We start from the raw sequence: 115,343 nt of genomic DNA on the forward strand, positions 1-115,343 counted from the left end.
CAACACAGCCCACTCGGCATCCGAAAGCTCATGACGACGCACCATGACCAAGATGATCCCTCATCACCTGATCACCTTTGAAGACGATCTCTAGGCCCTGCGGGAGCGCGGCGGCCGCGATCAGCCCTCGCCCTCTCCGCACGCCCTGGCCTCGGCGATCCGGCGCCTGACCGGGGCGTAGTGCTCGCCGAGGGCCTTCAGGAACGCGGTGACGTCGCCCGCGCGGGCCGCGTCCACGATGTCCTGGTGGGCGGCGACGGTCTCGGCCTCGTCGGCGTGCGTGAAGCCCTTCAGATGCGGCGCGACAATCGTGTAGACGTCCCAGAAGGCCATCGACAGCTGACCGATCAGGTCGTTGCCGAGCGGCGCCACGAGCAGCGCGTGGAAGGCGCGGTCCGCCGCGACGAAGCCGTGCCCGTCACCCACACCGGTCTCGCGCATGGTCGCCACCAGGCCGTCCAGCCGGTCCAGCTCCCCTGCGTCCAGCGAGGAGATGATCCGGTCGGCCATGCCCCGCTCGAAGAGCTCGCGCACGTCGACGAGGTCGGCCATCACCTGGAAGTCGTCGTCGGGCGAGAGCAGCCCCCGGAAGGTGAGGCTCTCCACCAGCGCCGACAGGCTCAGCCGGCCGACGTACGTCCCGTGGCCGTGACGGACCTCGACGATGTCGAGGGCGGCGAGGATCTTGACGGCCTCCCGGACGCTGGAGCGGCTGGCGCCGAGCGCCTCGCACAGGGCCGGTTCCGTCGGCAACGGGTCCCCCGGGCGCAGCCGTTCGTCGAGGATGTACCGCTTGATGCCCTCGACGACCTCCTGCCGCAACAGGGTGCGACCGGGTCTCGCGCCGGACATAGGTGAACTCCCCACCTCTTGACCCCTCTCGATTGTCAAGCTACGTTCCCACGCTATCAAGGCATCAGACATCTGACGTCTGATGCTCACGCCGCTCAGGCGTCCCGATAGCCTTCGAAAATCCGTTCTCCACCCATTCCTCACCAACGTCCCTTGGAGGACCCGTGCCCGAGCTGAGGCCAGCCGGCGTCGAGCGCCGCACCTTCCTGCGTTACACCAGTGCCCTCGGCGCGGCAGCCGCCATCACGGCAGGCCTTTCGGCCTGCGGCGGGCCCTCCTCGACCGCCGGCGGAGCGGCCGGAAAGGGCGACGGCAACGGCACCATCGAGGCGGGGCTGTCGTACCCCCTCTCGACCGGATTCGACCCGATGATCACGTCGGGCGCCACCCCGTACGCCGCCAACATGCACATCTTCGAGGGTCTCGTGGATCTCGATCCCACAACACTCGTGGCGCGCCCCGCGCTCGCCACCGAGATGCCGAAGAAGATCAACGCCACGACCTACCGCGCCACCCTGCGCGACGGCGCGACCTTCCACGACGACTCACCGGTCACCGCCGAGGACGTCGTCTTCAGCTTCGAACGCATCCTGGACGAGAAGAACGCGTCGCTGATGGCGCAGTTCGTGCCGTTCATCGACACGGTCACGGCGGTCGACGCGAAGACGGTCGAGTTCAAGCTCCGTCACGCCTTCGCGCTCTTCCCCTCCCGGATAGCCGTGGCACGGATCGTGCCGAAGAAGGTCGTCGAGGCGGACGTCAAGGGCTTCGACGCCAAGCCCGTCGGCTCGGGGCCGTACCGGTTCGTCGAGGCGACCCGCGAGGACAAGATCGTCTTCGAGAAGTACGCGAAGTACAACGGCCCGCACCCGGCCAAGGCCCAGAAGATGGTCTGGCGCCTGATGTCGGACCAGTCGGCCCGCGTCAGCGCCATGGAGTCCGGTCGCGTCCAGGCGATCGAGGACGTCCCGTACATCGACGTCCAGCGGCTCTCCGCCACCACGAAGACCGAGTCCGTGCAGTCCTTCGGCCTCCTCTTCCTGATGTTCAACACGGCCGACAAGCGCTTCGCCGACAAGCGGGTGCGCCAGGCCCTGCACTACGCCCTGGACACCGAGAAGATCATCAAGACCGCGATGGTCGGCAACGCGACGGCCGCCACCGGCTACGTCCCCACCACGCACCCCGACTACCACAAGGCCGCCACCGCCTACCCCCACGACGTGGCGGAGGCGAAGAAGCTGCTGGCCGACGCGGGCGTGGGCAAGCTGAAGTTCACCGTGCTGACCACGGACACCGGCTGGGTCAAGGACATCGCCCCGCTGCTCAAGGAGAGCTGGGCGGCGGCCGGTGTCGAGGCCACCTTGAGCATCGCCCAGTCCGCCGCCCAGTACGCCAAAATCGACGGCGGGAACTTCGAGGTCATGGTGGCCCCGGGCGACCCCTCGGTCTTCGGCAACGACGTCGACCTCCTGATGCGCTGGTTCTACTACGGCTTCTGGCCGGAGAAGCGCTACGGCTGGTCCGGCTCCCCCGCGTACAAGAAGGTCAAGCAGCTCCTCGACAAGGCCGCCCAGGCCGCGGACGAGGCGACGCGCAAGCAGCTGTGGGGCGAGATCACCGACCTGGTCGCCGACGAGGCCGCGCTCTACCCGATCCTTCACCGCAAGCTGCCCACGGCCTGGAACGAGAAGGCCCTGCCCGGCTTCAAGCCGCTGCCCACCACGGGCCTGTCCTTCGTGGGCGTCGGCCGCGCCTGACGTCCGCCCGGTCCGGGCCGCCACCTTCTGGGCCCTGTAGCCACACTGCCGCCTGCCCCCGCAGAGCCGCCCTCCGGGCGACGGCGGCAGTGTGACGACAGGACCCGGGCGGCCCGGACCCGCCCTCCGCCCGATCGCAAGGAACCCGACGATGGTTGCTTTTCTCCGGCTCGCGCTGCGCCGCGTCGCGATGATGCCGGTGATGATTCTCGGCATCGCACTGCTGGTCTTCGTGGTGCTGCAGTTCTCGCCGGCCGACCCGGCCTACAACGCGCTCGGGGAGAGCGCCAGTCCCGAGGCCAGGGAGGCCTTCGCGGAGGCCAACGGGCTCAACGACCCGTTGCCGATCCGCTACGTCGACTTCCTCGGCCAACTGCTCCACTTCGACCTCGGGATGACCGTCCCGCCGAGCCAGCCCGTGATCGACCGGATCACCGCGGCGTTCCCGCTCACCCTCCAACTGACCTTCCTCGGGCTCCTCCTCGCGGTCACGCTCGCCGTGATCGGCGGTGTCCTGGGCGCGATGTACCGCGACCGATGGCCCGACCAGCTCTTCCGCGTGCTGTCCATGGCCGGGGTCGCCATCCCCTCGTTCTGGCTCGGCGTCCTGCTCATCCAGCAGTTCGCGCTGAACACCCGGATCTTCCCGACCGGCGGCTACACCAACCCCGCCGACTCCTTCAGCGGCTGGCTCACCACCATGGCCCTGCCCGCCGTGTCGCTCGCCGTACCGGTCGCGGCGTCGCTCGCCCGGCTCATACGCACCTCGATGGTCGCCGAACTCGACCGCGACTACGTACGCACCGCCCAGGGCAACGGCCTGCCGGTGTTCCTGGTGATCCGCTCGGTGCTGCGCAACGCGCTGGTCACCCCGCTCACCGTGCTCGGCGTCAAGGTCGGCTATCTGCTCAGCGGCGCCGTCGTCATCGAAGCGATCTTCGACCTGCCCGGCATGGGCAAACTCATCCTCGAAGGTGTCACCGGCGGCGACGTCGCCCTGGTCCAGGGCACCGTGCTGACCATCGCCATCGCCTTCCTGGTGGTCAACGTCATCGTCGACCTGCTCTACCTGCTGGTCAATCCGCGCATCAGGACGGTGTGACATGTTCGCCACGGGCCGTCTGGCCAAGAAGCTCTCCCGACCGGGCATCGCCTTCCGCGCCCTGCCGGTCACCTCCCGCGTCGCCCTCGGCGTTCTGGTCGTCGTCATCCTCGGCGCCGTGTTCGCCCCGCTCCTCACCCAGGACCCGCTGACCACCGGCACCCCCGTCCAGGCCCCGGGCGCCGACCACTGGTTCGGCACCGACCGGGCCGGCCGCGACGTCTTCGCCCGCGTGGTGCACGGATCGCGCTACTCGCTGGTCATCGGCCTCGGCGCGACCGCCGTCGCACTGATCGCCGGCGCTGTGCTCGGCTCGATCGCCGCCACCTCGCGCAAGCTCGGCGACGAGTCCGTCATGCGGACGCTCGACGTCGTGATGTCGTTCCCGCCGATCGCGCTCGCGGCCGTCCTGGTCGCCGTGTTCGGCACCAGCGTCCCGGTGATCATCTTCACCATCGCCTTCGTCTACACCCCCTCGCTCGCCCGCGTCGTCCGGGCCAACGTGCTGGCGCAGTACGGCGAGGACTACGTCGCGGCCGAGAAGGTCATCGGCGCCCGGCGCGGGTACATCGTGCTCCGCCACGTCGCCGTCAACTGCATGGCGCCGGTCATGGTGTTCGCCACCGTCATGGTCGCCGAGGCGATCATCTTCGAGGCCAGCCTCTCCTTCATCGGGGCCGGCGTCCAGGACCCCGACCCCAGCTGGGGCAGCGTCCTCGCCTACGGCCGGCAGATCCTCCTGGCCGGCGGCTGGTGGGCCACCTTCTTCCCGGGCCTGGCCCTCCTGGTCACCGTCCTGGCGCTCAACATCCTCTCCGAGGGGCTCACCGACGCCTCCGCCGCGCCGAGGAGCGCCCGCACCTCCCCCGCGCCCACCGCCACCACGGCGCCGGACCCGGTCGAGGCCGCCGCCACCGTCGACATCGACGCCGCCCTCGCCAAGCTCGCCCGGCACATCAACGCCACCGAGCCCACCATCACCCCGGTCCGCGCGGACGCCGAGGAGCTCCTCGTCGTCCGCGACCTGTCGATCCGCTTCCCCGACCGCTACGGCGGCATCCCCGTCGTCGACCGGCTGAACTTCTCCGTCCACGAGGGCGAGACCCTCGGCCTGGTCGGGGAGTCCGGCTGCGGCAAGTCCATCACCAGCCTCGCCGTCATGGGCCTCCTCGCCCGCAACGCCGAGGTCAGCGGCGAGATCCTCTACCGGGGCCGGGACCTGCTGAAGCTCCCGCCGAAGGAGCGCCGCGCCCTGATGGGCCCCGAGATCGCGATGGTCTACCAGGACGCGCTCTCCTCCCTCAACCCCTCCGTGCTCGTCGGCACCCAGCTGAGGCAGCTGACCTCGCGCGGCGGTACGAAAACCCCCGCCGAGCTCCTCGAACTCGTCGGCCTCTCCCCCGAACGCACCCTGCGCAGCTATCCGCACGAACTCTCCGGAGGACAGCGCCAGCGGGTCCTCATCGCCATGGCCCTCTCCCGCAGCCCGCGCCTGCTGATCGCCGACGAGCCGACCACCGCCCTCGACGTCACCGTCCAGGCCCAGGTCGTCGAACTCCTCATCCGGCTCCGCGACGAGCTCGGCTTCGCCATGGTGCTGGTCTCCCACGACCTCGCCCTGGTCGGCGACCTCTCCCACCGGGTCGCCGTGATGTACGCGGGCCGGCTCGCCGAGGTCGGCGACACCCGGTCCGTCCTCACCGGACCCGCCCACCACTACAGCCGCGGCCTCCTCGGCTCCGTCGTCTCCCTGGAGGCCGGCGCGGACCGGCTCCACCAGATCCGGGGCGTCGTGCCCGCGCCCCAGGGCTTCGGCGCGGGGTGCCGCTTCGCCGGGCGCTGCGGGGCCGCCACCGATCTCTGCCGCACCACGACACCCGCGCTCACCCCGCGCGGCACCACGGACGACCACGGCTTCGCCTGCCACCACCCGGCCAGGACGACCGCCGAGGAACTGGAAGGGAGCGCCCTGTGATCAGGCTCGACGGCGTCCACGTACGCCACAAGGCACGCAGCGGCGGGATCTTCTCCCGCGATGCCGTCCACGCGCTCACCGACGCCACGCTGAAGGTCGAACGCGGCGAGATCGTGGGCCTGGTCGGGGAGTCCGGCTGCGGAAAGTCCACGCTCGCCCGCGTGCTGACCGGACTCCAGAAGCCCACCGAGGGCGAGGTCCTCTTCCACGGGCGCGACCTGTGGCAGATGTCGGGCGCCGAGCGGCGCGACGACTTCGGGTCGGCTGTCGGCGTCGTCTTCCAGGACCCCGCGACCGCCCTCAACCCCCGCCTCACGGTCCGGCAGATCCTCCGCGACCCGCTGGACGTGCACCGGCGCGGTACGCGGGAGGCGCGCGAGACCCGGGTGGAGAAGCTGCTCGACCTGGTCGGGCTGCCCGGCCACACCCTCGCCGCCCTGCCCGGGCAGCTCTCCGGGGGCCAGCGCCAGCGCGTCGCCATCGCCCGCGCCCTGGCCCTCGAACCGGAGCTGATCGTCGCCGACGAACCGACGTCCGCGCTCGACGTCTCCGTACGCGCCCAGGTGCTCAACCTCCTGGTCGACCTGCGTGAACGCCTCGGCCTGGGCATGGTGTTCATCAGTCACGACATCCAGACCGTGCGCTATCTCGCCGACCGCATCGCCGTCCTCTACCTCGGCCGCATCGTCGAGGAGGGCCGGGCCGCCGACGTGGCGGGCTCCCCCGGGCACCCGTACACCGAAGCACTGCTCTCCGCCACGCCCAGCCTGCTGGAGGCGACGGAACGCATCGTGCTGACGGGCCCGGTGCCCTCCGCCACCAACCCGCCGACCGGCTGCCCGTTCCGCACCCGCTGCTGGAAGGCCGACGACGCGTGCGCCGAGGTCTTCCCGGTAGCGACGTTCGGCCCGGCCGAACACCGCTGGCACTGCGTCCACCCCCAGAACTCCGTGTCCCCCTCGGGGACCCGGACCTCCGTACCGCCCGCAAGGAGCACCGCATGACCGCCCCCTCCCCCGTGTACTCCGGGGTCATCCCGCCCGTGGTGACCCCGCTCACCGCCGACGGCGAGCTCGACCGCGCCTCTTTGGAACGGGTCGTCGGCCATCTCCTCGACGGCGGGGTCAACGGTCTCTTCGCACTCGGCAGTTCGGGCGAGACGGCCTATCTGACGCCCGGCCGGCAGGATGAGGTCATCGAGGTGATCACCGCGACGGCCGCCGGCCAGGTCCCGGTCCTCGTCGGGGCCATCGAGACCACCACCGACCGGGCCGCCGAGCGGGCCCGCGCCGCGGCCGCCCTGGGCGCCGACGCGGTCGTGGCCACCGCGCCCTTCTACACCCGCACCCATGTCACCGAGATCGACCGCCACTTCCGGGAGCTCGCGGCGGCCGTGGACCTGCCGCTCCTGGCGTACGACGTGCCGGTCTGCGTGCACAGCAAGCTGGACCCGGAACTCCTGCTGCCGCTCGCGGCGGACGGGGTACTCGCCGGGGTGAAGGACTCCAGCGGGGATGACGGCTCGTTCCGGCGCCTCGTCATCGGGGCCCGTGACCTTCCGGGGTTCTCCGTGCTCACGGGCCACGAGCTGGTGGTCGACGCGATGATGCTGAGCGGCGCCGACGGTTCCGTACCCGGCCTGGGCAACGTGGACCCGCACGGCTACGTGCGGCTGCACGAGGCGGCGGTGAAGGGCGACTGGGACACCGCCAGGGCCGAACAGGACCGGCTCGTCGGCCTGTTCGACATCGTCCGCGCGGCCCGCCCCGGCACGGCTTCGGCGACGGCCGCAGGGCTGGGCGCCTTCAAGACGGCCCTGATGCTGCGGGGCGTCATCGACACCAATGTGATGAGCGCGCCGATGCGCCGCCTGGACGAGGCGGAGACGGCGTCGATCGCGGCCTGCCTGGAGCTGGCGGGGCTCTCCCTGGCCCGGTAGTACGAGAGTGCGCCCAGGTGCGGGCGGCGGCCAACCCCTCGGCCCGGGGCGCTTCCGCCCGCACCGCTCCCCTCGGGGGCCCGGCCGACGAGACGGGCGTCCCGACCGTCCCGCACTTCAGCCCTTCCCACCCGATCGGGTGAGCGTCACCGCCCTCCGCCCCCGCCGGATGCACCCCGCCCGGAGCGGTCCGCCGACCGCTCGACGCCCTGCTCCCTCGGCCCCGCACATCGCAATGGGCCCCGCCACCCCACCCAGGCACCCCGAGCATCCCGATATGCCTGATATCGCACTTCGTCTTAGCCTGCTGACACTGCTCGGATAGTCGACAGCCGGCGCCGTCGGCGGAGGGCGAGCTCCCATGGCTGAACCACGTAGGAAGTCCGGACTGCTCGGCGAGTTGTCCGCCGAGTTCGCGGGGACGATGATCCTCATCCTCTTCGGCTGCGGGGTGGTCGCCCAGGTGGCGGCGGGCGGAGCCCTCACGGATCCGGCCGGCGGGCTCGGGGACCATGACAGCATCGCCTGGGCGTGGGGGCTGGGCGTCACGCTCGGCGTCTATGTGGCGGCGCGGCTCAGCGGGGCCCATCTCAATCCCGCGGTGACGCTCTCCCTGGCCGCGTTCAAGGGGTTCCCATGGAGCAAGGTGGCTCCGTACGCGCTGGCGCAGACCGCCGGTGCGTTCGTCGCCGCGCTCCTCGTCCGGTGGAACTACAGCGAGGCGCTGGCGAAGGCCGACCCCGGGCACACCATCAAGACGCAGTCCGTGTTCTCCACCCTGCCGGCCAACGGCAACCCGGCGCTGCCGGTCCACGAGTGGGGAGCGTTCCGCGACCAGGTCATCGGCACCGCGATCCTGTTGCTCCTGATCATGGCCATCACGGACCTGCTGAACACTCCGCCCGGCTCGAACATGGGCCCGTTCATCATCGGCCTGGTCGTGGTCGCGATCGGTATGGCCTGGGGAACCAACGCGGGGTACGCGATCAACCCGGCCCGTGACTTCGGCCCCCGGCTGGCGAGCTTCCTCACCGGCTACGGGGGCGCGTGGCGGGACCAGTACGGGAATCTCTACTTCTGGGTGCCCATCATCGGCCCGCTGGTCGGCGGCCTGCTCGGCGCGGGTCTCTACAAGGCCCTCGTCGGACGCTTTCTGCCGTCCGCCGAACCCGAACCGCCGGGCCGCGTCCCGGCGCCTTCCAAGGACTGACGACACCGGCCGGAGAGGCGACACATCATGGCGGACTTCATCGGCGCGGTGGACCAGGGGACCACCAGCACCCGGTTCATGATCTTCGATCACGGCGGCAACGAGGTCGCCAAGCACCAGCTGGAGCATGAGCAGATCCTGCCCCGCTCCGGCTGGGTGGAGCACGACCCGGTGGAGATCTGGGAGCGCACCAACTCGGTGATCCAGAACGCCCTGCGGCACGGCGGTCTCTCGCCGACGGACCTGAAGGCCATCGGGATCACCAACCAGCGCGAGACCACGGTGGTCTGGGACCCGCGCAACGGGCGGCCCTACTACAACGCCATCGTGTGGCAGGACACCCGTACCGACGCCATCGCGGCGAACCTCGAACGCTCGGGGCAGGGAGAGGTCATCCGCCGCAAGGCCGGGCTGCCACCGGCGACGTACTTCTCCGGCGGCAAGATCCAGTGGATCCTGGAGAACGTCGACGGTGTACGGGAAGCGGCCGAGGCCGGTCACGCGATCTTCGGCAACACGGACGCCTGGGTCCTGTGGAACCTGACCGGCGGCCCGAACGGCGGTATCCACGCCACCGATGTGACCAACGCGAGCCGCACCATGCTGATGGACCTGGAGACCCTCGACTGGGACGAGGAACTCCTGGGCTTCTTCGGCATCCCCCGGGCGATGCTCCCGAAGATCAACCCCTCGTCGCATCCGGAGGCCTACGGCTCCACCCGCACCTCCCGGCCGCTGAGCGCCGCCATTCCCGTCGGGGGCGTCCTCGGTGACCAGCAGGCGGCCACCGTCGGCCAGGTCTGCTTCGCCCCGGGCGAGGCCAAGAACACCTACGGGACCGGCAACTTCCTGCTGCTCAACACCGGCACCGAGCTGGTCCGCTCGGAGCACGGGCTCCTCACCACGGTGGCCTACCAGTTCGGCGACAGTCCGGCGGTCTACGCGCTGGAGGGCTCCATCGCCGTCACCGGCTCCGCGGTGCAGTGGCTGCGCGACCAGATGAAGATCATCAAGTCCGCGCCCGAGAGCGAGGAGCTGGCCCGGAGCGTCGAGGACAACGGCGGCATGTACTTCGTGCCCGCGTTCTCCGGTCTGTTCGCGCCGTACTGGCGGTCCGACGCACGCGGCGCGATCGTCGGCCTGGCCAGGTACAACGACGGCGCCCACCTGGCACGGGCCACGCTGGAAGCCATCTGCTACCAGAGCCGCGACGTGGTCGAGGCCATGGAGCAGGACTCCGGGGTCCATCTCGACGTGCTCAAGGTCGACGGCGGGGTCACCGCCAACGACCTCTGCATGCAGATCCAGTCCGACGTCCTCGGCGTTCCGGTCAGCCGCCCCGTCGTCGCCGAGACGACCGCTCTCGGCGCGGCCTACGCGGCCGGGCTCGCCACCGGCTTCTGGCAGAACACCGACGAGCTGCGCACCCAGTGGCACGAGTCGAAGCGCTGGTCGCCCCAGTGGTCCGAGAAGCAGCGTACGGAGGGCTACGCGGGCTGGAAGAGGGCGGTGGAGCGCACCCTCGACTGGGTGAAGGTCCCCTGACCGCCACCGGCCCCCTGCCGCCGGTCCCCGCCATCGGGTCCCCGCCACCGGTCCCCTGCCGCCGGTCCCCGCCATCGGGTCCCCGCCGCCGCCCCCTGCCGCCGGTCCCCGCCTCGGGGTGGCGGCCCGGGCGCCCTCGCATAGGTTGGCCGTCCCAGCCGACGCACCGCGACGAGGACCGCCCCCATGCGCAGCAGTACCAGGATCCGCCTGATAGAGCCCACCGACGCCGCCCCGATCGCCGCCCACCGGGTGCGGGACGCCGAGGCCTTCCGGCCGTGGGAACCGGCCCAGCCGGCCGACTACTTCACCCCGGAGGGTCAGGCGGAGCGGATCGAGGGCCTGCTCGCCGGATACCGGGCCGGCACCGTCTGGCCGGGCGTGGTGCTCGCCGACGACCAGGTGGTCGGGCAGGTCACCGTGGGCGGCATCCTGCCGCAGCCGCATCTGCGCCGCGGCTCCGTCGGCTACTGGATCGCCTCCGTCGCCCAGAATCAGGGGCATGCCGGGAGCGCCGTCGGGCTCGCGCTCCGGGTGATGACGGACGAACTCGGCCTGCACCGCGCCGAGGCGTCCACCAACCTGGAGAACCTGCCGTCGCAGCGGGTGCTGCGTCGCAACGGGTTCACCCCGTACGGCGTCGCGCACTCGGCGATCTTTCTCGACGGGAGCTGGCGGGACGGGCTGCTGTGGGAGCGGATCCTCGGCGACTGAGCAGGTCACGAGGGCTCGGGCGGAGCGGAACGATCCCCCGGCCGCGCTTGGATGTGAGTCACTAAGTTGATTAGTATGCGTGGCTCGGCCTCCGAACAGCCGGTCGCCCGCCCGGGCCACCGGTGGAGGTGTCGCTGAAACCGCTCTCCCCCAGCGGTACTTGACGGCCCATGGACCGTCGGACAGCGGCCGAGGAAGAAGGAGCCCGCCTCAGTGGCGTCCCACCGTCGTCCCAAGCAGCCCCGTCACGGATACACGTCCGTGCTCACCGCGACCGCGGCGGTGACGGTCGTCCTGTCGGCGCAGTCGGCCTCCGCCGATCCCCTGCCGGACCCGAACAAGAAGGGTGTGCAGGCGCAGGTCGACCGGCTGTACGAGCAGGCCACCCAGGCCACCGAGAAGTACAACGGGGCCAAGGAATCGGCCGGGAAGCTGCAGAAGGAGGCGGACAGCCTCCAGGAGGAGGTCGTCCGCAAGCAGGCGGCGCTCAACGAGCTGCGGCAGCAGCTCGGTTCGGCGGCCACAGCCCAGTATCGCAGCGGTGGCCTCGACCCTTCCCTCCAGCTGCTGCTCTCGGCCGACCCCGACGCCTACCTGGACCAGGCGTCGGGCCTCGACCGGCTCAGCGCCCGGCAGTCGGACACGCTCCAGCGGTTCCTCTCGCAGCAGCGTGCTCTGCAACAGCAGCGCGCTCAGGCCGCGAAGAAGCTCGGCAGTCTCCAGGAGACGCGCAAGGAGCTGGGCAGCAAGAAGAAGGAGATCCAGGGCAAGCTGGCAGAGGCGCAGCGGCTCCTCAACACCCTCACGGCCGAGGAGCGGGCCGAGCGGGTCGCCAAGGAGGAGCGGGCCAACCGGGCGAGCGAGCGGACCGAACTGGCGGCTGAGCAGGGCGGGTTGGGCAACGAGGCCAGCGCGTCCGGTCGTACGGCCGCGGCGTTCGCCGCGGCGAAGAGCAGGGTCGGCATGCCATACGTATGGGGCGCCACCGGTCCTGGGTCCTTCGACTGCTCCGGCCTGACCTCCTGGGCGTTCCAGCAGGCCGACGTCTCGCTGCCCCGCACGTCGCAGGCCCAGGCCAACGCCGGCACCCGGATCAATTCGATCGGTGCGCTCAAGCCCGGCGACCTCGTCATCATGCGCACCGACCTGAGCCATGTGGGCTTCTACGCCGGGAACGGGCAGATACTCCACGCGCCGAAGCCCGGCGCCCAGGTGCGGTACGAGTCGATGGCCCGCAGCGGGATGCCGTTCATGTGGGGCGTACGGATCTGAGGCCGCCGGCCGGTCCGCGGCGGCCGGCGGAGGTCACCCGAGTCCGGCGTGGCAGGTCAGTAGTACGGGGAGGACGGGCGTGATCAGAGCGCCCGTGCCGACCGCGCAGCGCAGGGCGGGATGCGCGCGGTGCGCCGGGGCCAGCACGCGCCGGAGGCGGACCAGCACCGTCCGGCCGCCCGCCGCCAGGGCGCCGTTCGGCGCCTCACCGGCCGCCAGGGTGAACATGGCGGCGGCCAGCGCGCCGCGCGGGCAGCGGCGCAGGGCGTGGTCGTCGGCGGCCATCTCCAGCAGCAGCGGTATCTGCTGCTGGAGATGGCGGGCGAGCGGCACGCCGGGGAAGACGCGGGTGAAGGCGTGGGCGGCTGCGAGGACGAGGTGGTGGCGGCCGCGGATGTGGGCCCGCTCGTGTTCGACGACGGCGTCGAGTTCGCCGCCGGACAGGAGGGTGACGGCCCCGCTGCTGAGGACGATCCTCGGGTGGCGGCCGGGCAGGCAGTAGGCGGCCGCCTCGGCGTGCTCCACCACGGTGGCCCGCGAACAGGCCGAACGGCGGCCGACCTTGTCCAGGATCTCGCGATGCCGGGCGCGGGCCGCGTACGCCCGCCCGGTGTGGTCGGCGAAGCCGGCGAGGTGGGCGGCGACCAGGACGGCGACCGCGGCGAGCCCCAGGCCCGGCAGGAGGCCGCCGCCGGACGGGCCGAGGCCCAGGGCCGAGCGGCAGGAGTAGAGGATGCCGTGCAGGTGGGCGTCCGGGGTGGTGAGGTGCAGGGCGGCCAGCGCGACGCAGACGGAGAAGGAGGCCGCCAGCGCGAACCACACGGCGACCGCCAGCAGCGGAGACCGCTGGGGCCAGCTGCTGCGGAGCAGTGCGCGCGGGGCCAGGACGCCGACGGCCGCGGCGTAACCGAGGAAGAAGGGGGCGGCGTTCAGAGCTCGCCGCCGCGGCCCGTCGCGCGCAGCGCCTCGCGGAGCGCGGCGACTTCCTCCTCCGTCATCCGCTCCACGAAGTGCACGAGCGCCGCCGAGCGGTCCCGGCTCGTTCCCAGGGCGTCCTCCATCAGGGCGGCGGAGTAGGCCTCGCGACTGCGGACCGGCGTGTAGAGCCACGCCTGCCCCTGCTTCCGCCGGGTCAGCCAGCCCTTGTTGTAGAGGATGGTGGCCACGGTCATCACCGTCGTGTAGGCGGCCGGGCGGCGGAGGTTGATGTCGTCGACCACCTCACGGACCGTCGCCGGCCTGTCCCACTTCCACAGGCAGTCCATGATTTCGGCTTCGAGCTCTCCGAGCGGTCGCATTCCCCGTCCTCTGATTCCATGCGCCTCCGCGCGCCCGGGAAGCATAGTGGGTTCACGCTCCGCCCACCTCCGACGGCCGCGACGGACCGCGGCGGCCGACAGTCGCGCCCGGCACCGCGGAGCCAGTTCTCGTTCCTCGCGGGTGACGTGTTCGGCAAGGCCGACGTCGTCTACGACAAGCACCTGGCCGCCTACGACAAGCGGATCGGCGAGGTGAAGAAGGCGATCAAGCCGCCGGCCGGCCCCGTGTCCTTCCTCGCCCTCACCTGCGACGGCACCGCCTACGGTCTGGTGGAGAGCGTGGGCCTGCCCTCCGAGCTGAAGAAGGTCGGCATCGAGCCGGCGCCGGTCTTCGCGGAGGGCGGTTCCAAGGTGTACGGGCAGGGCGGCGACATGTTCGAGTTGTCGACCGAGAAGGTGGGCCAGGCGATCACCCAGCCGTCCGTGTTCGTAAGAGGCTCCGACGGCGACACCACGGACGGACGTCAGGGCGGCGCTCCCCGCCCAGTTGCCGCACGGCATCGGGTGGACGCCCGCCGAACACCGGCTGACCCGCGACTACAGCCCCGGCGGGTGGACATCGGGCGGGAGAGCTCCACCTCGACTTCGTGGTGCACGGGGAAGGCCCTCCTCGTCGGGGACGAGACGGCGCTGCCCGCGATCGGCAGCTTCCTCGGCGAACGTCCCGTCGACGCCCCCGCGCACATCCTGGTCACCGAGGGCGGGCGGGAAGCCCCCGGGGTCAGCCCGGCCTCGGCGGTCTCTGCCCGTCGAAGGCGAAGAGGGTGTTCGTGGCCGCGGCCACGAACACCGCGCGCCCCGCGACGGTCACGCGGGAGCTCGCGTCCTGCTCGCCCGTCAGACCGTCGACCCGGGGGTCGGTGGCCCACAGCGGTCTGCCGTCCTTCGGCGACAACGCGACGACCCGGCCGGTGGCCGAGCTGAAATACAGCGCGCCGGCTCCCGCCGCGGGGCCCGAAGCGCCCTCCACGCCCGTCTGACGCGACCACTTTCTACGCCCGGTCGCGGAGTCGAGTGCCGTGACGAGACCGGCCTGCCCGCTCACGTAGACCGTGCCGTCCGCCATGCCGGACGTGCCCTCGTACACCCTGTCGAACCGTGCGTACCTGACCTTCCGCGTGGCCGGGTCGAACCGCGCCACTCCGTCGTACCCCGCCGACGCCGTTCCCTCGTAGTGCTTCGAGAGGAGGACGAGCCCGCCTCGGGCGGCGCCCACCGGCACGACGGGGCCGTCGACCGTGACGGGCCTGCCCAGAGTCCCGGAGGGGAGGGCCAGCACACGCAGGGTGGGCCGGCGCACCTGGAGGTCGTCCACCTCCGTGTCGGCCGCGCACATCGCGAGGAGCCGCGGCCGGAGCGGGACGGGGGCGCACTGGGTGCCGGCGGGGAACGGTGTCGTCCAGAGGACGTCACCGCTGTGGGCGTCCCGGGCCTCGAAGCGGGAGTTGGAGGCGTCGACCGTCACCACGGCGGCGCCGACCACGACGGCGTCCATGGTCCGGCCCGTGACAGCCGTCGACTGGGCGCCGGACGGTGCGGACCACAGCTCCCGGCCGCTGTCGGCGTCGAGGGCCACCACCTCGCTACGAGGGCCCTCGGGGTCGTCCTGGGCGGCGAAGCGGTAGCCGAGCACCGTGTCGTCGGTGGCGCCCACCAGATGCATGCCCTGGACGGGGACGCCCGGACTCTTCGCCGTCCACACCCGGGACCCGTCGTGGGCCCTGATACGGGTCGCGACGACGCCGCCGCCCCCGCAGAACAACGCGTCGCCCCGCGCGACGCACCGCAGTTCGTCGGGGATGTCCTCGCGCCCGCCCGGCACGGTGGCGCGCCACGGCGCGAAGCCGTCCGGAAGCGCGCCCGCCGGTACCGCGGTGCTCTGCCCCGTGCCCGCGCCACCAGGGCTCGTGCCGCCTCCGCTCCCGGCGAAGCCGCCCGTCGTCAGCGCGGCGACTCCGCCGCCGATCGCCGCCACCGCGACCGCCGCCGCGAGCACGGGCCGCCAACGGCGGCGCAGACGGCCGCCGACCGGGGCGCCGGCGCTTCCGGTGCCAGGGTCCGGGGCGCTCCGCGCCGGGGTGCCCCCCGTCGCGAGGTGAGCTTGCGTGTTCATGTCGCGGGTGCGGCCCGCACCCGGACCGCCGGTCCTGGCCCCGCCGAGTTCGGCGGGCAGGTCCCGCAGCAGCACGAGGAGCTCGTCCGCCGAGGGGCGCCCCTCGGGCTCCTTGCCCAGGCACGGTTCGACGACCGCCCGCAGAGCCTCCGGAACGGCGTCCAACGACGGTTCCTCGTGCACGACCTGATAGGCCGTCATGTAGGGGCTGTCCGCGTCGAAGGGCCCATGTCCCGTCGCCGCGTACACCAGGAGTGTCCCCAGGGAGAAGACGTCGGACCGCGGGCCCACACCACGCGGCGCCTGCAACTGCTCGGGCGACATGAAGGGCGGCGTACCGATGACCCGCCCGGTCATCGTCAGCGTCTGCTGGTCCACCGCGCGCGAGATGCCGAAGTCGATGACGCGCGGCCCCTCGGGCGAGAGCACGACGTTGGATGGTTTCAGATCGCGGTGGACGACTCCCACCCGATGGATGTCGCGCAGTGCCTCCGCCAGCCCGATGGCGAGCCGCCTCAGCTCCGCGCCGTCCAGCGGGCCCCCCTCGGCGATGCGCTGCGTGAGCGTGGGCCCCTCGATGTAGGTCGTCGCCATCCACGGCTGCTCGGCCTCGGGGGCGGCGTCGACCACGGCGGCGGTGAACGCGCCGCTCACCCGTCGCGCGGCCGCCACCTCCTGCCGAAACCGGATGCGGAACTCGTCGTCCCCCGCGAACTGCTGGTGGATCAGCTTGATCGCGACCGGCCGCCCCGAGCTCGTACGGGACAGGAAGACCGTGCCCATGCCACCCGAACCGAGCCGCGCCTCCAGCGGATAACCGCCGATCTCGACCGGATCACCTCCGCGCAGCGACACTCTTCCCGACCTCCCGTCCCCCGTGCGTTCTCTGCCACCACGGGCCCGTTCACCTGTGCTGCGTCCAAACTAGTCGCAGGCCGGTACGGCAGAGCAAAGCGGGTGACGCTCGGGAAAGGACATTCCAGCCCCGCCCGGAACCTTCGGGCAACTCGATGGCGATATCCGATCGCCCGGCTTTCACCTGAGGACCCGCAATCTGTCAGCACGGCCCGCTGAGGCGTTCCGCCCTGCTTCGTCGAGCTCTCGCCCTCGTCGTCCACGCGCCGCCGAGGGCTGTCCCGGCTCACCCGGGGCGGTCGGCTTCCGGCGCATAGTGCTGGGGAAGGCCGCGCCGGTCCTCGGGCGGCAGGTTACGGGGCGGTGTCTCCACCGGGCCCGACGCCGGGCGGCCCCGTTCGCGGTCCCAGCCCGCCCGGGCGCGCGGGTGGAAGCGGCGGCGCTCGGGAACGCGTTGCCAGGCGTGGTGCACCAGCCGGCCCAGGAGGCTGAGCAGCCGTTCGTCGTGGGGTGTCCAGCGAAGTCCGAGCCGTTCACGCACGGCCTGCGGATACATGCCGACCGTGATCCACAGGGTCAGCCGGACGATCGGGACGCGGGCGAGGGCCCACAGCGGGGACGGCAGCAGCCGCAGGAGGGGCGGCTTGGCGATGCGGCGCATGTTCAGCACGTCTCGTGTGGGCCGATTGTCCTCCAGGACGTCGGCGCACATGTGGTCCCAGTACCGTTGGAACTCCTCCCAGGTGCGGGGGACGGGCTTCATCGACAGGCCGTACAGCGCGTACCAGCGGACGTGCTCGTCGAAGAGTGTGTGCCGCTGCGCTTCGGTGAGGCCGCCGCCGAACCGCTCGGCCACCTGCACGGTCAGCATGAAGAACGTGGCGTGCGCCCAGTAGAACGTGCCGGGGTTGAGCGCGTGGTAGGGCCGGCCGCGCTCGTCCACCCCGCTGATCGAGGCGTGGTAGCCGCGCACCTCACGGGCTGTCCGGACGGCGAGCGGGCCGTCGTAGACCACTCCCCCGATGGGGTACAGCGAGCGGAAGAGGCGCTCCCAGCGCTCCTCGAAGAAGCGCGAGTGCTCGGCGACGCCCGCGCCCAGCTCGGGGTGCATGTTCTGCATCGATCCGGCCCAGGGGGCCAGGAGGAGGCCTCTCCAGTCGCCGAACCAGCGCCAGGTGAGGGTGTCGGGGCCGAGAGGCTCGGCAGGTCTCGGGGCGGTGGGGTCCGGCCCGTGGGCTGACGGTGTCACGTGTACCTCCGCTGAGGGATTCCGGTGCGGGGCCGCGCTGTTCGGGACGCCGCACGTGGCGCAGTTCATGGCGCTGCTCGTGACGGTGCGATGTGGGTTCGTCCTGGCAGTTGCACCGAGGGCAATCTGAGGACATCTGTCGTCAGGTTAAAATGTGCGGACACCTGTCGTCAATTGTTCGACGAGTAACGGAGGCAGTGAAGTTGGCGGAGCGGAGCTGGGGCGGGACCACGCTCGCCGATCGTCGTGCCGCCCGCCGGCAGGTCCTGCTGGATGCCGCCGAGCGCCTGGCGGGCGAGGAGGGATGCGCGGCCGTCACGGTCCGATCCGTCTGCAGGGAGGCCCGCCTGACGGACCGCTACTTCTACGAGAGCTTCACCGGCCGCGACGATCTGCTCCTCGCCGCCTTCGAGCGGGTCGCCGATGAGGCCAGGGGCGCCCTGGAGGACGCCGTGGCGCTCAGCGACCCGCAGCGCGACATCCGGGCCAGGGCCGTGGTGTCCGCCTTCGTCGCCCTCGTCCTGGACGCGCCGCACAAAGGCCGCCTGCTGCTTCTGGAGCCCTTCGCCGACCCGGCTCTCGGGGCCCACAGCCACCGGCTCATGCCCGTGTTCACCGACCTCGTCGGTGGCCAGCTCACCGGGACCGGCGACGACATCGACCGCCGCATGGCCGCGCACGCCCTGGTCGGCGGCCTGGCGAACCTCTTCGCCGGGTGGCTGCACGGCACGCTCGACGTGCCGCGCGAGCGACTGGAGTCGCACTGCGTGGAACTGGTGCTCGCGGCGACCTCGCGGGAGTAGCCGCCCCTCCCCGCGAGCGGCGGGGAACACCGCACCGCCACGCGAGCCGAACACGGCGAAGATGTGTCAACGACCTTCTCAGAAGGTTTCCCGCTCACTACGGTGAGGGACCCATGAGTCCCCCCATCGCCCCCGTGGGCTGGAGTCGCTGGCTGGTGCCGCCCGCCGCCCTCTCGATCCACCTCTCCATCGGCCAGGCCTACGCCTGGTCCGTGTTCAAGCCGCCGCTGGAGGACGCGCTCGGCCTGAGCGGCACGCAGAGCGCGCTGCCCTTCCAGCTCGGCATCGTCATGCTCGGGCTCTCCGCCGCCTTCGGCGGCACGCTCGTCGAGCGCCGCGGGCCTCGCTGGGCCATGACCGTCGCCCTCGTCTGCTTCTCCTCCGGGTTCCTGCTCTCCGCGCTCGGCGCCGCGACCGGCCAGTTCTGGCTGATCGTCCTCGGGTACGGCTTCGTCGGAGGCATCGGGCTCGGCATCGGCTACATCTCGCCCGTGTCGACGCTCATCAAGTGGTTCCCCGACCGTCCGGGCATGGCCACCGGCATCGCCATCATGGGGTTCGGCGGCGGCGCGCTGATCGCCTCGCCCTGGTCGGCGCAGATGCTGGAGTCCTTCGGCGGCGACAACTCCGGCATCGCGCTCGCCTTCCTCGTCCACGGACTGGTCTATGCCGTCTTCATGCTGCTCGGCGTGGCGCTGGTACGGGTCCCGCGCCCGCGCGTCGAGGAACGGACGAGCGGGCGTCCCCCGACGCCGGACGGGCCGCAGGTGTCGGCGCGCCAGGCGCTGCGCACTCCGCAGTTCTGGCTGCTGTGGGTCGTGCTCTGCATGAACGTCACCGCGGGCATCGGCATCCTGGAGAAGGCCGCTCCGATGATCACGGACTTCTTCGCGGACACCTCCACTCCCGTGTCGGTGACAGCCGCCGCCGGGTTCGTCGCCCTGCTGTCCGCGGCCAACATGGCCGGCCGTATCGGCTGGTCCTCCGCCTCCGACCTGATCGGGCGGAAGAACATCTACCGCGTCTATCTCGGCGCGGGCACGCTCATGTACGCGCTGATCGCGGTGGTGGGAAGCTCCTCCAAGCCCCTGTTCGTCCTGTGCGCGCTGGTCATCCTCTCCTTCTACGGCGGCGGCTTCGCCACGATTCCCGCCTACCTCAAAGATCTTTTCGGGACCTATCAGGTCGGCGCGATCCATGGACGTCTGCTCACCGCCTGGTCCACCGCAGGTGTCCTCGGGCCACTGATCGTGAACTGGATCGCCGACCGCCAGGAGGAGGCGGGGAAGCACGGCGCAGATCTGTACGGGACGTCCCTCTTCATCATGATGGCTCTGCTCGCCGTCGGCTTCGTGGCCAATGAACTGGTCCGCCCCGTGCACCCGTCCCACCACCTCGACACCGCGTCGGCGGAGAAGGGAGCGCCCCGTGAACGACGACAGCGGGCAGAGTCCGCCTGAGGTGAGGGACCGGCGGCCCCTGATCGTCCTCACCTGGCTGTGGGTGGGCGCTCCGCTCGCCTACGGGCTGTACGAACTGGTGCGCAAGGCAGCGCAGTTGTTCACCGGCTGACCCCGGGGCGCCCCGGGTCACCCCACCAGGTCCGGGGCGCGCAGCAGCTCGGCCGGGATGCCCCAGGCCTCGACGAGGCCACCCGCCAGGGGCCGGACCTTGCGGCAGAGGTCGTTCACCTCACGGGTGATCGCCTTGGAACGCTGGACGGTCAGCCGGCCGTGCTCCATGAACCACGCCCGGTCCGCCTCGATCGTCGACAGGGCGAACAGGTCGCACAGCAGGCCCAGCGCGACCTTGTTGCCGCTCTCGGGCAGCGCGCGCACCTTGTCGACGAACGCCTCCAGCACCAGCCGCTCCACGTGTGCGCGGGCGACGGCGATGACGTGGTCCTGCACCTGTGAGAAGACGGTGCCGGGGTCGCGCTTCTGGTCGATGCCTCGCTTGAGCCTGCGGGCCGCCCCGGCGAGCATGTGCTCCTCGCGGTAGCGGACCATGGCGAGCTGGTACTCCGAGTCGAGCAGTCCCGCCTCCTGGTCCCACTCGTCTCCCCCGGGCAGCAGGTCGCGCACCCGTTCGAGCAGTTTGTGGGCTGACGTCTTCTCGATGACCGTCTCGACGGCGAGGCTGGTGACGTAGCGGACCATGCCGAGCTGGTCCAGGTCCTCGAACTCGCTCGCGTGGTCGGTGAGCAGGCCCTTGGCGACGAGTTGCAGCAGAACGTGGTTGTCGCCCTCGAAGGTGGTGAAGACGTCGCTGTCGCCCTTCAGGGCGGCGAACCGGTTCACGCTGAGATAGCCGGCGCCACCGCAGGCCTCGCGGCACTCCTGGATCACCCGTGTGGCGTGCCAGGTGCCGAGCGCCTTGGTCCCCGCGGCCCGTGACTCCAGCCGGCGCCGCGCACCCGGGTCGTCCTCGATGCCGGAGAAGACCTCGTGCAGCTGTGTGCGGACGACGTCCTGCGCGAAGTGCAGCGCGTAGGTACGCGCGATGAGCGGCAGCAGGCGACGCTGGTGCAGTCCGTAGTCGAGGAGCAGTTGCTCCTCCCCACGGGATTCCCGGGAGCCGGCCGAGAACTGTCTGCGCCGCAACGCGTACTTCGTGGCGATCGCGAGGGCGACCTTGGCGGTGGAGACTCCCGCGCCGCCGACGCTGACCCGGCCCTGCACCAGGGTGCCGAGCATGGTGAAGAAGCGGCGGTCGGGGTTGTCGATCGCGCTCCGGTAGACGCCTTCCGGGGTGACGTCGGCGAAGCGGTTGAGCAGCGCTTCCCGGGGCACCCGCACACCGTCGAACCGGATGCGCCCGTTGTCCACGCCGTTGAGGCCCATCTTTCGGCCGTCGTCCTCGATGCGGACTCCGGGCGCCACCTCGCCGCCGGTCCGGATGGGCACGACGAACGCGTGCACGCCCTCGGCGGTCCCGCCCACCTCCAGCTGGGCGAAGACGACGGCCAGTTCGCCGTGGCGGGCCGCGTTGCCGATGTAATCCTTGCGCCCCTGGTCGCCCTCGGTGGTGATGACGAACTCCCGGCCGTCGACGTCGTACCGTGCGACGGTGCCGAGCGCCTGCACGTTGGAGCCGTGTCCGGTCTCGGTCATCGCGAAGCAGCCCATCAGCTTCCCGGTGATCAGGTCGGGCAGGTAGGCGTCGTGGTGGCGTTCGGTGCCCAGGTGCAGGATCGCTCCCCCGAAGAGACCGAACTGCACGCCGACCTTCACCAGGACCGACAGGTCGCCGAAGGCGAGCGTCTCGAACGCGGCGACGGAGGCCCCGACGTCGCCGCCGCCGCCGTACCTCTTCGGGAACCCCATGCCGGTCTGGCCCGTGGCCGCCATCTCGACGACACGTTCGCGCACCCGCTCGCGGAAGGCGTCGATGTCGAGCTCGTCGGCCTCGTCGAGAACCGGGGCGTGCGTCACCAGGTTGGCCCGGACCAGGTCGCGGACCTCGGCGTACTCGCCGTCGAGCACCTCGGTCAGCGCCCGGACGTCGAGTTCCGGCCGCACGTATCCGCCGGGAGCGGTGGCTGCTTCGTCAGTGGTCATACCGCTTCGCTACCCGGCCCGAGGACGATCAAGCGGGTCGGTCGGCGTATGGCCCACCGATGCCCCGGGGGCCCCTGACGGCCCCGCTCGGGCCGGGCGAGGCGGCCGCGGGGGCTCAGGAGCCCGCCCTGCGCTTGTTCCAGACGTCGAAGCCGACCGCGGCGAGGAGCGCCAGGCCCTTGATGACCTGCTGCCAGTCGGTGCCGATGCCGACCAGGTTCATCCCGTTGTTGAGCACGCCGAGGACCAGGCCGCCGATGACGGCGCCGAGCACCGTTCCGACGCCGCCGCTCATCGAGGCTCCTCCGATGAAGGCCGCGGCGATGGCCTCCAGCTCGAAGTTGATGCCCGCCTTGGGCGAGGCCGCGTTGAAGCGCGCCGCGAACACCAGCCCGGCCAGGGCAGCCAGCATCCCCATGTTCAGGAAGACCGCGAAGGTCACCTTGCGGTCCTTGACGCCCGACAGCTTGGCCGCGGGGAGGTTGCCGCCGATGGCGTAGACGTGCCGCCCCACCACCACGTTGCGCATCACATAGCCGAAGCAGACCAGCAGAACGGCGAGGACCAGCAGGACGACGGGGGCGCCCTTGTAGCTGGCGAGCAGGAGTGTGGTGGCTGTGATGGCCGCGACCAGGGCCACGAGTTTCAGGACGAACAGGTTCTTCGGCAGGGGTGCCAGGTCGAATTCCGCCTGCCGGCTCCGGTTGCGGATCTCCTGGTTGACCACCAGGGCGATCACGCCGAGACCGAGCAGGAGGGTCAGGTTGTGGTAGTTGGTGACGGGGCCGACCTCCGGCAGGAAGCCGTTCGCCACCTTCTGCAGCCCTTCGGGGAAGGGGCCCAGGGTCTGCCCCCGCAGGAAGATCTCGGTCAGTCCCCGGAACAGCAGCATGCCGGCCAGGGTGACGATGAACGACGGTATGCCGACGTATGCGATGAAGAAGCCCTGGACCGCCCCCGCGGCCGCGCCGATGAGCAGGGTCACCACCACGGCGAGCGGCCAGGAGAGGTGGTGTTCCACCATCAGCACCGCCGCGACCGCGCCGACCAGGGCCGTCAGTGATCCCACGGAGAGGTCGATGTGGCCGGAGATGATGACGATCATCATGCCGATGGCGAGAATGAGGATGTAACTGTTCTGCAGGACGAGGTTGGAGACGTTGCGCGGCAGGAGCAGGTCGCCACCCGTCCATATCTGGAAGAGCAGCACGATGAGTCCCAGCGCGAACAGCATCCCGTACTGCCGGCTGTTGCGCCGGACGCTGTCCACCAGCAGGCGCCCCACCGCCGGCGGGGCGGCCCGTCGCTGCCCGCCGTCGGTGGCGGCCGGAGGGGTCGGGCCGAGGTCAGTGCTCATCGGGGAGTCCTTCGTGGGGTGCGGGGTGCCGGGGCGCGGGGACGGCGGTGTCGTGCGTCATGTAGCGCATGAGCAGTTCCTGGTCGGCTTCGGCGCGGGAGCTCTCGCCGGTGACCCGGCCGGCGGCCATGGTGTAGACGCGGTCGCACATGCCCAGGAGTTCGGGCAGTTCGGACGAGATCATCAGGACCGCTCTGCCTTCGGCGGCGAGCCGGTCGATCACCGTGTAGATCTCGTACTTGGCGCCGACGTCGACGCCTCGGGTCGGTTCGTCCAGGATGAGGACCTCGGGTCCCGCGAGGATCCACTTGGCCAGGACGACCTTCTGCTGGTTGCCGCCGGACAGCCGCCCCACCTGTTCCTGGAGATGGCGGGTCCGGATGTTCATGGTGCGGCGGAAGCCCTCGGCGAGGACGCGTTCCCGGTGGCTGTCGACCACCCCGCGCCGGGCCAGCCGGGGCAGCGAGGCGAGGGAGATGTTCCTGCTGACGGAGTCCTGGAGGTTCAGGCCGTAGTGCTTGCGGTCCTCCGTCACATAGGCGATGCCCGCCTCGACGGCCTCCGGCACGGTACGGGTCCGGGCCTCGGCCCCGTCGCGGAGCACCGTTCCGGAGAGGTATCTGCCGTACGAACGGCCGAAGACGCTCATGGCGAGTTCGGTGCGGCCCGCGCCCATCAGCCCGGCGATGCCCACGATCTCGCCGCGCTCCACCCGTAGCGACACCCCGTCGACCACCTTCCGCTGGTGGTCGACGGGGTGGCCCACGGTCCAGTCGCGGATCTCCAGGGCCGGTGCGGGAGCGGGCGGCCCCGTGCGGGGGGTTCGGCCGGGGAACCGGTTGTCGAGGCTGCGGCCCACCATGGAGCGGATGATGCGCTCCTCCGTGGTCTCCGGAGCGGCGAGGTCGAGGGTCTCCACAGTGCGGCCGTCGCGGAGGACGGTGACGGAGTCGGCGACCCTCGCGATCTCGTTGAGCTTGTGCGAGATGATGATCGAGGTGATGCCCTGACTCTTCAACTCACGTATCAAATCCAGCAGTTGACTGCTGTCCTCGTCATTCAGCGCGGCGGTCGGCTCGTCGAGGATCAACAGTCCGACGTCCTTGGCCAGCGCCTTGGCGATCTCGACGAGCTGCTGCTTGCTCACGCCGAGGTCGGCGACCCTCGTCTGCGGATGCTCGTCCAGCCCGACCCTGCGCAGGAGTTCGGCGGCCCGGCGCAGCGTCTTCGGCCAGGCGATGACGCCGCGCCGGGCGGACTCGTGGCCCAGGAAGATGTTCTCGGCGATCGAGAGCTGGGGCACCAGGGCCAGTTCCTGATGGATGATCACGATGCCGCGCCGCTCGCTGGCGCGAATGTCGCGGAACCGGCACTCCTCGCCCTCGTAGCGGATCTCGCCCGCGTAACTGCCGTGCGGATGGACGCCGGAGAGGACCTTCATCAGCGTGGACTTGCCCGCCCCGTTCTCACCGCACAGCGCGTGGACCTCGCCGCGTCCGACGCGCAGGTTCACCTCGCTCAGCGCCTTCACGCCGGGGAACGTCTTGCTGATGGACCGCATGTCGAGCACGAGGTCGTCGACCGCGCCCTCTCCCGGTGCTCCGCCGGGCGCCGGGGCCTCCGTCGTCACCGCAGGTCCTCGGCCTTCAGGTAGCCGGACTCCACCAGCACGGCGCGGTAGTTGCTCTTGTCCACACTGACGGGCGGCAGCAGGTGGGCCGGGACGACCTTCTCGCCGTTGTCGTACGTCGTGGTGTCGTTGGTCTCGGGCTTCTTCCCGTCCAGGACCGCTCCGACCATGTCGGATGCCACCTGGGCGAGTGCGCGGGTGTCCTTGTAGACCGTCTGGGTCTGCTCGCCCGCGATGATCGACTTCACCGACGCGGCCTCCGCGTCCTGCCCGGTGACCACCGGCAGGGGCTTGGCGGCGCTGCCGTAGTCGTCGGACTTGAGGGCCGACAGGATGCCGATGGAGATGCCGTCGTACGGCGAGAGAACCGCGTCGACCCGTGCGGCGGAGTACGAGGAGGTGAGGAGGTCGTCCATCCGCTTCTGGGCGGTGCCGCCGTCCCAGCGCAGCGTGGTGACCTGGTTGAGGCGGGTCTGCCCGGAGCGGACGACGAGGCGCTTGTCGTCGATGTAGGGCTTGAGCACCTTCATGGCGCCGTTGAAGAAGTACTTGGTGTTGTTGTCGTCGTTCGACCCCGCGAACAGCTCGATGTTGAAGGGGCCCTTGTCCGACTGCTCCTTCAGGGCGAGCTTGTCGACGATGTAGTCCGCCTGGAGCTCCCCGACCTTCTCGTTGTCGAAGGAGGCGTAGTAGTCGACGTGGGGGGAACCGAGGATCAGCCGGTCGTAGGAGATGACGGGGATGTCGGCGTCGGCGGCCTGCTGGAGGACGTTGGAGAGGGCCTCTCCGTTGATCGCGGCGATGACGAGAGCGTCCACCCCCTGGGTGATCATGTTCTCGATCTGGGAGACCTGCTGGTCGGGGTCGTCCTCGCCGTACTGGAGGGTGGTGCGGAAGCCGGCCTCCTTGAGGCTCGTCGTCATGTTCCGGCCGTCTGCTATCCAGCGCTCGGACGACTTGGTGGGCATCGCGATGCCGATGGTCCTGGCACCCTCGCCGGACTTCTCGCGGCTTCCGCCCTCGCTGTTCTGACCGCAGGCGGACAGCAGCAGGGCACAGGCGGCCGTGGCGGCGAGGATCGATGGAGCGGCTCGTCGATTCGTCATGATTGTTACCTGGCATTCCCGTCGTTGGAGTGGCGTCGGGGCGGCGCCGGGACAGCGTGAGGGCAGCTTCGGGGCGACGGCAGGCGGGCGCTCCTCCGCCACGGCGCGGGCGCCGTCGACAGGGGAGCAGCCCACCGGACACTGGATTGTTAGCGCTCACACATGTCGGGGGCAAGAGGCGTTAAGCTGTTTCTCGAATTCGAGGTGGGCCCGTCGCCCTCGCGGAGCGTCCCGCGGCCGGGCCGCGGCCGTCGTCCGGAGGAAGCAAGGCATGACCCGCCCCATGGAGGCCCTCCGCCCACCGACGATGGCGGACGTCGCCCGGGAGGCGGGGGTCTCGCACCAGACCGTCTCCCGCGTGCTCAGCGGCCACCCCAACGTCCGGGCCACCACCCGGGAGCAGGTGACGGCCGCGATCGAGCGGCTCGGCTACCGCCGCAACTCCGCGGCCCGCGCGCTGGTCACCCGGCGTTCGCGGACGCTCGGCGTGATCGCGGTGGACCCGACGCTCTACGGTCCGGCGAGCACGTTGGCGGGTCTCCAGGAGGCCGCCCGCGACGAGGGCTACCTGGTCTCGACCGTCACCCTGCGCAGCGGCGGCGGCCACGCCCTGGAGGACGCGCTCGACCACCTGGCGGCCTGGGGTGTCGAGGGTGCCGTCGCCATCACCCCCCAGCGTTCCAGCGTGCGCGCGCTGGCGCGGCTCACGCCGCCCTTTCCCGTCGTCACGGTGGAGGGAAGCCACGGGCTCGACATCCCCGGCGTCTCCCTCGACCAGGAGCTGGGCGCCCGCCTCGTCACCGAGCACCTCCTCGCCACCGGCCACGAGACCGTCTGGCACGTGGCCGGCCCCGAGGACTGGCTGGAGAGCGCCGCGCGCACCGAGGGCTGGCGCGCCGTCCTGGAGGAGCACGGGATCCGCCCGCCCCGCGTGCTGCGGGGCGACTGGAGCCCCCTGTCCGGCTACCACGCGGGGCAGGAACTGGCGGGGCTGACCCTGGCCCGGCGCGGCTCGACCCCGGTGACGGCGGCCTTCGTCGCCAATGACCAGATGGCGCTGGGGGTCCTGCGCGCGCTCCGGGAGGCGGGCATCCGCACCCCGCGGCAGGTGGCCGTCGCGGGCTTCGACGACATCCCCGAGGCGGGGTTCTTCCCTCCCCCGCTGACCACCGTGCGCCAGGACTTCACCGCCATCGGCCGCAGGAGCATCCAGTTGCTGCTGGAGCACATCGAGGGCACCGCCGCCGGCGTGGAGCACATCGTGGTGGAGCCGCAGCTGATCGTCCGGGCGAGCACCCGGTCGCAGGACGACGCCTGAGCCGCCCCGACGACGGCACCCGGCGGCAGGACGACGTCCGCGCCGGCACCGCCCCGGGACGCGACCCCTGGCCGGCACCCGGCGGACCCAGCCCCTGCACGGTGTCCGGGCGGGCCCGTCGGCGGCGCCCGGCCGGACGGCCGGAGGCCGGGCAGCACACCGGGGGCGAGGCGCCCCGCGGCGCGCGAGAGGCCCGCCCTCTTGCCCAAACCGATTGTTAGCGCTAACAATCAGGGGCGGTGACGCTCCCCGCACCCACTCCCGCAGCAGAGAGTCTCGCTCGTGACCCCTCAGCCCGATCCCCCCGGCAGCCCACTCGGCCACGCCCCCGGCGCCTGCACCGTCGGAGTCGACTTCGGCACGCTCTCCGCACGTGCCGTCGTGGTCCGTGTCCGCGACGGCGCGGAACTGGGATCCGCCGTGCACACCTACCGCAACGGCGTCATCGACCGGAGCCTGCCGGGCTCGGACGCCCCGTTGCCCCCGGACTGGGCCCTCCAGGACCCGCGTGACTGGCGGGAGGCGCTCCGCACCGCCGTGCCGGACGCGCTCGCGGCGGCCGGTGTCGACCCCGCCCGGGTCATCGCCATCGGTACCGCCTTCACCTCCTGCACGGTGCTGCCGACGACGGCGGACGGCGTCCCGCTGGCCGAGCAGCCGGCCTGGGCGGACCACCCCCACGCGTGGCCGAAGCTCTGGAAGCACCACGCCGCCCAGGACCAGGCCGACCGCATCAACGCCCTGGCGCACCAGCGCCGCGAGCCCTGGATCGGACGGTACGGCGGCCGGATCTCCGCGGAGTGGCAGTACGCGAAGGCGCTCCAGGTGCTGGAGGAGGATCCGCGGGTGTACGCCGCCTGCGCCCGCTGGATCGAGGCGGCCGACTGGATCGTCTGGCAGCTGACCGGCGCCGAGTCGCGCAACTCCTGCACCGCGGGCTACAAGGGCATCCACCAGGACGGCGCCTACCCCTCGCCCGCGTATCTCGCCGGACTCCACCCGGACTTCGCGGACTTCCCCGTCACCCGCCTCGAACACCCGCTGCTCCCCCTCGGTTCCCGCGCCGGCACGCTGACTCCCGGAGCGGCGGCCCTCACGGGACTCAGACCGGGCACACCGGTCGCGGTGGGCAACGTCGACGCCCACGTCACGGCGCCCGCCGCCGGGGCGGTGGAGAACGGCCACCTGCTCGCCATCATGGGCACCTCCACCTGTCACGTCGTCAACAGCGAGGACCTGGCCGACGTCCCTGGAATCTGCGGGGTGGTCGACGGAGGCATCGTCGCGGGCGCGTACGGCTACGAGGCGGGGCAGAGCGGGGTGGGCGACATCTTCGCCTGGTGGCTGCGCCAGGGCGTCCCCGACGACTACCGCGCCGCCGCCGAAGCCGCCGGCGAGGATCTGCACGAGCACCTGACCCGGCTCAGCGACCGGCAGCCGGTCGGAGGCCACGGCCTGATCGCACTGGACTGGATGAACGGCAACCGCTCCACGCTCGTCGACCACCACCTCTCCGGAGTCCTCGTCGGTCTCACGCTCGACACCCGCCCCGAGGACGTCTACCGCGCCCTGCTGGAGGCGACCGCCTTCGGCACCCGGGTCATCGTCGAGGCACTGGAGGAACACGGGGTGCCCGTGGAGGAGTTCATCGCGGCGGGCGGGCTCAAGAAGAACCCGCTGCTCATGCGGATCTACGCCGACGTCCTGCGCCGCCCCGTGTCGCTCGCCGTCTCCGACCAGGGCCCCGCACTCGGTTCCGCCATCCACGCGGCGGTGGCGGCCGGCGCCTACCCGGACGTCCGCGCGGCCGCCGCCCGGATGGGAAGCGTCGAGCGGAACGCGTATCTCCCCGACCCGGACAACGCCGATGTCTACGACCTTCTCTTCGCCGAATACCGCGCGTTGCACGACCACTTCGGCTCCGGCTCCGACCTCTTGCTGCACCGGCTGCGCAGGCTCCGCAACCGGGTCAGGGCCGCCCGGCCGGAGCACTGACCCCGTCGCACCCCCCACGTCCCCGGACGTGGAGGGCGCACCGAGCACCGAGCACCGCACCCCGCACCCGCACCCGCACCCGCACCCGCACCCGACAAAGGAGCACCCCGTCATGCCCCTCGCCCCCACCGACAGCGAAGTGTGGTTCCTGACGGGCAGCCAGTCGCTCTACGGCGAGGACACCCTCGCCCAGGTGGCCGCCCAGTCCCGGCACATATGCGAGCTGATCGGCGCCGATGCCGGGCCCGCCGCACGGATCGTGTGGAAGCCCGTGCTGACGGAGGCGGACGCGATCCGCCGGATGTGCCTGGACGCCGAGGCGGACGACCGCTGCATCGGCCTCATCGCCTGGATGCACACCTTCTCCCCCGCCAAGATGTGGATCAGCGGCCTCGGTTCGCTGCGGAAACCCCTCCTTCACCTCCACACCCAGGCGAACCGGGGGCTCCCCTGGTCCACGATCGACATGGACTTCATGAACCTGAACCAAGCGGCCCACGGGGACCGCGAGTTCGGCCACATCCAGTCCCGCCTCGGTGTCGCCCGCAAGACCGTGGCGGGGCACGTCTCCTCGCCCGACGTGGCCGACCGCATCGCCGCCTGGACACGTGCCGCCGTCGGTCGGGCCGAGTTCGCGCGGCTGCGCCTCGCCCGCTTCGGGGACAACATGCGGGACGTCGCGGTCACCGAAGGGGACAAGGTCGAGGCCCAGTTCAGGTTCGGCACCTCCGTCAACACCTACGGCGTCAACGAGTTGGTGGAAGCCGTGGACGCCGTGGAGAACAGCGCCGTCCTGGCCCTCACCCGGGAGTACGCGGACCGCTACACGCTCGCTCCCGAGCTGCGCCCCGGCAAAGAACGCCACGAGTCCCTGCGGTACGCGGCCCGCATCGAGGCCGGACTGCGCGGTTTCCTCACCGCAGGGGGCTTCGGCGCCTTCACCACCAACTTCGAAGACCTGGGCGGGCTCCGGCAGCTGCCCGGTCTCGCGGTACAGCGCCTGATGGCCGACGGATACGGATTCGGAGGCGAGGGCGACTGGAAGACCTCGGCTCTGCTGCGCGCCACGAAGGCCATGGCGCACGGGCTGCCGGGGGGCACCTCATTCATGGAGGACTACACCTACGACCTCGCTCCGGACAGCGGCCTCATCCTGGGGGCCCACATGCTGGAGGTATGCCCGTCCCTCACCACCGCGACGCCCTCCTGCGAAGTCCACCCGCTGAGCATCGGCGGCCGTGAGGACCCGGTCCGCCTGGTGTTCGACGCTGCCCCGGGCCCCGGTGTCGTCGTCGGGCTGGCCGACATGGGATCCCGCTTCCGGCTGGTCGCCAACCGGATCGACGTCGTGGGCCCGCCCGAACCGCTGCCGCTGCTGCCCGTGGCCCGCGCGGTCTGGCGCCCGGAGCCCGACCTGCGTACCTCCACCGAGGCGTGGCTGACCGCCGGCGCTCCGCACCACACGGTCCTCACCACGGCCCTGGGCCGCGAGGAGTTCGAGGACCTGGCCGACATGCTCGCCCTGGAGCTCGCCTTCATCGACTCGGACACCACCGTACGCCGGTTCGCTCAGGAGCTCCGCTGGAACCAGGCCTACCACCGGCTGGCCGACGCCCTGTGAACGGTCCCGCCCGAGCGACCGCTCCCCCACATCAGCCAGGAGGCCCCTCCATGTCCCGCTCCGCCTTCGCGTCACTGCGCGGCGAGGTCCTCTCCGCCAACCTGCGCATCCCCCTGTCGGGCCTGGCCACCCTGACCTGGGGCAACGTGAGCGGGGTGGACCGGGAGGCCGGTGTGTTCGTCATCAAGCCCTCGGGGGTGCCCTACGACCGGCTCCGCGAGGACCATCTCGTCGTCGTCTCACTGGAGGACGGCCGGGTGGTCGAGGGGGACCTGCGCCCCTCGACGGACACCGAGACGCACCGGAGCCTGTACCGGGCCTTCCCATCGACGGGCGGGATCACCCACACCCACTCCCCGCACGCCGTGGCCTTCGCGCAGGCCCGCCGCCCGATCCCGGTGCTCGGCACCACGCACGCGGACACCTTCGACGGCCCGGTGCCGGTCACCGAGCCGCTCAGCGCCGAACAGTGCGCGGTCGACTACGAGTTCAACACCGGACAGGTCATCGTGGAGCTGCTCGAAGGCGACGACGAGCGCGCCCAAACCGTGCCCGCCGCACTCGTGGCCCACCACGGCCCCTTCACCTGGGGAGCGGACGCCCATGCGTCACTGGAGCACGCCGTCATCTGCGAGGCCGTCGCGGAGATGGCGCTGCACACGCTCTCCCTGGGGGCCGTGCGGCCGCCCCAGCACCTGTTGGACCGTCATTTCACCCGCAAGCACGGCGCGGGGGCCTACTACGGCAACCCCGGAAGCGTGTGAGCCTCGCGCAGGGGCCGCACGCACGGAAGCTCCAGGATCGGTTCGTGAACGGGCGTCACCCTACAGAGGAGGAGCCCGCGACAGATCGGGGCGGGTCGCCGGTTCGCGGGTGCCCGCCCCCCTCCGGGACGCGCTCCCGGCGAGCCCGGTCAAGGGGGAACAGAAGGCGAACGGCGCGCCGCGGGGGGCGTGAGCGCGTCGGATCAGTGCCCCCTTCGCCATCCCGCGCGCCCTGCCGGGTGCCGTGCGGCGCCGCGAGGATGAGCCGACCGCACCAGATCCCCGCTGCTCCGCGCTCCCGCCGTCCGGCGGGTGAACACGCGGTGGAAGGAATCCACGTTGCTGCTTCTCATCTCCCCGGACGGCGTCCAGGAAGCTCTCGCGTGTGCGAAGGCGGCGGAACACCTCGACATCGTCGATGTCAAGAAGCCCGACGAGGGGTCACTCGGCGCGAACTTCCCCTGGGTCATCAGGGAGATCCGCGGAGTGGTCCCCGCGGACAAGCCGGTGTCCGCCACCGTCGGAGACGTGCCGTACAAGCCCGGCACGGTGGCCCAGGCGGCGCTCGGCGCGGCTGTCTCCGGAGCCACCTACATCAAGGTCGGCCTCTACGGATGCACGACGCCCGACCAGGCCATCGACGTCATGCGGGGGGTCGTCCGGGCCGTGAAGGACTTCCGGCCCGACGCGTTCGTCGTCGCCTCGGGCTACGCGGACGCCCACCGGATCGGCTGCGTCAACCCGCTCGCGCTGCCCGACATCGCCCGCCGCTCAGGAGCCGACGCGGCCATGCTGGACACCGCGATCAAGGACGGGACCCGGCTGTTCGACCACGTGCCGCCCGAGGCCTGCGCGGAGTTCGTGCGGCTGGCCCACGGGGCCGGTCTGCTCGCCGCCCTGGCGGGCAGCGTCAAGGCGGCGGACCTCGCCACGCTGACCCGTATCGGAACGGACATCGTGGGCGTGCGCGGGGCGGTCTGCGAAGGGGGCGACCGCGACACCGGCAGGATCCAGCCGCGGCTGGTGGCCGCCTTCCGGGCGGAGATGGACCGGCACGCCCGGGAGTTCGCGGCCACCCCGGCCGCGAGCTGACCGCCGGCGTGGAGCCGCAGCCGCACCGCCCCGGTCCCGCACCCCTCGGTGAGCGTTTCACCGTCCTCGACCCGGCGACGGGCGAGCCTTTCGACGAGGCCCCCGACCAGCAGGCGAAGGAGCTGGACGCGGTGGTCGGCCGCGCCCGGGAGGCCTGGCCGGGCTGGCGGGCCGACCCGGCCGGCCGCACCGCCGCCCTGCTCGCGTCGGCCGACGCCGTGGAGGCGGCCGGGGCGGACCTCGCTCCCCTGCTCACCCGTGAGCAGGGCAAACCACTGGCCGAGTCGTGCGCGGAGGTCGCCCGCACGGCGGCCCGCCTGCGCTACTTCGCCGAGTGCGTCCCCGAGCCCCGTACGATCACCGACGGCCGGGCGGTGCACAGCGAGGTCCGCTGGCGGTCGCTGGGGCCCGTCGCCGCCATCGTCCCGTGGAACTTCCCGCTCCAGCTCGCCTCCGCGAAGTTCGCGCCCGCGCTCGCCGCGGGCAACACGGTGGTGCTCAAGCCGTCCCCGTTCACGCCGCTGGCCACCCGGCTGCTCGGATCCGTCCTGTCCGCCGCCCTCCCCGAGGGCGTGCTGACGGTCGTCACCGGGCGTGAACCCCTCGGCGCCTGCCTCGCGTCGCACCCGGGGATCCGCCATGTGACCTTCACCGGTTCGGTCACCGCCGGGCGGTCCGTCGCGGTGGGGGCGGCGTCCGGCCTCGCCCGGGTCACCCTGGAGCTGGGTGGCAACGACGCCGCCGTCCTGCTGGACGACGTGGACGTGGAGCGGATCGCGGACCGGCTGTTCTGGGCGGCGTTCCGCAACTGCGGGCAGGTCTGCATGGCGGTCAAGCGCGTCTACGCCCCGGCCCGGCTCCACTCGCGGGTGGTCGAGGCCCTCGCGGAGCGAGCGAAGAGCGTGGTCGTCGGCGCCGGTCTCGACCGGGCCACGGAGCTGGGGCCGCTCAACAACGCCGCCCAACTGGCCCGGGTGGAGCGCTACACGGCCAGGGCCCTGGCGGACGGGGCCCGGGCTGTGGCCGGTGGCCACCGACTGGACCGGCCGGGCTACTTCTACGCCCCGACGGTCCTGGCCGATGTCCGGCCCGACAGCCCGGTGGTGACGGAGGAACAGTTCGGTCCGGTCCTGCCGGTACTGCCCTACGGAAGCCTCGACGAAGCCGTGGAGGCGGCCAACGCCACCCGCTTCGGACTCGGCGGCTCGGTCTGGGGGACCGACCTGGACCGGGCCGAGGCGGTCGCCGACCGGTTGGAGTGCGGGACGGCGTGGATCAACCACCACGCCGAGCTCTCCCTCGCCCAGCCCTTCGCCGGTGCCAAGGAGAGCGGCGTCGGCGTCGCGGGCGGGCCGTGGGGACTGTACGGGAACCTGAGACCGTTCGTCGTCCACCGTCCCCGGGAGGTCTGACGATGAGGTTCGGCGCGGCGGTACTGCGCGGTTACGAGGCCCCGTTCGCCGTCGAGGAGGTGATCCTGGACGCGGGGCCGGCCGACGGCGAGATCCTGGTCCGCATCGCGGGCTGCGGACTGTGCCGGACCGATCTCGCCGTCCGCCGCTCGGCGGGCCGCTCTCCGCTGCCCGCGGTGCTCGGCCACGAGGGGGCCGGGGTGGTCGTGGAGACGGGTGGCCCGGACACCGGCCTGACCCCCGGTGACCATGTGGTGCTGAGCTTCGACTCCTGCGGGCGGTGCCGGAGCTGCCTGGGAGGGTCCCCCGCCTACTGCGACCGGTTCGCCGCGCTCAACCTCTTCGGGGGGCGTGCCGAGAGCGCGGCCCGGTTCACCGACGGGGCCGGGGAGGCGCTGGCGCCCCGGTGGTTCGGCCAGTCAGCGTTCGCCGAGTACGCGATGGTCCCGGCCCGCAACGCGGTGCCCGTCGACGCCTCCCTCCCCCTCGAACTGCTCGGCCCGCTCGGCTGCGGCTTCCTCACCGGCGCCGGGGCGGTGATCAACTCTTTCGGCGTCGGCCCCGGTGACACCGTCGCGGTCTTCGGCGCCGGGGCGGTGGGCCTGGCCGCGGTCATGGCGGCCACCGCCGCCGGGGCCCTCGTCGTGGCGGTCGACAGGCACCCGGAACGACTGGCCCGGGCCGAGCGGTTCCGTGCGGTCCCGCTGGACGCCGCCTCGGCCGGCCTTCCCGGCCGCGTCCAGCGGCTGACCGACGGCGGCGCCCAGTACGCGCTGGACACCACGGGTTCCGCCCGGTTGATCAACGACGCGCTCCGGTCGCTGCGCCCGACCGGTCACCTGGGTCTGGTGGCACGGCTGCACACCCATCTGCCGCTCGAACCGGGGGCCCTGGACCGGGGCCGGAAGATCTCCCACATCTGCGAGGGGGACGCGGTCCCGGCGCTGCTGATCCCCCGGCTGACCGGGCTGTGGCAGGCCGGGCGGTTCCCCTTCGACCAGCTGATCCGCACGTACCCGCTGGCCGACATCAACGAGGCCGAACGTGACTGCGACGCGGGCCTTGTGGTGAAGCCGGTCCTCATTCCGTAGCGCAGCGCGCCTTCCGGAAGCACGTGGATTCCGGCGGGGCAAGGGCCACCGATGTACGAGGCGTTCTCCGCGCAGCCGACTCCCCCGAGACCCCGGCGGCTTCCCGCCGGCTTTCTCTTCGCTCTGCTCGCTGTTCGTCGTCTCCAACAACCCCAAGGGAGTGCACATGGCCGACACGGCGCACCGGAACGACGGTGTGGAGGGTGTGGCGGGAGGGGTCGGTGCGACCGCTCTCCTGGTCGCCGCGGCGCGGGCCATCGAGACACATCGCCCCGACAGCCTGGCGCAGGACGTCTTCGCGGAGCACTTCGTGCTCGGGGCCCCGGCATCCAAGGGCTGGCCGGTCCACCCGCGGGAGGTCCCGGACGGGGACCGGAACCCGCTGTGGGGGCGGTTCGCCCGGTACTTCGGGCTGCGGACACGGGTCCTCGACGACTTTCTCCTCCGGTCGGTGCACGCGGGGAACGCCCGCCAGGTGGTCCTTCTCGGGGCGGGGCTGGACTCGCGTGCGTACCGGCTCGCCTGGCCTCCCGGCTGTGTGGTCTTCGAGATCGACCGGGCGGAGGTCCTGGCGTTCAAGCACCAGGTGCTGGGGGGTCTTTCGGCCACCCCGAAGGCGGCACGCGTACCGGTCCCGATGGATCTGCGCGCCGACTGGGCCGGCGCCCTGCCCGGCGCCGGCTTCGACCCCGCCGCGCCGAGCGTCTGGCTGGTCGAGGGCCTCCTGTTCTATCTGCCGCCCGCCGCCGAGACGTATCTCGTCGACACGGTGGACCGGCTGAGTGCGGGGGGAAGCGCGCTGGCCTTCGAGGTCAAGCTCGACAGGGATCTGCTGGAGTACCGCGACAGCCCGCTCTACACGGCCACGCACCAGCAGATCGGCATCGACCTGCTGGACCTGTTCGACAGGAGCCCGCGGCCCGACTCCGCGGGGAAGCTGACGGACACGGGCTGGTCCACCTCGGTCCACACCCCCTTCGACTTCACCCGGCTGCACGGACGCGGCCCGCTGCCCGAGCCGAACGACGCGCTGGCGGGCAACCGTTGGGTCTTCGCGGACAAGCCCCGGCGGTAGACACCGGCCGTGTGCCCCGCGGACGGAACCCTCGTGAAGCTGCTCGTGGCCGCCGATTCCGAGAGAATCCGAGGATCGAGCGAAGGGAAGAACGATGGGTTTCTCCGACGAGCGGGAGCGGCTTCTGCGCGCACCGGGACAAGACCTCGAACGAGCTCGGCGGAGCCCGGGGGCCTGGCCCGATCTGGCCTTCACCGCGGACCGCACCGCCGGAGGCCGGGTGATCGACCGCGGCAAGGCGGCCAGGCGGAGCGTTCTGTGGGCACTCCAATACGATCGTCGCCCTCAGGACCTGGGGCTCCTGCGGTTTCTCCTCCAGCAGGAGACCACGTTCTACCGGGAGCTCGTCCCCTGGGGACTGGCATCGGACCTGACGCTGGCGGGCTTCCTGGTCGCCGAGCACCGGCAGTCGGAGGACATATGGCTGCACTGGTCCGCCAAGAACATCAGCTTCGACACGGCTCTCGGATATCACCTCTACCACCTGCTGACCGGAGGCATCGCCGCCGCCCTGGACACCGTGCGCGCGAGCGCCCACCCCGACCGTGGCCGCATTCTGGACGACATCACGTCGGACCGACACACCGACGCCGCCGTCGAGCGGTGGCTCGACGAACAACGTGCGCGGTTCCCCTCCGACCCGGCGGAGGAGAGCCTCCGGTCATGGGCCCACCACGCGGCGGGCCAGGGCGAGCGGGAAGCATCCCGCCTGTTCATGACCGCGTGGGCGGCAGGCGAGCCACGCACCGAGAGCACACTCAACACGCTCCAGTTTCATCTGGCCCGACTCGGCTACCTCACCGAAGCGGTGGCGGTACAGCGAGAGGTCCTCGCGGTCAGCGACGCTCCGCCGGAGGCGACGGCGTTCGACCTGCTCACGCTCGGCCGACTGCAACGACAGGCAGGCGACGCTTCGGGCGCGTGGACAACACTCGAAGAGACGCGGGACGTCTGCCCGCCGACAAGCGGGGGATGCGCGCGGGGCTGTGGCGGCACTTCGTCAAGGAGTGCTTCCTCGTCGTCGCGCAGACACCGGACGACGCCGCGGCTCGTCGTCGACTCGCGGTGAGTGACGAGCACCTGCGCGGGATTCCCAGGCTCTGGATGGACGGAGTCCTCGACGCCGCACTCGCGGCCGCCGAACACCTCGGGGATCCGCGGGCACTCGACCGCTACCGTACGTTGCGGCTGGCCGCGGCTCGTGAACGCGAACAGGACATCGCTTAGCCGGCCGCCGTACAGCGTCGGGGCCGCGGGCCGGCTCCGCGTCAGCTCGGCGCGTCGTACACCACCGACCATGGGCGGGGCGGCCCGTCCGGCGGGCGTGGGCCGACGGCGCGGTGCGGCGTCGCCGACCGGTCGCGTGCCAGCACACCGGCCGCGAGCTCCGCGAAGTGCGGTGCGGCCGGGTGGGCGGAACGGCCGGCGGGCCAGGCGCCGGTGGTCCGTCGGGTGAGCGGGCGGCCCGCCAGGGGGCGCCAGAGGACGCGGGGCTCCTTGCGGGCCACCGGGCCCTGGTCGAAGGCGACGCCGTGGCCCGCGTGGACGAGGGCCAGCAGGAACTCGGGGTTGGACGCGTGCCGGACCCGGCCGGGCACGAAGCCCTCGGCACGACAGCAATCGAGGATCCGGTCGTACCAACCGGGAGCCTGGGCGCGAGGGAAGAGCACGAGATCGTGGCCGGACAGTTCGGCGAGCGCCACCTCGGGGAGCCGGGCCAGCGGTGACGTGCGGGGAAGCACGACACCGAACTCCGCGCGCACCTCCGGGCCGAGGCGGAGTTCGGTGGCGTCCACGGGCTGGTGGACGAGGCCGACGTCGAGCCCGCCGGAAGCGAGCAGCCGCAGCTGTTCCTCGGTGGTGATCTCCTGCAGATCGACGGACAGTCCCGGGGAGTGCCCCGCGCAGGCCGAGAGCAGTGCGGAGAGCGTGGAGACCGTGGTGTCGGGAGGGACGCCCGCGCGCAGGGTGCCCAGGCCGCCGTCGCCGGCGCGGCGGGCCAGGGTCCGCAACCGCTCCTCGCGGGCCAGGAGTTCGAGGGCCTCGTCCAGCAGTACCATGCCGGCGGCGGTGAGCCGGACCTGACGCTGCGACCGGTCGAACAGGGCGGCTCCGAGGTCCTTCTCCAGCCTGCGGACCGCCTGGCTGAGGGGTGGCTGGGCCATGCCGAGCCGGTCGGCGGCCCGGCTGAAGTGCAGCTCGTCGGCGACGGCGACGAAGATACGCAGGTGGCGCAAGAGATCCACAGTCAGTGACCTTATGCGAGGGGCGAACCGATGGTCGAGAAGCGGATCCGCGAGGTGTTCTCGGGGGCGGGGGCCGAGGGGTTGTTGCACGCGGTCCCCGTCGAGGCGGGACCGGGCGACGGGGAGGTGACCGTCGGTGCCGACGAGCCCGTCGTGATCGCCTCGGTCTTCAAGGTGCTGCTGGTCCTGGAGTTCGCCCGACAGGTGGCCGCCGGCCAGCTCGACCCGCGTGAGCGGGTGCGGGTGACGGCAGCCGACCGGCTCGGCGGCTGGGGCACGGCGGGCTGTGCGGACGACGTCGAGCTGTCGCTGCGCGATCTGGCGTTCTTCGCGATCTCGGTGAGCGACAACTCGGCGGCCGATCTGCTGCTGGCACGCGTCGGCCTGGACACGGTGCGCCTCCTCGCCGAGGAACTCGGGCTCGACAGGACACGCGTCGTGGGTGGCCCCCGTGACGTACTGGAGTCGATGCTCGCCGAGGTCGGCGCGCGCGACGAGGCGGAGTTCGCCCTCCGGTACCCCGCACTGCCGGACGACCGCAAAAGGCGCCTGGGCGTGCTGGATCCGCTGCGGACCAACGCGAGCACGCCCAGGGACATCACCAGGCTGCTGCGCCTCGTCTGGCGGGACGAGGCAGGTCCGCCGGAAGCGTGTGCCCAGGTACGGGAACTGATGAGCCGTCAGGCATTTCGGCACCGGCTGGTTTCGGGATTTCCCGACGAGGTGACGATCGCGGCCAAGACCGGGACCCTGCCCGGCCTGCACATGGAGGCGGGGGTCGTCCGGTATCCCGACGGCGGCCTCTACGCGGTCGCCGTCTTCGCCCGTACGCGCGAGCTGGCCGCCTCGCGCACGGCGGTGGACGCCGCGATCGGCGCCACGGCCCGGATCGCCGTCGACTTTCTTCGCAGCGAGGTGTTCTGACGTGGTCTCATATGCGTTCGCGTATGAGACCACCCGAATTTCGATCTTGGACGAAGAGGGTCCTGTCCTGATCTCCTGACGCCATGAACGAGGACACAGACGTGCAGCGTCCGCAGCGGCGCATCCAGGCATTCGGCCGACGCTCGGTGCTGCGCGGCGCCGCGATCGGCGCGGCGGCCCCGCTGCTCTCCGCCCCGACCACCACCGCCGCCTCGGCGGATCACGGGGACCCGGCGCCCGGTTCGGTATCCTTCCGGTGGCTGGGCACCTCCGGCTGGCGCATCGACGTCGGCGGCCGGACGGTGCTCTTCGACCCCTACATCACCCGGTTCAGGACCGGCCTGTTCGACGGAGGGCTCAAGCCGGACACGAAGTTGAGGTCCGACCCCGATCTGGTGCGGGAGCACATCGGCCGCCCCGAGATCGTTCTGGTCAGCCACTCGCACTGGGATCACATCGCCGACGTGCCGTATATCGTCAAGTCCACCGGCGCGCGGGTCGTCGGCACCGAGACCACGTTCCATCTGCTGGTCGCGTTCGGGGTCGACCCGGGCCTGATCTCGGTGATGAAGGGCGGGGAGGTCCTGGACTTCGACGGCATCACCGTCCAGGTCGTGCCGAGCCTGCACAGCCGCAACAAGCGGCATTCCTACTTCGCCCCGGGCACCCTGAACGCTCCCCCGGCGGCGCCGCCGAGGACCATCTCCGATCTGCCGGAGGGCGACACCCTGGCCTTCCAGGTGACGGTGGGGAGCGGTCCGTCGGTGTTTCTGATGGGCGCCAGCGACTTCTCCGAGCAAGCCGTACAGGGGCTGAGCCCCGACCTCGCGATGGTCGCCGTCCCGGCCGGCGCCGCTACGTTCCGCTATACGTCCCGGCTGCTGCGCGCCCTGGACCGGCCCGGCGTCGTCGTGCCCGTCCACTGGGACAACTTCGAGCAGCCGCTGAGCGAGCCCCCGCGCCGCGATCCGGTGATGGACCTGAGCGGGTTCGCCGCCCAGGTCCACCGGGAGTCCCCCACGAGCCGGATCGTCGTCCCGGACTACCGCACGACGTACGGCGCGGACATGCGCGCCGGCACGTCCACGCCGTAGAGGCCGGACGGATCAGCGGAGTCCGGCGAAGAGGTCCTTCTCGGGCAGGGCCGCGCCGGTGGGGTCCTGGACGCGTACGAAGGTCTCCGTGCCCATCAGGTCGCCGAACCTCTCCTTGCCCATCTTGAGGAAGAAGATGTTGTCGCCCTGGCTGGCGTGCGCGGCCAGCGCGTCGAACTTCTGGCCGCTGAACGCGGTGGTGTCCACCCAGGTGGTGACCTCGTCGTCGGGGAGGCCGATCTCGGCCGGCGCCGCTGACTCGGCCGGGTCCGGCTCCGGCTGCCGCTCCGGCTCGGCGTCCGGCTGCGGCAGGTCCTCGTGGAACTCGCGCATGGCCTCCCCGAACCGCCGCAGCATCGAGTGGGGCATCGTCGTCCAGTACACCTTCGGCGTCAGCTCGGTCATCTCCAGCGCCGCCATCGTGATGCGGTGGGCCTGGATGTGGTCGGGGTGGCCGTAGAAGCCGTTCTCGTCGTAGGTGACGACGACATCGGGGCGGTAGTGCCGCATGAGTTCCGCGAGTCGGGCGGCGCCCTTCTCCACCGGGGTCTGCCAGAAGGATCCGGGAGCCTCGTTGCTGGGCCAGCCGATCATTCCGGAGTCGGCGTAGTCCAGCGTCTCCAGATCACTGACCCCGAGGACCTCGCAGCTCGTCTCCAGCTCCCGACGGCGCATCGAGGCGACGGCCGCCGGGTCGTGTCCGGGATCGCCCGGCTTGACACCCCCCGGCCCGTCACCGCAGCCGCCGTCGGTACACGTCACGAGAACCGTGCGGATGCCTTCCGCCGCGTACCGCGCCAGGACCCCTCCGGTTCCGGTCGCCTCGTCGTCGGGGTGGGCGTGCACGGCCATGAGAGTCAAGGGCCGGTCGGTCATGAAGGGGTCCTCCCGCAGAGATACGTCGTGGTCCGGGCCGGCGGCGGGCGTGCTACCGCGATCCCAGGGCCCGGAGCCCGACGGGGCGGACGACCCTGCGGCCTCCGTGTCCCCCGCCCGCACGGCGCCGGTCCCTTGAACGGTGCAACCGCGCCGACCGGGCCGGCTGTTCCCGACGGGGCCGGCGATTCTCGTGGTCGCCCATCATGCCGGAGTGGGGCGATCTGGGGTGCCCACGGGACCGCGCCCCGCCTGTGTGCCGCCAGCGACGGACTCGCCGACCCCTGAAGGGCGGCGCCTTTCCGCGACGGCGCACAATGGGCCGGCCAAGAGGCTCCGGCCAGAACCTCGGGAGGGGAAGCGTGACCGAGACAAGCGACACCCGATCCGCCGCCAGTGAAGCGCAAGAGGCGCAGCGGAGCCGACTGCAGCGTCTGATGCGCTACGTCCCTCTGATCGCCCCCGTCCTGCTGTGGGCCGTGCCGTGCTGGGTTCTTCTGCACACCGGCCAGCGGTGGCCGCTCCCGGTCGCCCTGACCGGCACCGCGCTGTTCGTCCTCGGCCTGGCCGGTATGCCGCTCGCGATGGTGCGGGGCCACGGCCGGCGCCAGCGGGACCGGGCGGCGATCGTCGGTGACACGCTGCTGGGCGGCATCTGGGTCCTGTTCACCTGGTCCGTACTGCTCGGCGTCCTGCTACGACTCGCCCTGACCGTGGCTGGTGCGGGTGACGGACAGGACCGGGCGCGCATCGTCACCTGGGCCGTCCTCGGCGTCGCCGCCGTGCTGCTCGCCTGGGGGTACGCCGAGGCCCGCCGCGTGCCGCGGGTGCGCCGTCTCGACGTGCGACTGCCGCGCCTGGGAGCCGGGTTGGACGGAACGCGGGTCGCCCTGATCACCGACACCCACTACGGACCGCTCGACCGGGCCCGCTGGTCGGCGCGGGTCTGCGAGACGGTGAACACCCTGGAGGCCGACCTGGTCTGCCACACCGGCGACATCGCGGACGGCACGGCCGAACGCCGTCGCGCCCAGGCCGCTCCGCTGGGGACCGTGCGGGCGACCCGGGCCCGTGTCTATGTCACCGGGAACCACGAGTACTACAGCGAGGCCCAGGGCTGGGTCGACCTGATGGACGAGCTGGGGTGGGAGCCGCTGCGCAATCGCCATCTGCTGCTCGAACGCGGCGGTGACACGCTCGTGGTCGCCGGCGTCGACGACGTCACCGCCGAGTCCTCCGGACTGGCGGGCCACCGCGCCCACCTCGCCGGTGCCCTCCACGGCGCCGACCCGGACCTGCCCGTGCTCCTCCTCGCCCACCAGCCCAAGTTCGTCGACCGCGCGGCAGCCCACGGCATCGATCTCCAGCTCTCCGGCCACACCCACGGCGGCCAGATCTGGCCCTTCCACTATCTGGTCCGCCTCGACCAGCCGGCCGTCGCCGGACTCAGCCGCCACGGCGCTCGCACCCTCCTCTACACCAGCCGCGGCACCGGCTTCTGGGGCCCGCCCTTCCGCGTCTTCGCCCCGAGCGAGATCACCCTGCTCGTGCTCCGCTCCCCGCAGCCGGCCGACTGACGCGCGGGCGGTCAGGAGCAGGCCGGGCACAGGCCTCGGTAGGTGATCTCCACCGAGCCGACGGCGAACCCGAACCGCTCGGCCTCGGGCAGGTCGCCGAGGGCGTCCCCGGCCGGGTGGACGTCGCGGACCGCGCCGCAGCCGGAGCACACCAGGTGCTGATGGGAGCGGCGCGCGTTCGGGTCGTAGCGCTTGGCCCGGCCGACGGTGGAGACCTCCAGCACCTCGCCGAGCGTGACGAGCTCCCCCAGCGTGTTGTAGACGGTGGCGCGGGAGATCTCGGGCAGCCTCGCGGCGGCCCGCAGATGTACCTCGTCGGCCGTCAGGTGCACATGGTCACCGTCGAGGACCTCCGCGATGACACGCCGCTGCGAGGTCAACCGCCAGCCACGGCCCCGTAGCCGTTGAAGGAGGTCGCTCATCTCGTCACCTGCTCCGCTTCGCGGGGACGCGCGGCCCCGGACGGATCCACGGATCCGACGACGTCACGCCCTGGCCATTATCGTTTTAGCGCACTTCTTGACTTGGACGAAGTCCATCGTAGGATCGATCCCGGCGACATCCAAGAGACAGGAAGACTCCGGTACGGCAGCAGAGAAACGCGGTGGGACACCGTCGGTCGGCCGCGCGGCGCCGACCGAACGCCGTTCTCGTTCGCATCGCCGGGACCGCCCGGTCCCGTCCGTGAGACGTTCGGGCGGGCGCGGCGAGACCCGGCATACCTCGTGCCCCTTCTGCGCGGACCGAATCCTCCTCCCCCGTTCAGCGCCCCACGACCCACCGGGTCCGGAAGGATTGCCATGACCGAGAACCACGAGTCGCATGTCTTTGATCCCGTCACCCCGGATTCGCCCGAGACGGCCGTCCCCGAGGTGCCCGAGGCACAGGCGGGCGGCTGCCCCGTGGCCCACGGCCGCGCGCCGCACCCCACGCAGGGCGGCGGGAACCGCCAGTGGTGGCCGGACCGCCTCAATCTGAAGATCCTCGCCAAGAACCCCGCCGTGGCGAACCCGCTGGGTGCGGACTTCGACTACGCGTCCGCGTTCCGGGCGCTCGACCTGCCCACGGTGAAGCGGGACATCGCCGAGGTGCTCACCACGTCGCAGGACTGGTGGCCGGCCGACTTCGGCAACTACGGGCCTCTGATGATCCGGATGGCCTGGCACAGCGCCGGCACGTATCGCATCAGCGACGGCCGCGGTGGCGCGGGCGCCGGTCAGCAGCGCTTCGCCCCGCTGAACAGCTGGCCGGACAACGGCAACCTGGACAAGGCCCGCCGTCTGCTGTGGCCGGTCAAGAAGAAGTACGGCCAGGCGCTGTCCTGGGCCGACCTGCTGATCCTCACCGGCAACGTCGCCCTGGAGACCATGGGCCTGAAGACCTTCGGCTTCGCCGGCGGCCGCGAGGACGTCTGGGAGTCGGAGGAGGACGTCTACTGGGGTCCCGAGACCACCTGGCTCGACGACGAGCGGTACACCGGCGACCGTGAGCTGGAGAACCCGCTCGGCGCGGTCCAGATGGGCCTCATCTACGTCAACCCCGAGGGTCCCAACGGCAACCCGGACCCGGTCGCCGCCGCCCGCGACATCCGCGAGACGTTCCGCCGGATGGCGATGAACGACGAGGAGACCGTCGCCCTCATCGCCGGTGGCCACACCTTCGGCAAGACGCACGGAGCGGGCCCGGCCGAAAACGTCGGCGCGGACCCCGAGGGAGCCTCGATGGAGGAGCAGGGCCTGGGCTGGCGCAGTTCGTACGGGACGGGCAAGGGCGGGGACGCCATCACCAGTGGTCTGGAGGTGACCTGGACCAGCACCCCGACCACGTGGGGCAACGAGTTCTTCCACAACCTCTTCGCGTACGAGTACGAGCTGACCGAGTCCCCGGCCGGTGCGAAGCAGTGGGTCGCCAAGGACGCGGAGGCGACCATCCCGGACGCTCACGACGCGTCGAGGAAGCACAAGCCGCAGATGCTCACCACCGACCTCTCGCTGCGCTTCGACCCGGCCTACGAGCAGATCTCGCGCCGCTTCCACGAGAACCCGGACCAGTTCGCGGACGCCTTCGCGCGCGCCTGGTACAAGCTGACGCACCGTGACATGGGTCCGATCCAGCGCTACCTGGGCGCCGAGGTGCCGTCCGAGGTGCTGCTGTGGCAGGACCCGCTGCCCGCGCGCACCGCTGAGCCGCTGGACGCCGAGGACATCGCCGCTCTCAAGGAGCAGGTGCTCGCCACGGACCTGACGGTGGCGCAGCTGGTCTCGGCCGCCTGGGCTTCGGCCGCGTCCTTCCGCGGCAGCGACAAGCGCGGCGGCGCCAACGGCGCCCGGGTCCGTCTGGAGCCGCAGCGCGGCTGGGAGGCCAACGACCCGGACGAGCTGGCCCAGGTCCTGCGGGCTCTGGAAGGTATCCAGGAGTCCTTCGGTGCCCAGGGCGGCAAGCAGGTCTCGCTGGCCGACCTGATCGTCCTCGCGGGCAACGCGGCCGTCGAGCAGGCGGCCAAGGACGCCGGCGTCGAGGTGGAGGTGCCGTTCACCGGGGGCCGGGTCGACGCCACGCAGGACCAGACGGACGTCGAGTCCTTCGCCGCCCTGGAGCCCCTGTACGACGGCTTCCGCAACTACGCGGGCAAGGGCAGCCGCCTGCCCGCCGAGTATCTGCTCCTGGACCGGGCCAACCTGCTGACGCTGAGCGCCCCGGAGACCACGGTCCTGGTCGGCGGTCTGCGCGTGCTGGGCGCCAATTCCGGCGGCTCGACCCACGGCGTCCTCACCGACCGCCCGGGCACGCTGACGAACGACTTCTTCGTGAACCTGCTCGATCTGGGCATCACCTGGAAGTCGACGTCGGCGGCGCAGGACGAGTTCGAGGCCCGCGACGCGACCGGCCGGGTCAAGTGGACCGGTACCCGCGCGGACCTGGTCTTCGGCTCCAACTCCGAACTCCGTGCCCTCGCCGAGGTGTACGCGAGCGACGACGCGCGGCAGAAGTTCGTGACGGACTTCGTCGCCGCCTGGAGCAAGGTCATGGACCTCGACCGCTTCGACCTGGTCTGACCGCGCGGTCGGGGCCCGCCGCCTGCTCGGCGCGGCCCCGGCCCCGCGACGCGCCCGGGCTCTGCTCTGCTACCAGCCGGCCTTCACCGCGTTGTAAGCCGTACGGCAATCGGCGTTGGTGGCATCCGCGGCCAGCTTCTCCATGGAGTTGCTCCAGACCTTCTTGGCCACCTTCTCCATCTCACGGGTTGCGGCGGGCACGTTCGGGGCGTGCTTCTTGATCGTCGCCAGGGAGGACCTGGCGAACTTGTTGCACACGGGTCCGGCGGCGTTCCGGTAGCGGGTGTCCAGGTCCGTGGCGACGGCCTGGCCGTTCTGGGTCGCCCAGGTGTTCCAGGCCGCGCACGCCGCTTCGGTGAACACGGCCTGGTCGGCCTCGCTCAGTCCCAGCACCTCGCCCAGCATCGTGTTCTTGGCCTTGTCGGGGACCGTGAAGTCCACGACGGGGAACTTGTCGAGGGTTTCGAGCAGCGCCTCCTGACACGCGGGAGGCAGCGGGGCCGCCTGGGCGGTGGAGGGGGCGGCCAGCGCGGAGACGGACAGGAGTGCCGCGGTGAGGGCGGTGCGCTGGACAGTACGCGAAAGAGTCATGGGGCAGTGCTCCTCGTACGAGAGAGAGTGACGGTCCGGGCGCCGCATCAGCGCCCGACGGCTACAGAACGATCACCGCCTGCGCAGGTCACGGGCCTTTCGGTGAGGCGGACGGTGGCACACAGGGTCGTCGTCCGTCCGTGCGACGAGGGGGCCGTCGGCCGTCCCGCGGCGGCGGCCGCGAGGGGACGGAACCTCTCCCCCACATCCCGGTGAGAGCGCGTTCCGGGTCCGTCGGCGGAAGACCAGGAAGCCGGCCGTCGCGGCGCCGACGAGCCAGAGGCACTGGATCAACAGCCCCCGGACGGCCGACGCGTCGGAGAAGGCCGCGGCCATGCTCGCCTGCACGGCTCCGTACGTGGGGAGGAAGCGCACGACTGCGCTGTCGGATCCGGAGCTGGAGAGGGGATTCTGCAGGGCGACGTCGAGGACGCTGATCATCAGGATGGCGAACATGCCCTCGACCTCTCGGCGGAGCACCGATCCGAAGACCACGCCCAGCGCGCCGTAGGTCAGAGCCGCGCAGAACAGGGCGGCGGCGAGGAGGAGGGGCTGTCGCGGCGGCCAGGTGAATCCGACGACGACCGTGGCGTACGCGGCGACGGCGACGCAGACCAGCGTGAGGGCGGACAGCTTCGCGAGGACGAGGTGATAGCGAGGGTAGCCCGCCATCGCCAGGCGGCGGTCGAAAGCCCCTCCCGTGAAGGTGGCCGCGAACATCATGAACCCGGCGATCAGGGTGACCGCGTTCAGCGCACCGGTGATCTGGGTGAGGTGGTTGCCGGGCGGGGACAGGATCTCGCCGGTGGCCCGGAGCCGGAACGGGGCCGGCTGACCGGGAATGGTCACGTAGGCGAGGGCGATCCACACGGGGATGTACACGACCACCAGCAGCATCGCGAACCGGTTGCGGGCGTGCCCGGTCAACGCGTATCCGGTCGCCGTGGCGAACAGGAACCAGTGCCGCCTCATGCCGCCGCCCCCGTAGGCCGCTCCTGGCGGTGGAGGCGCCCGTTCTCCAGCCGCCAGAGCAGATCCAGCCGGTCGATGTCGTACGCCAGGTGCGAGACGACCAGCACCGAACGCCCGGCGTCGCGCAGCCTCGTCGCCAGTTCCCAGAAGCGCAGGTAGGTCTCCCAGTCGAAGCCCTGGTAGGGCTCGTCCAGCAGGAGCACGTCCGGGTCGTGCATGAGCGCCAGGGTCAGGTTCAGCTTCTGCCGCGACCCACCGCTGAGCTGGCCCGCACGCCGGTCGAGGTACTCGGTGAAGGCCAGGGTCTCCATCACCTCCTCGGACCGCCGCAGGTCGGCGAGGCCGAACGCGGCCTTGAAGAGGTCGAGATGCTGGCGGACGGTGAAGGAGTCGTCCAGCACCACGGACTGCGGGCAGTAGCCGAACCTGCCGTGGTGCCGCACCGAGCCGCGGTCCGGCCCCAGCTCACCGGAGAGAATCCTCAGCAGCGTCGTCTTGCCGGCGCCGTTCTCCCCGACGATCCCGGCGAGGGTGCCGGGCCGTAGCCGAAGGTCGACTCCCCGGAGAACCGCGTACTGCCCGTAGGAGTGGTGCACATCTTGGACGTCCATTGTCTCGCTCCGTCGTCCCAGGTCTTTCCCGTGCTCGCGGAACCGATCCGCTCGTGCCCAACGAGCCGGCCACGCGGCGGAAACGGCGCCCAAGGCGCGCCCGTTCGCCCGGCGTCAACCCGGTGCACGACGCGTCACGCGTGCGACGGGACTACCGCGGAAACCGCCCCCCGGCGCGGCGGCAGCCCATAGCGTGACCGGGCTCGGAGCGCCCGCGGCGCGGGCCTGGAGCCGTCGTCACGTACCCAAGAGGAAAGGCCGGTCGGCCATGCGGAGAACGTGCGTGATCGGAGCGGGGCCGTCCGGCCTGGCGGCGAGCAAGGTCCTTGCCTCGCGCGGCCTTCCGTTCGACTGCTTCGAGGCGGGGTCGGGCATCGGCGGACTCTGGCGCTACGGCAACGACAACGGTATGTCGGGGGTGTACGCGTCACTGCACGCGAACATCTCCAAGGAGAGCATGTCGTTCTCCTCGCTGGCGATGCCGGAGACCTACCCGGTCTTCCCGCACCACAGCAAGGTCCTCGCCTACCTGGAGCAGTACGCGGCCACGTTCGGTCTGCACCGGCACATCGGATTCGGCACGGAGGTCACCTCCGTACGGCCCCTGGAGGACGGCGGCTGGGAGGTCGTCCGCCGGCGCCGTGGCGAGACGGAGGAGCGGACACAGCGCTACACCGAGGTGGTGGTGGCCAACGGGCACCACTGGGACCCGCGGTTGCCGGACCCCGCCGTACCGGGAGCCGAGACGTTCGAGGGCCCCGCTCTCCACTCGCACGACTACCGCTCCCCCGAGCCGTATGCCGGCCGGCGGGTGCTCGTGATCGGCATGGGCAACTCCGCGTGCGAGATCGCGGCGGAGGTCTCCCGCACGGCGGCGCGGACGTTCCTCTCCGCGCGCGACACGGTGCACGTGTTCCCGAAGATGCTGCTCGGCCGGCCGGCCGACCACTTGGCGGGGAGCCCGCTGGCCTGCCTGCCGCGGTTCCTCAAGGACCCGGCGATGGCGCTTCTCCTGCGGCTGACCCGTGGCGCCCCCGCTCATTACGGGCTTCCCGAACCGGTCCGTGGGCCCCTCGCCGCCCATCCCTCCACGTCGGACGAACTCCTCGTCCAGCTGGCCCGGGGCGCGGTCACCCCCAAACCCGGCGTCAGCTCCTTCGGCCGGGAGACGGCGCTCTTCGCGGACGGCAGCCGCGAGAGCGTGGACGCCGTGGTGTACGCCACCGGGTACGCCATCTCCTTCCCCTTTCTGGCCCCCTCCGTCTTCGCCGCCGCACCGGGCGGTCGCACGGAGCTCTATCTCCGCACGGTGCCGCCCGGGCTCCCCGGGCTCTACTTCATGGGACTCGCCCAACCCGCCGGCGCCGCTTTCCCGTTGCTCGAACCGCAGGCCGAATGGGTCGCCGATTTGATCGAGGGAGCGGTGCGCCTGCCGGAGCCGGCGGAGATGACACGGGCGATCGCCCGCGCGCGGCGACACCACGACAAGGCCTACGCGCCCACCTACCGTCACGGGATCGAGATCGACATCCGCTCCTACCGGCGAGCCCTCCGACGGGAACTCCGGGCAGGCAGGCGTCGAGCCCGCGGTGCGCTCCCGCCCGGTCCCGGGGCGAGCTTCCCCGCGCCCGCGGCCGACGCCGTGTGAGCCGCGGGTCCGCTGCGCGCCCGTCCGGTACGGGAGGGCTCCCGCCCGGCTCACACGGGCGTCGAGCTCTCCTCCAGCTCGCCCACGGCCTGCTCCCACAGCTCCGGCAGCAGCTCCCCCAGCGGGAGGGCGCGGTCGGCGACGAAGGACACCTCCGCCCAGTCGCCGAAGAACGACAGCCCCACGGCGAAGAGATGACCCGGCACGAGCAGGGGCAACAGGGCGGTCCCCGTCACCTGCGTCTCCCCCAGGCTCCCCTTGTCGGCGAGCGGCATGGAGGTGGCCATGACGTTGGTGACGCGTGGCGAGAGCATCCTGCGCAGGTACCACTCGGTGGGGCCGTCCGGCATGAAGCGGACCAGGTCCTGAATGGCCTGCCGCCAGGCCTCGCCCCGCAGCTTCCGGGTCGTCGCCATGACCTGATCCAGCCGACGCAGGGGCTCGTCACCGTCCCGGGAACCGTCCGGGTGTTCCGGGACGGTCCGCACGGGCAGTTCGAGCGGCAGGGCGAAGCAGCGGTTTCCCCACGTCTGTTCCTCGTCGGCGCGTCGTGCGTCGACGGGCAGCACGGCCGTCACCCGGGGGAGCGGCACCCCGGCACGGGCCGACCAGACCGACAACGCCCCGGAGAGCGCCGCCAGATGCACGTCGTGGGCCGAACCGCCCCGCCCGGCGCCGATCCGGCGGAGGGCGTCCACCGGTGCCCGGCCCCGCCACAGCCGCCGCTCCCCGGAGGGGACGAAGGCCGCGTCCGGGCGGTGGCCGCGAACGGTCAGGGAGCGGGCCAGGAACCTCGTGGCCAGCCCCACGGCCGCCCCCGCCCGCCTGGGCACCCCGAACGGACGGTCCCGGCCCGGTACCGGGCGCGCCGACGGCTCCCCCTCACCCAGCATGGCCCGGAAGGTCATGGCGGCGGCCGAACCGTCCTGGCAGGCGTGGTGGAAGCGGTAGCAGACGGCGTACGCGTCGGGGTCGTGGCCGTGGACCAGCCAGACCCCCCAGTAGCAGCCGGGGGCGAACGGGGCGTTGAGCGCGGTGTGCAGGGCGGAGTCCCGGGCGTCGGGTCCGTCGGCGACCACCTCGTGCACATGCCGGTCGACGGCGAAGTCCGCGTCCGGCTGCCACCGGGACCGTCGGCCTCCCGCCAGCCGGCTCGTGAGCAGGGGCAGTTCGCCGAGGCGGTATCCCACGTACGCGCGAAGGTCCGCGAGGGCCGGGGGCGGACCACTGAGATACGCGACGCCGCCCGCGTCCCAGCGGACGTCGGGCCGACGGCGCTCCAGCTTGAGGAACGCGCGGTCGACCGCGTGGGTGGGGTGGCGGGGCGAGGGAATCAGCCGATCGGGCCGGGCGGAGCGGTCGGAGGAGGCGGGCAGGGTGGGCTGCTCGGGGTCAGGCATGGGGCTTCAGGGCTCCAATTCGATTCGGGCGCAGTCGCGTTGATGTCAGGAGGGACGGAGAAGCGGTGGGCTGAAAGGCGAGGGCGGCAAGGCGGGGCGGAGGGACGGAGAGGCGGAGGGACGCGAGCGGGCGATGGCAGGAGGCCGTCGGTCTCGGCGAGCCGCCCGGACCCGGCCCCAGCACGCCGTCGGAACCGACCGCTCATCAGGATGACCACCGGACGGGGGTGGGTCCGTGCGGTGTCCGCCCGTCGCTCCTGCCTCAGCGGCCGGATGCGGGTCGGCCCGCGGCCGCCGGCCCGCCCGGCCCCGGGCCCCCGGCGGCTCCCGGTGCCCTTGCCCCGGCGGGTCAGCGGCCCCACGCACCGGCTGCCGCGGCCGGCCTGACGACCCGTTGAGAGGGTGATCCGGGTCCTCGGCGGCGGGTTCCCTCGAAAGAGGGATGGGGCTCCGATCACCACCGTGGAACTCCGGCCGTCTCCGGCCGCCCGCGGGCCGGAGCCGCTCGGCCGACGGCGTTCCGCGCCCCGGGCCGTGCGGAAGCGCACCGGCCGCGCCGCTCCGTACTCCGTTCGGGTGAGCGGGAGGAATCGAGGCGCCTGTCCCGTTCGCCGTCTGCCATTGTGTGCCGTGCGCCGGTGATCACCGGGCTGCGAGGCCCGAGAACCCCTCGCCGGAGGGGCACCGGAGAGCCGGCGAGAACCGGCCGCACCGGATCGGCCGACCGTGCGCGGTGCGATCGTCGTCACGATCCGCGGTGCGGGGCGGCCGGTGACATCCCGCTGCCCCTGCCCTCGCACCCGGCCGCCGCAACGGCGCTACTCCGTCTCCCCCTCCGCACCCGGTCAGGGACCGCCCCTCTCACCGCCCTTGGAGCCACGCTCGTGCACGTCGCACTCACCGGCGCCACCGGATTCCTCGGACTGCGTCTGCTGCGTCGTCTGCTCGCCACGCACCGGTCGGTGACCGTCCTGGCCCATGCCGGGTCGGGGAACGCGCTGCACCGCATCACCCGGTTCTTCGAACTGACAGGCTCACCCGAGGCGTTCCTCGGCCGGCTCCCCGGCCGGCTGCGGGTGGTGGAGACCGACCTGGCGCTGCCACGGCTGGGCCTGTCCGCACGGACGTTCCAGAGGCTGGCCGACGGTCTCGGCGAGATCTGGCACAGCGCGGGCAGCATCAATCTGGAAGGCGACCTACCGCAGCTGCGACCGACCAACGTCGAAGGGACCCGGCACGTACTGGAACTGGCGGCCGCGGGTCGCGGGGCACCCCTGATCCGCCATGTGAGCACCGCGTTCGTGGCCGGTGCACGGCGCACCGGAGTGGCGTACGAGGACGAGCTGGACGCACCCGACGGCTTCGAGAACGCCTACGAGCAGTCCAAGTACGAGGCGGAGCTGCTGGTTCACGGCTGGTCCCGGGAGCACGGCCGTCCGGCCCTGGTCCTGCGGCCGGGCATCCTGGTCACCGACCGGCCGCCGCACCCCGAGCTGCCCTCGCACCCGTTGCAGGTCGTCGAGCGCATTCTGCGCGACGCGCTGGGCGCCGCCGGGTCGGGCGACCGGCTCCGGGTCCGGACGGTGGGACATCCGCACGGCCGGCTGAACCTCTTGCAGGTGGAGCACGCCGCCGACGTCATGGTGCGGCTGGCCGGGCTGACTCCGTCGGGCGGGGTCGACACGTACCACGTCGTCCACGACCGCGATGTGCCCGTACCCACGGTCGTGGACCTCCTGGAGCGGCTGCTCCCGCTCTCCGTCGACCTGGTCTCCGCCAAGCCGGACGCCCCGTCGGCGTTGGAGACGCTGCTCGACTTCTACCCGGGCATGACGGCCTATCTCGCCCATCGGCGACGGTTCGACGACACCCGGGTCAGGACGCGGCTCGGGCCGTCGGCGGCCTCCGCCCCGGTGGGCCTCGACTACCTGTGGTCCGGGCTGGCCCCCCGGGGCGGGGCCCTGCCCCTGTCGCCGGGCGTCCCCCCGGCCCCTCCCCCGTCCGCCCGGTACGCCTGACCAGCAGCCCGACCCACCCCGTTGGAGCCTTCCCGTGTCCGTCCTCACCGCTCTCGGCCCGCCTGCCGCCTCCTTGCCGGTCTTCTCGCCCGAGGGGATCACGGCCCGGGTCCGGCAGATCCGGGAACCCGTGCACATCGTCAGCGGGCCGGACGGCCGGGAGCTGGGGATCGCGACCGGCGCCGCGCCCGCCGGTCCGGTGCTCGGCACGCTGCCGCCGCTGTACCCCGAATGGCTCGGCGGCCGTACCTTCTGCGAGGCGCACGGCGTCCGTTTCCCGTATGTCGCGGGGGAGATGGCGAACGGCATCGCGACCACCGCAATGGTCTCCGCGATGGCCCGGGCGGAGATGATCGGCTTCTTCGGCGCGGGCGGTCTGGCCTACCCCGACGTGGAGCGGGCCGTGCACACACTGGTGCGGGAGCTGGGGTCCCGCTCGAACTGGGGTGTCAATCTCATCCACTCGCCGGCCGAACCGGCACTGGAGTTCCGCGTCGCGGAGCTGCTGCTGCGTCGCGGTGTGCCCCGGGTCTCGGCGTCGGCGTTCATGGAGCTGACCCCGGCGGTCGTCCTGTGCTCGGCGCACGGACTGCGCCGGGGCCCGGACGGCGCCGTCGTCCGGCGTACGCGCCTGCTGGCGAAGGTCTCCCGGCCCGAGGTGGCCGAGAGGTTCCTCTCCCCCGCGCCGCCCGCGCTGCTGGACTCCCTCGTCGCCCGGGGGAAGCTGACCCGCCAGGAGGCGTCTCTGGCGGCCCTGGTGCCGGTGGCCGAGGACATCACCGTGGAGGCGGACAGCGGCGGGCACACCGACAACCGGCCGTTGTCGGTGCTGCTGCCGAGGATCGCCGCGCTGCGTGACGCGCTGTGCCGGCGGTTCGGTTACCGTCGGCCGGTCCGGCTCGGTGCGGCCGGCGGTCTCGGCACACCGGACGCGGTGGCCGCCGCCTTCTCCCTCGGCGCCTCCTATGTGGTCGTCGGGTCGGTGAACCAGACGGCCGTCGAGGCGGGCCTGTCCGACGCGGCCAAGGCGATGCTCTGCGACGCGGACGTCTCCGATGTGGCCATGGCGCCGGCGGCCGACATGTTCGAGCTGGGTGTGAAGCTCCAAGTGCTCTCCCGGGGGACGATGTTCGCCCAGCGGGCGGCTCGGCTCCATGCGGCGTACCGGGCCCATGGGTCGCTGGAGGAGATCCCGTCCGCGCTGCGCGCCACCATCGAACGCGACGTGCTGCGCGCCCCGTTCGACGAGATCTGGCGGCAGGCTCGCGCGTTCTGGGAGCAGCGCGATCCCGCGGAGATCACCCGTGCGGAGGCCGACCCGAAGCACCGTATGGCCCTGGTCTTCCGCTGGTACCTGGGCAGTTCCAGCCGGTGGGCGATCACCGGGGAGGAGTCGCGGCGGGCGGATTTCCAGATCTGGTGCGGGCCGGCGATGGGCGCGTTCAACCGGTGGGTGGCGGGCTCGTTCCTGGCCGATCCGGCGCACCGGTCCGTGGTGTGGATCGGACTCAACCTGCTGGAGGGCGCCGCCGTGCTCACGCGCGCCCATCAACTGCGCACGTACGGCGTTCCCTTGCCGGCCGAGGCGTTCACCTACGCGCCGTGCGAGCTGGCGTGAGCGGCCTCGGCGCCACCGGGGCGTCGGTACCGACCGTACGGCCCCGAGGAGAGAGCATGTCCGACCCCGACCCCCGCCAGCTCCCCATCGCCGTGGTCGGCGTGGGGGCCCTGGTGCCCGGCGCCACGGACGCGGCGGGCTACTGGCGGATCGTCACCGGTGGCCGCGACCTGATCACCGAGGTGCCCGCCGCCCGCTGGCGCGCGGAGGACCACTACGATCCGGATCCGGCCGCCCCCGACAAGACATACGCCCGCCGGGGCGCGTTCCTCCCGGAGGTGGACTTCGATCCCCTGGCCTATGGGGTGCCGCCCGCCAATCTGCCGGCGACGGACACCTCCCAACTGCTCGCCCTGATGGTCGCCGACCAGGTGCTGACGGATGCCGGCGGTCCGGCCGGGGTGGACCGCGACCGGACCGGCGTCGTCCTCGGCGCGGCGGCTCTCGAACTCCTTCCGCACATGTACGGGCGTACCCAACGCCCCGCATGGCTCGCGGGGCTGCGGGAGAGCGGAGTCGACGAGACCGAGGCGCAAGCCGTGTGCGATCGCATCGCGGCCCGTTTCGAGCCGTGGCGCGAATCGACCTTCCCCGGGCTGCTCGGCAACGTCGTCGCGGGCCGGATCGCCAACCGGTTCGATCTGCACGGCATCAACCACACCACCGACGCCGCCTGTGCCAGCTCGCTCGCGGCGCTGTCGACGGCCGTCGGTGAACTGTCCCTGGGCCGGGCCGACCTGGTGATCAGCGGTGGCGTGGACACCGGGAACGACATCGGCATGTTCCTGTGCTTCTCCAAGACGCCCGCGCTGTCCCCCACCGGCGACTGCCGGCCGTTCTCGGCCGCGGCGGACGGCACCATGCTCGGCGAAGCGGTCGTCATGTACGCGCTGAAGCGGTTGTCCGACGCCGAGCGTGACGGCGACCGGATCCACGCGGTGATCCGGGGTATCGGCACCTCGTCCGACGGCAGGAGCACGGCGATCTACGCCCCGCTGCCCGAGGGCCAGGAACGGGCCCTTCGACGCGCCTACGAGGGAGCCGGCTACGGGCCGGAGACCGTGGAGCTGGTCGAGGCGCACGGGACCGGCACCAAGGCCGGAGACAGCGCCGAACTGGCGGCTCTGCGTGCGGTGTTCGGTGCGCCGGGTCGCCCGGACGGGCAGTGGTGCGCGATCGGTTCGGTCAAGTCGCAGATCGGCCACACCAAGTGCGCCGCGGGCGCGGCGGGCCTGCTCAAGGCGGTCATGTCCCTGCACCACCAGGTGCTGCCGCCGACGGTCAAGGTGGAGCGGCCGAATCCGGCGGCCGCCACCCCGGACGGCCCGTTCTACGTCAACACCGAGACCCGCCCGTGGGTCCGGCCGGCCGGCCATCCGCGGCGGGCGGCGGTGTCGAGTTTCGGTTTCGGCGGGAGCAACTTCCACGTCACGCTGGAGGAGTACGCGCCCTCGGGCGGCCCGGGGCGCCCGGCCCTGCGCCACCGCACGGCGCCGAGCGAGCTCGTCCTGTTCGGTGGCGACTCCCCGTCGGACCTGACGGCGCCCCGGACTGACGACGATCGTCCGCTGGCCGCGCTGGCACGGGAGAGCCAGGCCGTCTTCTCCCCCTCCGCCCGGGTGCGGCTGGCCGTCGTCGCCACCGACGCCGAGGAGCTGCGGGAGAAGTACGCGCAGGCGCTCGCACTGATCCGGCGGTGCCCCGACGCGGCGTTCTCGACGCCCACCGGGGTCCAGTACGCGTACGGGGAGGCCGCGCCCGGCCGTATCGGTTTCCTGTTCCCCGGACAGGGGTCCCAGTACGTCGGGATGGGAGCCGGTCTCGCGATGCTGGCGCCGGCCGCCCAGGCCGTGTGGGACCGGCTGGGCGGCACCCGTTTCGACGGGCGGCCCCTGCACCGGGTCGTGTTCCCGCCGCCCGCTTTCACCGACGGGGAACGCGCCGCCCGGCGGACCCTGCTGGACGCCACCGAGTGGGCGCAGCCCGCGCTGGCGGTGCACGCGCTGGCCCTGCTGGAAGTGGTGCGGGGGCTGGGGCTGCGGCCGGACTGCGTGGCGGGCCACAGCTTCGGCGAGCTGGTGGCGCTGACGTGCGCGGGCGCTCTGGACGCGGAGTCCCTGGTGGGGCTGGCCCGTCGCCGCGGCGAGCTGATGCGGGACGCGGCGGACGCCCCGGGCGCGATGCTGGCGGTGGCGGCGGACCGTACGCACGTCGCCGGGGTACTGGCCGGTGGCGGGTTCGGCGACCTCTGGCCGGCCAACCACAACTCCCCGCGCCAGGTGGTGCTCTCGGGATCGGTGGAGGCGGTCGCACGCGCCGAGGAGGCGTTCTCGGCCGAGGGGGTCGGCACCCGTCGGCTGGCCGCGTCGACGGCCTTCCACAGCCCGCTGGTCGCCCCGGCCGTCGAGCCGCTCGCCGCGTACCTGCGCACGGTGCCGCTCGCGGAGCCCCGGATCGAGGTCTACGGCAACGCGGACGCGGCGCCGTACCCCTCGTCCCCCGACGAGGTGCGCCGCCGGATCGCCGGTCATCTCGCCTCCCCGGTGCTCTTCCAGGACCAGATCGAGGCGATGTACGCGGCGGGGGTCCGCACCTTCGTCGAGATCGGCGCGGGCGCCACGCTGACCGGGCTGGTCCACCAGATCCTCGGCGACCGCGAGCACGCGGCCGTCCCCCTGGAGCGGCAGGACCGGTCCGGTGCCGACACCCTGCACGCCGCGCTCGGCGAACTCGCCGTACGCGGTGTCCCCCTCGATCTCGACCCGCTCTGGGCGCCGTACGCCTCGCCCGGAACTCCAGCGAAGGAGCGCGAGCCCCGCATGACCGTGAAGATCGACGGCGGCAACTACCACGGTCAGTCGCCGCCGGTGCGCGCCGCGTCCGCCGAGCTGTCGCCCGCTCCTGCGCCCGAGCCCCGACACCGACCGCACCCCGCCTCCGTGCCCGTGCCAGTACCCACGTCCATGTCCACGTCCACGTCCACGTCCGCGTCCGACACCCCGGCGGTCCCCATGCCCGCGCACTCCCCCTCCCCCTCCCCCTTCCCCTCCCCGTCCCACGCCCAGCAGCCTTCGGCGTACGAGGCCGACCCCGCCGAGACCGCCGGAGTCGGGCCCACGGCCGGCGGCGACTGGTTCGCCGCCGTCGAGAGCGTCCAACGGCAGACGGCGGAGACCCACGCGGTCTGCCAGCGCCTCCTGACCGACAGCCATCTGGCCTTTCTGCGGATGACGGAGACAACGCTGGCCGCGATGCTCGGGGCGCCGGACCCGGCCGTCGACGGGAACGTCCCGGCTCCCGCGCTCCCACTGCCGCTCCCCCGCTCCTCGTCACCGGGGCACGTACCGGCGCCGCCCATGACGCCGTCGGCTCCGGTCGTGACCGTTGTCCCGGCCTCGGCGCCCACGCCCGCCCCTGCGACGCCCACCCTTCCCGCGGCCGCTGCGGCCCCGGCGGCGCCTTTCGCCGCGCCGGAGACGACTGCCGCTTCCCCGGACGACGCTCCCGTCGACGACACGGTGTCCCTGTCACCGTCGGAGCTGGAGGAGTTGCTCCTGTCGGTGGTGGCCCGCCTCACCGGCTATCCCACCGCCATGCTCAACATGGACATGGAGCTGGAGGCCGATCTGGGCGTCGACTCCATCAAGCGCGTCGAGATCCTGTCGGCGATGCGCCGGCAGGTGGGCGACGTGGCGACGGGGGACCCCGGGCAGCTCGGCAGGCTGCGTACGCTGCGCGAGATCGTCGAGGCGCTCAGCGGCGGCCCGCGGCCTCCCGGGCCCCCGGAGCCGGATGCCCGGGCCGGGCAGCACTCCGTGGCGGCCGGGACCCGGGTCGTCCGCGAGGCCTCCGCCCCGGCCGCCCCGCCCGCCCCCGACGACGACGGGGCGGGTGAGCGTACGCCGCTGACGCGGCTGGTACCGCGTCTTGTGGAGTCCCCCGCGTCCGGGCTGGCCACGGCGGGACTGCTGGACGGGCCCGTCGCGGTGACCGGCGGAGGTCCGGACGGGTGCTCGATCGTCGGCCTGGTGGCCCGGAAGCTGACGGAACGCGGCGTGGCCGCCACCGCCGTGGCGGACGTGCCCGAGAACGCCCGCGGCGTCGTCCACCTCGGCGGACTCACCGCGGGCGGTACGCCCGACGAGGCGCGGGAGGTCCACCGGTCGGCGCTCCGCGCGGCACGCGCGGTGGCGCCCCGGGCCGCCGGGAGCGGGGGGCTGTTCGTGACCGTCCAGGACACCGGGGGCGACTTCGGGCTCGGAGGTCACGCGCCCGGCCGTGCGTGGCTGGGCGGGGTCGCCGGTCTGGCCAGGACCGCGGCGAAGGAGTGGCCGGACTCCTCGGTCAGGATCGTCGACTGCGAGCGGGGCGGCCGGGACGACGAGGAGGTCGCCGAAGCGATCGTCGGGGAGCTGCTCGAAGGCGGGGCCGACAGGGAGGCGGGTCTCCGCGCGGACGGCACGCGCGCCCTCCTGCGGATGGCGCCCGAGCCGGTCACGCCCGCCGGCTCCCGGCGGATCTCCGGCGCTTCCGTGATCGTGGCCACCGGCGGGGCCCGAGGGGTGACCGCGGCGGCCCTGCTCGACCTGGCCAGGACCCACCGTCCGCGGATCGTGCTGCTCGGGAGGACGGAGTTGGCCGTCGAGCCGGCCGGACTGACGTCGGCCGGTGACGAACCGGCGCTCACCCGGCTGCTCGCGGAGCGGGCCCCGGACGCGGCGGACTCCTCGCCCGCCCGGATCGCGGAGCGGGCCCGGGAGATTCTGGCCGCGCGCGAAGTGCGGGCGACACTGGCGGGGTTGGAGGCCGCCGGATCACCCGCCCGGTACGTCCGGGTGGACATCCGCGACGGCGACGCGCTCGCGGCTGCTCTGCGCACCGTGCGCGAGACGTGGGGGCCGGTCACCGGCATCGTCCACGGTGCGGGGGTGCTGGCCGACAAGCGGATCGTCGACAAGACCGACGAGCAGGCCGAGTCGGTCATGGCGACGAAGGTGGACGGCCTGCGGGCGCTGCTGGCGGCGACGGCGGACGATCCACTGGACACGATGCTCCTGTTCTCGTCGGTGGCCGCCGTGTTCGGCAACGCGGGGCAGAGCGACTACGCGATGGCCAATGAGGTCCTCCTCCAGGTCGCGTCGGCCGAGCAGGCCCGTCGGCCCGGCTGCCTGGTGCGGTGTGTGGCCTGGGGGCCCTGGCAGGGCGGCATGGTCACGCCGGCCCTGGCCGCGCACTTCGGCCGGTCCGGGGTTCCGCTCATCCCCCTGGCCCAGGGGGCCGCGGCCTTCACGGCCGAGGTGGACGGTGTCGCCGGCGAGGCCCGCGTGGTCCTGGCGGCGGGAGACGATCCGGACCTCCCGGCCCCGGCGGGCGACCTGCGGCGCGCACAGGTGCTGGTCCGCTCGGACACCCTGCCGCAGCTGGCCGACCACGCGCCCGCCGGTGTTCCGGTGCTGCCCGTGGCCCTGGTCCTGAACTGGTTCGCGGGCGCGGCCACGGCCTGGCTGCCGGCTGCCGGGCGGCTCGTCCTGCGTGATCTGCGGGTCTACCAGAAGTACACCCTGCCGGAGCTGTCCGGCCCGGGCCACCGGCTCACCGTGCTCGGCAGCCGGGGCGCGCCCGGTGCACCCTCGGGTCTGGAAGCGGAGCTGCGGGGCGAGGACGGCCCGGCGCACTTCCGGGCTGTGCTGGACACCGGGACAGGAGCGTCCGGCACGACCGCGTGGGACACCGGGACGGGGAAGCCCGGCGCGACCGCATCGAACACCGGGACAGGCGAGCCCGACGCGACCGCGTGGGACACCGGAACAGGCGAGCCCGGCACGACCGCGTGGGACACCCCGGACGGTCTGAAGCCTCTCGACCGGGCCACGCCCTATGACGGGGAGGTCCTCTTCCACGGCCCCCGGTTCCACGCCCTGCGCACGGTGCGCGGCCTGTCCGAGCACGGGGCGGAGGCGACCGTCGTGGGCGTACGGGCCCTGGGCTGGGCGGACGAGCACGGCCCGCTCGATCCGGCGGCCGTGGACGGCGCGCTGCAACTCGCCGTGCTCTGGGGCGAGAAGGTGCTCGGGGCGGCGACGCTGCCGATGGCCGTCGCCGAGTGCAGGCTGCACCGGCGCGGTCCGGTGGACGGCGCCGTGCGCTGTGTGGTGCGGCGACGAACGGCGCACGACACCGGGGCGCGCTGCGACGCGGCGCTGATCGACGCCGCCGGGTCCGTCCTGGTGGAGCTGATCGGGGTCGAGCTCGTCGTCCGCCCCTCCTGACCCGCCCGGTCCGTCCTCACCCCCGCACCCCCTCCACACCTCGCGTCGCCGGGCCCCGCCCCTCCTGGTCGCGGCCCGCCGCGCCCCGCCGTGAAGTGAGACCCGTATGCGTTGCGAACCGATCGCCGTCGTCGGCCGGGGCTGTGTGCTGCCCGGCGCGCTGGACCCGGACACGTTCTGGGAGAACATCGCCGCCGGCCGCACGAGCCTGTCGGCCGCCCCGGAGGGCCGGTGGCGGCTGCCGCGCCGGTGGGCCATGGGTTCGGTGGAGGATCACCTCGACCGCACCTGGACGGACGTCGGCGGTTACGTCCACGGGTTCGAGTCCGTCTTCGACCCGGCCGGTTTCCTCCTCGCCCCGGAGCGGATCGCGTCGCTGGACCCGCTCTTCCACTGGGTCCTGTACGGGGTGCGGCAGGCGCTCGCCGAGGCGGGGCACGAGGGCCCGCTGCCGCGCGGAGGTCTGGTGCTGGGCAACCTGTCGTACCCCACGCCCGCCGGGGCGGCCTTCGCCGAACACGTATGGCTGTCCGCGCAACAGCCCTCGCTCCGTGACGCCCTGCTGGCGGGTGAGCGGCGGACCCGGCCCGATGCCCGCAACCGCTTCTCCTCCGGGCTGCCCGCCCGGCTCGCGGCCCGCGCACTCGGGCTAGGTGCGGGGGCGTGGTCCCTCGACGCCGCCTGTGCGTCCTCGTTGTACGCGATCAAGCTGGCGTGCGACCGGCTGCACGACGGCACGGCGGATCTCATGGTGGCCGGTGCGGTCAGCCGCCCCGATCCCCTCTACCTGCACGTGGGGTTCTGCGCACTGTCCGCGACCAGCCGCACGGGGCGCAGCCGGCCCTTCCACCGGGACGCGGACGGGCTGGTGCACGGCGAGGGCGCCGGGTTCGTCGCCCTGGCACGGCTGTCCGACGCCCACGCCGCCGGCCTGCCCGTGCTCGGTGTGATCCGCGGTGTGGGGCTGTCCAACGACGGGCGTGGTTCCGGGTTGATCAGCCCGTCGGAGGAGGGTCAGGTACGGGCCGTGCGCCTGGCGTACGAGAGGGCGGGCGTCGCTCCCGGGTCGGTGTCGCTCGTCGAGTGCCACGCCACGGGGACGCCGGTCGGGGACGCGGTGGAGGCGCGCACCATGGCCCGGGTCTTCGGGGCCGGTGAGGACGTTCCCATCGGTTCGGCGAAGTCGAACATCGGGCATCTGCTGGCCTCGGCGGGTGTGGCGGGACTGCTGAAGGTGCTCGGTGCGCTGCGGGCGGGGGTGCGTCCGGCGACGCTCGGCGCCGGACGACCGCTGGACGCGCTGGCGGGCACGCCGTTGCGGGTGCTGTCCGCGGCCGAGGAGTGGGTGGGGCCGCGCAGGGCGGCGGTCAGCGCCTTCGGGTTCGGCGGGACCAACGCCCATCTGATCGTCGACGCCCCGGGCTGCCCTCCCCCGCCCACCGCGCCCCGGCCGACGGGCGGCACACGGCCCGCCGGACCATCCGACGAGGCGCCGGCCCCGGCTCCGGCGCCCGCCGCGCCGGGCGACCGGACACCGGTGGCGATCGTCGCCGTCGGTGCCCGGGTCGGCGAGGGGACGTCGCTGGAGGACTTCCGGCGGGCGGTGCTGGGCGGCGAACGGCGTGGCCGCGTCGCGGAGATCGCCGTGGAGCTGACGGACCTGTGCTTCCCGCCGCTGGCCCTGGAGCGGACCGTACGTCATCAGCTGCTGGTGCTGGAGGCCGCCCGGGAGGCCGCCCGGACGGTGAGTCTGCCCCGCGAGCGGACCATGGTGGTCGTCGGTACGGGGGTGGACCCGGAGGTGGCCCGCGCGGGCGCGCGCTGGCGGATTGCGCACTGGCTGGAGCAGTCGGGGACGCCGGTCGACGCGGCGTCGGCGGACCTCGCCCGGGAGGCGTTCACCCCGGCCATGACGGCGGAGGGCGTGGTGGGCAGCATGCCGAACCTCGCGGCCAACCGCATCAGCACCCAACTCGACCTGGCGGGCCCCGGGTTCACGGTGTCGGCGGAGGAGGCGTCCGGGCTGGTGGCGCTGGGGATCGCGGCTCGGGCCATTCGGTCGGGGGAGGCCGACGCCGCGCTCGTCGGCGCCACCGACCTGTCCTGCGAGGCGGTCCACCGGGCCGCCCTGCGGGATCTCGGCCGCGACGAGGAGCCCGGGGACGCGGCCGTCGTCCTGGTCCTCAAGTCCCTGGAGACCGCTCGCAGGGACGGCGACAGCGTCGTGGCCCTGCTGGACGAAGAGGCCACCGGCGAGCCCGACATGGTCATCGGCGACGGCCCCGACGCGGTCCTCGATCCGGCGGCCTCCTTCGGGCGTGCCCATGCCGCGTCCGGGCTGGTCTCCGTCGCGGTCGCGGCACTCTCGCTCCAGCACCGCGCGGTACCCCGCCCGGGCGGACCGGCGGACACCGCGGCCGTCGCGCACACCGCGCGGGCCGTGGTCACGCCGTTGGAGGGGCCCGCCGTCGGCGTACGGCTGCGCGCGGGGGACGCCCGGCCGTGGCTGCGGGGCCCGGCCCCGCGCCTGCACGTCTACTCCGGGGCCGACCGCCGGGCGGTGCTGGCAGCGCTGGAGTCCGGTACGGAGTCCTCGGCCGGCCCGGCCCGGCTGGCCTTCGTGGTCGACGGCGACACCACGTGGCAGGAGCGCGGGGAAGCGGCCCGTCGCTGGCTGGCGGAGGGCGGGGCCCGCCCGGCGGACGTGGCGTACCGGGACGGGCCGGTCGTCGGGCAGACCGCTTTCGTGTACACGAACGGCTCGGCGGCGTATCCGGGGATGGGCCATGAGCTGGCCCTCGCGTTGCCGTCGCTGGGCGAGCGGGTCCGTGAGCAACACGGGGCGGTGGGGGCGCTCCTGAGGTCCGGGGCCGAGCCCGGGGTCCTCGGACAGATCTGGGCCGTCGCCGAACTGGCCGCGTTCCACACCGTGTTCAGCCGTGAGGTGCTCGGGCTGCGGCCGGACGCCGCGATCGGGTACTCCTCGGGCGAGTCGACGGCGCTGGTCGCGCTGGGGGCCTGGCCGGACGCCTCGGGGCTCTATGAGGCGACCCGGGACAGCGGTCTGTTCACCACGGAACTCGCGGGCGAGCTGCGGGCGGTCCGGCGCTACTGGCGGCAGCGGGGCATCCCTGGCGACCGGTGGTCGAGCCAGCTGATCGCCGCGCCCCTGGCGGAAGTTCGCGCGGAGCTCGCCGGGGAGCGGGCGGTCCACCTGATGGCGGTGAACGCGCCCGGGATCTGCGTCATCGGCGGCGAGTCCCGGGCGTGCTCGGCCGTCGTGGCCAGGATCGGCGTCGACCGGGCGATCGAGCTGGACTACGACATGGCCGCCCACGCACCGGAGTTGGCGGAGGTCCGGGAGGTGTGGCACGAGACCCACCGCCGCCCCACGGTCGAGGTGCCCGTTCGCTTCTACAGCGGGGCCTCCGGCCGGGCGTACCGGCCGACGTCCGAGCGGGCCGCCGAGGCGCTCACCGCGCAGGGGCTCGGCACGATCGACTTCGCGGCCACGATCGAACAGGCGTGGGCGGACGGTGTCCGGGTCTTCGTGGAGCACGGCCCGCGGAGGCTGTGCACCGGCTGGATCAAACGGGTGCTCGGCGACCGGGAGCACGTGGCCGTCGCGCTGGACACTCCGGGCGACACGAGCCTGCGGCACCTCTGTCACGCGGTGGGCGAACTCGTCGTCGCCGGGGTGCCGGTGCGGGCCGACGCGCTGCTCGCCCGGCTCGTCGGGGCCGCGACCGGCCTTCCGCGGCCCGGCCCCACCGTCGCCGTTCCCGTACCGCCCTCTCCGTGCCTACCGCCTCTGGAGCGCGCCGTGACCGTTCTGCCCCGGGCCCCGGAACTCGCCCCGGTACCGGAGACCGGCCTCGGTCGCCCCGCCGCGTCGGACCGGGACCCCGGCCACGCGGTCGCCGTGGCGCACGAGGAGACCGGGCGCTTCGCCGCCCCGGCGCACGAGGGGCCCGAAAGCCGCTCCACCTCCGCATACCAGGGGCCCGGGAGCCGCTTCACCCCCACTGCTCCCGCCGTGCCCTCCCCCGCCGCACCGGTGCAGGGGCCCCGGTCGCCCGCCGACGACGCCCGTGAGCCGAGGGCGGCGGGGGTCGGGGGCGTGGTCGCCCGGCAGAGCCTGCGGGTCGCCGCGCTGCACCAGGAGGTCATGGCCGCGCACGCCGAAACCCACCGGCGGTTCCTGCACGTATCGGCGCTCGCCGTCAGGGCGCTGACCGCGGCGGGCGCGGCGGCGCCCGGGCAACAGCCCCTGCCCGTACCCGTACGACCGCTTCCCCCGCGCCGGCCCTCCACGGCTCCGGTGCCCGTGGCGGCTCCGGAACCGAAACCGGGGCAGGCGCAGCGGCCGGGGCCGACGTTCGACCGGGCCCAGCTGGAGCACCTCGCCTCCCGCGAGATCTCCACGCTGTTCGGTCCGCTCTTCGCCGAGCAGGACGGCTACGCGGTACAGACCCGGATGCCCGGGCCGCCCATGCTGCTCGCCGACCGGGTCACGGGCATCGACGCGGTGCCGGCGGCGCTGGTCCTGCCGGGCCCGGTCCGCACGGACGGGAGGATCTGGACGGAGACGGATGTCCTGCCCGACAGCTGGTACCTGGATGCGACGGGGCGTATGCCGGCCGGCGTGCTGATCGAGGCGGGCCAGGCCGACCTGCTCCTGCTCGGCTGGCTGGGCGTCGACCTGCTGAACCGGGGCGAGCGCGCGTACCGGCTGCTCGGCTGTGAGGTGACGTTCCACGGGGGCCCACCGCGCCCCGGTGAGACCCTGTGCTTCGAGATCCATCTGGACGGTCACGCGGAGGCGGACGGCGTCCGGCTGGCCTTCTTCCACTACGACTGCTACGTGGACGGCGAGCTGCGGCTCAGTGTCCGCGACGGGCAGGCGGGGTTCTTCACCCCCGCGGAGCTCGCCGACAGCGGGGGCGTGCGCTGGGATCCCGCCGGCCGCGTGCCCGGGGACGACCTGCCGCTCGACCCGCCGGCCGTGCGCTGCGAACGGACCCGCTTCGACGCCGACCGGGTACGAGCCCTGACGCTGGGGCGGCCCGGGGACTGTTTCGGGCCCGGCTGGGAGGTCACGGCGGCTCACGTCCGTTCGCCCGGGCTCGACGGGGAACGGCTGCGCCTGCTGGACGAGGTCACCGCGTTCGACCCGGCCGGAGGTCCGTGGGGGCGCGGATATCTGCGGGCCGAGACCGCGTTGTCCCCGGACGACTGGTTCTTCGCAGGTCATTTCAAGAACGACCCCTGCATGCCGGGCACCCTGATGCTGCAGGGCGGCCTCCAGGCGATGGCGTTCTACCTGACGGCCATGGGCTTCACCGTGGACCGGGACGGCTGGCGCTTCGAGACGGTCGACGAGCACCCCTCCAGGGCCATGTGCCGGGGCCAGGCGACCCCGGAGAACCGGAGGGTCGTCTACGAGGTGTTCGTACGGGGCGTCTCGGCCGGGCCGGTGCCGACGCTCCACGCCGACGTCCTCGGCTCGGTGGACGGGCGGAAGGCGTTTTTGGGCACCGACATGGCCCTCCGGCTGGTCCCCGACTGGCCGCTGTCGCACTGGCGGCACTCGGGTCCGCCCACCGTCCAGACCGGCGGGGACCCGGTGCCGCTGCCCCGTCTCGGCGGGCTGACCGGGCATCGGGAGGAGAAGCCGGTGGCGGTGGCGGCCGACGGGTTCGCCTTTGACCACGCCTCGCTGCTGGCGTGCGCCTGGGGCAGGCCGAGCGAGGCGTTCGGCGCCATGTACGAGCCCTTCGACGGCACCCGCAGGGTGGCGCGGCTTCCTGGCCCGCCCTATCACTTCATGAGCCGGATCGTGTCGGTGGACGGTCCGCAGGGCGGGATGCGCGAGGGCAGCGTCGTCTCCGCCGAGTACGACGTGCCGGACCGGGCGTGGTACTTCGAGCAGAACGGCGGCCGCGTCATGCCGTTCGCCGTCCTCATGGAGGCGGCGCTCCAGCCCTGCGGGTGGCTCGCCTCGTACGTCGGCAGCGCGACGAGCAGCGAGGCGGACCTGCTGTTCCGCAATCTCGACGGGTCGGGAACGGTCACCGGCGAGGTCACCCCGGCGACGCGTACGATCCGCACCAGGGCCGAACTGACCCGCGTCTCGCGCAGCGGGGACATGATCATCGAGTCGTTCCGGGTGACGTGCACGGCCGACGACGCGCCCCTCTTCGAACTCTCCACGGTCTTCGGCTACTTCCCCCGGTCGGCCTTCGACGACCAGCAGGGGCTGGCGACTTCGGCCGACGACCGGGCCCGGCTCGACGAGCCCTGCGAACGCGTGGTCGATCTGACCTCCCGTCCCGCCCGGTACTGCGCCGGCGAACCGCGGCTGCCGGGCGAGATGTTGCTGATGCTGGACCGGATCACGGGCCACTGGCCGGAGGGCGGAAGCGCTGGGCTCGGCCGGTTGCGGTCGGAGAAGGACGTCCGCCCGGACGCCTGGTTCTTCCGGGCCCACTTCTTCCAGGACCCCGTGCAGCCGGGTTCGTTGGGGATCGAGGCCATGTGCCAACTGCTCCAGTACCACCTGCTGGAGCAGGGCGCGGCCGACGGGCTCCTCGACCCCGGGTTCGAACCGGTGCTGCCGGGGCGCGAGGCGACCTGGACGTATCGCGGCCAGATCACCCCGGCCAACCGGCTGATCCGGGTGGACATGGACATCGTGGAGAGCGGCACGGACGCACGGGGTCCCTACGCCGTGGCGGACGCGTCGCTGTGGGGCGACGACAGGTGCATCTACCGGGTGCGGGGGCTGGGCATGCGGGTGGTGCCGGGAGCGCCCGTGCGGGGCCGGTCCGGTCAGGCGTAGTGGTGCACGCCGACAGGGCGCGTCCCCGTGCAGGGCGTCCAGCCGTGGACGGTGGCGGGCAGGCCCACGCGGCTGGTGCGGTCGATGACCTGGAAGTGCGGATGCGGCGCTGTGCTGAGCCGATGCGGGGCCGTGCTGATCGGCCGCCGGGCGGAAAAGGGGGGCCTCAGGGCCTATGCCCGGTCCCTGCCACCAGTCCACCGGCTGTCGCAGAACGGGGCGAGGCGCCTCGGGAACATCGTGTTCAGGCCGAGCGGGCCGGGCCGGACCCAGCCACGGTGGGCCCGCCCACGACGGTGAGCAGGTCGACGACGAAGATCAGCGTCGAGCCCGCCGGGATCGACGCTGAGGGCGACTGCTTGCCGTAGCCGAGACGCGGGGGAACGATGATCTCGCGGCGGCCGCCGACCCTCATCCCCCTGATCCCCCGGTCCCAGCCCTTGATGACCCTGCCACCGCCCACAGCGAACTTGAACGGCCGGCCCTGTTCCCAGGAGGAGTCGAACTCCCTTCCGGAAGCGAACGTGACCCCTACATAGTGAAGCTGGACGACCCGGCCCGGCCGCGCCTCGGGCCCGTCTCCCACCACGAGGTCCCGGATCGTCAGCTCGGTGGGCGCTGCACCCTCCGGAACCTCGACCCCGGGCTTCGTCAGTTCGCTCATCACGGTCCCCTCGCTCGCCACCGGCATCCCTCGCACGGGCCGGCCGGACGCATGGACCTTCCACGCGGCAGGCGATCACCGTACCGGCAGAGCCCGTGGCCGACGGCTTGGAGGTGACGGGCGTCGACGGGGCGTACGCGGGCGACGCATAAACTGCACGCCCACGAGAGGTGCTGGTGGTTCTGGAGGCGAAGTGACCGCTGTTCCCGTCATCGCGGCCGAGGGCGCCACGGTCACCCTGGGCGACGTCACCCTGCTGGAGCCGACCTCGTTCGCGGTGATGCCGGGCGAGGTCTGGTGCCTCACCGGCGGCAACGGTTCGGGGAAGACGACGCTCCTGCGGGCCTTCCTGGGCAGCCGGACCCTCACGGCCGGTTCCTGTTCGGTTCGGGGCGAACCCGCCGACATGGCCAGGCCGCGGCACCGGCGCCTCCTGGCTTCCCTGGTCGACGCGGTCCCGTTCGCCCGTGACATGACACTGCGCGAGCAGGTGACCCTGGTTGCCGCCTCCTGGTACGGCAACAGCGCGACGACCGCCGAAGCCGCCGAAGAGGTCATCGAGCGACTGGGACTGTCCCCGCTGGGCGAGCGGTTTCCTCATCAGGTCTCCTCGGGCCAGCTTCAACTCTTCAGCCTCGCCCTGACGTTGGTGCGCCCCGCTGACGTGGTACTGCTCGACGAGCCCGAGCGACACCTCGACGGCGACCGCGTCGAACTGCTGGCGGCCTTGCTCACGGAGCGGGCGGAGGCGGGCACGGCCTTCCTGGTCGCCACCCATGAGCCCGCCCTGGTGGAGGCGTGTGACGGCCTCGTGGAGCTGGGATGACGGTGGACACTCTCGCGGCGCCCGAGCCCGACGCCGCGGGGCGCGTCCGTGCCGTGCGGCAGCGTTACGCCCGCCGGGGCGACCGCGGCACGGTGCGGGGGCACGCGTACACCCTCTACCTCGTCGCCCTGTTCGCCGCGTTCTACCTGGTGCCGGTGGTCCACGCCCGGAGCACTTCGCCCGCATCGGTCTCCGTAGGGTCTCTCACGGAGGCGGCGCCCTGGCTCTGCGTGCTCGCGGTGGCGGTGTGCTGGGGGGCGCAGGTCGCCGGGCGGTTCTGGGGGCCGGTGGTGGTCCAGCCCTTCCTGCTGCACGTGTTCATGTCCACGGACATCCCTCCGGCGCGCTACCTCGGCACGATCGCCCGGCGCAGACTGACGTACGCCGGAACGACCGGACTGCTGTCGGCCTGCGCGGCGGCGTACCTCGCGACCGACCTCTTCGATCACCTCGATTCCGCGGTGCAGGGCCTCGCGTCCGGGGTGGGGCTCAGCGCCCTCGCGGCGTTCGCGTGGCTCTGGGGCCAGGTCCGGCCGTTGCGCGACAACCTCCTGCTGGCTTCCGCCTTCGGCGGCGCGGCAGTCGTGGTCGCCGGGGTGAGCCGAGTGGCGCCGGACAGCGGAACGGGCCTGTGGCTCCTCGCCGGAGTGCTGGCGGCCACCGCGGGGGCCTCGGGGCGGGCGGCCCTCCGGTCGATCCACACCGTCGACCTGGCCCGGCTCGCCCGCGAGTCGGCCCGCGCCTCCCAGGCCCGGACATACGCCTGGACCGGGACGCTCCATCACGCGCTGGATCTGTACCGGCCGGAGCCGTCCGGTTTCGCCTCCGCCCTGATCCGTCCGGACGGGCGTCTGCGCGGATATCTTGCGCAGGGTGCGATCCGAGCACTGCGGACACCCGGGCGCGCGAGCGCGGGTGCGGCACTCCTTCTGCTCGGCTCCTCCGCGCTGACGCTCGGGGCAGGTGGCCGGGGGCACGGACCGGCACCGTGGCTGTGGGCCCTGGGGGCGCTGTGCGTGTACCTGGGATCGGGGTGGGTGGGCGAGACGTGGCGCGGACTGCGAGATGAGCTGACCCTGGCACCGCTGTTCGGCGAACGGTGGGGTGGAACCCTTGCCCGCACGCTGGCCTGGCCCGTCGTCGCGGTGACGCTCGGTGCGTTCCTGGGGGGCGGCCTCGCCGTCGTCGCCCGCTGGGACCTCCACAGGGGGCATCTGGGTGCCACGGCCCTTCTTGTCGCCGGGTCGGTGGTCATGGCGCTGGGCGCCAGGTTCCTGCGCGAGATGAAACTGGATCTTCCGCTCGAACTCCTCCTTCCTGTCATCACGCCGTTCGGCGACCTCTCCGGGCTGCGTGTCGTTGCCTGGCAGTTCGACGGGTTCGTCGTCGTGTCGACGGGCGTCGCCCTGATGGCCGCGCTTCCGTCCGCGGCCGGTGCGACGGCACTCGCGTTCGGCATCGCCGCCGGCTGCGTCTGGACAGGGCTACGCCGGACGGGCTGGGCGCACAGGGGTCTCTTCTTCCGCCTCGGCCGGGTGCGGTAGCGGGCACGGGCACCCGGGCGGGCCGCCGGCCCTGTCATCGGGTGACGAGCGGGGCCTGGGCGTGCCCGTCGGGGACGAGCCCGTCCCGGGCGACGTGGTCGCGCGGTCTTTCGCGTAGTCGGTGTGAGCCGAAGGGGAACGGCAGCCCGCCGGGCGCCCCTGGCGCGGGCCCGGCAGGCTGCCGTGGTGGTGGGCGGAGCTCAGGCGACGACGACTGTCCCGGACCCCTCCCCCTCCGCACCGGATCCGTCGACGGTCACCCGGAAGACCCGGTCGGTGCCCTCCGCCGTGACGCGGACCCCGGACCCGTCCCCCACGACATGGAACTCCGCCGCCGGGGCGCCGGTCAGGTCCGGCACGGTGACCGTGCGCGCGTCCGTACCGGTGCCGAAGACCCGCAGGGTGAGGCCGTCCAGCCAGTCCCCGTCCGGGCGCTGGTCGTCGGCGCCCCACGGCAGTACGGCTCCGTCCCTGACCAGCAGCGGCAGGCTGTCGAAGCCGTGCGTCTCGTGCCGCCAGGCGGGACCGGTGACGCGTTCGCCGGTCAGCAGTGAGGTCCAGATGCCCTCGGGAACGTAGTACTCGACCTCACCGTCCTCGGTGAAGACCGGCGCGACCAGCAGGTCCGGGCCGAGCATGTACTGCCGGTCCAGGGTGCGGGAGGCGGGGTCGCCGGGGAACTCCGTCAGCATGGGCCGCATCATCGGGACGCCCGTACGGTGCGCCTCGGCGGCCACTCCGTAGAGGTAGGGCATGAGCCGGTGCTTGAGCAGGGTGAACTTCCGTGCCACGTCGACGGCTTGCTCGCCGAACTCCCACGGCACCCGGTAGGAGACGTTGCCGTGGAGCCGGCTGTGCGAGGACAGCAGGCCGAAGGCGAGCCAGCGCTTGAAGACCGCCGGGTCGGGGGTGCCCTCGAAGCCGCCGATGTCGTGGCTCCAGAATCCGAAGCCGGACAGGCTCAGCGACAGTCCGCCGCGCAGGGACTCGGCCATGGCGGTGAAGGAGGCGAAGCAGTCACCGCCCCAGTGGACCGGGAACTGCTGTCCGCCCGCCGTCGCCGACCGGGCGAAGAGCACCGCCTCGCCCGCTCCGCGCTCCTTCTCCAGAAGTTCGAAGACGGTGCGGTTGTAGATCTGTGCGTAGTAGTTGTGCATCCGCTCCGGGTCGGAGCCGTCGTGCCAGACGACGTCCGTGGGGATGCGCTCGCCGAAGTCCGTCTTGAAGCAGTCGACACCCTGGTCGAGCAGGAGACGCAGCTTGTCGTTGTACCAGGCGCGGGCGGCCGGGTTGGTGAAGTCGACGAGCGCCATCCCCGGCTGCCACAGGTCCCACTGCCAGACGTCACCGTTGGCGCGCCGCACCAGGTAGCCGTGTTCGGCGCCCTCCGCGAACAGGGCCGACTTCTGGGCGATGTAAGGGTTGATCCACATGCTGATGCGCAGGCCCCGCTCCTTGAGGCGGGCCAGCATCGCCTCGGGGTCGGGGAAGACCTCCGGGTCCCACAGGAAGTCCGACCACTGGTACTCGCGCATCCAGAAACAGTCGAAGTGGAAGACGCTGAGCGGGATCCCGCGCTCGGCCATGCCGTCGACGAAGGAGGTGACGGTCCCCTCGTCGTAGGACGTGCAGAAGGACGTGGTCAGCCACAGGCCGAAGGACCAGGCCGGCGGCAGCGCGGGTCTGCCGGTCAGGGCCGTGTAACGGGACAGGACGTCCTTCGGCGTCGGGCCGGCGACGATGTAGTACTCCAGTGACTGGTCCTCGACGCTGAACTGCACCTGCCCGACCGACTCCGAGCCGACCTCGAAGGAGACCTTGCCGGGGTGGTTGACGAAGACGCCGTAGCCGCGTGAGGACAGATAGAACGGGATGTTCTTGTACGCCAGTTCGCTGCTGGTGCCCCCGTCGGCCTGCCAGATGTCGACGGTCTGCCCGTTCTTGACGAACGGGGTGAAGCGCTCGCCGAGTCCGTAGACGTACTCGCCTACGCCCAGGCCCAGTTGGGCGATCATGTGGTGAGTGCCGTCGGGCGCGGTCGCGAACGCCGTGCCCTTCGGGTCCACTCCGGTGAGGCGCCGACCGTCGGCATCGAGGAAGGAGATGCCCCAGGGGCCGTCGCCGTCCATCCGCAACGTCAGTGGCCCGCTGGTGAGTTCCGTTGCCGTACCGTCCCGGCGGGTGCGTGCCGCGGGTGCCGTGGTGTCGTCCGGCAGGATCGTGAAGTCCGGCCCCCGCCGGGCCTTGCCCGCGTGATGGGTGGTGCGGACGCCGATGACGCCCTCGGCCGGGGAGAAGCACTCGACGGTGATCAGCGGGGTGTTGAGCGTGTCGCCGCGCGCCGCGACACGCTTCACCGCGGCGTAGGCGGTGAACCGGTCGGCGTCCACGCGCAGATCACGGATCTCGGTCGCGTACGAGGCTCGGACGCCCTCGCGCATGAGCCAGAAGCCGTCGGTGAACTTCATGCGGTCTCCTTCTTGGCGGGAACGACGTCTGTGGCGGGAACGACGTTCACGCGGGCGAGGCGCATGGCGCCCCCGAGGCCGATACCCATCTCGTGCACCCCCCGGAGGTCCAGCGCGGCCTCGAAGGTGCGGTACGCGTACGGTCCGCCGGTGTCCGGGAACTGGAGCGTCAGGCTGTGGCCGCCCACGCTCACGGTGATGCTCCCCTCCCCCGAGGCCAGGAACCTCAGTCCCGACACCCCCTCACCGAAGTCGCACGCCCGGTAGACGAGGCTCCCCTCCTTGTCGGCGGACGCGGGCGCCACGACGTCACCTTCCGTCTTCGTACGGTCGAGGATCTCCGTGTCCTTCTGCCGGTCGTAGTCGACGGCCTCCAGACCGCGCGTCGCCACCGGCCGGGGGCCCTGCGCCTCTCCGTCGACGACCGCTGTCGCGATGAGCCGGATGTCGGCGCTCGACGCCCCCGCGAGGATCTCGTAGGCTCCCGGCTCGACGGTCCACCGGCCGTGCGCCACACTCCAGTGCCCCAACTCCTCTACGGGCACCTCGAATTCGATGCGTTGCCCCGCGCCCGGCACGAGGTGCGCCCGACGGTGGGCGACCAGCTTGCGCCGCGGCAGGTCCTGGGGATCGCCGAGGCCGGGGAGCCGGCGCCCCAGGCCCTCACGGACGGGTCCGGCCGTCTTGGCGGGTCCGGCCGCGCGGACGTAGAGCTGCACCACCTCGTCGGCGGCGAGCCCGCCGTCGTTGGTGACGGTCAGTGACACGCGCAGCCGCTCGCCGTCCACCTCCGTGCGCAGGGCCGAGTACGTGAAGTGGGCGTAGCCGAGTCCGTGGCCGAACGGGAAGAGGGGCGTGCCGTCGAAGTAGAGGTACGTCTGCCGGGAGCCGATGACGTCGTAGTCGAGCAGGCCGGGCAGATCGTCGTCGCTCGCGTACCACGTCTGCGGGAGCCGGCCCGCCGGGGACACGTCGCCCGCGAGGACGCGGGCGAGCGCGGTACCCGCGGCCTGCCCCCCGTGCGCCGTCCAGAGCAGGGCAGGCAGTGCGTCCGCCGCGTCGCCGACCGCGTAGGGGTAGGCGGAGGCCAGGACGAGGACCGTACGGGGGTTGGCGGCGTGCGCGGCGCGCCACAGCCGGTCCTGCTGGGCGGGGAGGGCGAGGGTCGTACGGTCCTCGGTCTCCCGGCCGTTGATGTGCGGGTCGTTGCCCGCCACGACGATCACGGTGTCGGCGGCCGCGGCGACGCGGGCCACCGCGTCGGCGCCGTGCTCGACGGTCTCCCGTTCGAAGACCGTGGCGTCGTCCCGGGAGATCTTCTCGCCCGCGTCGGCGACCTTCGCGCCGCCGGCGGAGACAGACACGTACCCACCGCTCCCGATGTGCAGAAGGCGGTGCCCGCCGTCGGTTCCCGCCACCGCTTCCAGGCGGAAGGTCTCCTGGACGACCCAGCCGCCCGGCTCGTCCGCGGACGCCCTGACGTACCCGTCGTCGGCGACGGAGAGGTACAGCCCCTCGTCGGTACGCAGGGTCAGGACGCCGTCGCCCCAGTCGACGAGGGCCAGCTCGGTCGCCTGGTCACCGCAGGTCAGCGGGGGCAGGTCGGTGCGGCCGGCGAGGAGGGCCGGGTCGAGGGCGCCTTCCGCGCCGCGCGCCCCACCTTCCGTCGCCCCGTCGGCGGCGGGTGCGTGGAGCCAGCCGTGGGAGCTCTTCAGCCTGACCCGGTCCGCGCCCTCCGCGAAGAGGACGTTCTCGGCGCCGTACCGTGCGCGGATTCCGTCGAGCGGCGTCGAGCGGTGCATGAGCGTGCCGCTGTACCAGTCGAGCTTGCAGGCGTCCGCGAGCAGTCCGACGACCGCGACGGTCCGGCCCCGCTTCGGCTCCACGGGCAGCAGGCCGTCGTTCTTGAGCAGGACGACCGCCTGCTCGGCGGCTTCCAGGGCGAGAGCCCGGTGCTCCTCGGTGTCCAGGTCGTCGACCTGCGCGTACGGGTCGAGCTCCGGGTCGAACTCACCGAGCGCGAAGCGCATGGCGAGCAGACGGCGGACCGCCGTGTCGATGTCGCTCGCGTCGATGAGCCCCTTCTCGAGCGCGTCGCGGATGCGTGTCGTCATGACGGTGGAATCCGTGCCGTGGTCGGTGAAGCTGTCGACACCCGCCTTCAGGGAGGCCGCGGTGGCCTCCTCGTGGGTGTCGAAGTAGTGCTCGGAGTCGACCAGGTTCGAAGGGGCGCCCGCGTCCGAGCAGACGACCAGCGACTGGTCGGTCCAACGGCGCAGGTACTGCCCCAGCAGCGGGGAGACGTGGTTCGGGCGGCCGTTGACCAGGTTGTAGGCGGGCATGACGCCGGCCACGGCGCCCGCCCGCACCGCGTCACGGAAGGCCCGCAGGTCGTACTCGTGCAGGACGCGCGGGCGGACCGAGGAGGACGCGGTGTCACGGTCGGTCTCGTTGTTGTGCGCGAGCCAGTGCTTGAGCACGGGGGCGGTGCGCCAGTAGCGGGGATGGTCCCCGCGCAGTCCCCGGGTGTACGCGACGGCGATGGCGGAGGTGAGAGCCGGGTCCTCGGAGTACCCCTCCTCGCCGCGGCCCCACAGCGGGTGGCGGAGCAGATTCACGGTCGGCGCCCAGACGTTGAGCCCGACGCGGTCGTCCTGGGCACGTTTGGCCCGCACCTCGTTGCCGACGGCCTCCCCGATCCGGCGGACCAGGTCGTCGTTCCAGGTGGCGCCGAGGCCGACGGCCTGCGGGAAGACGGTGGCGGGCCCCATCCAGGCGACCCCGTGGAGGGCCTCCTGTCCGGTACGGAACGGGCCGACCCCCAGACGCTCCACCGCCGGGGCGAACTGGTGCAGCATCGCGATCCGCTCGTCGGACGTGAGCCGTCCGAGCAGATCGTCGGTGCGTCGGGAGAAGGACAGCCGCGGGTCGCGGAAGGGAAGTGGATGGTCCGTCACGTGCGGGTCCCCTTGAAGAGGTGGGAGGTATTCCGGTCTGCCGGCGCCACGTCGTCTTTCAGCGCGCGGAGAAGATCGTTCGAAGCGCTTCGATGCTCATCGGACGACCCTGTGAGTGTCAAGGGCACGACCGCCCCAAGAGGCTCTTCCGCGCAGATCGGTGCGTCATCAAGCCGGGAAGGGTTCGCATACAGGCCGGACGAATATCGAAACGAACTCTTGTGCGGCCGACACCCTTCACTTAACCTCGCTGCAACATCGAAGCGCTTCGACGAGCAGCCCGTCGACCGCTTCAGCTCAGCCGGTTCCGTTCCGGCCGGCTCGGCCGGTAACGCCCCTACCTCGGCGACAGGGCCGAGCGGCAGTCGCCGCCGCGGGCCGTCCTGTCGCACCACGAAGGGTTGACGCAATGACGCCGAACTCCCCCTCCGCCCCCAGCCGGAGACGATTTCTCGCCTCCTCCGTGGTTGTCGCGGCAGCCGTGGGCGGCGGCATGCCGCTCCTCGCCGCCTGCGGCGGCGGTTCCGGTGGCTCGAAGAACGAGGGCACCACCACAGGTCAGAAGCTGAAGGACATCCTTCCCGCCTATGTGCCCTCGAAGGCCGTCACCCCTGACATCCCCAGCAAATACGGCTCCGCCGACGGTTTCACCACGGCTCTCCCCGCCGCCGAGCTGGCGGTGTCGGTGCCCCGGAAGCTGGGCAAGGGCAGCGACATCAGCATCATGGCGCCCCTCTGGGGCACCTCGCCCGGCGAGGGCAACGCCTACTGGACAGCCATGGACACGGCGGCCGGCGTCAAGGTCAAGTGGCAGAACCAGGACGGCAACGTCTACGGGCAGAAACTCGGTGCGGTGCTCGCCTCCAGCTCCATCCCGGACGCCGTCGTCATCCCGGGCTGGGAGCTCGGAGGCAAGATCCCGAGCGCCATCGCCAACAAGTTCGCGGACCTGGGCCCCTACCTGTCGGGCGACAAGGTCAAGGCGTACCCCAACCTGGCGGCCATTCCCACCGGCGCCTGGCAGCGCGGCGTCTTCGCCGGCCAGTTGCGTGGGATACCCATGCCCGCCGAGGCCACGCCCAACATCACCCCCTTCTACCGCGCCGACCTGTTCGAGGAGAAGGGCTACGAGGTCCCGGCCACCACGAAGGAGTTCTACGACCTCTGCAAGGAGATCAACGCGCCCAGGAGCAAGGTGTGGGCGTGCAGCGACATGACGTGGTCGGCGTTCGTCTTCTTCGGGGTGCTGCCGGAGAAGCCCTACTACTGGCAACTGGTCGACGGCAAGCTGGTGAACCGCTACGAGACCCAGGAGTACCTGGAGGCGCTGGAGTGGTCACGCTCGCTGTACTCGGCCGGCTTCGTGCACCCGGACGCCAAGGCGGAGACGGGTGACATGCGCACCACCTTCTCCTCGGGCAACGTCATGATGTACAACGCGGACATCTCCGACTGGTACGCCGCGACCGCCGTGCAGCGGCTGGACAAGCCGGACTTCCGGATGGGGGCGATGGACTTCTTCGCCCACGACGGCGGCGACCCCGTCATCTACGAGGCCTCCCCCTCCAACATCTGGTGCTTCGTCAGCAAGAAGGCCGACAAGAAGGTCGTCGAGGACCTCCTCGCCCTGGCCAACTTCACCGCCGCGCCGTACGGGAGCAAGGAACAGCGCCTGCGGGCGTACGGTCTGGAGGGCACCCACCACAGCCTCAAGGACGGCGTCCTCGTCAAGAACGAGCAGGGCAACAACGAGGTCTTCGCCACCTACGAGTACATCGCCACCTCCAAGCCGTACCGCGCCTACCCGGACTACCCGGACGTCGCCAAGGGTGTCGTCGAGTGGCAGCAGCGCCAGGGCGCGCACCTGAAGAAGCCGCTGTTCCACGGGATGCAGATCCAGGAGCCCACCCGGTACACCGAGCTCAACGCGCAGTTCGAGGCCATGGAGAAGGACATCGTGCGCGGCCGCAAGAAGGTCAGCGACATGCAGCAGCAGGTATCGGACTGGAAGACCAGGGGCGGCGACAAGCTGCGCGACTGGTACAAGAAGCTGCTCGACGAGACCGGTGAGTCGGCCTCCTGACATGTCGCTGAGCACAGATGACCGGCGCGCGCGGAAACTCCCCGCGTCGCCGCCGGCCGAGAAGGACGGGGCGGCCCCCGAAGACGTACGGGTGACCGCGAAGGTGCCCCTGCGGCACCGGCTGCGGCGCGACCGGACGCTGCTGCTGATGACCCTGCCGGCGATGCTGCTGCTGCTGGTCTTCGCCTACATCCCCCTGGCGGGCAACGTCGTCGCCTTCCAGGACTACGACCCGTACATCGCGGACAACGCCTTCCAGGCGATCCTGCAGAGCCCCTGGGTCGGCTTCGAGTGGTTCCAGCAGATGGTGAACGACCGGCTGTTCTGGTCGGCGCTGGGCAACACACTGACGATCTTCCTGTTGCAGCTGACGCTGTTCTTCCCGGTGCCGATCCTGCTCGCGCTGTTCATCAACAGCTTCGTGCGGCCCCGGGTCCGGGCTGTGGCGCAGGCGATCCTCTACCTGCCGCACTTCTTCTCCTGGGTCCTGGTCATCACGGTCTTCCAGCAGATGTTCGGCGGCGCGGGACTCATCGCGCAGACGTTGCGGGAGAGGGGGTACGAGGGTTTCGACCTCATGACGAACCCCGGTCTGTTCAAGTTCCTGATCACCTTCGAGATGATCTGGAAGGACGCCGGCTGGGGCGTCATCGTCTTCCTCGCCGCGCTGGCCTCGGTCAGCCCGGAACTCTACGAGGCGAGCGCGATGGACGGTGCGAACCGCTGGCGCCGGATGTGGCACGTCACACTGCCCGCCCTGCGCCCGGTCGTGGCCCTTCTGCTGGTCCTCCAGGTGGGCAACGCGCTCACCGTGGGCTTCGAGCAGATCCTGCTCCAGCGCACCGCCGTCGGCCCGGGCGCCTCCGAGGTCCTCGATACCTACGTCTGGAACGTGGGCATCCAGTACGGCGGCTTCAGCTACGCGGCGGCCGTCGGGATCGTCAAGGGAATCTTCGGTCTGCTGCTGGTCCTCGGGGCCAACAAGGTCGCCCATCTCATGGGTGAGCAGGGGGTGTACAAGAAGTGAGCGGCCTGCTCTACCGAATGACCGGCGTGGCCGGGATCAAGCCCGGTACGCGTGGCCGGCTGCGGCCGGTGTGGGAGGAGGAGCCGACAAGGGCGGGGCTCGCCTCCAAGGGCGTGGTCCTCGTCCTGGCCTGTCTGGCCGTGCTCTTCCCGCTCTGGGTCGTCATCGTCACCAGTCTGTCCTCGGTGCGGACCATCACCGACGCGGGCGGGCTGGTGGTGATCCCTCGCGGCATCACGTTCGTCGCCTACCAGGAGCTCCTCGGCGGCGGCCAGGTCACCCGGGCCGCGGTGGTCAGCATCTGCGTGACCGTGGTCGGGACGCTCTTCAGCATGGCCGTGTCGGTCATGTGCGCCTACGGTCTGTCCCGGCCGGGGTCGGTGCTCCACCGTCCGCTGCTGCTGTTCATGCTCGCCACGATGTTCTTCGGGGCGGGCCTCATCCCCACCTACCTGGTGGTCCAGGGTCTCGGCCTCACCGACTCCTACCTGGCCCTGATCCTCCCGAGCGCGCTGAACGTCTTCAACATCCTGGTCCTGCGCGCCTTCTTCATGAGTACGGCCCAGGAGCTCGTCGAGAGCGCCCGCATCGACGGGGCGGGTGACTTCCGCATCCTGTGGCAGATCATCATGCCCCTGTCCCGCGCGGTCATCGCGGTGATCACGCTCTTCTACGCGGTCGGCTACTGGAGCGCCTGGTTCAACGCGTCCATCTACATCAGCGACCCGGAGATGATGCCGCTCCAGAACGTGATGAACCAGCTGGTCCTGAAACAGGAGCGGCCCACCGGTCTGACGCAGGTCATCAACACCGGCCACCTGTCCCTGCTCGCCATCCAGATGGCGGTCATGGTGCTGGCGCTGATCCCGGTCGCGGTCCTCTCACCGTTCGTGCAGAAGCACTTCAAGGAAGGCATGCTCACCGGCGCCGTCAAGGGCTGATCACCGCCTCCCGCACCGCACTCACCCGTCATTCCCCACCGGAGGGTCTTCGTCATGCGCGCTTCGTCCGTCCCGCAGCCAGAACCCGCCCCCCGCCCCCGGCGCCGGACCGTCCTGGCCGGTGCGGCGGTGGTCGCCGCCTCGGCCTCCGTGCTGCCGGCCGCGGGCACGGCCTCGGCCGCCCGGCATCCCGCGAAGACCCAGCCGCACCGCTGGCGCACCGCGGCGATCGGCGGGACGGGCTTCGTGACGGGCATCCTGTTCCATCCGGCCGTGCGGGGGCTCGCCTACGCCCGCACGGACATCGGCGGCGCCTACCGCTGGGACGACCGCCGGGCCCGGTGGACGGCACTCACCGACCACATCGGCTGGGACGACTGGAACCTGATGGGCGTCGAGGCGATGGCCGTCGACCCGGCGCACCCCGACCGGCTGTACCTGGCCCTCGGGACCTACACACAGGCGTACGCCTCCCCCGGTGCGGTGCTCAGCTCCGAGGACCGCGGGGCGACGTGGTCACGGACCGATCTCACCGTGCGCCTCGGGGCCAACGAGGACGGCCGGGGCTGCGGCGAGCGGCTCCTCGTCGATCCGCGGGACAGTGACACGCTCTGGCTCGGGACACGCCACGACGGGCTGCTGCGCTCCACGGACCGGGGTGCCACCTGGGCCGCCGACACCTCCTTCCCGGCCACGCCGTCGGCGGGCGGCCAGGGCGTCACCCTGCTGGTCACGGCCGGCCGGACGGTGTACGCGGGCTGGGGGGACGGCGGCACGGCGCTCTACCGCACAGACGCCTCCGGCGGCTGGGAGGCCGTACCCGGGCAGCCGTCCGCCGGAGCCGCGACGAAGGTGCCGGTCCGCGCGGCGTACGACGCGGGCAGCCGTGCGCTGTACGTGAGTTACGCGGACGGTCCGGGCCCGAACAACCAGGCCGACGGCTCGGTGCACCGCCTCGACACGGTGACCGGGGCCTGGAGAGACGTGACTCCGGTGGCCCCGGGCGCCGGCGACGCGTTCGGGTACGGCGGAGTGGCCGTGGACGCCTCCCGCCCCGGCACCGTCGTGGTCTCCACGAACAACCGCTGGGGCCCCGTGGACACCCTGTTCCGTTCCACGGACGGCGGGGCGAGCTGGACCTCCCTCAAGGACACGGCGGTGCTGGACGTCTCGGAGACGCCGTATCTGAAGTGGGGCGGGGAACCCAAGTTCGGCTGGTGGATCCAGGCCCTGGCCGTCGACCCGTACGACTCTCGGCACATCGTCCACGGCACCGGCGCCACGATCTACGGGACACGCGACCTGGTCCACTGGGCTCCCGAGATCCGGGGACTGGAGGAGTCGTCGGTACGGCAGCTGATCGCACCACCCTCGGGAGCCCGGCTCCTCAGCGGCCTGGGTGACATCGGGGTCATGCGTCATGACCGACTGACCGTGTCCCCTGCGCGGGGCATGGCGTCGAACCCGGTCTTCGGCACGGCGACGGGCCTGGCCCTGGCCACCCTGAAGCCGTCGTACGTCGTGCGGACGGGCTGGCCCTCGGGATCCGACTCGGCCGGTGCGTACTCCCACGACGGCGGGGCGAGCTGGCAGCCGTTCGCGTCCCAGCCGGCGATCGCGCCTTCGGCTCCCGGCCCGGTGGCGGTCTCCGCCGACGGGGCGACGCTGTTGTGGTCGTTCATCCACTGGGACGGCACCAAGTACGCCGCACACCGCTCCACGGACAGCGGGGCCACGTGGGCGGAGGTACCCACGTTCCCCGAGGGCGGCACACCGGTCGCCGACCCGCTGGACCCGAGGCGCTTCTACGTGTACGACACGGACACGGGGGCGGTCTTCCTCTCCACGGACAAGGGTGCGACCTTCACCGAGGGCGCGACCGGACTCCCTTCGGGGGACGCCCAGTTCCGTATGGCCGCGGCTCCCGGGCGCTCCGGAGATCTCTGGCTCTCCGCCAAGGACCACGGCCTCCTGCGCTCGATGGACGGCGGCCGCACGTTCACAACGGTGGCCGGCTGCCAGGCCTCGTACGCCCTCGGCTTCGGCAAGGCCGCCCCGAGGAAGGGACGGGCGGGCTACCCGGCGGTCTTCCAGACCGGGCGGGTCACGGCGACGTACGACGGCGTGGCCGTGCTCCGCTCGGACGACGCGGGTGCGACCTGGGTCCGCATCAACGACGACGCCCACCAGTGGGGGTGGACCGGAGAGGTCATCACCGGCGACCCCCGCGTCCACGGCCGTGTCTATCTGGGCACCAACGGCCGCGGCATCCAGTACGCAGACCCCCAGTAGCGACTTCCCCGTAGAGGAACGAGACGTCCATGCCGTCCCTGCACGACGCCACCCGTGGCCGCATCCTCTTCGGAGGCGACTACAACCCCGAGCAGTGGTCCGAGGAGGTGTGGGCCGACGACGTCCGGCTGATGAAGGAGGCCGGGGTCAACTCCGTGACCGTCGGCGTCTTCTCCTGGGCGACCATCGAACCCCGCCCCGGTGTAAGGGAGTTCGGCTGGCTCGACCGGCTGCTGGACCTCCTGCACGCAGGCGGCATCGGCGTCGTCCTCGCCACTCCGACGTCCTCACCGCCACCGTGGATGGGGGCCCTGCACCCGGAGACACTGCCGCGCGCCGAGGACGGCTCCGTCGTCAACTACGGCTCCCGGCAGCACTTCTGCCCGAGCTCACCGGTGTACCGGCGCTACGCGGCAGCCCTCACGGAGGACCTCGCCGCACGGTACGCCGGCCATCCCGCGCTGACCGTGTGGCACATCAACAACGAGTACTGCACACACTGCTGGTGCGACGAGACCGGCGCGCACTTCCGACGCTGGCTGGCCTCCCGGTACACCACCCTGGAGGCGCTGAACGAGGCCTGGGGCACGGCGTTCTGGAGCCAACGCTACGACACCTGGGCGGAGATCCTGCCGCCGCGCAAAGCGCAGTACCTGCGGAATCCGGCCCAGGAGCTGGACTTCAAACGCTTCACCTCCGACGCCCTGATGGAGTGTTACGCCGCCGAGCGGGACATCGTCGCCCGGCACACCCCGCACATCCCGGTGACGACCAACTTCATGCCGCTGTGGTCGGGCCAGGACGCCTGGGCCTGGGCCGAGCAGGAGGACATCGTCTCCGTCGACGTCTACCCGGACCCGACGGACCCGCGCGCCGGACAGTACAACGCGATGCTCGCCGACATGACCCGCTCGCAGGCCGGCGGGCCGTGGATGGTGATGGAACAGGCGGCCGGGTCGGTCAACTGGCGCGGTGTCAACCATCCCAAGCCGGCCGGCCTCAACCGGCTCTGGTCGCTCCAGTCGGTGGCGAGGGGGGCGGACGCGCTCTGCTACTTCCAGTGGCGGCAGTCCCGGCAGGGGGCGGAGAAGTTCCACTCCGGGATGCTGAGTCACGCCGGTGAGAGTGGCCGCACGTTCGGGGAGGTCAAGCGCATCGGCGCCGAACTCGCGCTGATCGGCGCCGAGGTGAGCGGCACCGGGGTCTGTGCCGAGGTCGCCGTGCTGCACGACTGGGATGCGTGGTGGTCGAGCACCCAGGAGGGCCGGCCGTCCTGTCTCGTGTCGTACCCGGAGCTGCTACAGGCCTGGCACCGGGGGCTGTGGGACAGCGGTGTCGGCATGGAGTTCGCCCGCCCCGAGTCGGATCTGAGCGCGTACCGGATGGTGCTCGTGCCCCAGCTCCAGCTCCTCGGTGACGCGGCGATCGACAACCTCGTCGCGTATGTGCGAGGCGGCGGCACCCTCGTGTGCGGGTTCTTCACCGGAGTCACGGACGTCGACGACCGGATCAGGCCGGGTGGCATGGACGGCAGACTGCGTGAGCTGTTCGGTATCCGTACGGTGCACGAGTGGTGGCCGCTGGACGCGGGCGCGACGGTCGCGTGCGACGGTTTCCGGGGCACGCTGTGGTCGGAGGAGCTGGAACCCGACGGCAGCGCGGAGACGGTGGCCGCCTACCGGGAGGGCGAGCTGGACGGCCTTCCCGCGGTGCTCCGCAAGGGCGGCGCGTGGTACGTCTCGACGCTGCCCGAACCCGAGTCCCTGCGGGACCTGCTCGGCCGGGCGGCGGCCGAGGCCGGCGTACGCCCCGTGCTGGAAGGGCTGCCCTCCGGGGTCGAGGCGGTGCTCCGCGGCGAGCTGCTCTTCCTGCTGAACCACGGCCGGACGCCGGCCGTGGTGAAACTGCCGGGCCGGCGCCTCGACCTGCTCACGGGGGCCGAGGCCGATGGCTGTGTGGAGCTGGACCGCTACGGCGTCGCCGTGCTCAGGGACGTCCCGGCATGATCGACGGCACGTGGGAACCCCGTCCGGCCACCCGCTGGGAGGACGCGTTCCTCAGCGGGAACGGCCGTCACGGGGCGATGGTGTACGGAGACCCGGCCGACGACCAGGTGATCGTCAACCACCACTTGCTGGTGCGGCCCAACGGCAGCGAGGACCTGCGCCCGCCGGAGCTCGCCGACCGGCTCCCCCGCCTCCAGCATGCGCTCCTGTCCGGGGACACGACGGCCGCGGAGGACTTCGGCGACGGCCGCCCGCTGGTGTGGGTGCAGCCCTTCCACCCGGCGTTCCGGACGTGGGTGCGCCGCGGACGGGGGCTGCACGAGGCGGTCGCCGGATACAGGCGCGACGTCGACTTCACGTCGGGCGAGGTGACCGCGTCGTACGAGGCCTGGAGCAGCAGCGTCTTCGTGTCACGGGCCGACGACGTGATCGTGCAGCACATCACGGACCCCGGCCTGACCGCGGACGTCGTCCTGGACCACTCGCTGCCCGGCGCCCCCGCGCGGCTGGCGGTCGGCCGCTCCGCGGTCCTGACTCCGGACGGGGCGCACCTGGCTCTGAGGGTGGGCTATCCGGGCAGCGGGCTCGGGTACACGGGCGTCACCGTGGCGCGGGTGGACGGCGGCCGTGTCTCCGTGGCCGGCGAGGGCATCCGGATCGAGGGGGCGCGGAGCCTCACGTTGACGACCCGGGTCGTCAGGGGGGCCGGCCGCCCCGACCTCGGGGAGCTGTGGGCCGCTCTGCCCCGCGAGGACTACGCCACGCTGCTGGAGCGCCACCGGCCGCCGCACCGGACCGCGTACGGGCGCGCCTCCTTCACGCTGCGGGACGCGGCGCCGGAGCGGGAGCTGTCCGGCAGCGAGCTGCTGCGCAGGCCGCAGTCCCCCGCGCTCCTGGAGCGGCTCTTCGCGGCGGGCCGCTACCACCTGCTGTCCTCCTCGGGGGCGCTGCCGCCCCGGCTGACCGGTCTGTGGACCGGCGACTGGGACACGGCCTGGTCCGGGGCCCTCACCACGAACGCCAACCTCAACCTCCAGGTCGCCTCCGCCGCGGCGGCCGCACTCCCGGAGGTCACCGAGGCCCACGCGTCCCTCGTGCACGGGCAGTTGTCCGACTGGCAGGACAACGCCCGGGCGCTCTTCGGGGCGCGAGGCATCGTCGCGCCGTCCCACACGGACGGCGTGTCGGGCCACACACGGCACTTCCAGCGCCCCTATCCGCTGCATCTGTGGACGGCGGGAGCCGACTGGCTGTTGCAGCCGCTGCTGGAACACGCCGAGGTCACGACGGGCTCCCCGGATGCCGCTCTGACCGGCGCGCTCGTCGAAGCGGCGCTGTTCTACGAGGACTTCCTCAGCCGTGAGGACCCGGACGGGAACCTCGCGGTCGTGCCCTCGTACTCCCCCGAGAACCGGCCGGCCAACGCGAGCTGGGTGACGGTGAACGCGACGATGGACATCGCCGCGGCCCACCACGCCCTGACGACGGCCGCCGGACACGCCCCCGGGCACCCGTCCGCCGGACTGTGGCGGTCACTCGCGGCCCGGCTCCCGGCGTACCTCGTGAACGAGGACGGGGCGCTCGCCGAGTGGGCGTGGCCGGGCCTGCGGGAGACGTACGACCACCGCCATCTGAGCCACCTCTATCCGGTGTGGCCGCTGGACGCGATCAACCCGTACGACACCCCGGAGCTGGCCAGGGCCGCACACCGCGCCCTGGAGCTGCGCGGCTCGGAGAACGACTCCGCCCACGGGCATCTGCACCATGCCCTGATCGCCGCCCGGCTGCGGGACCCCTCCAGGGTGTCGGCGGCTCTGGAAGCGGTGCTGGGCGGCGACTTCTTCCACGACTCGCTGATGAGCGCGCACTACCCGTCCCGGAACGTCTACAACGCGGACGCGGCCCACAGCCTGCCCGCCGCCGTGATCGAGTCGCTCGTCCAGTCGGCGCCCGGCCGCCTGGTGCTGCTGCCGGCGGTCCCGGCGGCGTACTCGGCCGGTGAACTCCTCGGCGTACGAACGCGGTTCGGCGCACACCTCGATCTGCGGTGGTCCAAGGACGGTGCCACCGCCGTGCTGCGCCCCACCCGTGACGCCCGGGTCGATCTGCGTACGGGTGACGGACTCGCCCTCACCGAGACCTCCGCCGGAAACCCCCCGGCTCCGCTGGAACTGGCGGCCGGAGTGGACCGCGTCCTCACCCTGGGACCGCGGTAGCACTCCTCCGCCCCCCATGGCAGGAACACCCCGTGGCACACCGCCGGCATCGAGCCGTACCCGAACACCACGACACTCAGGCCGGAGCAGGTCCCGTGCTCGCACGCACCGTGAGCACGGGCTCCAGCAGTTCCACCTCGTCGGTACCCCGGCCGGCGAGCTTCGCAACCACCTGTTCCACTGCGCGGCGCCCCATCTCCTGTGCCGGGATGGCCACGGAGGTGAGCCGCACCGAGGCCTGCGTGGCCACCTGCTCGGGGCAGACGGCCACGACGGACACGTCCTCCGGCACCGCTCGCCCCTGCTGCTGGAGCAGGTTGAGCAGCGGCTCGACCGCGGCCTCGTTCTGGACGATGAATCCGGTCGTTCCGGGCCGTTCGTCGAAGATGCGGCCCAGTGTGCCGGCCATCGCGGCGTACCCGCCCTCGCAGGGACGGTGCAGGATCCGCATCCCTGCCTCCTGCGCCTTCGCCCGTACGCCGTCCACGGTCCGTTCGGCGAAGCCGGTGTGCCGCTCGTAGACGGCGGCCGCCTCGCCGATCACCGCCACCTCGCGGTGTCCGAGTCCGGCGAGATGGTCCACGCAGAGCGCACCGGTCGCCTCGAAGTCGAGGTCGACACAGGTCAGCCCGCTGGTGTCGGCCGGCAGGCCGATCAGAACGGCGGCCCGGCCCGCATCGCGGAGCAGCGGCAGCCGCTCGTCGTGCAGTTCGACGTCCATCAGGATCATCGCGTCCGCCAGAGAACTCCCCGCGATCCGCCGGACGGTCGCCGGCCCCTCCTCGCCGGTGAGCAGGAGGACGTCGTAGCCGTGCGTACGGGCACTGGTGGCGACAGCGATGGCGATCTCCATCATCACGGGCACGTACATGTCCGTACGCAGGGGCACCATCAGCGCGATGATGTTGGACCTGCTGCTGGCAAGGGCACGGGCACCGGCGTTGGGATGGTAGCCCAGCTGCTGGATACTGTGCTCGACCCGTTCCCGGGTGGAGGCGGAGATCGACCGCTTGCCGCTGAGGACGTAGCTCACCGTGCTCGCGGACACTCCGGCGTGCTGGGCGACCTCGGCAAGCGTGACCATTCGGCTTCTCCCCTACAGACGGCGACCGCAAGGGAGAGCGGATGAAGCGCTTCGACAGCGCCTACTGCGCTCCCCTTCACACTCTGACATGCACAGACATCGTGAAGCCTAGACTCGCCCCCAACCACTGTCCATAGGGGAGTCGAAGCGCTTCGATTCGGCCGAGGCAGCGGACGGGAAGGGAATCGTTACCCTACGGACTCCCGGCGAACGGCTTCGCGCGTGGCGGCCGCGCGTCCAACGCGGAACCGCTGCCGCTGCACGGAAGTTGGGTCGAACATCGGCGCCGTCCGGACCGCGGTAGCCGACGGCTTCTCACGCCGTACCGCCGGACCCGGGGCGTGGCCGGGGCCCGGGCCCCGGTCGCGGGGTTTCCGCACGGCCGCCGTACCGCGCCCCCCACCGGCCCCCACTGAACGCCGGATGTGGTGGGCGCGGAGTATGGACAGAGGGAAGCACCCATGTTCTTATGCTGCACGTCGCAGAATTTCCAACGTCGTACATCGGCCCGCCCGCCCCTGGGGGCCTCGCTGGACTCGCACGCCGCGCACAGCTCCGACGGCAGAACGCCCCTTCCGTACGTACACGCCCCGTCTTGCCACGCCCTTCGCCCGACAACGTTGTCGCATACGAGAAAGGCTCCGCAACCATGGTGCGCACCATCCGCAAGCTCTCCCTCGTCGCCCTGGCCGCCGCCCTGCTGGCGGGCGTCGCCCCATCCCCCGCCGGAGCCGGCGGCCCGGCGGCCGCCCGGGCGATCGGCGTACCGGTCCAGAGCACGGCCGAGGCGGGGAACCCACTGGTCGAGGGTTGGTACGCCGACCCGGATGTCGCGGTCTACGACGACCGTTTCTGGATCTTCCCCACCACGTCCCGCCGGTACGCCGAACAGACCTTCTTGGACGCGTTCTCCTCGACGGACATGGTGACGTGGACCAAGCACTCCGAGGTGCTGGACATCGCCGACGTCTCCTGGGCCAAGTACGCGCTCTGGGCCCCCGCTCCGGTCTTCCGCGACGGCAAGTACTACCTCTACTTCGCGGCCAACGACATCCAGAGCGACTCCGAGCACGGCGGGATCGGCGTCGCCGTCGCCGACCGCCCGGAGGGCCCGTACAAGGACGCCATCGGCGGCCCGCTGATCTCCCAATTCCACAACGGTGCCCAGCCGATCGACCAGGACGTCTTCATCGACGACGACGGCCAGGCGTACATGTACTACGGCGGATGGGGCCACGCGAACGTCGTCAAGCTCAACCCGGACATGACCAGCCTCGACACCTTCCCCGACGGATCGACCTACAAGGAGATCACCCCGGAGAACTACGTCGAGGGCTCCTTCATGTTCAAGCGCGGGGGCTCGTACTACATGATGTGGTCCGAGGGCGGCTGGACCGGCCCCGACTACTCGGTCTCGTACGCCATGTCGGACTCCCCCACCGGCCCGTTCAGGAAGATCGACGAGGTGCTGGCGCAGGACTCGGCCGTCGCCCGCGGCTCCGGGCACAACTCGGTCGTCAACGTGCCGGGCACCGACATCTGGTACATCGTCTACCACCGCCGCCCGCTGAGCGAGACCGACGGCAACCACCGGGCCCTGGCCTACGACCGGATCCACTTCAACAAGGACGGCACGATCCGTCCGGTCACCATGAAGGTCAAGGACAACTTCGACGACGGCAACGCGGTCGGCTGGCGCACGTACGGTGACGCCGGCTGGAACCCCGAGCGCGGAGCGTACTCGGCCATGTCCTCCTCCCGCGGCCTATCGCTCCAGGACACCAACTTCTCGGACCTGATCTACGAGGCCGACGTGACCCCGCGGCACAGCAGGAGCGCATCGGGCCTCGCCTTCCGTGTCTCGCGACCGGGCACCGGTTCCGAGGGCTTCCACGGCTACTACGCCGACCTCACCGCCAAGGGCCTGGTCCTCGGCAAGGCGACGGGCGACGAACGGACACCGCTGGCGACGGCCCGGCTGACGGGGGCGGCCGGCAAGACCCGCCGGGTGAGGATCGAGGCCGTAGGGTCCTCCCTCAAGGTCTACGTCGACGACATGACCGTGCCGAAGATCAGTACGACGGACTCGGCCTTCGCTTCCGGGGCCAACGGCCTGCACACCGTCCCGTTGCCGCCGAAGGCCGGCACCGCGGCAGCACCGAGGCAGCCGTCCGCCCGCTTCGACAACGTCTCGATCCGCTCCAACGTGTTCAGCTTCGAGGCGTCCGCCGCCCCCAACCAGTTCATCCGGCACGCGTGGAGCCGTGGCCGGGTCGACCCCGACGTCACGCCGTACGCCGACATGCGGTGGAAGGTCGTCCCCGGTCTGGCGGACCCGTCGGCCGTGTCACTCGAGTCGGTCAACTTCCCCGGAACCTTCCTGCGGCAGCGGGACGGAGAGGTGTGGATCGACACGCGCACGGATGACGCCGACTTCCGCGTGGACGCCACATGGCGACGCGTACCCGGACTCTCCGACCGGACCCTGACCTCGTTCGAGTCCTACAGCACACCCGGCAGTTACCTGCGGCACCGGGACGCGCTGCTGTACAGCGAGCGCGTCAGCGCTCCGGACCGGCCGGACGCGACCTTCAGGCCCTGGTGAGACGGTGACCTCGTGACCTCGTGACCTGGTGACCTCGTGACCTGGTGACCTGGTGACCTGGTGAGACGGTCCGGCCGGACAGACCGTCCGAGGATCGGCGCATCCGCCGGTCAGACCATGAGGAACCCCGCGGGCCCGCCGCCGCACCGGCTTCCGCGTCCCAGCCGGGGGCGGCGGGGCCGACGGCCGCCACCAGGCGGGCACCGACCTCGCCGTCGCCGTCGGTCAGCGCGTCGATCTCCCCGAACGCGGGCCGGCTCCCCTCGGAGTCAGGCCTACGCCGGACGGGCGACGAAGGCCTTCCCTCGGGTCACGGCCGTGGCGAGCACGGGCCGCCCCACACTCGCGAATCCGTCCTCGGTCTCGTCACCGGCGCGGAACCAGGCGTCGCCGTCGCGGACGCGCAGAGGGCAGTTCAGGCGAACGCCCGGGCGCTGCACACCACTCTGGCCTCCTGGAGCGACGAGCAACGACTTCACCGCGGATGAACGCACCCTGTGGACACACCGACTGGCCAACCTGGTGCTGCTCAGCCGTGCGAAGAACTCGCAGGTGCAGAACCTCGACTTCACCGCCAAGAAGGAGCGCTACCTCAAGCGGGGCGTCGTCACCTTCCCCCACACCACGCAGGTTCTGGGGCAGGAGACCTGGACACCGGAGCACCTGGAATAGCGCCAGTCGGAACTCCTCGGGCTGCTGGCCGAGGCGTCGCGCCTGCAAGGTCACGAAGCGCGTCGTTCCTGATGCGCCCTCTGTTGGCGGACCCGAACCGCGAAGCGCCGACGCTCCGGCCACCGACCCGCTCAACCGCGCCTGGCCGGCAGGGGGAGTTCCCTGCCGGCCGGCACAACGGCCGATCTCAGACCGTCGTGCAGATGTTGCCGTTGAGTGTGAAGTCCGTCGGAGCTGTATGGGCGGTGCTCCTGGTACCGGTGAAGCCGAGCATGATGGAGCCGTTCGCTGCGATCACCGCCGTGTATCCGGCGGGAGTGACGCTGACCGTCGAACCGCTCTGCGTCGCGGTCCCGCCCCACACGTTGGAGAGCGTTTGGCCGTTGGCGAAGGCGAAGGCGAGGTTCCAGCCGTTGATGGCGGTGGTGCCCGTGTTGCGGATGGTGATCTCACCTTGGAACCCGCCGGGCCATTCGCCGACCACCCGGTAGTTGACGGAACAGCTCACGCCCGGCGTGGGTCCGCCCTCGTCGGTGGTGACGTTCACCGTGGCGGAACGGACCGAGCGATTGCCGGCCGCGTCACGGGCGTACACCGCGAATACGTACGCGGTGTCCGCGGTCAGGCCCGTCACGGCGGCACTGGTGGTGGCGGACGAGACGGCTACGGCCTCGGTGCCGCCGCTCACCCGAACGACGTCGTAACCAGCGACGGCGACGTTGTCCGACGCTGCGGGCCAGGTGAGGATGGCTGAGGCCGCCGTCACCATGGAGGCAGTCGGGGCACCGGGGGCCGTCGGGGCCTCCGTGTCGCCCGGGGTTCCGTCACCGCCGAAGACAGTGGCCTCCCGGGAGGTCTGGGCGATGCCGTTGGTTCCGTGGAAGATGCGCTCACCCCAGGAGCTCAGGCGGCTCGGATCGAAGTCGATGGACAAGTCGAGGACCGGGTCGGTGTTGCCGCTCCAGGACCACGCCAGGTAACCGAGGTCGAGTGCCTCGGCGGTGGCCATCATGGTGTCCTCGTCGGGGTCCCCCCACTGGTCGGCGGGTCCACCGAACTCACCTACGACAAGGGGCAGCCCGGCGTCGACGAAGGCTTGCAGGTAGTCGGTGATCGCCTGGGGCGTGCTGTAGACGCTGTACATGTGGATCGAGAAGATCAGGTTGCCCGTGGTGTCGGCGTCGTACACGGCTTGGGCGTTTGCGCGCATGACGCCCTGCCAGTCCTGGCCCCAGTTGGGCGCGTCCACCATGATCGTGTGGGCGAATCCCGCGCCTCGCAGCTTCTGGACGGCGGCGGTCGTCGGAGCCGTCCAGCCGGCGGGGTCGGTGTTGCCCCAGGGCTCGTTGCCGATGTTGATGATGACGTAGTCCTCTTCGCCCGCGAGTACGTCCTTGAGGCTGATCCAGTAGTCGGCGGCGTGATCGAGGGTGCCTGCCGCGGCGTCCTCGCCGTAACCGGTGGTGTCGTGCACCTCCAGGACGCAGATCAGCCGGTTGGTCTTGCAGTCGTCGACGATGCCCGCCACTTCGCCGGGGCCGTTCCTCGTCCAGCGGTGCCCGTCGGAGAGGACGACGCGAACGGTATTGGCTCCCAAGGCCTTGATGTCGGCCAGCGACTGCGTCTCGCCGGGGTACCAGGTGTGCGCGTGGTTGACACCACGCATGACAAAGTCGTTTCCGTTGGCCTCCAGCAGCCGGCCGTTACTGACGTGCAGACCCGTGACTGCGGCTTCCGCCCCGGCGGGCCGCGCCTGCGCAGCGGCGGGACCGAGCGCGCCGAGCAGAACGATGCCGAGCAGGGCGGCCAGACTTCTCACCAGGACGTTCAAGGGGTTCTGCCTGTGACGTGCCGTACCCGTTGCTGATCTCACTGCGACTCCAAGAAGTAGGTGCCGGGGTGTGACGCAAAGTTCGACGAGGATGTGGGAGCGCTCCCATGAAGCCAGCTTGCCAGGAGCACGTCAAGGCATCGCGCATACTTGGTGTACGGGCCGACGCGCCGTCACCACCCTGTTGCTCATCGACCCACCACGACGCCGAGCCGTTCAGCGCGACGGCGCACGGGACTTGACGGCCCGCGCGCACTCGTCGAACATCGGGGCGCTCGCCGGCAGTGCTCTGTGGCGCCCCGGTGTCCACGGCGAGGCCGAGGGCCTTCGCAGATGGTCTCCATCCGCGAAGGGCCTCCCCGGTCGCTCCTGCCGGACGCTCCGCTCGGGATGCGAGGCGGGCGCCGGCGGAAGCGGGGGCGTAAGTCCTCACGGCGGTGCGCCGGACTACGGCGCCTCCGTGAGGGTCTCCGTCGCGACGCTCATGTGCAGCCGCCGGGTGTGGTCGACGGTTCGCACCGGCCCGGTCAGCGTGACCCGGGCCACGAGACGCGCGTCGGTGCTCGACGCGCTCAGCAGCAGTTCGAGATCGCCCGGCTCGACGATCCGGCGGCCGTCGCGGCCGGTGAAGGACGCGAGGTCCGCCGGGACCGTCATCCGCACCCTGGCCGCCCGCCCGGGGTCCAGGACGAGGCGTACGTACCCGATGAGGCGCCGCACCGGCTGGACCACGGAGGCGACCGGGTCGTGCAGATACACCTGGACCACTTCGGTCCCCTTCCGCGCGCCGGTGTTGCGGACGGTGCAGGAGAGCCTGAACTGCCCTTCCGTCGAAGCCCTTCCGTGCTCCACGACGAGATCGCTCCACTCGAAGGCGGTGTACGTCAGACCGTGGCCGAACCCGAACGCCGGGGTCGGGTCGACACTGGACACGTCGCTGGAGTGGCCGAGCCGCGCCGCCAGGTACGTGGAGGGCTGGGAGCCCGGGTGGCGCGGCACGCTGACGGGCAGCCGGCCGGACGGTTCGGTGCGGCCGCTGAGCACCGAGGCGATGGCCCTCGTTCCTTCCTCGCCGGGGAAGAACGACTGCACGACCGCGGCTGCCTCGTCCGCCGCCCGCCCCAGGACGTAGGGGCGTCCGGCGAGCAGGGCGACGACAACAGGAGTGCCCGCGTCGAGGAGGGCGTCGAGCAGCTGCTGCTGGGCACCGGGGAGCGCCAGGTTCTCCGCGTCGCAGCCTTCCCCGCTCGTGCCCCGCCCGAAGAGACCGGCCCGGTCGCCGAGTGAGACGATCACGAGGTCGGCGCTCCTGGCCAGTTCGACGGCCTCGCCGAAGCCGCCGGTGTCCGGGCCGTCGATGTCCGCACCCCGTGCGGAGACGATCTCGCTGTCGGGGAACTCCGCCGCACATGCCTCGCGCAGGGTGGGAAGTTCGATGCCGAGCGGGGTCTCGGGATACTGGCCCCCGACGTGGACGGGAAAGGCGTAGCAGCCGAGGACGGCCGTCGGGGTGTCGGCGTTGGGCCCGATGAGTGCGATACGGGCAGGGGCTCCGGCGGCCGCGTCCGCCGCCAGGGGCAGGGTGCCGTCGTTGCGCAGGAGCACGACGGCCTGTTCGGCGACGCGACGGGCGAGCGCGCGGTTCTCGTCGGTGTCGAGAACGACGGTCCCGCGCAGCGCCTCCGAATCCCCGTCCGCGGAGCCGTCCGCACCCGCGGCTCCCGCGAGCACCGGCGGCACCGGCCTCCAGTCCGCGTCCAGAAGGCCCAACCGGGCTTTCTGGGCCAGCACTCGGCGTACCGCACGATCCACCAACGCCTCCGGTACGAGGCCCTCGGCGATCGCGTCGGTCAGCGGGCCGCCGAACGCCCTGACGGTCGGCAGCTCCACGTCCACACCCGCGCCGAGCGCGGCGCCGGCCGCTTCCCCGAAGGTTGCCGCCACGCCGTGCAGCGTCTTCAGGAATGCGATGCCGAAGTAGTCCGCGACCACGGTCCCGTCGAAGCCCCAGGTGTCACGGAGCAGGCCGGTCAGCAGTGGCCCGTCGGCCGCGGAGGGGATTCCGTCGGTGTCGGTGTAGGCGTGCATGACGGACCGTACGCCGCTTTCGCGTACGGCCATCTCGAACGGGGTGAGGATGATGTCGGCCCGCTCCCGCGTGCCCATGCCGACGGGGGCGAGGTTACGGCCCGCCCGCGAGGCGGAGTACCCGGCGAAGTGCTTGAGCGTGGCGACGATCCCGGCCGACTCGAGTCCCCGCACATAGGCGGTGGCGACCGTTCCCACCAGGTACGGGTCCTCGCCGATCGTCTCCTCGACACGGCCCCAGCGTGCGTCGCGTACGACGTCGAGGACGGGGGCGAGGCCCTGGTGCACGCCGACGGAGCGCAGGTCGCGGCCGATCGCGGCGGCCATCTCGCGGACCAGCTCCGGATGAAAGGTGGCGCCCCAGGACAGCGGCACCGGGTAGGCGGTCGCGCCCCAGGTGGCGAACCCGGCGAGGCATTCCTCGTGGGCGAGCGCCGGTATGCCGAAGCGGTTCGCTCCGGCGATGCGCTCCTGGGTGCGCGCCAGCGAGAGGGCGCCCACGGCCGGGTCGACGGGGGCCGTTCCGAACGGGCGGGTCAGTTGGCCGAGTCCGTGCGGAAGAAGGTCGTCGAGGTCGACGGCCTCCTCCATGTCGTGCTGGAACGGCGCGACTTCGGCGCCCTCGTCGGAAGCGCCCACCCAGACGCCGAAGAGCTGGGCCACCTTCTCCTGGAGGGTCATGACGGCGATCAGGGCATCGGCCCTGGCCTCGGGAGCGAGGGCGGGATCGCGCCAGGGCCCGGTGCGGTGGCCCGTGGCACCGGACACCGGTGCCACGGAGCCGGTGGCCTCGGCGGGTTTCCGGACACCGGTGTTGCCGGTGCCGGCGATGTTGGCGGTCACTTTCCTCCCACTCCCATCAGCCCCTGTACCAGGGCGCGGCGAGCGAACAGATAGACGATCAGGATGGGGAGCATGGACAGGACGACCGCGGCGAGCAGGCCGGGGGTGTTGACTCCGTGCTCCGTCTGGAAGTCGTAGAGCCCCAAGGTGATCACCTTGGTCTCCGCCGACTGCGTCAGAACGAGGGGGAACAGGAAGCCGTTCCACGCCTGGAGCGCGGAGAAGACGACGATGGTCGAGATCCCGCTCCTGGACAACGGCAGCACCAGCTGGAAGAAGACCCGTCGGGGCGAGGCGCCGTCCATCGTCATCGCCTCGTACAGATCGGGGGTGATGTCCCGCATCACCCCCGTCAGGATCAGGGCGCACACCGGCATGGCGAAGGCCGCCGTCGGCAGGATGACGCCGATGAGGTTGTCGTAGAGACCGGCCTCGCTGATGACGAAGAACATCGGGACGATGACCGCCTGCGAGGGAATCGCCAGGCCCAGGAGGAACAACCGGAAGACCGTGGTGGTGGCGCGCCCCCGGCTCCTGACGATGGTGTACGCCAGCGGCGGGACGAGGAGCAGCACGATGCCCACCACGCACACGGTGACGATGACGGTGTTGAGGAAGTACTGCGCGAAGCCGCTGTTGAGGTCGTCGATGTAGTTGTCGAGCGTGAAGTGCTCGGGAAAGGACAGCGGGCCGTTCGCCGCGTAGTCGGGGCGCGTCTGGAACGTGGCGACGAGCATCACGTACAGCGGCAGCCCCACCACGAGGAGCCAGACCAGGGAGCCGAAACCGGCGAAGTAGTTGGGACGGCTCTTCCTCACAGTCCCTCCATGGTGCTGCGCATCTTGTCGTAGCCCGAGAGCCGCACCACGATCAGCGAGATGATGGTGGAGACGAGGACCAGGAGGAGGGCGATGGCGGAAGCCCCTCCGTAGTCGAAGCTCTTGAACGCCTTCTGGTACATGTAGTACGCGCTGATGGTGGTGTCGCTTCCCGGTCCGCCCTGGGTCAGGATGAGCACGGTGTCGAAGGTCGTGAGTCCGCCGACCACCATCAGGATCATCGAGGTGATGATCGCGTTGCGCAGCTGCGGCAGCGTGATGTGGAAGAACTGCCGCACCGTGCCCGCGCCGTCGATCTGCGCCGCCTGGTAGAGGACCTGTGGCACCGCGCGCGCCGCGCCCTGGTAGATCAGCGTGTGCAGGGGGGTGAACTGCCAGGTGCTGACGAAGACCAGGACGCCGATCGCGGTGGCCTGCTTCCCGAACAGGTTGCCGTCGCCGAAGAGCCAGGTCGCCTGCGCGGGGACGCCCATGTTGGGGTCGAGGACGGCGCGCCACAGCACGGACACGGCCGCGACGGAAAGCAGCATCGGGACGAAGTAGATGGCGGACAGAACGGCCCGGTTGCGCTGGTGTCCCGCCGCCCAGACCCCGAGCAGAATGCTCAGCGGCGTCTGGACGGCGACCCCGAGCACGGTGAGCAGGACGCTCAGCCAGAGGCTCTTGATCATGACGGGGTCGTCGAGAAGCTTCCTCCAGTTGTCCAGGCCCGCGAATTCCGGGTCGCTCAGACCGTCCCAGCTGGCGAAGGAGAGTACGGCGACCATGACGAGCGGGACGAGGGCGAAGAGGCCGAAGAAGACCGCGGCGGGGACCGCCCAGAGAAATCCCGGGCGGCCCGCTCCGATGGCGGACGAGCCGTCCTTCTTGACCGTCTCGCCGTCCGGGGAGAGGGCTGCGGTGGGGGTCATGTCGTGTGTTCCGGGTCCGGATCTCCGTGGGCTCACGAGGTCGGCAGCGCCTGCATGGCCTTGATGAAGGCGTCCTCGTCCATCGAGCCGTTGAAGAACTGCTGGAGGGACTGGTACATCGCGGTGGCCGCCGACTGCGGGTACGCCTGGTCCCAGGAGAGCTGGAACGCCGGGGCCGCCTTGACCATGTCGTACTGGAACTTCGCGAACTCCGGGCTGGCGGCCGTGTCCAGGAAGCCTTCGGTGTTCGTCGTGGTCGGCAGGTTGCCGATGGCGAGCTGCGCCTTGACGAACCGGTCCGAGTACATGAGCTTCAGGAACTCGGCGGCGGCCCGCGGCTGCTTCGTCTTCTTCAGCACGGAGTAGAAGTTGTTGGTGTTGCCGACGACGTTCGCCTGGTCGCCCTTGCCGCCTTCGACGGAGGGGAAGGCGCTGTATCCGAGGTCGCTCTTCGCGAACTCGGGGTGCGCGTCCTGCTGCGTCGAGTACTCCCACGAGCCCATCAGCTCGAAGCCGGCCCGGCCGGTCGCCAGGAGCGTGGGGGAACCCTGGTCGGTGAACTTCACCGAGTCGTAGTTGGTGCCGAACGCACCGGCGTCCACCAGTTCCCTGATCTTGCTCAGCGCCTTCCGGCTGTCCGGGCTCGCCCAGGCGTCCCGGTCGCCGTCGAGGGCCTTCTGGAAGAGCTCCGGGCCGGCGATACGGTCGTACAGGTACTCGAACCACATCAGCGTCGGCCACCGGTCGCCGCCACCCAGCGCGATCGGGGTGACGCCGTCGGCCTTCAGCGCCTTGACCGCCGCCAGCAGGTCGTCCCAGGTCTTCGGGGGTTCGACGCCCGCCTTCTCGAGGACCTTGCCGTTGCTGAACAGCAGGACGGGCTGCGTGCCCCGCATGGGGACCCCGTAGGACGTGCCGTCGATCACCGCGCTGTTGAACACGGACGGCAGGAACTTCGCCTTGAGGTCGGGGTCCTCGGCGATGAAGGGGTCCAGCGGGAGGAGCAGGCCGGCGTCGACGAACGGCTTGATGCTGCCGCCGCCCCAGTTGAAGAAGACGTCCGGCGCCTGCTTGCTGTTGATGATCGTCTGAAGCTTGGCCTGGTAGTCGGCGCCCGGGATGGTGTCCAGGACGGCCTTCACCTTCGACGTCTTGTTGAAGGTGGCGACGATCTCCTTCTCCACCTTGTTCGCCGCGTCCCCGTAGACCAGGACGCGGAGGGTGTCGCCGCCGGCAGCGTCCGAGCCCCCTCCGCATCCGGACAGGGACAGCACCAGGGCCAGTGCGGCACCACCGACGACAACGGTCCGCGAGAACCGTGCGCGTTGTTTCATCGGCACACCTTTCGAAACTCTTTCGATCCGATTACCGAAACTTCCTGGGTCCGGACGCTAGAACTCCTCATCCGGGGGGTCAACCCTCGGTCGCGCCGTTATCGAAGCGTTACGCCTGGGCGTCAGCCGTCCCGTGGTTTATGCTCCTGGCCATGCGCGATGACGAGAAAATGGGCCGCATCACTCTGGCTCAGGTGGCCGAGCAGGCCGGCGTCTCCCTTTCGACAGTTTCGAAGGTCCTCAACGGGCGACAGGACGTGGCGACCCCCACGAGGGTCAAGGTGGAGCGCCTGCTGGAGGCCCACGCGTACCGGCGCACCACACGGTCGGCCAGCGAGACGCCGCTCATCGAGATCGTGTTCCACGAGCTGGAGAGCATCTGGGCGATGGAGCTGATCCGGGGGGTGGAGAACGTCGCCAAGGCCCACGGCGCCGGGGTCGTCCTCACGGAAAGCGGAACCCGCCACGCGCCCGGCCCCGACTGGATGGAGGCGATGCTCCAGCGTCGGCCGCTCGGTGTCGTCCTGGTCTTCTCGACCCTCCCCGACGAAGTGAAACAGCAGCTCAGGGCACGCTCGATCCCCTTCGTCATCATCGACCCGGCCGGCGACCCCGACCCCGACGTGCCCTCGGTCGGCTCCGCCAACTGGAACGGCGGACTGGCCGCCACCCGCCACCTCATCGAGTGCGGGCACCGGCGCATCGGTGTCATCACCGGCCCCGAGGACATGCTCTGCTCCCGCGCGCGGCTGGACGGCTACCGGTCGGCGATGACCATGGCAGGGCTGGAGGTGGACCCCGGTCTCATCCTGTTCGGCGACTTCCACGTGGAGGGCGGATACGACCGCGCCGCCGAGATGCTGTCCCATCCGCAGCGGCCCACCGCGATCTTCGCGGGCAGCGACCTCCAGGCACTCGGCGTGCTGGAAGCCGCCCGGGTGCGGGGCCTGCGCGTCCCCCACGACCTCTCGGTGGTCGGCTACGACGACGTGCCCATCGCCCGTTGGGCCAGCCCGGCCCTCACCACGGTCCACCAGCCGCTGCGCCGGATGGCGGAGGAGGCCGCGCAGATGCTGATGCGGCTTCGGGCCCGGGAACCGGTGTCCACACGGCTGGAGCTGGCCACGAGCCTGGTCGTACGCAAGAGCACGGCGCCACCGCCCGAGAACTGAGCACCGTCGTGGGCGGGGCGCCGGTCGACCGGCGCCCCGCCCCTGGTCAGCTGGTGGGGAAGGAGTCGGGGGTGCTGATGCGGTTCTTGAGCAGCGCCCCCGATTCGGTCAGCACACCGCTGCTGCTGTAGTCGCCGCCGTTGCAGGTGCCCGGCCTGAAGGCCGCGCTGCTCTCGTTCGCGTCGGAGTAGGTCCAGTTCGCGTAGCCGATCCTCAGCTGGTCGAGCAGGTCCAGCCAGGCCGTCGTGCTCGCCCGGTCCATCGCTCCGCCACCGGTGGCGCTCACCGTGCCGAACTCGGTGACGAACAGGGGCAGCTGGGACGCCGCGCGACTCAACGCGGCACGGTAGGAGTCCTTGTGACTGGCGGCGTAGAAGTGGAAGGCGTACATGATGTTGTCCGCTCCGACGGGGTTGTTGACGACCTCGCTCTCGTTGGAACCGTCCGAGACGCCAAGTGAGGACCAGCCGCGGGTACCGACGATGATGACGGCGTCAGGGTCCGCGGCCCGGATCACCGGGATGACCTGCTCGGCGTAGTTCTTGATGGCCGCCCAGCTCACTCCGTTGGGCTCGTTGGCGATCTCGTAGATCACGTGCTTCTTGTCGGCGTTGCGGGCCGCGACGGACGCGAAGAACGTCTTGGCCCGGTCGAGGTTGTGGTTCGGATCGCCCGGCGTCAGGGTGTGGAAATCGATCATGGCGTACATGCCACGCGCCTCGGCCATGTCGACGAGGCCGTTCACCCGGCTGGTGAAGCCCGCGGGGTCGGTCTCGTAACCGCCTTCCTGGACGTACATGGCCACGCGCAGCAGGTCCGACTTCCAGTCCTCCGCCAGCGCGTCCACGGCCGCGGCGTTGTAGCACTTGCTGAACCACTGGATGCCGTGGGTGCTCATGCCCCGCAGCTGTACGGGACGGTCGTACTGGTTGCACAGGTGCACGCCGCAGACGTGGAGCTTGCCGTTGATGTCGACGGGGGTGCCGGTGCCCGGGACGGGCGGGTCGACGGGCGGGGGCTCCTCAACGGAGCCCGTACAGGCGACGCCGTTGAGTGTGAACGCCGCGGGTCTCGGATTGGCGCCCGTGAAGGAGCCCACCATTCCGAGATCGGCCGACGCGCCGGTGGCCAGCGTGCGGTTCCAGTCGACGCCGACCGCGGACACCGCGGAACCGGACTGCGACCAGGTGGCGTTCCAGCCCTGGACGAGCTTCTGCCCCGCGTCGGGCATCGTGAACTTCAGGGTCCACCCGGTGACGGGCTCACCCAGATTGGTGACCTTCACGCCTGCCTGGAATCCCCCCTGCCACTGGCTGGTGACCGTGTAGTCGACCTTGCACCCGGTGGCGGCCGCCGCCTGGGGGCCGAACAGGGCGGTGAGGCCCAGGACCATCGCGCAGGTGGCCAGTAGGGCCGATAAGCGTTTCACAGCGATTCCTCCTCGTGCGCAGTAGGACGGGCCGGGCGGCTCATCGTCGTGACGCCGTCCCGCAGACCTTGCCGTTCAGCCTGAAGACCTGGGGGTCGTGCACGAGGCCGGTGGGCCGGCCGTTGAAGCCGAACCGCACGGTGCCGCCGGGCGCGAGAGCCGCGTTCCAGCTCAGGGCCTCGGCGGTGACCCGGGGCCCGGCCTGCTCGATGTCGGCGCCCCAGGCGTCGGTCACCTGCTGCTGGTCGGCGAACGTCCATTCGAGCCGCCAGGGCTGGACGGGGTGGTCGCCGGTGTTCTTCAGCGCGATGTGGGTGGTGAAGCCGTTGCTCCAGCGCTGCGAGGTGTAGGTCACCTCGCACTGTGTCCGCACGGGCTCACCGCCGCCCAGATCGTCCACGTAGGACGCGACCCAGGCGAGCGGGGCGTTCCAGTTGACGGTGATCTCGTTCGTGGCCCAGGACTCGATGTCGTCGATGTAACACATCGCCGGTGCGCAGCCCTTCAGCTTGGCCTGCGCGACGGGGTCCTCGATGGATGCGTTCGGACCGCCGGCCAGGGATCCCGGTGCGGGATTCGGCAGTGCTGGGTCGAGCTGGTTGGCCCAGAAGCGGTGGTGCTGGTTGCGCGAGTCCCGCTCGCCGTACCCGGTGACGTAGGACTGGTTCAGCGCGTTGCGGCCCAGCAGGTAGTCGAGTCCGCGCAGTACGGCGTCACGGTAGGCGGTCCGGCCGGTCAGGTCGTGCGCGGAGCCCAGGACGACCATGTTGTTGGCGACCTGGCTGTTCGAGCCCCATACGAAGTGTCCGTCGTCGGGGGCGTACGGAAGGCCGTACGCGGCCCTGTCCGAGTCGGCAGCGTATCCGTCGGCGGCTTCGGTCACCATGCCGCGCACCGCGGCGAGCTGATCGGCGGACAGCTTGCCCGGCACACTCGCGAGGTTCAGGGCGCCGAGCCCGGCGACCGAGCCCCAGGACATGCCGCCGCGCGGGAAGACCGCGTCGGTGTCACCGTGCAGCGGGGAGCGGAGGAGTTCCTGGCGGTAGCCGTCCTCGCCGGTGGTGAGGAAGAGTTCCGCCGCCGCCCAGTAGAACTCGTCCCGTACGTCGTCGTCGTTGTAGGCGCCACCGCCCGTGGCGTCCTGCGGATCGGCGAGGATGTCCGGATGGGCCTTGGCCGCTGTCCACGCGGACCGGGCGGCCGACCGGCACTGCGCGGCGAACTCCGCGTCGTACACCTGGAAGAGGCGGGCGCACTGGGCGGCGGTGGCCGCCAGGTTGAGGGTGGCCGCCGTGGTCGGCGGATGCAGTTCCCGGGGCTGGGGGTCACGGTCCGGCCGGAGCGGCAGCCCGGTCCACGCCTTGTCGTGCAGCTTGTGGTGGGCCATACCGGCGAGCGGCTCCCCCGCGGGCACCTGCATCCGCATGAGGAACTCCAGCTCCCAGCGCGCCTCGTCGAGGATGTCGGGAGTGGCGTTCCCGTGCTCGGGCAGCCGGAGTTCGCCGTCACCGAGCGGCCCGGCGTCGGCGGTCTCCTCGTACAGGGTCCGTTCAAAAGTGGACATCAACTGGGCGACCGATATACCGCCGTTGACCACGTACTTGCCGTGGTCACCCGCGTCGTACCAGCCTCCCGCCGCGTCGAGCCGGTAGTCGCACACGCCCGGCTGGCAGGGTACGTCGTTGTCGCCCTGGTTGGGGCTCACGCCGAGATGGCCGGCCGGCCGCGCGTACTGCTCGCCCACGATGTCCGCGTCGATCTCGATGCCGCTGCGGTTGTGGTAGAAGTACGCGAGCGCGTCGGTGCGCAGCGACGCGTAGAGGTCGTCGCCGATGGCGAACGGCTCGCTCCTCTCGCCCGCGACCGTGACGGTGTATCCCTCCCCCGCGGTCGTCACCGCGCTGAAGTCGAAGGTGTGGACGTGCTGCCGCGAGGCGGTGTCCACGCCCGCCGGCGTGGTGGTGCCGTCGGCCACGCGTGTCCCGGCGGCCGAGTCGAGTGTCCAGGGCAGCGGATCGGTCCCGTCGGTGACGACGGTGCCGGCCTTGGGGCCGTGGGTGAGATACCCGACCTGGTTGACCCGGACCGGCGAGCCGGTGTCCGGTTCGTACGGCGGTGGCGCGGTCCCGCCGCGCAGCGACACGTCGTCGACGCAGAAGGTGAGGGCCTCGGCGCTGCCCCCGATCTGGAAGGCGAGCTGCGCCGCGTCGTGGTCGGCTCCGGCCGTGAAGGTCTCGGTGACGCGTTCGGCGGTCGCCCCGACCGGCTGCGCGGTGGAGAGCTCCGTGGTCCACGGCTCGGCCGCCATCTGCACGTTGGTGCGGATGGTGACCGGCACGGTGGACGTCGCCGTGTAGCTCAGGGTGTATCCCTCGCCGGCGGTGAGGGCGAGGCCGTTCTGCCCGACGATGGCGTCCCACGGGTTGACCGTGCCCGCGGGGACGTCGGCACAGAGGCGTCCGTCCGAGACGGCGACGGGGCTGTTGGCCGTCGACCACCAGGGGGCGGTGCCCGCGGAGAAGTCCCCGTTGACGATGATCTCGGGGGCCTCGTCCAGGGGCTGGGCAGCGCCGGCGGGTGCGGCGAGCGTGCCGGCCAGCAGCCCGGCGACGGCTGTGACGCCCACTAGCACGCCGGCGCGTCCGGAGTGGCCCGGTCGGCGGAACGTACGGGACGGGCGGGTGACGAGTGGCTGATGTCGTGGCACACCGAAGTCCTTACGGGAGAGGAAATGGCACACAGTGACGGAAACACCGGCTTGACGTCCGGCTGAGGGCGGCAACAGTTCGGAGCACGGAAATGGGAGCGCTCCCAAAATCGGGGTCGCGAGGCACGCCGTCAAGCGGTTGGACAGGATTCACCGCTTGAACGGCACCATGAGGACGACCGTCGGAGCCCAAGACCCCACGCGACGCCGGGGCGACGCGGCACCGAACCCCGCCCGACGGGAACGCACCGAACCATCTCGACCCACGGAACCCGGCAGCCACCCTGGAGGCCCGGGCTCCACCTTCGTCGACCCGCTCGACACATCCCTCCCGAGGGATTGTCAGGGACACAGCAACGCTCTTATAGTCCGTAGTACGAAGATGGGAGCGCTCCCATCAGTGCATGGCCGGGCGCTTCCGATTCCGTGATCGCCCCATCCGGCCCCCTCCCGGAGAGGCCCCTCATGCGAGCGTCACCGCACTCCCCCAGCAAGCGCGCAGCCTGCCCATCGCCCTTGTCGGCGCCGGTCCGACGTGGCCCGGTCGACGTGGGATCCCGCCCGTGCGGGACCGACGGCTACCGCCGCACACCAGGAACCGCGATCCCACCTGCCTCGCCACCGCCCTCGCCCTGAAACAGCGCCCTCCTGATCCAGGCGCCCTCGAACTCCTCGCCCGATGGCGGCGGCAGGAGAGAACACGACCGGAAGACCATCCCCACACAGGCACAGGAGACCTCATGGCCCGACGCAAGAAGCTGTTCACCTCCCTGGCGGCGGTGCTCGCGACACTGCTCGGCGGCATCGGCCTGACATTGATGGGCCAGGACAACGCAGAGGCACACGGCGTCACGATGACCCCGGGATCGCGTACGTACCTCTGCATGCAGGACGCCAGGACCGGCACCGGCGCTCTGGACCCGACCAACCCGGCGTGCAAGGCCGCGCTCGCCGAGAGCGGCGCGACCGCGCTGTACAACTGGTTCGCCGTGCTCGACTCCAACGCGGGCGGACGGGGGGAGGGGTACGTCCCGGACGGAAAGCTGTGCAGCGCCGGTGACCGGTCGCCGTACAACTTCACCGGCTACAACGCCCCGCGCTCCGACTGGCCCCGGACGCACCTCACGTCCGGGACGACGATCCAGATCAAGCACAGCAACTGGGCGGCGCACCCGGGCTCCTTCCGGGTGTACCTGTCCAAGCCCGGCTACTCGCCCAGCACCGAGCTGGGCTGGGACGACCTGGACCTGATCGGGACGGTCACCGATCCGCCACAGACGGGCGGCGCGGGTACGGACGGCGGCCACTACTACTGGGACCTGGACCTGCCCTCGGGCCGCTCGGGTGACGCGGTCATGTTCATCCAGTGGGTGCGCTCGGACAGCCAGGAGAACTTCTTCTCCTGCTCCGACATCGTCTTCGACGGCGGCAACGGCGAGGTGACCGGCATCCGCGGCTCGGGCGGCACCCCGAATCCGACGCCCACCCCGACACCGACGCCGACCCCCACCGATCCGCACACCGGGTGCATGGCCGTCTACAGCGTGACCAACTCCTGGAACGGTGGCTTCCAGGGCTCCGTCGAAGTCATGAACCACGGCACGACGGCGCGTGAGGGCTGGGCCGTACGGTGGAAGCCCGGCGACGGCGCCAGGGTCAGCAGCGTGTGGAACGGTGCGCTGACCGCGGCGCCCGATGGCACGCTGACCGTCAGGAACCTCGACCACAACCGCACCATCGCACCGGAGGGCAGCACCACCTTCGGGTTCACCGCGACATCGACCGGCAACGACTTCCCGGCCGGCTCGATCGGCTGCGTCACCCCGTAGCCGCTGACGCACGCGGCGCCGGTTCCCGCACCGCGCGAGAACCGGCGCTGTCGTGCGTGGGCCGTCCGCACGTCAGGCGCCCTGGTACGCGGCTGCGGAGCGCCGCGGCCTTGAGGCGTGGCGGCACGGTCACAGGCAGTGGAACACCGGATCGCGGAACTGCTCTCATCCGTACCGTCGGTTGTCGTGCGGCGCGTTCGGGCCGAAGCGGCGTGAGGCTCGGATTCCGAAGCGTCTCAGCCGGCGGTGGGGCCGGTCCAGCCTGTGGGGACGTGGCCGAGGCGGACCCGCTGCGGGTGGTCGCCGACGGGGACGGAGGTGACCTTCTCGCCGGTGGCGAAGTCGATCGCCGTCACCTGGTCGGTGCCGCTCTCGGACACCACGCAGTGCTTGCCGTCTCCGCTGACAGTGGCCCAGTACGGCTTGGAGGCGGTGACGAGCGGGCCCTCCTGAAGTGACTCGCGGTTCACGACGGTGACGTAGTCGTCCATGGTCCCGGCGATGCAGAGCTTGTCGCCCCGGGGACTCATGGACATGCCGTGATGGCGGGAGTCGTTGACGTAGGTGGTGCGTTCGTCGCTGGTGTCCGGGTTCTTCGGCAGCGTCTTCACCCGGGTGATCCTGTCGTTGTGCACGTCGTACTCGACGAAGCCGTTGAAGAAGGAGACCTGGAAATACATCTTCGACTCGTCGGGCGTGAAGGCGACGGGGCGCAGCGCGTCGGACAGGTCCTTGCGGCCGAAGGCGTCGAGCCGCTCGCGCATGTCGATGATCTTCTTGACCTGGAAGGTCTTCGCGTCCGCGACGGTGATGCGGCGGTCCCCCTTGGTGAAGTCCTGCCAGGGCGCGTCCATGTCGGTGTTGACCTCACCGATGGCCATGTTCCAGAGGTACTTTCCGCCGTCGGTGTACACGTTCTCGTGCGGCTTGTCGCCCGTCTTGAACTTGCCCGCCTCCTTGCCCGTCGCCATGTCCAGGACGTGCACGGTGTTGGAGGTCGAGGAGGAGACGGCGACCTGGGTGCCGTCGGGTGAGACCGCCATGTGGTCGGAGCGGAAACCGGACACCGGGAAGCGCCAGTTGATCTCGCCGCTCTCCACGTCGATGGAGACCACGTCGGCGAAACTGGGCCGGGAGGCGATCACGGACTTGCCGTCCTTCGTGGTGTACATGTCGTCGACGAACTGATCGTGACCCTCGCCCGGGCCGAGCCGGATACCGAGGAAGAACGCGAGCTTGACGGGATTGAGGTAGATCTCCCACAGGCGCTCCTCCTTGTCGGGGATCATGTCGATCCGGCCGATCTTGGCGTAGTCGCCACGGGAGTTGATGACATCGGCGGTGCCCTCCCAGTTGTTGCCGACGAAGAACACCTCCTTGAGTCCCTCCGAGGCGGTTGCCCGTGCCTGTTCCCGTGCCTGCTCGGGGATCTCGCTCGCGCCGGCCGGGCCGGAGATCGCCGGCAACGCACCTGCGGTCAGCCCCACAGCGACAAGGACGGCCGCGCCGAAGGGGTGTCGACGGCGAGGGCGATGATCAGAAGAACGCGTCATGGTGAACTCCAGAGGCCGGGTGGGCAGCGCGCCGTCATACAGGCTCACGCCTGTTACTGGAGGTAACGTAGCCAGGAGAGGGACGCTTGACCAGAGTCCGACCGGATTCCCCGACGGGTGCGATCGAGCCTTCCCTGTGGTTGGCCACGGGCAGGCTCATCTGAGCCGCCTTGTTGTGGGCATCGCGCATGCCGTCGGCCAAGGGCTGTCCCGTAAATGGTCTCTGGGTCACCTCGGGCGGGCTTGGCCATCGTGTGGCCCGCTCGTTCATCCGGCGAGGGCGCGGTTGCCCCGGGTCGGGGCCGCGGCGCCGTCCACGATGAGCACGGTGCCCTTGGCGAACCGTCTCCGCGGTTGGAGCGCGAGCATCGGCCCGAGGTGGTCGATGACGCGGTCCGCCGCAGACTTGGACACCTCGAGGAGCGGGGCTGCTGGATGGGATACCGGCTCAAGAACTCCGACTCGACCTGGAAACGAGTGACGAAGCCGGCGCCATCGTGCATCACATTCCAGTCCCGCGCGATCCTGACCGCGTAGTCCTCGTTGAGGACCAGGTAGAAGATCGGCTGCTCGGGCAGCCGGGGCGGCCAGGCGCGCCAGTTCAGCTCCCGAACCAGATCCGGCTCCTTGGGGCCGGTGGGGCGCCAGGGTCGTCGCCGCTTGCCGGCTGGTCATCTGCATCACTCTCTGAACGTAGGCCGCCGGTACCGCAGGTCGGGAGACCGGACGATACCGGCACCGCGAACGCAGCAGCTACGCAGCTCCCGCACCCTGGCCGGCTCCATGACCAGCAGTTACGGGACGGCCCTTGGATCCACCATCTCCGCGCGCAGCGCCTCACGTTCTCGGCCCGGCGAGGAACCCGCTGCGCATCGAAGGCCCGTCGCCTTGGGGATGGGCCAGGTCAGTACGCAGTTCGAGCCACGACGCGGAGCGCACATCGAGGACAAGCGGCATTCCCGCTCCCGGCCCACCCCGTCAGCCGGTCCGCAGTTTCGGCATCGCCCCCGACGAGGTCTGACGCGTGAGTCGTCACGGTGAGTGGACAGTCTCCCGTAGCGACCATGTCATGACCTCCCCCGAATTCCCCGCTTCGCGGATGGAGAGGAAGGGCAACCTTTCCGGCCGTCCTGGTGGGCGTTTGGCGCGGCCGGACATCACTTCTACCGTGACGGCAGACTCAGCCTTACCCGAGGAACGACAGCCGGACCTGACGGTCGGCATTGTCCCTATTCGTGTCCACCAGCCTCCGTTAAGACAACCGTCACGTCATCTGGTCACGCCCCCACGAATCGGTCGTCGAAGGGCTTCGCATGGCGGACATGACCTATGTCCGCACCTGGTCCGGTTGGGCATATGTGGCGTTCGTCCTGGACGTGTACGCGCGGATGATCGTCGGCTGGCGGGTCGCGAACCACATGCGAACGGAACTGCCGCTGGAAGCTCTGGAGATGGCATTGTGGAGGCCGAGGATCAAGAAGGACTCCGGCCTCATCCATCACAGCGACCGCGCGTCGCGATACGTGTCAATTCGGTATACCGACCGGCTCGCAGACATCGGTGCCTTCGCCTCCGTCGAGTCGGGCGCGAACGAGGGAGCCTTCTGGCGAGGCAAGGAGCAGACCCCGCAGTCCGCCTGAACCAAGACCACCGGACTCTACGAAACTCGGGGCAGCTCAGGGTGTGCGGCAGGGGTGTCAGGGCGGGGCCGGCGGGCCGACCAGGCCCGTTGTCAGTAGCGTCCGGCAGAATCCGCTTCACCGACGCCACCATGACCTGGCGTCGCCCGGTAGGAGAAGAGGATTCCTGTGCGTGAACTGCCCATGTTCGAACGCCTTTATCCCGATGTCCAGTTGACGTCCCCCTCGGAGAGGTTCGTGCTGCGGTGCGACTCGGAGGGTATCGCCGTGGTCACGGACACCGACCGCGGTCAGGTCGTCTGGCGGGCGGGCGCGGCCGGCCGGCTATTGCTCGGACACGGGTACGAGGTCGTCGTCGAGGGCGGGGAGGACGACGACACGGTGTGGCGCTCCGGTTTCGCCGCGCCCGGGGCGCAGTACCTCGTTCTCACGGATGCCGGAGAGCTGGAACTCCTGGACCGCTCCCACGTCCGCCTGGGCAACATACGCACCGGACTCACCCGCCCTGTGCCGCTCGGGGACGCGGCGCCCGCGGCTGCCATCACCCGGGATGCGTATCTGGTCAGGGAGGGGAAGGTGCGGCGGACAGTGGCCCGCCAGCAGGACGGATGGCTGCGGGTCTGCGAGTACGGGAAGGGCGGGGGTATGAGCTACGCGCTGACCCGTCCCCTGGTCGACTGGCTCGAACAGGAAGACACCGTGCTCACCTGGCGCCGGCACCTGGCGGGTGGTTCCAAATCCAAAAGCCTGATGCTGTGCCTGGTCGACTCCGCCGGAACCGTCCTGTGGCACGAGGGCACCCAACGCCCGCATGGACCGGTCCCCACGGGAGAGCCCTACGCGTACGGTGGGCCCGCGCTGGAGGCGGGAGGGCGCCTGCGCAACCAGTCCCTGACGTCTCCCGCAGGTACGCACACACTGGCCCACCAGGGCAACGGCGACCTGACTCTGTACTGCCACACCGAGCGCCGTGCCGTGTGGTCGACCGGCACGGGGTGGGTGGACGGAGGATGGGCCGAGCTCTCCGAGGACGGGGTCCTCTCGGTCCGCAACACCCATGGTGTCCCGGTGTGGAGTTCCGGCCCGTCCGGTTCGGGGGCCCGCCGGCTCGTGGTCGGAGATGACGGCCGTGCCGAACTGCGTGACGTGGACGGCCGGTCGGTGTGGTCCACAGGCACACACACGGCATGCCACGGCCCCACGGCCGACGCCCCGCGAGGTGCCGTGCTGCGCCGAGGACAGACGCTCGGACGGCACTCCCTCACCTCCCCCGACGGAAGCACCGTGCTCGGACACTGGGACGAACGCCGCCTCGTGCTGTTCGGGGCCGACCAGACCTGGCTCTGGTACGCGCACCTCGGCGAAGCGGCCGAGCCCGGACTGCGACTCGACGAGGACGGCATGCTGCGCGTTCTCGGCGACGAACGCCCACCGCTGGGCGGACCGGCCGACGAACTGCGTATCGAGGAGGGCGGAGTGATCCTGTGCCGTGCCGACGGCACCATCGTCTGGCGCGACGGCGAGCCGGTGGCCGAGCCCGCCGCCACCCCGAACACGCCCGCACGGGGAGGACTCGTGAAGAGCCTGCCGGACACGGACGAGACCCTGCTGATCCGCACCGACTTCTCCGACCCGACCGCTTGGCAAGCACTGCTCACGACCGTCACGACACCGAACCAGGACGGCTTCCTGGCGAACGTCCGCCCAGTGGACGAACTCGCCTATCGCGACCTGACGACCGAACAGATCCTCTCGGCCGCACGCGAGCTGGACACCGACCTTCTCATCGTGGCCGACAAGACCTCCCTCACGGCGCCGGAGATGCCGCTGCTGGCCCTCCTGCTCTTCGACGAGAACGACGAATGTGAGGAGGGTGAGGCCAGGCAGGAGCACGGCCAACTCCGAGTCGTAGCCACAGAACTGTGGTCGGTCGAGAACAATATCTCCCTCGCCAACATGGATTGGGAGGACTTCGAGAACTCCACCGACAACGGTGTCTTCCGGGGCTTCTGACCTCGGCAGGATCGAAAGGGCGTCCCGAAACACATCAAATGAGTCGAGCACCCTCCGTCCATGGCGACGGCACATGGTGGGCGTGCCGTCCACGCGGGCGATTCGTCGGCGTCATGCCGGGGCGTCGTCCCGACCCTGAGCTCCAGCGGAACGTGCTCGGCCCCGTTCGGAGTCGGAAAGGCCATTGGAGCAGCCTATTTCCACCACAAATCACAGTTGGTCCATGAATCAGAGGTTTCGCCTATGGGCTGCGTTTGCAGGTGGGAGGACACCGGGTGAGGGTTGAGGGGTCCAGGAATTCCTTGGGGTGCAATCCAACATCTCGGTAGGGGTCCCGGAGGGGAGGGGGCCAGCCATGACCGACATGGCAATGACGTCATTGCGAACGGCTCCCTGAGCCGGCGCCGGTGGCTCAAACGTTGCGAGTACGCGAACCGGGCAGGTGGAAGTTAAGGAGACCCCAGATGGCTACGCAGGTCAGCAAAGCGGTCCTGGTACGGCTTCAAGCCCTCCCCGGCAGGGAGGACGACGTCCGCGACTTCCTGAATCAGGGGCTGTCAATCGTTGAGGGGGAGCCCGGGACGGTGAGGTGGTTCGGAATCAAGTTCGGACCCTCGTCGTTCGGGATCTTCGATGCTTTTCCCGACGACGACGGGCGCCAAGCACACCTGTCGGGCGCGGTCGCGCAGGCGCTCAGCCAGAAATCGGGTGAGCTCTTCGAGGAACCCACGATCGAGCTGATCGATGTGGTCGTGGAGAAGCAGCCCGCTTAAGACCCCGTGAGGACGGGCCAGGGTGACGCGTCACTTCCCGGGCGGGGCCGAGGCTCCAGGAAGGTGTAGCTCGAAGCAGGCTCCGCTGGTCCGAAAGGCGACTCCCCCGGCGGACCGTCCTGTTCTCTGCGTTGGCTGATCGGGTACCCAGTGCCGGAGCGAGGGAGCCCATCACGACAGTCATGAATCCTCTTTCGAGGGATGCTCGCGGAACGACGGAGAGGATCGGAGTGTGCGTACACCAACCAGCCCGGTACTGGTGGCTGACGCCGGGTCATCGAGCCTGCGTCTGACGGTCTTCGGCGACGGTGGTCACGTCCTCAACGAACACCACAGTGAGTCCCCGCCGAGTAAAGGGGCGACCCAGGCGCTGCGGCAGTTGCTCAAGGAAGGACCGCCTCCTGCAGCTGCGGGACACCGTATCGTCCACGGGGGGCCGGAGCTGCGCAGCCACACTCTGCTGGACGACGCTGTCCGTGCCCGCTTGACCCAGGTGGCAGACCTCGCGCCCTTGCACGTCCCGCAAGCACTGACCGTGGTGGACGCGGCCCGGGATCTGCTGCCGGAAGTTCCCCATGTCGCCTGTTTCGACACCGTCTTCCACTCCGGCCTGACCGCCGCGGCAAGGGAGTACGCGGTACCTGCCGATTGGCGCCACACGTACGGACTGCGCCGCTACGGCTTCCACGGCCTCTCCTACGCCTGGGCCCTGGCCCGGACGGCTGAACTCCTCGGTCGCCGCCCCGAGCAGCTGCACCTGGTGATGGTGCACCTTGGGGGTGGCTGCTCCGCTTGCGCGGTCCGCGACGGGCGCAGTGTCGACACGACGATGGGCTTCACGCCCTTGGAGGGGCTGGTGATGAGTCGTCGCAGCGGCAGCATCGACCCCGGTGCCCTGACCTGGCTGCTCACGCGGAAGAATCTGCCTGCGAACGAGATCGAGGACGTTCTGAATCGGAGGTCCGGTCTGCTCGCCCTGTCGGGCACATCAGGCGACACGCGGGACCTGGTCCGCAGCCGGACGGCAGGCGACGAGCGCGCCGCACTCGCCCTGGACGTCTTCACCCACCAGTGCCGACGCGGCATCGCCGGGATGGCCGCATCCCTGAGCCGCCTGGACGCTCTCGTCTTCACCGGCGAGATCGGCGAGGATCAGCCCGAGGTTCGCGAGGAGGTGTGCGCCGGCCTGTCCGTGTTCGGCCTCACGGGCGGCCTGCGACCACTGGTCGCCGAACGCCCCGAGATCGTCAGTGAGCCCGGCGCCCGTGTTCCCGTCGTGGTCATCCCCACGGGAGAGGCCCAGCAGATCAATGTCGAGACCCGGGCTCTTCTGGATCGCGGCTGAGACGAGCCGAGGCACGGCGTGACCAGAGGGCGAGGAGGTGGTGAACGGCCGCCGTGATGACGTCGTGGAGGATGGCGACCAGGGCTTCAGTTCGAACCCCATCAGCTGTTGGGACCGCCGCTGGAGCTTCCCGCACACGATTCTCCAGCGTCATTGCTGACCGCGCGGGGTCAGGCGTTGCTCACACCGACGTCCGTGGCGCGGGCCCGGCGTTCAGTGATGGAGCGGTACAGGGCTCCGAGCGCGGTGGCCTGGACGATGGCACCGATGGGAATGCCTATCAGTCCGACGGGACCAGCCACGAGGAACAGCATCGAGGTCGGTGCGGTGGCCAGGACCGCCCACAACCCGGCGAAGCTGGCGTCTCCGGAGGAGGACGCGGAGACGGCGTCGATGGTCACCCACACGCACACCGCAAGGACAACGCCCAGATACCCCAGAGCCAGCGGGTTGACCAGGTAGTGGCGGAGAGTCTGAGGCAGCGAACGAGGATTCTTGTCCATGGCGGATCTCCTGGAGATACCGGAATGCCCGGTGTGGTGGCCGATGTGCTGATGATCCGAACGATGCCGTGCGCCGACATCCGCCACATGAGTAGCCATACTCACGTTCCCCCGCTCTCGGTCAGGTTCCCGCACACCGGGGGCGGTTGAGGTCTGCCGTTGGCGTACTCCGGTGTGAAGCATCAGCCGGATCCACCCAGGACGATCTTCCATACTCGCGTGGCCACCTGAAGGTTGAGCCGGTCCTCGACGTTGGCGAGATCGTTGCCGCTGATCTCGCGGATGCGCTGGAGCCGGTAGCGCAGTGTGCTGCGGTGGATGGAGAGAGAAGCGGCTGTCTCGTCGTAGTTGCCGCCGCAGTCGAAGTACCGGGCCAGGGTCTCCGTCATGGCCGAGTTGTTTCCCGCGTCGTAATCGATGAGCTTCCCGAGCCACTCGTGGACGAACGCCTCCAGTTCCCCGAGATTGTTGCCGGGTCCCAGGATGCGATAGAGACCGAGTTGGTCGAAGAACGTCATCCCGTATTGCTTGCGGGAGTGGCGCAGCACTTCCAGGGCGCGCTGCGCCTCCTGGTAATGCTGAGGGAAGTCGTCGGGGGTATCGCACCGCGCGCTCACGCCGATGCTCCCGCACGGCGCCCCCGTGTCCAGGGCAAGCGCCTCGTACAGCGCTCCGGCG

General features: G+C 71.4%; 77 protein-coding genes and 4 pseudogenes (1 of these 81 running past the window's edge). 47 read left to right on the top strand and 34 right to left on the bottom strand.

Annotated features, from left to right (window positions below):
* Positions 1–120: 120 nt before the first annotated feature.
* Positions 121–852, bottom strand: a complete 732-nt coding sequence (locus ACH4KB_RS32060; protein ID WP_398069605.1) for a FadR/GntR family transcriptional regulator — start codon at positions 850–852, stop codon at positions 121–123.
* 164 nt (positions 853–1,016) lie between these two features.
* Here ACH4KB_RS32060 and ACH4KB_RS32065 point away from each other — a divergent pair, with 164 nt between their 5' ends.
* The 9 genes from ACH4KB_RS32065 (at position 1,017) to ACH4KB_RS32105 (ending at position 12,369) form a co-directional block, all read left to right on the top strand.
* Entirely contained in the window at positions 1,017–2,612 is a 1,596-nt protein-coding gene (locus ACH4KB_RS32065; RefSeq protein WP_398069607.1) for an ABC transporter substrate-binding protein, read from the top strand.
* Positions 2,613–2,763: 151 nt separating this feature from the next.
* Complete coding sequence (locus ACH4KB_RS32070; protein WP_398069609.1) at positions 2,764–3,714, top strand: ABC transporter permease; 951 nt, start codon at positions 2,764–2,766, stop codon at positions 3,712–3,714.
* A gap of 1 nt (position 3,715) precedes the next feature.
* Positions 3,716–5,689 carry a dipeptide/oligopeptide/nickel ABC transporter permease/ATP-binding protein gene (locus ACH4KB_RS32075; protein WP_398069611.1) on the top strand — a complete coding sequence of 658 codons (1,974 nt, stop codon included), beginning with the start codon at positions 3,716–3,718 and terminating at the stop codon, positions 5,687–5,689.
* Positions 5,686–6,693, top strand: coding sequence for an oligopeptide/dipeptide ABC transporter ATP-binding protein (locus tag ACH4KB_RS32080; RefSeq protein WP_398069613.1), 1,008 nt, complete (start codon positions 5,686–5,688; stop codon positions 6,691–6,693). Before ACH4KB_RS32075 ends, ACH4KB_RS32080 begins: the two co-directional genes overlap by 4 nt.
* Entirely contained in the window at positions 6,690–7,628 is a 939-nt protein-coding gene (locus ACH4KB_RS32085) for a dihydrodipicolinate synthase family protein (RefSeq protein WP_398069615.1), read from the top strand. Before ACH4KB_RS32080 ends, ACH4KB_RS32085 begins: the two co-directional genes overlap by 4 nt.
* 361 nt (positions 7,629–7,989) lie before the next feature.
* Positions 7,990–8,838 carry an MIP/aquaporin family protein gene (locus ACH4KB_RS32090; RefSeq protein WP_398069617.1) on the top strand — a complete coding sequence of 283 codons (849 nt, stop codon included), beginning with the start codon at positions 7,990–7,992 and terminating at the stop codon, positions 8,836–8,838.
* A gap of 27 nt (positions 8,839–8,865) precedes the next feature.
* Complete coding sequence (glpK, locus tag ACH4KB_RS32095) at positions 8,866–10,383, top strand: glycerol kinase GlpK (RefSeq protein ID WP_398069619.1); 1,518 nt, start codon at positions 8,866–8,868, stop codon at positions 10,381–10,383.
* Between the two features lie 186 nt (positions 10,384–10,569).
* Positions 10,570–11,097: a GNAT family N-acetyltransferase gene (locus ACH4KB_RS32100; RefSeq protein ID WP_398069621.1), complete on the top strand. Its 528-nt coding sequence runs from the start codon at positions 10,570–10,572 to the stop codon at positions 11,095–11,097.
* A 213-nt stretch (positions 11,098–11,310) separates the two neighbouring features.
* A complete protein-coding gene (locus ACH4KB_RS32105) occupies positions 11,311–12,369 on the top strand; it encodes an NlpC/P60 family protein (protein ID WP_398069623.1) in 1,059 nt (352 codons plus the stop codon).
* Positions 12,370–12,402: 33 nt separating this feature from the next.
* On the opposite strand, the gene ACH4KB_RS32110 is transcribed toward ACH4KB_RS32105, so the two are convergent.
* From ACH4KB_RS32110 to ACH4KB_RS32130, 5 genes are all read right to left on the bottom strand, one after another.
* Entirely contained in the window at positions 12,403–13,302 is a 900-nt protein-coding gene (locus tag ACH4KB_RS32110; protein ID WP_398069761.1) for a M56 family metallopeptidase, read from the bottom strand.
* A complete protein-coding gene (locus ACH4KB_RS32115; protein ID WP_398069625.1) occupies positions 13,299–13,667 on the bottom strand; it encodes a BlaI/MecI/CopY family transcriptional regulator in 369 nt (122 codons plus the stop codon). Before ACH4KB_RS32115 ends, ACH4KB_RS32110 begins: the two co-directional genes overlap by 4 nt.
* Before the next feature lie 281 nt (positions 13,668–13,948).
* Positions 13,949–14,101, bottom strand: coding sequence for a hypothetical protein (locus tag ACH4KB_RS32120; protein ID WP_398069627.1), 153 nt, complete (start codon positions 14,099–14,101; stop codon positions 13,949–13,951).
* Positions 14,102–14,409: 308 nt separating this feature from the next.
* On the bottom strand, positions 14,410–16,656 hold the full coding sequence (locus ACH4KB_RS32125; RefSeq protein WP_398069629.1) for a PQQ-binding-like beta-propeller repeat protein: 2,247 nt from the start codon (positions 16,654–16,656) through the stop codon (positions 14,410–14,412).
* A 286-nt stretch (positions 16,657–16,942) separates the two neighbouring features.
* Positions 16,943–17,905, bottom strand: a complete 963-nt coding sequence (locus ACH4KB_RS32130) for an oxygenase MpaB family protein (RefSeq protein WP_398069631.1) — start codon at positions 17,903–17,905, stop codon at positions 16,943–16,945.
* A 203-nt stretch (positions 17,906–18,108) separates the two neighbouring features.
* On the opposite strand from ACH4KB_RS32130, the gene ACH4KB_RS32135 reads away from it, so the two are divergent.
* The 3 genes from ACH4KB_RS32135 to ACH4KB_RS32145 all read left to right on the top strand — a co-directional run bounded on the left by ACH4KB_RS32135 (position 18,109) and on the right by ACH4KB_RS32145 (position 20,280).
* The gene (locus ACH4KB_RS32135) at positions 18,109–18,708 is read left to right on the top strand and encodes a TetR/AcrR family transcriptional regulator (RefSeq protein WP_398069633.1); all 600 of its coding nucleotides are present in this window, start codon (positions 18,109–18,111) and stop codon (positions 18,706–18,708) included.
* Between the two features lie 113 nt (positions 18,709–18,821).
* Entirely contained in the window at positions 18,822–20,168 is a 1,347-nt protein-coding gene (locus ACH4KB_RS32140) for an OFA family MFS transporter (protein ID WP_398069635.1), read from the top strand.
* Positions 20,137–20,280 (top strand): hypothetical protein, encoded by a 144-nt coding sequence (locus ACH4KB_RS32145; RefSeq protein WP_398069637.1) that lies wholly within the window; start codon positions 20,137–20,139, stop codon positions 20,278–20,280. The genes ACH4KB_RS32140 and ACH4KB_RS32145 overlap by 32 nt, the downstream gene beginning before the upstream one ends.
* A 17-nt stretch (positions 20,281–20,297) precedes the next feature.
* Here ACH4KB_RS32145 and ACH4KB_RS32150 read toward each other — a convergent pair whose 3' ends face one another.
* The 4 genes from ACH4KB_RS32150 to chvE all read right to left on the bottom strand — a co-directional run bounded on the left by ACH4KB_RS32150 (position 20,298) and on the right by chvE (position 26,361).
* Positions 20,298–22,268 (bottom strand): acyl-CoA dehydrogenase family protein, encoded by a 1,971-nt coding sequence (locus ACH4KB_RS32150; protein ID WP_398069639.1) that lies wholly within the window; start codon positions 22,266–22,268, stop codon positions 20,298–20,300.
* 115 nt (positions 22,269–22,383) lie between these two features.
* Positions 22,384–23,625: a multiple monosaccharide ABC transporter permease gene (gene mmsB / locus ACH4KB_RS32155; protein WP_398069641.1), complete on the bottom strand. Its 1,242-nt coding sequence runs from the start codon at positions 23,623–23,625 to the stop codon at positions 22,384–22,386.
* On the bottom strand, positions 23,615–25,255 hold the full coding sequence (gene mmsA, locus ACH4KB_RS32160; RefSeq protein WP_398069643.1) for a multiple monosaccharide ABC transporter ATP-binding protein: 1,641 nt from the start codon (positions 25,253–25,255) through the stop codon (positions 23,615–23,617). The genes mmsB and mmsA overlap by 11 nt, the downstream gene beginning before the upstream one ends.
* On the bottom strand, positions 25,252–26,361 hold the full coding sequence (chvE, locus tag ACH4KB_RS32165; RefSeq protein WP_398069645.1) for a multiple monosaccharide ABC transporter substrate-binding protein: 1,110 nt from the start codon (positions 26,359–26,361) through the stop codon (positions 25,252–25,254). Before chvE ends, mmsA begins: the two co-directional genes overlap by 4 nt.
* Before the next feature lie 271 nt (positions 26,362–26,632).
* On the opposite strand from chvE, the gene ACH4KB_RS32170 reads away from it, so the two are divergent.
* The 10 genes from ACH4KB_RS32170 (at position 26,633) to ACH4KB_RS32215 (ending at position 37,956) form a co-directional block, all read left to right on the top strand.
* Entirely contained in the window at positions 26,633–27,679 is a 1,047-nt protein-coding gene (locus ACH4KB_RS32170) for a LacI family DNA-binding transcriptional regulator (protein ID WP_398069647.1), read from the top strand.
* A gap of 282 nt (positions 27,680–27,961) precedes the next feature.
* Positions 27,962–29,674: a ribulokinase gene (gene araB, locus ACH4KB_RS32175; RefSeq protein ID WP_398069649.1), complete on the top strand. Its 1,713-nt coding sequence runs from the start codon at positions 27,962–27,964 to the stop codon at positions 29,672–29,674.
* 112 nt (positions 29,675–29,786) lie between these two features.
* Positions 29,787–31,295, top strand: a complete 1,509-nt coding sequence (gene araA / locus ACH4KB_RS32180; RefSeq protein ID WP_398069651.1) for an L-arabinose isomerase — start codon at positions 29,787–29,789, stop codon at positions 31,293–31,295.
* A gap of 50 nt (positions 31,296–31,345) precedes the next feature.
* Positions 31,346–32,059 (top strand): L-ribulose-5-phosphate 4-epimerase AraD, encoded by a 714-nt coding sequence (gene araD / locus ACH4KB_RS32185; protein ID WP_398069653.1) that lies wholly within the window; start codon positions 31,346–31,348, stop codon positions 32,057–32,059.
* 339 nt (positions 32,060–32,398) lie between these two features.
* Positions 32,399–33,151, top strand: a complete 753-nt coding sequence (locus tag ACH4KB_RS32190) for a (5-formylfuran-3-yl)methyl phosphate synthase (RefSeq protein WP_398069655.1) — start codon at positions 32,399–32,401, stop codon at positions 33,149–33,151.
* 8 nt (positions 33,152–33,159) lie between these two features.
* A complete protein-coding gene (locus ACH4KB_RS32195; protein WP_398069657.1) occupies positions 33,160–34,563 on the top strand; it encodes an aldehyde dehydrogenase family protein in 1,404 nt (467 codons plus the stop codon).
* A 2-nt stretch (positions 34,564–34,565) separates the two neighbouring features.
* The gene (locus ACH4KB_RS32200) at positions 34,566–35,654 is read left to right on the top strand and encodes an NAD(P)-dependent alcohol dehydrogenase (RefSeq protein ID WP_398069659.1); all 1,089 of its coding nucleotides are present in this window, start codon (positions 34,566–34,568) and stop codon (positions 35,652–35,654) included.
* 166 nt (positions 35,655–35,820) lie between these two features.
* Positions 35,821–36,729 (top strand): class I SAM-dependent methyltransferase, encoded by a 909-nt coding sequence (locus ACH4KB_RS32205; protein WP_398069660.1) that lies wholly within the window; start codon positions 35,821–35,823, stop codon positions 36,727–36,729.
* Between the two features lie 94 nt (positions 36,730–36,823).
* Positions 36,824–37,798, top strand: a complete 975-nt coding sequence (locus ACH4KB_RS32210; protein WP_398069662.1) for a hypothetical protein — start codon at positions 36,824–36,826, stop codon at positions 37,796–37,798.
* Positions 37,795–37,956: a hypothetical protein gene (locus ACH4KB_RS32215; protein WP_398069664.1), complete on the top strand. Its 162-nt coding sequence runs from the start codon at positions 37,795–37,797 to the stop codon at positions 37,954–37,956. Before ACH4KB_RS32210 ends, ACH4KB_RS32215 begins: the two co-directional genes overlap by 4 nt.
* A 41-nt stretch (positions 37,957–37,997) precedes the next feature.
* Here the strand turns inward: ACH4KB_RS32215 and ACH4KB_RS32220 are convergent, their stop codons facing one another.
* The gene (locus ACH4KB_RS32220) at positions 37,998–38,966 is read right to left on the bottom strand and encodes a LysR family transcriptional regulator (RefSeq protein WP_398069763.1); all 969 of its coding nucleotides are present in this window, start codon (positions 38,964–38,966) and stop codon (positions 37,998–38,000) included.
* A gap of 39 nt (positions 38,967–39,005) precedes the next feature.
* Between ACH4KB_RS32220 and ACH4KB_RS32225 the strand changes: the two genes are divergently transcribed.
* Together ACH4KB_RS32225 and ACH4KB_RS32230 are read left to right on the top strand one after the other, a co-directional pair.
* A complete protein-coding gene (locus ACH4KB_RS32225) occupies positions 39,006–39,899 on the top strand; it encodes a serine hydrolase (RefSeq protein ID WP_398069666.1) in 894 nt (297 codons plus the stop codon).
* 83 nt (positions 39,900–39,982) lie between these two features.
* Positions 39,983–40,993, top strand: a complete 1,011-nt coding sequence (locus ACH4KB_RS32230; RefSeq protein ID WP_398069668.1) for an MBL fold metallo-hydrolase — start codon at positions 39,983–39,985, stop codon at positions 40,991–40,993.
* Positions 40,994–41,005: 12 nt separating this feature from the next.
* Here ACH4KB_RS32230 and ACH4KB_RS32235 read toward each other — a convergent pair whose 3' ends face one another.
* Entirely contained in the window at positions 41,006–41,869 is an 864-nt protein-coding gene (locus tag ACH4KB_RS32235; RefSeq protein WP_398069670.1) for a PIG-L family deacetylase, read from the bottom strand.
* A gap of 362 nt (positions 41,870–42,231) precedes the next feature.
* On the opposite strand from ACH4KB_RS32235, the gene ACH4KB_RS32240 reads away from it, so the two are divergent.
* Positions 42,232–43,446 (top strand): metallophosphoesterase, encoded by a 1,215-nt coding sequence (locus ACH4KB_RS32240; RefSeq protein ID WP_398069672.1) that lies wholly within the window; start codon positions 42,232–42,234, stop codon positions 43,444–43,446.
* Between the two features lie 11 nt (positions 43,447–43,457).
* On the opposite strand, the gene ACH4KB_RS32245 is transcribed toward ACH4KB_RS32240, so the two are convergent.
* On the bottom strand, positions 43,458–43,868 hold the full coding sequence (locus tag ACH4KB_RS32245; RefSeq protein ID WP_398069674.1) for a Fur family transcriptional regulator: 411 nt from the start codon (positions 43,866–43,868) through the stop codon (positions 43,458–43,460).
* Positions 43,869–44,246: 378 nt separating this feature from the next.
* Between ACH4KB_RS32245 and katG the strand changes: the two genes are divergently transcribed.
* Positions 44,247–46,502 carry a catalase/peroxidase HPI gene (katG, locus tag ACH4KB_RS32250; protein WP_398069676.1) on the top strand — a complete coding sequence of 752 codons (2,256 nt, stop codon included), beginning with the start codon at positions 44,247–44,249 and terminating at the stop codon, positions 46,500–46,502.
* A 69-nt stretch (positions 46,503–46,571) separates the two neighbouring features.
* Here katG and ACH4KB_RS32255 read toward each other — a convergent pair whose 3' ends face one another.
* From ACH4KB_RS32255 to ACH4KB_RS32265, 3 genes are all read right to left on the bottom strand, one after another.
* Positions 46,572–47,093: a hypothetical protein gene (locus ACH4KB_RS32255; RefSeq protein ID WP_398069678.1), complete on the bottom strand. Its 522-nt coding sequence runs from the start codon at positions 47,091–47,093 to the stop codon at positions 46,572–46,574.
* Positions 47,094–47,165: 72 nt separating this feature from the next.
* Positions 47,166–48,065 carry an ABC transporter permease gene (locus tag ACH4KB_RS32260; protein ID WP_398069680.1) on the bottom strand — a complete coding sequence of 300 codons (900 nt, stop codon included), beginning with the start codon at positions 48,063–48,065 and terminating at the stop codon, positions 47,166–47,168.
* Complete coding sequence (locus ACH4KB_RS32265; protein ID WP_398069682.1) at positions 48,062–48,676, bottom strand: ABC transporter ATP-binding protein; 615 nt, start codon at positions 48,674–48,676, stop codon at positions 48,062–48,064. The genes ACH4KB_RS32260 and ACH4KB_RS32265 overlap by 4 nt, the downstream gene beginning before the upstream one ends.
* 283 nt (positions 48,677–48,959) lie before the next feature.
* On the opposite strand from ACH4KB_RS32265, the gene ACH4KB_RS32270 reads away from it, so the two are divergent.
* A complete protein-coding gene (locus tag ACH4KB_RS32270; protein ID WP_398069684.1) occupies positions 48,960–50,324 on the top strand; it encodes a flavin-containing monooxygenase in 1,365 nt (454 codons plus the stop codon).
* Positions 50,325–50,374: 50 nt separating this feature from the next.
* Here ACH4KB_RS32270 and ACH4KB_RS32275 read toward each other — a convergent pair whose 3' ends face one another.
* A complete protein-coding gene (locus tag ACH4KB_RS32275) occupies positions 50,375–51,724 on the bottom strand; it encodes a wax ester/triacylglycerol synthase domain-containing protein (RefSeq protein WP_398069686.1) in 1,350 nt (449 codons plus the stop codon).
* A gap of 884 nt (positions 51,725–52,608) precedes the next feature.
* On the opposite strand from ACH4KB_RS32275, the gene ACH4KB_RS32280 reads away from it, so the two are divergent.
* The 4 genes from ACH4KB_RS32280 (at position 52,609) to ACH4KB_RS32295 (ending at position 68,470) form a co-directional block, all read left to right on the top strand.
* A complete protein-coding gene (locus tag ACH4KB_RS32280; RefSeq protein ID WP_398069688.1) occupies positions 52,609–53,742 on the top strand; it encodes an SDR family oxidoreductase in 1,134 nt (377 codons plus the stop codon).
* Positions 53,743–53,776: 34 nt separating this feature from the next.
* Positions 53,777–55,360, top strand: a complete 1,584-nt coding sequence (locus ACH4KB_RS32285) for a PfaD family polyunsaturated fatty acid/polyketide biosynthesis protein (protein WP_398069690.1) — start codon at positions 53,777–53,779, stop codon at positions 55,358–55,360.
* 56 nt (positions 55,361–55,416) lie between these two features.
* Entirely contained in the window at positions 55,417–61,629 is a 6,213-nt protein-coding gene (locus ACH4KB_RS32290; protein ID WP_398069692.1) for an SDR family oxidoreductase, read from the top strand.
* Between the two features lie 106 nt (positions 61,630–61,735).
* Complete coding sequence (locus tag ACH4KB_RS32295; protein ID WP_398069694.1) at positions 61,736–68,470, top strand: beta-ketoacyl synthase N-terminal-like domain-containing protein; 6,735 nt, start codon at positions 61,736–61,738, stop codon at positions 68,468–68,470.
* 244 nt (positions 68,471–68,714) lie between these two features.
* On the opposite strand, the gene ACH4KB_RS32300 is transcribed toward ACH4KB_RS32295, so the two are convergent.
* Complete coding sequence (locus ACH4KB_RS32300) at positions 68,715–69,134, bottom strand: FKBP-type peptidyl-prolyl cis-trans isomerase (RefSeq protein WP_398069696.1); 420 nt, start codon at positions 69,132–69,134, stop codon at positions 68,715–68,717.
* A gap of 193 nt (positions 69,135–69,327) precedes the next feature.
* Here ACH4KB_RS32300 and ACH4KB_RS32305 point away from each other — a divergent pair, with 193 nt between their 5' ends.
* Together ACH4KB_RS32305 and ACH4KB_RS32310 are read left to right on the top strand one after the other, a co-directional pair.
* Positions 69,328–69,960 (top strand): ATP-binding cassette domain-containing protein, encoded by a 633-nt coding sequence (locus ACH4KB_RS32305; RefSeq protein WP_398069698.1) that lies wholly within the window; start codon positions 69,328–69,330, stop codon positions 69,958–69,960.
* Positions 69,957–71,504, top strand: coding sequence for a hypothetical protein (locus tag ACH4KB_RS32310; protein ID WP_398069700.1), 1,548 nt, complete (start codon positions 69,957–69,959; stop codon positions 71,502–71,504). Before ACH4KB_RS32305 ends, ACH4KB_RS32310 begins: the two co-directional genes overlap by 4 nt.
* Before the next feature lie 200 nt (positions 71,505–71,704).
* Here the strand turns inward: ACH4KB_RS32310 and yicI are convergent, their stop codons facing one another.
* Both yicI and ACH4KB_RS32320 read right to left on the bottom strand, forming a co-directional pair.
* Positions 71,705–73,972 carry an alpha-xylosidase gene (yicI, locus tag ACH4KB_RS32315; RefSeq protein ID WP_398069702.1) on the bottom strand — a complete coding sequence of 756 codons (2,268 nt, stop codon included), beginning with the start codon at positions 73,970–73,972 and terminating at the stop codon, positions 71,705–71,707.
* Positions 73,969–76,929, bottom strand: coding sequence for a glycoside hydrolase family 3 C-terminal domain-containing protein (locus ACH4KB_RS32320; RefSeq protein ID WP_398069704.1), 2,961 nt, complete (start codon positions 76,927–76,929; stop codon positions 73,969–73,971). Before ACH4KB_RS32320 ends, yicI begins: the two co-directional genes overlap by 4 nt.
* A gap of 409 nt (positions 76,930–77,338) precedes the next feature.
* Between ACH4KB_RS32320 and ACH4KB_RS32325 the strand changes: the two genes are divergently transcribed.
* The 6 genes from ACH4KB_RS32325 to ACH4KB_RS32350 are packed head-to-tail and all read left to right on the top strand — an operon-like array spanning position 77,339 to position 87,494.
* On the top strand, positions 77,339–79,012 hold the full coding sequence (locus ACH4KB_RS32325) for an extracellular solute-binding protein (RefSeq protein ID WP_398069706.1): 1,674 nt from the start codon (positions 77,339–77,341) through the stop codon (positions 79,010–79,012).
* Position 79,013: 1 nt separating this feature from the next.
* Positions 79,014–80,039, top strand: coding sequence for an ABC transporter permease (locus tag ACH4KB_RS32330; protein WP_398069708.1), 1,026 nt, complete (start codon positions 79,014–79,016; stop codon positions 80,037–80,039).
* Positions 80,040–80,056: 17 nt separating this feature from the next.
* Positions 80,057–80,980 (top strand): carbohydrate ABC transporter permease, encoded by a 924-nt coding sequence (locus tag ACH4KB_RS32335; RefSeq protein WP_247705102.1) that lies wholly within the window; start codon positions 80,057–80,059, stop codon positions 80,978–80,980.
* A gap of 54 nt (positions 80,981–81,034) precedes the next feature.
* On the top strand, positions 81,035–83,272 hold the full coding sequence (locus ACH4KB_RS32340) for a 1,4-beta-glucanase (protein WP_398069710.1): 2,238 nt from the start codon (positions 81,035–81,037) through the stop codon (positions 83,270–83,272).
* 29 nt (positions 83,273–83,301) lie between these two features.
* Complete coding sequence (locus ACH4KB_RS32345; RefSeq protein ID WP_398069712.1) at positions 83,302–85,278, top strand: beta-galactosidase; 1,977 nt, start codon at positions 83,302–83,304, stop codon at positions 85,276–85,278.
* On the top strand, positions 85,275–87,494 hold the full coding sequence (locus ACH4KB_RS32350; protein ID WP_398069715.1) for a glycosyl hydrolase family 95 catalytic domain-containing protein: 2,220 nt from the start codon (positions 85,275–85,277) through the stop codon (positions 87,492–87,494). The genes ACH4KB_RS32345 and ACH4KB_RS32350 overlap by 4 nt, the downstream gene beginning before the upstream one ends.
* 76 nt (positions 87,495–87,570) lie before the next feature.
* Here ACH4KB_RS32350 and ACH4KB_RS32355 read toward each other — a convergent pair whose 3' ends face one another.
* Positions 87,571–88,578 carry a LacI family DNA-binding transcriptional regulator gene (locus ACH4KB_RS32355; RefSeq protein WP_398069717.1) on the bottom strand — a complete coding sequence of 336 codons (1,008 nt, stop codon included), beginning with the start codon at positions 88,576–88,578 and terminating at the stop codon, positions 87,571–87,573.
* Between the two features lie 649 nt (positions 88,579–89,227).
* Between ACH4KB_RS32355 and ACH4KB_RS32360 the strand changes: the two genes are divergently transcribed.
* Positions 89,228–91,183 carry a family 43 glycosylhydrolase gene (locus ACH4KB_RS32360; RefSeq protein ID WP_398069719.1) on the top strand — a complete coding sequence of 652 codons (1,956 nt, stop codon included), beginning with the start codon at positions 89,228–89,230 and terminating at the stop codon, positions 91,181–91,183.
* Between the two features lie 275 nt (positions 91,184–91,458).
* Here ACH4KB_RS32360 and ACH4KB_RS32365 read toward each other — a convergent pair whose 3' ends face one another.
* A complete protein-coding gene (locus ACH4KB_RS32365) occupies positions 91,459–91,623 on the bottom strand; it encodes a hypothetical protein (RefSeq protein ID WP_398069769.1) in 165 nt (54 codons plus the stop codon).
* Positions 91,624–91,660: 37 nt separating this feature from the next.
* On the opposite strand from ACH4KB_RS32365, the pseudogene ACH4KB_RS32370 reads away from it, so the two are divergent.
* Positions 91,661–91,855: pseudogene (locus ACH4KB_RS32370) on the top strand (HNH endonuclease family protein); the annotation flags it as partial.
* Positions 91,856–92,042: 187 nt separating this feature from the next.
* On the opposite strand, the gene ACH4KB_RS32375 reads toward ACH4KB_RS32370, so the two are convergent.
* The 5 genes from ACH4KB_RS32375 to ACH4KB_RS32395 all read right to left on the bottom strand — a co-directional run bounded on the left by ACH4KB_RS32375 (position 92,043) and on the right by ACH4KB_RS32395 (position 99,701).
* Positions 92,043–93,686: a cellulase family glycosylhydrolase gene (locus tag ACH4KB_RS32375; protein ID WP_398069721.1), complete on the bottom strand. Its 1,644-nt coding sequence runs from the start codon at positions 93,684–93,686 to the stop codon at positions 92,043–92,045.
* 447 nt (positions 93,687–94,133) lie between these two features.
* On the bottom strand, positions 94,134–96,617 hold the full coding sequence (locus tag ACH4KB_RS32380; protein WP_398069722.1) for a glycoside hydrolase family 3 N-terminal domain-containing protein: 2,484 nt from the start codon (positions 96,615–96,617) through the stop codon (positions 94,134–94,136).
* The gene (locus tag ACH4KB_RS32385; RefSeq protein ID WP_398069724.1) at positions 96,614–97,435 is read right to left on the bottom strand and encodes a carbohydrate ABC transporter permease; all 822 of its coding nucleotides are present in this window, start codon (positions 97,433–97,435) and stop codon (positions 96,614–96,616) included. The genes ACH4KB_RS32380 and ACH4KB_RS32385 overlap by 4 nt, the downstream gene beginning before the upstream one ends.
* Positions 97,432–98,367, bottom strand: coding sequence for a carbohydrate ABC transporter permease (locus ACH4KB_RS32390; RefSeq protein WP_398069726.1), 936 nt, complete (start codon positions 98,365–98,367; stop codon positions 97,432–97,434). The genes ACH4KB_RS32385 and ACH4KB_RS32390 overlap by 4 nt, the downstream gene beginning before the upstream one ends.
* Before the next feature lie 32 nt (positions 98,368–98,399).
* Complete coding sequence (locus ACH4KB_RS32395; protein WP_398069728.1) at positions 98,400–99,701, bottom strand: ABC transporter substrate-binding protein; 1,302 nt, start codon at positions 99,699–99,701, stop codon at positions 98,400–98,402.
* Positions 99,702–99,841: 140 nt separating this feature from the next.
* Between ACH4KB_RS32395 and ACH4KB_RS32400 the strand changes: the two genes are divergently transcribed.
* Positions 99,842–100,873 (top strand): LacI family DNA-binding transcriptional regulator, encoded by a 1,032-nt coding sequence (locus ACH4KB_RS32400; RefSeq protein WP_398069730.1) that lies wholly within the window; start codon positions 99,842–99,844, stop codon positions 100,871–100,873.
* Positions 100,874–100,919: 46 nt separating this feature from the next.
* Here ACH4KB_RS32400 and ACH4KB_RS32405 read toward each other — a convergent pair whose 3' ends face one another.
* Complete coding sequence (locus ACH4KB_RS32405; RefSeq protein ID WP_398069732.1) at positions 100,920–102,302, bottom strand: cellulase family glycosylhydrolase; 1,383 nt, start codon at positions 102,300–102,302, stop codon at positions 100,920–100,922.
* A gap of 40 nt (positions 102,303–102,342) precedes the next feature.
* Positions 102,343–104,901: a glycoside hydrolase family 9 protein gene (locus ACH4KB_RS32410; RefSeq protein ID WP_398069765.1), complete on the bottom strand. Its 2,559-nt coding sequence runs from the start codon at positions 104,899–104,901 to the stop codon at positions 102,343–102,345.
* An 848-nt stretch (positions 104,902–105,749) separates the two neighbouring features.
* Between ACH4KB_RS32410 and ACH4KB_RS32415 the strand changes: the two genes are divergently transcribed.
* Positions 105,750–106,838 (top strand): lytic polysaccharide monooxygenase, encoded by a 1,089-nt coding sequence (locus tag ACH4KB_RS32415; protein WP_398069734.1) that lies wholly within the window; start codon positions 105,750–105,752, stop codon positions 106,836–106,838.
* A 236-nt stretch (positions 106,839–107,074) separates the two neighbouring features.
* On the opposite strand, the gene ACH4KB_RS32420 is transcribed toward ACH4KB_RS32415, so the two are convergent.
* The 3 genes and pseudogenes from ACH4KB_RS32420 to ACH4KB_RS32430 all read right to left on the bottom strand — a co-directional run.
* A complete protein-coding gene (locus tag ACH4KB_RS32420; protein ID WP_398069767.1) occupies positions 107,075–108,391 on the bottom strand; it encodes a YncE family protein in 1,317 nt (438 codons plus the stop codon).
* A 291-nt stretch (positions 108,392–108,682) separates the two neighbouring features.
* Positions 108,683–108,820 (bottom strand): annotated as a pseudogene (locus ACH4KB_RS32425) (IS5/IS1182 family transposase); the annotation flags it as partial.
* Positions 108,820–109,072 (bottom strand): annotated as a pseudogene (locus tag ACH4KB_RS32430) (hypothetical protein); the annotation flags it as partial. The pseudogenes ACH4KB_RS32430 and ACH4KB_RS32425, both read right to left, overlap by 1 nt.
* A gap of 626 nt (positions 109,073–109,698) precedes the next feature.
* Here ACH4KB_RS32430 and ACH4KB_RS32435 point away from each other — a divergent pair.
* The 4 genes and pseudogenes from ACH4KB_RS32435 to ACH4KB_RS32450 all read left to right on the top strand — a co-directional run.
* A pseudogene (locus tag ACH4KB_RS32435) lies at positions 109,699–109,974 on the top strand (DDE-type integrase/transposase/recombinase); the annotation flags it as partial.
* 225 nt (positions 109,975–110,199) lie between these two features.
* A complete protein-coding gene (locus tag ACH4KB_RS32440) occupies positions 110,200–112,044 on the top strand; it encodes a DUF6924 domain-containing protein (protein ID WP_398069736.1) in 1,845 nt (614 codons plus the stop codon).
* Positions 112,045–112,508: 464 nt separating this feature from the next.
* Positions 112,509–112,817, top strand: coding sequence for a putative quinol monooxygenase (locus ACH4KB_RS32445; protein WP_032755461.1), 309 nt, complete (start codon positions 112,509–112,511; stop codon positions 112,815–112,817).
* A 232-nt stretch (positions 112,818–113,049) separates the two neighbouring features.
* The gene (locus ACH4KB_RS32450; RefSeq protein WP_398069738.1) at positions 113,050–114,162 is read left to right on the top strand and encodes an acetate/propionate family kinase; all 1,113 of its coding nucleotides are present in this window, start codon (positions 113,050–113,052) and stop codon (positions 114,160–114,162) included.
* Positions 114,163–114,332: 170 nt separating this feature from the next.
* On the opposite strand, the gene ACH4KB_RS32455 is transcribed toward ACH4KB_RS32450, so the two are convergent.
* Positions 114,333–114,665 carry an SCO4225 family membrane protein gene (locus ACH4KB_RS32455; protein ID WP_018516010.1) on the bottom strand — a complete coding sequence of 111 codons (333 nt, stop codon included), beginning with the start codon at positions 114,663–114,665 and terminating at the stop codon, positions 114,333–114,335.
* A gap of 182 nt (positions 114,666–114,847) precedes the next feature.
* Positions 114,848–115,343: the 3' portion of a PucR family transcriptional regulator gene (locus tag ACH4KB_RS32460; protein WP_398069740.1), read on the bottom strand. 1,280 nt of this gene lie beyond the right edge of the window; 496 of the gene's 1,776 nt are visible here — the last part of the coding sequence; its start codon lies beyond the right edge, outside the window; it ends in the stop codon at positions 114,848–114,850.

It is taken from the genome of Streptomyces sp. NPDC017520, assembly GCF_044329855.1.
Classification (GTDB): domain Bacteria; phylum Actinomycetota; class Actinomycetes; order Streptomycetales; family Streptomycetaceae; genus Streptomyces.

Excerpts from the sequence above, each read along its gene's own strand:
- glpK (WP_398069619.1), top strand. The coding sequence starts at position 8,866 with ATGGCGGACTTCATCGGCGCGGTGGACCAGGGGACCACCAGCACCCGG.
- ACH4KB_RS32235 (WP_398069670.1), bottom strand. The coding sequence starts at position 41,869 with ATGACCGACCGGCCCTTGACTCTCATGGCCGTGCACGCCCACCCCGAC.
- ACH4KB_RS32395 (WP_398069728.1), bottom strand. The coding sequence starts at position 99,701 with ATGAAACAACGCGCACGGTTCTCGCGGACCGTTGTCGTCGGTGGTGCC.
- ACH4KB_RS32090 (WP_398069617.1), top strand. The coding sequence starts at position 7,990 with ATGGCTGAACCACGTAGGAAGTCCGGACTGCTCGGCGAGTTGTCCGCC.
- ACH4KB_RS32115 (WP_398069625.1), bottom strand. The coding sequence starts at position 13,667 with ATGCGACCGCTCGGAGAGCTCGAAGCCGAAATCATGGACTGCCTGTGG.
- katG (WP_398069676.1), top strand. The coding sequence starts at position 44,247 with ATGACCGAGAACCACGAGTCGCATGTCTTTGATCCCGTCACCCCGGAT.
- ACH4KB_RS32200 (WP_398069659.1), top strand. The coding sequence starts at position 34,566 with ATGAGGTTCGGCGCGGCGGTACTGCGCGGTTACGAGGCCCCGTTCGCC.
- ACH4KB_RS32350 (WP_398069715.1), top strand. The coding sequence starts at position 85,275 with ATGATCGACGGCACGTGGGAACCCCGTCCGGCCACCCGCTGGGAGGAC.
- ACH4KB_RS32415 (WP_398069734.1), top strand. The coding sequence starts at position 105,750 with ATGGCCCGACGCAAGAAGCTGTTCACCTCCCTGGCGGCGGTGCTCGCG.
- ACH4KB_RS32260 (WP_398069680.1), bottom strand. The coding sequence starts at position 48,065 with ATGAGGCGGCACTGGTTCCTGTTCGCCACGGCGACCGGATACGCGTTG.
- ACH4KB_RS32455 (WP_018516010.1), bottom strand. The coding sequence starts at position 114,665 with ATGGACAAGAATCCTCGTTCGCTGCCTCAGACTCTCCGCCACTACCTG.
- ACH4KB_RS32290 (WP_398069692.1), top strand. The coding sequence starts at position 55,417 with ATGTCCGACCCCGACCCCCGCCAGCTCCCCATCGCCGTGGTCGGCGTG.
- ACH4KB_RS32205 (WP_398069660.1), top strand. The coding sequence starts at position 35,821 with ATGGCCGACACGGCGCACCGGAACGACGGTGTGGAGGGTGTGGCGGGA.
- ACH4KB_RS32100 (WP_398069621.1), top strand. The coding sequence starts at position 10,570 with ATGCGCAGCAGTACCAGGATCCGCCTGATAGAGCCCACCGACGCCGCC.
- ACH4KB_RS32170 (WP_398069647.1), top strand. The coding sequence starts at position 26,633 with ATGACCCGCCCCATGGAGGCCCTCCGCCCACCGACGATGGCGGACGTC.
- araD (WP_398069653.1), top strand. The coding sequence starts at position 31,346 with ATGTCCCGCTCCGCCTTCGCGTCACTGCGCGGCGAGGTCCTCTCCGCC.
- ACH4KB_RS32355 (WP_398069717.1), bottom strand. The coding sequence starts at position 88,578 with ATGGTCACGCTTGCCGAGGTCGCCCAGCACGCCGGAGTGTCCGCGAGC.
- ACH4KB_RS32330 (WP_398069708.1), top strand. The coding sequence starts at position 79,014 with ATGTCGCTGAGCACAGATGACCGGCGCGCGCGGAAACTCCCCGCGTCG.
- yicI (WP_398069702.1), bottom strand. The coding sequence starts at position 73,972 with ATGAAGTTCACCGACGGCTTCTGGCTCATGCGCGAGGGCGTCCGAGCC.
- ACH4KB_RS32310 (WP_398069700.1), top strand. The coding sequence starts at position 69,957 with ATGACGGTGGACACTCTCGCGGCGCCCGAGCCCGACGCCGCGGGGCGC.
- ACH4KB_RS32275 (WP_398069686.1), bottom strand. The coding sequence starts at position 51,724 with ATGCCTGACCCCGAGCAGCCCACCCTGCCCGCCTCCTCCGACCGCTCC.
- ACH4KB_RS32230 (WP_398069668.1), top strand. The coding sequence starts at position 39,983 with ATGAACGAGGACACAGACGTGCAGCGTCCGCAGCGGCGCATCCAGGCA.
- ACH4KB_RS32140 (WP_398069635.1), top strand. The coding sequence starts at position 18,822 with ATGAGTCCCCCCATCGCCCCCGTGGGCTGGAGTCGCTGGCTGGTGCCG.
- ACH4KB_RS32335 (WP_247705102.1), top strand. The coding sequence starts at position 80,057 with ATGACCGGCGTGGCCGGGATCAAGCCCGGTACGCGTGGCCGGCTGCGG.
- ACH4KB_RS32300 (WP_398069696.1), bottom strand. The coding sequence starts at position 69,134 with ATGAGCGAACTGACGAAGCCCGGGGTCGAGGTTCCGGAGGGTGCAGCG.
- araA (WP_398069651.1), top strand. The coding sequence starts at position 29,787 with ATGCCCCTCGCCCCCACCGACAGCGAAGTGTGGTTCCTGACGGGCAGC.
- ACH4KB_RS32340 (WP_398069710.1), top strand. The coding sequence starts at position 81,035 with ATGCGCGCTTCGTCCGTCCCGCAGCCAGAACCCGCCCCCCGCCCCCGG.
- mmsB (WP_398069641.1), bottom strand. The coding sequence starts at position 23,625 with ATGAGCACTGACCTCGGCCCGACCCCTCCGGCCGCCACCGACGGCGGG.
- ACH4KB_RS32265 (WP_398069682.1), bottom strand. The coding sequence starts at position 48,676 with ATGGACGTCCAAGATGTGCACCACTCCTACGGGCAGTACGCGGTTCTC.
- ACH4KB_RS32225 (WP_398069666.1), top strand. The coding sequence starts at position 39,006 with ATGGTCGAGAAGCGGATCCGCGAGGTGTTCTCGGGGGCGGGGGCCGAG.
- ACH4KB_RS32445 (WP_032755461.1), top strand. The coding sequence starts at position 112,509 with ATGGCTACGCAGGTCAGCAAAGCGGTCCTGGTACGGCTTCAAGCCCTC.
- ACH4KB_RS32075 (WP_398069611.1), top strand. The coding sequence starts at position 3,716 with ATGTTCGCCACGGGCCGTCTGGCCAAGAAGCTCTCCCGACCGGGCATC.
- ACH4KB_RS32390 (WP_398069726.1), bottom strand. The coding sequence starts at position 98,367 with ATGACCCCCACCGCAGCCCTCTCCCCGGACGGCGAGACGGTCAAGAAG.
- ACH4KB_RS32400 (WP_398069730.1), top strand. The coding sequence starts at position 99,842 with ATGCTCCTGGCCATGCGCGATGACGAGAAAATGGGCCGCATCACTCTG.
- ACH4KB_RS32060 (WP_398069605.1), bottom strand. The coding sequence starts at position 852 with ATGTCCGGCGCGAGACCCGGTCGCACCCTGTTGCGGCAGGAGGTCGTC.
- ACH4KB_RS32210 (WP_398069662.1), top strand. The coding sequence starts at position 36,824 with ATGGGTTTCTCCGACGAGCGGGAGCGGCTTCTGCGCGCACCGGGACAA.
- ACH4KB_RS32345 (WP_398069712.1), top strand. The coding sequence starts at position 83,302 with ATGCCGTCCCTGCACGACGCCACCCGTGGCCGCATCCTCTTCGGAGGC.
- ACH4KB_RS32255 (WP_398069678.1), bottom strand. The coding sequence starts at position 47,093 with ATGACTCTTTCGCGTACTGTCCAGCGCACCGCCCTCACCGCGGCACTC.
- ACH4KB_RS32295 (WP_398069694.1), top strand. The coding sequence starts at position 61,736 with ATGCGTTGCGAACCGATCGCCGTCGTCGGCCGGGGCTGTGTGCTGCCC.
- ACH4KB_RS32070 (WP_398069609.1), top strand. The coding sequence starts at position 2,764 with ATGGTTGCTTTTCTCCGGCTCGCGCTGCGCCGCGTCGCGATGATGCCG.
- ACH4KB_RS32360 (WP_398069719.1), top strand. The coding sequence starts at position 89,228 with ATGGTGCGCACCATCCGCAAGCTCTCCCTCGTCGCCCTGGCCGCCGCC.
- ACH4KB_RS32420 (WP_398069767.1), bottom strand. The coding sequence starts at position 108,391 with ATGACGCGTTCTTCTGATCATCGCCCTCGCCGTCGACACCCCTTCGGC.
- ACH4KB_RS32085 (WP_398069615.1), top strand. The coding sequence starts at position 6,690 with ATGACCGCCCCCTCCCCCGTGTACTCCGGGGTCATCCCGCCCGTGGTG.
- ACH4KB_RS32245 (WP_398069674.1), bottom strand. The coding sequence starts at position 43,868 with ATGAGCGACCTCCTTCAACGGCTACGGGGCCGTGGCTGGCGGTTGACC.
- ACH4KB_RS32325 (WP_398069706.1), top strand. The coding sequence starts at position 77,339 with ATGACGCCGAACTCCCCCTCCGCCCCCAGCCGGAGACGATTTCTCGCC.
- ACH4KB_RS32150 (WP_398069639.1), bottom strand. The coding sequence starts at position 22,268 with ATGACCACTGACGAAGCAGCCACCGCTCCCGGCGGATACGTGCGGCCG.
- chvE (WP_398069645.1), bottom strand. The coding sequence starts at position 26,361 with ATGACGAATCGACGAGCCGCTCCATCGATCCTCGCCGCCACGGCCGCC.